Below are 115,343 nucleotides of genomic sequence, written 5' to 3' on the forward strand. Positions count from 1 at the left end.
CTCGACTTGTCGGTCTCGCAGTTAAGCTACCTTTTGCCATTGCACTATCAGTCCGATTTCCGACCGGACCTAGGTAACCTTCGAACTCCTCCGTTACTCTTTGGGAGGAGACCGCCCCAGTCAAACTGCCTACCATGCACGGTCCCCGACCCGGATTACGGGTCTGGGTTAGAACCTCAAAGACACCAGGGTGGTATTTCAAGGACGGCTCCACAGAGACTGGCGTCTCTGCTTCAAAGCCTCCCACCTATCCTACACAAGTGACTTCAAAGTCCAATGCAAAGCTACAGTAAAGGTTCACGGGGTCTTTCCGTCTAGCAGCGGGTAGATTGCATCTTCACAACCACTTCAACTTCGCTGAGTCTCGGGAGGAGACAGTGTGGCCATCGTTACGCCATTCGTGCGGGTCGGAACTTACCCGACAAGGAATTTCGCTACCTTAGGACCGTTATAGTTACGGCCGCCGTTTACTGGGGCTTCGATCCGATGCTCTCACATCTTCAATTAACCTTCCAGCACCGGGCAGGCGTCACACCCTATACGTCCACTTTCGTGTTAGCAGAGTGCTGTGTTTTTAATAAACAGTCGCAGCCACCTATTCTCTGCGACCCTCCGAGGCTTACGGAGCAAGTCCTTAACCTTAGAGGGCATACCTTCTCCCGAAGTTACGGTATCAATTTGCCGAGTTCCTTCTCCCGAGTTCTCTCAAGCGCCTTAGAATTCTCATCCTGCCCACCTGTGTCGGTTTGCGGTACGGTTCGATTCAAACTGAAGCTTAGTGGCTTTTCCTGGAAGCGTGGTATCGGTTACTTCATGTCCGTAGACACTCGTCGTCACTTCTCGGTGTTAAGAAGACCCGGATTTGCCTAAGTCTTCCACCTACCGGCTTAAACAAGCTATTCCAACAGCTTGCTAACCTAACCTTCTCCGTCCCCACATCGCATTTGAATCAAGTACAGGAATATTAACCTGTTTCCCATCGACTACGCATTTCTGCCTCGCCTTAGGGGCCGACTCACCCTACGCCGATGAACGTTGCGTAGGAAACCTTGGGCTTTCGGCGAGCGGGCTTTTCACCCGCTTTATCGCTACTCATGTCAACATTCGCACTTCTGATACCTCCAGCACACTTTACAATGCACCTTCATCGGCCTACAGAACGCTCCCCTACCATACCAGTAAACTGGCATCCGCAGCTTCGGTTATAGATTTGAGCCCCGTTACATCTTCCGCGCAGGACGACTCGACCAGTGAGCTATTACGCTTTCTTTAAATGATGGCTGCTTCTAAGCCAACATCCTGGCTGTCTGGGCCTTCCCACTTCGTTTACCACTTAATCTATCATTGGGGACCTTAGCTGGCGGTCTGGGTTGTTTCCCTCTTGACAACGGACGTTAGCACCCGCTGTCTGTCTCCCGAGGAACCACTTGATGGTATTCTTAGTTTGCCATGGGTTGGTAAGTTGCAATAACCCCCTAGCCATAACAGTGCTTTACCCCCATCAGTGTCTTGCTCGAGGCACTACCTAAATAGTTTTCGGGGAGAACCAGCTATCTCCGAGTTTGTTTAGCCTTTCACCCCTATCCACAGCTCATCCCCGCATTTTGCAACATGCGTGGGTTCGGTCCTCCAGTACCTGTTACGGCACCTTCAACCTGGCCATGGATAGATCACTCGGTTTCGGGTCTACACCCAGCAACTGTTCGCCCTATTAAGACTCGGTTTCCCTACGCCTCCCCTATTCGGTTAAGCTCGCTACTGAATGTAAGTCGTTGACCCATTATACAAAAGGTACGCAGTCACACCACAAGGGTGCTCCCACTGTTTGTATGCATCAGGTTTCAGGTTCTATTTCACTCCCCTCCCGGGGTTCTTTTCGCCTTTCCCTCACGGTACTGGTTCACTATCGGTCGATGATGAGTATTTAGCCTTGGAGGATGGTCCCCCCATATTCAGACAGGATTTCACGTGTCCCGCCCTACTTTTCGTACGCTTAGTACCACCATTGAGATTTCGAATACGGGACTATCACCCACTATGGTCAAGCTTCCCAGCTTGTTCTTCTATCTCGACAGTTATTACGTACAGGCTCCTCCGCGTTCGCTCGCCACTACTTGCGGAATCTCGGTTGATTTCTTTTCCTCCGGGTACTTAGATGGTTCAGTTCTCCGGGTTCGCTTCTCTAAGTCTATGTATTCAACTTAGGATACTGCACAGAATGCAGTGGGTTTCCCCATTCGGACATCGCGGGATCATAGCTTTATTGCCAGCTCCCCCACGCTTTTCGCAGGCTTACACGTCCTTCGTCGCCTATCATCGCCAAGGCATCCACCTGATGCACTTATTCACTTGACTCTATCATTTCAAGAACTTCTCTGACTTTGCCTGACATTCCGTTGACGAGAACATCAAACTTGAATTTCCTACTCTGATAAAGCTTACTGCTTGTTGTGTCTTAATCCCGCCTTTTGTCTTTCGGGATTAAGTCGATACAATCATCACCCAAATACTGTACCTGTTTTTCTTTTCCTATCCAGGAGACAACTGACCGTTTGCAATCGGTCAATCATCAAAAACAGATACATTGTCTTTGTTTGTTGATTTCGGCTTTCCAATTTGTTAAAGATCGATGCGTTCAATATTGCTATTTACTTCGCAAATCAAAATGAGCTGATTATTATAGCAGCCTTTCTTTTTCCGTCAAACTGATTCACAATCAGACTTCTCTTTAGAAAAAAAGAAAGCAGTTACACTGCCTTTTTAACTCGCTTTGATTTGGAAAGTATTGGTGGAGGCAAACGGGATCGAACCGATGACCCCCTGCTTGCAAAGCAGGTGCTCTACCAACTGAGCTATGCCCCCGTTCTTGGTGGGTCTGGGAGGACTTGAACCTCCGACCCCACGCTTATCAAGCGTGTGCTCTAACCAGCTGAGCTACAAACCCGGATTCTCTTCTTAAGCGAATCTTGTCTTCACTCAAGCATTTTTCCGCATCTTCTACAGTTTACCGATAAGTGTGAATACGACAGCCTCTTCTTTCTCTAGAAAGGAGGTGATCCAGCCGCAGGTTCCCCTACGGCTACCTTGTTACGACTTCACCCCAGTCATGAAGCATACCGTGGTAAGCGGGCTCCTTGCGGTTACCCTACCTACTTCTGGTATCCCCCACTCCCATGGTGTGACGGGCGGTGTGTACAAGACCCGGGAACGTATTCACCGCAGTATGCTGACCTGCGATTACTAGCGATTCCGACTTCATGCACTCGAGTTGCAGAGTGCAATCCGGACTACGATCGGTTTTGTGAGATTGGCTCCACCTCGCGGCTTGGCTACCCTCTGTACCGACCATTGTATGACGTGTGAAGCCCTGGTCATAAGGGCCATGAGGACTTGACGTCATCCCCACCTTCCTCCGGCTTGTCACCGGCAGTCTCATTAGAGTGCCCAACTTAATGATGGCAACTAATGACAAGGGTTGCGCTCGTTGCGGGACTTAACCCAACATCTCACGACACGAGCTGACGACAGCCATGCAGCACCTGTGTTACGGCTCCCGAAGGCACCCCTCCGTCTCTGGAGGGTTCCGTACATGTCAAGACCAGGTAAGGTTCTTCGCGTTGCATCGAATTAATCCACATCATCCACCGCTTGTGCGGGTCCCCGTCAATTCCTTTGAGTTTTAATCTTGCGACCGTACTCCCCAGGCGGTCGATTTCACGCGTTAGCTTCGCTACTAAGCAGTCAAGCTGCCCAACAGCTAATCGACATCGTTTAGGGCGTGGACTACCAGGGTATCTAATCCTGTTTGCTACCCACGCTTTCGGGCATGAACGTCAGTGTTATCCCAGGAGGCTGCCTTCGCCATCGGTATTCCTCCACATCTCTACGCATTTCACTGCTACACGTGGAATTCTACCTCCCTCTGACACACTCTAGTCACCCAGTTCAGAACGCAGTTCCCAGGTTGAGCCCGGGGATTTCACATCCTGCTTAAGTAACCGTCTGCGCCCGCTTTACGCCCAGTAATTCCGATTAACGCTCGCACCCTACGTATTACCGCGGCTGCTGGCACGTAGTTAGCCGGTGCTTATTCTTCAGGTACCGTCATCAGACAGGGGTATTAACCCCGCCCTTTTCTTCCCTGACAAAAGTCCTTTACAACCCGAAGGCCTTCTTCAGACACGCGGCATGGCTGGATCAGGCTTGCGCCCATTGTCCAAAATTCCCCACTGCTGCCTCCCGTAGGAGTCTGGGCCGTGTCTCAGTCCCAGTGTGGCGGATCATCCTCTCAGACCCGCTACTGATCGTCGCCTTGGTAGGCCTTTACCCCACCAACTAGCTAATCAGATATCGGCCGCTCAAACAGCGCAAGGCCAAATGGTCCCCTGCTTTCTTCCTCAGAAAATATGCGGTATTAGCTAATCTTTCGATTAGTTATCCCCCACTGCTCGGTACGTTCCGATATATTACTCACCCGTTCGCCACTCGCCACCCAAGAAGCAAGCTTCTCTGTGCTGCCGTCCGACTTGCATGTGTAAAGCATGCCGCCAGCGTTCAATCTGAGCCAGGATCAAACTCTTATGTTCAATCTCTAACTTTTTTAACTTCTGGTCTGCTTCAAAGAAACCGACAGGACAATGTCTAAAACATCATCTTGTCTGTCTTTCAAACAGTGTGAGGCTGTCGCACTCACACTTATCGGTAATCTGTTTTGTTAAAGAGCAAAAACGAATTATAAAGCATTTCAAATCATTGTCAATCAAAACTTTTCACAAAACCTCGAAAAATCAGACCAACTGTGATATACTTACCTGTTCGTTCAACCACCGCCGAAGCAGCGAAGAACCGAACTATACCCCCACCCGCAAAAACCGTCAACTCCTAAACAATAAAAAATTCTACAAAAACCGACAACAAACTGAAATTCAAAGACTTTTATTTCAAAATATTCTCAAACCAAACTCAATCAACATCAAAGGTCGTCTGAAATCCCTTTCAGACGACCTTTGCCATGAATATCCGAAACAATTCCAAATATACCAAGCTTCGATTTACAACTTAAGATACCCACCCATCAGTCCCTGTTACTTTTTTGAACAGTATCCATGTTAGTATTATTACTTATTTAATTCAAATTGGATTGAGTTGCTGTAATGAGTAAACACATTCTTTTAGGGATAAGCGGTGGTATTGCGGCTTATAAATCATGTGAGTTGGTCAGATTACTAAAAAAACAAGGACATTCTGTAACGGTAGCAATGAGCCGTGCAGCTACTGAATTTGTTACCCCCCTTACGTTTCAAGCATTAAGCGGAAATCCTGTTCTAGTCGATACGCACGATGGTCACTCGACTAGAGGAATGAGTCATATTGATTTAACCCGAGAAGCGGATGTTTTTTTAATTGCTCCCGCTACTGCCAATACGGTTGCCAAGATCGCCAACGGTATTGCTGATAATCTACTGACCAATTTGGCAGCAGCACGAAAATGCCCCATGGCAGTCGCTCCGGCGATGAATGTGGAGATGTGGAACAATCCTGCCAATCAAAGGAATATCCAACAACTGATTTCAGACGACATCACGGTTTTCCAGCCATCCTATGGCGAACAGGCTTGCGGTGAAATCGGGATAGGGAGAATGCCTGAAGCGATTGAACTTGCCGATTTGATTCATGATTTATGGACGCCGAAAATACTTGCCGGCAAAAAAATCTTAATCACTGCCGGCGCGACCTTGGAAATGATTGACCCGGTCCGTGGAATTACGAATATTTCCAGCGGTCAAATGGGCATTGCCTTAGCCCGTGCATCCAGAATGGCCGGCGCACAAGTTACGTTGATTTATGGACAGTTACAAACTCCCCTGCCAATCGGTCTCTATCATACGGAACAGGCTATTAGCGCCCAAGAAATGTACGATGCTGTTCATAAATATATTGAAGATCAGGATGTTTTTATTTCCGTAGCCGCTGTGGCTGACTATAAGGTAAAAAACAGCAGCCCGCACAAATTGAAAAAAGAAAATTCAAAAGATACCCCGACCCTTGAATTGGAAGCCAATCCTGATATTTTGGCATCTGTAGCCACCCTACCCAAATCGCCTTTTTGCATTGGATTTGCCGCAGAAAGTGAAAAAGTTTTGGAATATGCTCGGGAAAAACGTTTACGCAAAGGCATTCCGATGCTGATTGCCAATGACGTTTCTCAAGCAATGGGAAAACCCACCAATCAGATTACTATTATTACGGATGACGAGGAACTATCTTTCCCTGAGAAAGAGAAATTACAGGTAGCAGAGGAAATTGTTCAATCTCTTGCTCGCCATCTGGACAAACCAGACCTGTAAGTAATCAGGTTAACCTGAACTATCTTCTACAACGGCAAAGGTCGTCTGAAAATTTTCAGACGACCTTGGATTCGGATTTCAAGTGCAACACTAGTGTATCAGTGGTTTGAACAGATTCAAGAATAAAACACTTGGCGTTTCGTAGCCAAGTGTTTTTCTTGGCCGGTGGTTCAACTCATCTTGAACCCTGCGTATCTCCCGATCACTGATGTTTCGGAAATCGGTTTGCTTGGGGAAATATTGTCGGATGAGTCCGTTGGTGTTCTCATTCAGCCCTTTCTCCCAAGAATGGTAGGGGCGGCAAAAATAGGTTTTCGCTGCTAATGCTTTGGCTATTTTGGTGTGCTGGTAGAACTCTTTGCCGTTATCCATGGTAATGGTGTGTACTCTGGCTTTATGTGCCCTTAATACCCTAGACCTTTTGCGAAAGTATCCTGAAGATTTACAATTCCCAAATGAAATACGAAAACCTCATCCAAAGAAGCGACAGGGAATTCAAACGGCTCACAGGTGTAACGCCCGTCCTTTTTCACGAAATGCTGAAAGTCACCACAGAAGCAGAAAGCCGGAAGGTCAAGTCAGGCAGGCCGCATACGCTCAGCTTGGCAGACCAACTGCTGCTTACCCTGAGCTATCTGCGTCATTACCATACCCAACTCGAATTGGCCGCCATCTACGGCCTTTCTGAAAGTAATGTCTGCCGCACCATCCGTAAAACCGAGGACGCCCTCATCCGTTGCAAACGCTTTTCCCTGCCAAAACACAAGAATCCGGGCGATCAAACGGTCATCATTGACGTTACCGAAAGCCCGATTGAACGTCCCAAAAAAACAGCGGCAGTATTACAGCGGCAAGAAAAAGCGGCACACGGTTAAAATCCAGGTCATATACGGCAGAGAAACTGAAAAAATCATCAGCATCCGGACGGGGATGGGTGCTCAGCATGACATGCGTTTAGCCAAGAGGCACCTTGCAGAGCTTTATCCCTACAAAATAGTCATTGCGGATAAGGGTTATCAAGGATTGGCTAAAACCGGATTACAGACCCCGAAAAAGAAATCCAAACATCATCCGCTGAACAAACAGGATAAAGAGGCGAACAGGCGGTTAGGCAAACTCAGAACCGTCATCGAGCACATCAACAGGAAACTGAAGATATTCAAAATCTTGTCGCTGCCTTACCGCAACAGGCGGAAACGGTTCGGGTTAAGGGTAAATCTGATTGCAGGACTGGTTAATGCGATGGGATGAATATTTTCGCAAGAGGTCTCCTAATGGCTGCCTGGGCAGTGTCTTCGGCTTTGAGGCTGTCCAATTTGCAGATGATGGTGTAGCGGGTAACGCGTTCGACCAAGGTCAGTAATGCGCTTTTCTGTCCTTTGCCGACGATGGTGTCGGCCTCCCAATCGCCGATGCGTTTTTTTTGGTCGACGATGGCGGGTCGGTTTTCTATGCCGACGCGGTTGGGCACTTTGCCTCTGGTCCATGTGCTGCCGTAGCGTTTGCGGTAGGGTTTGCTGCATATTCTGAGATGTTGCACAAGGTGCCGCCGTTGCTTTTGTCTTGGCGGAGGTGGCGGTAAATGGTGCTGTGGTGGAGCGTGATCCCGTGGTGTTTGCGCAGGTAGGCGCATACTTGTTCGGGACTGAGTTTTCGGCGGATAAGGGTGTCGATGTGTTGAATCAGCTGCGAATCGAGCTTATAGGGCTTTCGCTTACGCTGTTTGATAGTCCGGCTTTGCCGTTGGGCTTTTTCGGCGCTGTATTGCTGCCCTTGGGTGCGGTGCCGTCTGATTTCACGGCTTATGGTGCTTTTGTGGCGATTAAGCTGTTTGGCGATTTCAGTGACGGTGCAGTGGCGGGACAGGTATTGGATATGGTATCGTTCGTCTTGGGTCAGTTGTGTGTAGCTCATGGCAATCTTTCTTGCAGGAAAGGCCGTATGCTACCTCATACTGGCCTTTTTCTGTTATGGAAAGTTGCACTTCAAATGCGAATCCGCCGACCTTTTTGATATTCAATGCCCTGCTGATGAGCCTCCATTGAATGGCGGCTTGGCAAACCAAATTATGGAAATCATGGCGATGAACAAGATACTGCCAGCCAGGAAAATCTCATTTGACCCCATGATGAAGCCTTGCTGCGTAATGACATCGGAAATATTTTTCAAAACCTGCTGTTCACTCAGCCCCCGATTCGTCATTTCATGAACTGTTTGAACAGTCAAACTCGAATATGGATTAATCTGTTCACTCAGCTGCGTATGATGCAAAGCTTCTCTCCGTTCCCACATGGTACTGACTATGGATACGCCCACCCCACCCATGAAGACGCGCAAGAAATTAGACAGGCTACTTGCTGATGCAATTTGATCAGATTTAATATGGGACAATGTAATGCTGGTCAACGGAAGGAAAAACATGGACACACCCAAGCCTTGCCAGAATTGGGGCCAAACAACATTGCTCATATTCATTCCGGCATAAAAATCAGTGCGCCAATAGAAAGTAAAAGCAAACATCAAGAAACTTGCGGTAACAAGAAGACGCATGTCAATACGGTTGCCGAATCTACCTATGATCGGGGACAACAAGATAGGAAGAAAGCCCACAGGTGCAGCCGCCAAGCCCGCCCATGTTGCCGTATAACCAAGATTAGACTGCAACACTAGCGGCAACAGCGTGAGCGTACCCATATAAACCATAAAGCCCAATGAGGTCGCCAGTACGCCTATCGTAAAATTTCTGTTGCTAAACAAAGAAAAATCGACAATGGGGTATTTCTCGCCCAGTTCCCAAACCACAAAATATGTCAGACATACCAATGCCACTATACCTAAAACGATAATCTCTCCAGAGGCAAACCAGTCCAACTCTTTGCCTCTGTCCAGCATCATTTGCAGCGCACCAACACCAACCACCATCAATACTAAACCGATGTAATCTATCGGCGTCTTCACCACTTCCGTTTCCCTATCCCTCAATTGCTGCCACACAATAAGTGCAGAAATAATACCGATAGGGATGTTGATGAAGAAAATCCAACCCCAATGCCAATTATCCGAAATCCAACCGCCGAAAATAGGACCTAAAACGGGCGCGACGACAACGGTCATTGCCCACAATGCCAAAGCCAATGTCCGTTTTTCAGGAGGATACGATGCCATTAACAAACTTTGCGACAGCGGAATCAACGGTCCGGCTACAAAGCCTTGTAACACCCTGAAGATCACCAAAGCCTGAAGATTGGGTGCAATGCCGCACAACCACGACAGCAAAACAAATCCCACTACGGAGGCGATAAACAGTTTTACTTCGCCAAACCGTTTTGCCATAAATCCGGTTAGCGGCACTGAAATCGCATTCGCCACGGCAAATGACGTAATAACCCAAGTACCCTGAGTAGTCGCCGCCCCCAAGTCCCCGGCAATTACCGGTACTGCAACGTTGGCAATCGTGGTATCCAAGACTTCCATAAAAACGGCAAGGCTGAGTGCCAACGTAACCAGCACCAGCCTAACACCCTGCAATGGCGGATAATTCATATTTCTTCGCTATTATTCATTCAATATATTGCACAGTGATTGCGCTTAGATACACATCCCTTTTCAGACGACCTCTTTGATGAACATTCATATCATCATAACCAAAGTGCTGCCTTGTATAATCCGTCACAAATTTGCTTCCTCATGTACTTTGATATCTATTCGCTATCAAAGAACCGCATTCAGCAATTCAACACATGAAAGGTCGTCTGAAAACATTTTTTACTTAGCGTATTTCTCAAAAATCTTATCGATCAACGCATCGGCAGCAGCCCAATCCATACTTTCAGTTTCCGGTGATTCTACATTTTTATCAGCAACCGCCGTCATATTTTTTCCTGAACCAGCACCTGAAATATCAACCTTTACTTTCATAGATAAACCGACACGCAGCGTATTTGCCTGCAACTCTTTCGCATCCAAACTGATGCGGACCGGAACACGTTGTACAACCTTAATCCAGTTCCCCGTCGCATTTTGAGGTGGTAAAAGGGAGAATGCACTGCCCGTACCCGCAGACAAACCCATCACCCTGCCATGATAGACCACTTTATTTCCATATAAATCGGCAGTCATTTCAACAGGTTGACCAATTTTCATTTGACGCAGTTGCGATTCTTTAAAGTTAGCATCCACCCAAAGATTACTCAAAGGAACCACAGCCATCATTGGTGAACCTTGAGCGATACGCTGCCCTACTTGAACATTCCGTTTGGCAATCTGTCCATTCATCGGGGCGCGAATTTGGGTGCGTTGCAGATTCAACCATGCATCTTTAATATGGCTGATGGCTGTTTGCACCGCAGGTTGTTGACGCAGAGGAATATTATTGCCCAAAACTGCTTGTGCAGAAGTTTCTTCTGCCTCTACTGCCTTCAAAGCCGCTTGAGCTTGAACCACGGCAGCGCGGGCATGACTCAACTCCTCACCTGAAATCGCATCCGTTCCCGATAAAGCTTCACGTCGACGCAAATCTGCCTGAGCCTTTGCCAATTCGGCTTTTCGCAACAGAACTTGCGCTTTTGCTTTCGAGTTAACCGCAGTTTGTTGTTTATTCTGACGAATTGCCTGAATCAATTCATTTTGAGCACGCTCGTAAGCCAGCTGAAAATCGCTGTCATCTAACGCAACTAAGACATCCCCTTTTTTGACCACATCAGTATCGTCATACATCACCTTTCTTACCGTACCGGTGACTTGAGGGGTAATTTGCACCAGATGGCCCGCGACATAAGCATCTTCAGTCTCTTCCTCGTATTGCCAAAATAAGAAATACGCAAGAGCCACACCGACTGCAATCAAAATAAAAAGCAGTGTGATAACTGCTAAATTACGTCCACGCTTACGCCCCACCCTTGAACTTTTTGTCCCTAAATCGCGTAATTGTTCATTATTTTCCAGATTCACATCCATGATTTCATTTTAACCCGAGTAATTACAGACTATTTTCCTTATTTACCCCATCCCACTAATATCTCTTTGATTTTAATAGAATAGACAATACTGAAAATACATGCAGAGGTGCATTTTATAGCCGCATCGTTACTCAATCAAGTAACAATCATATTTAAAAACCATTTGGATATCCTCCTTTTACGATTAGACGTAAAAAATCATTTCGGCAACCTCAAGCCGTATCGATTGCTGACAACCCAAAAGCAATTGGCGATATTCTGGACACATACATTTAAACATTAAATGCATATTCAAAATATCGCCAACTGACTTAATTAAAAGGAAAGAGGTCGTCTGAAAAGCCTCCTATTGCGTTTTAAACCCACCGCCCAACTGGGCATTCAGATTACTCCACGCAATCAACCGTTCAGATTGATACTGCACCAATTGCATTTTTACCTGCAACATATCATCTTGTTTTTGCAATGCGTTAAGACCGTTATCCAATCCTGCCCTCACTCTACCCTGAGCATTTTTAACCGACTTCTCGGATATTTTCAGCATTTTATCCCAAGTAGACTGTTTACTTTGTAGGCTTTGGTAATCTACAACAGCATCCGCAGCAGAACGCATCGCATTTAAAACCGTTTGATCGTACACGACCACCTGCTCATTATATTCTGCGCGTTTACCTGCCAATTTTGACTGCAATGCACCAGAAGTGAAAATAGGAAGATTGATAGCCGGAACAATACCCAGCATGCCTGATGTTTTACCTCTGACCACATTGAACGCATCGATATGTCCAAGACCTGCCAAGGCTTTTAACTCAATATTGGGATAAAACTCTGCCTCAGTAGATTTAACTGTATGCAGCTTAGATTCCAATAATGATTTTTGTGCCGCGATATCCGGTCGAGCTGCTAACAAATCAGCATGGATTTTATTCACAGGTACAACAGGAACCACACCCATTCGACTGGGTTCTTGTCCGGAAAGCGCTCCCGGCACGTTACCGCTTAATACCGCCAAAGCATGTCGAACTTTGGCAATCTGTTGTTCCAATGACGTTTTTTCCAACTGAAGTTGCTGAGTCGCCAATTCAATTGGATACAATGATTGCGCAGGCATCAGGTTTGCATGGATTCTGCGTGAGACCAATTGCTGCATTTTCTCTGACAGATCGATACGTTCCTGCACAAGAGCTTGTCGCTCGCTCAAAGCCTGCCAAATAAAATATTGCTTGGCTACCGCGTTCGCCAGCTCAATCCGTGCCTGATGGGCTTCATACAGAATTGCCTGACGGCGTCCCAAAACCGCTGCAATCTGCTCACGGTTTTTTCCCCAAAAATCGAATGTCCAACTTCCCTGTACTGCCGCGTTTGCCAACAATAATGTATGGTCGGTATCGATACGGGAAGATGCGGGCTTGGGTGCGACATACATCCCAACCCCGCGCGCGGACATACCGATTTGCGTTTTGCCGGCGGCTTCGGTTATTCCCAGCTGCGCTTGTGCTTGCTCGAAACGCGCCTTGGCAATACGCAAATCCGTTGATGTCTGGATAGCTTGTGCAACCAGTTGATTCAGTTTGTTATCTTTTAATTGCAACCACCATCCGTCTTGAATGAGGGATGCCGATTTACCATCGGACAAAGAATACACCGTTGGTTCTTCCAACGGTGCTTGTTTACCAAACTGCGCACAAGCTGCAAGTACAGATACTGCGATAATGCAGATGCCCCGTTTGGCAATATTTGATTTCATGGCAGACTCCATTTTTTTACTTTTATCCCTGCCACAATTCTTACTGTATCAGATCAACTGTCCAAACGGTTCAACAGCTTGCCCAACAGATTTTGCAACTGGGTATAATCCTCATTGGTAAAATCTTCCCAAGCTTCCCCGCTCTTACTGGAAATCTGCGGCCATACTTGTTGGATAAAAGACTCACCTTCCTGTGTCAATTTTAACACAATCTGGCGGCGGTCTTGCTGATTGATATGACGACCTACCCATCCCCGTTCTACCATCTCATCGGAAAGACGGGTTGCACTGGTACGCGTCAAATCCATCAAGTCGCTCAAACGCGAAGGAAGGATTTCGCTTTTAGGGCTGACATAAACTGCCATCAAAGCAAACCACAAATTTTCATTGATACCGAAAGTTTTCAAATTCTCATTGAGATGACTGCTTAAACGCTCGGTTGTTACCCGTAACAGACGTCCTGTTCTTACCTGTTGTTCTGAAAATTCAGGCAAACGGTCGGAAAGTTGGCGCAGCGCGTTGACCAAGTCGGTTTGTGAAAAACTCATTATAAATATCCTCTTCTTAAATTTATTGGCTGTTTATGCTGCAAATCAGAATAAAATGACAATCTCATTTGCTTCAAAATACCAAATACTTATTCAATGCCGCTATACTAATTCAACTGATTATTTTCCGAATGAAAATCTGACAATCGGTCCAAGAAGATAACAAGTGGCGTTTTTTTATGCATAAGTCATCTAATTTGTATGTAATTCCGAATTCTTACTCTACAAAATCAGTATTCAGAAAGGATAGATTTGTGGTTACCGACAACTTAATTTATTGTTTATATTGAAAACCCCATAATTTATTAGAGAGATGGCGCTTCTCCTTAGTTCTATAACTCAAAACATGACTTTTGAGATACTACTGAAAACACTTCAAAAAAATTTTAACTTTTACGATTAATGCGAAAAAATTAACTAGAAAAATCATAAATTTAAAAATCAGTTTAAATTCAATCCGCATTGCTTTGCAAAGGCATTACCGCCACATCAAAACATCCGCACACACCTATCATTTTTTCGCATTTCCAGCCCAGCGTTCAACCGCTAAATAATTATCAAAAAAATCACAAACATAGTTCCCCTTATATTACAATCCGCCTTTCGTGGTTCGAAAACCTCCCACATTAAAAAACTAAGGAAACCCTCATGTCCCGCAACACTGAAGAGCTGCAAGGCATCTCGCTTTTGGGCAATCAAAAAACCCAATATCCGACCGGATACGCTCCAGAAATTCTCGAAGCATTCAACAACAAACATCCCGACAACGACTATTTCGTCAAGTTCGTCTGTCCCGAATTCACCAGCCTCTGCCCCATGACCGGGCAGCCCGACTTCGCCACCATCTACATCCGCTATATCCCGCACATCAAAATGGTGGAAAGCAAATCCCTGAAACTCTACCTCTTCAGCTTCCGCAACCACGGCGATTTTCATGAAGACTGTGTCAACATCATCATGAAAGACCTGATCGCACTGATGGATCCGAAATACATCGAAGTTTTCGGCGAATTCACACCACGCGGCGGCATCGCCATTCATCCCTTTGCCAATTACGGCAAAGCAGGTACCGAGTTCGAAGCATTGGCACGAAAACGCCTGTTTGAACACGACAGCCAATAATCCATCCCCTTTTACGCATTTTCAGACGACCTCTTTCACAAGAAGGTCGTCTGAAAGCCTTTCCGAAAGATTTCCATGTACGAATTTACAACAGCGCAACAACAGAAGGCACTCTTCTGGCTGGTGCTTTTCCATATTCTCATCATCGCCGCCAGCAACTATCTGGTGCAGTTTCCCTTCCAAATTTTCGGCATCCACACCACTTGGGGCGCGTTTTCCTTCCCCTTCATCTTCCTTGCCACCGACCTGACCGTCCGCATTTTCGGTTCGCACTTGGCACGGCGGATTATCTTTTGGGTCATGTTCCCCGCCCTTTTGCTTTCCTACATCTTTTCCGTTTTGTTCCACGACGGCAGTTGGACAGGCTTAGGCGCGCTGTCCGAATTCAACACCTTTGTCGGACGCATCGCCTTAGCCAGCTTTGCCGCTTACGCACTCGGACAAATCCTTGATATTTTTGTGTTCAACAAATTACGTCGTCTGAAAGCGTGGTGGATTGCCCCGACCGCATCAACTGTCATCGGCAACGCCCTGGATACGTTGGTATTTTTCGCCATTGCCTTCTACGCAAGCAGCGATGAGTTTATGGCGGCAAACTGGCAGGGCATCGCTTTTGTCGATTACCTGTTCAAACTCACCATCTGCACCCTCTTCTTCCTGCCAGCCTACGGCGTGATTTTGAATATCTTGACGAAGAAGCTGACGACACTGCACTCCCAACATCCTCAAAAACAGATGCTGCCGGCACAAGAATCTTGATGCAGTCCGACAGAACGATTTACGATTCCCGTTCATAGAAAATACAAAGAGGTCGTCTGAAAATTTCAGACGACCTCTTTGTATTTTCTGGCCTCGCCAACAGGAATCGAACCTGTATTTTACGCTTAGGAGGCATACGTTCTATCCGTTGAACTATGGCGAGCGTGTTAAACTTTTCCTGCAATAAACGATAATAATCCCGCGGCAATCAGCGGACCGACCGGAATGCCGCCCATAAATGCTACACCGATAACCGTACCAATCAAAAGACCTGTTACCAAAACAGGCTGTTCGCTCATCAGCGGTACGCCGCGCCCTGCCAGCCAGGCGACAAGGATGCCGATTAATACGGCGGCAATCATTTTGAAATTAACAAACTCCGACAGCGGCGGAATTTGAACCTTCCCTGAAACCAGCGGACTTAAGACCCCGATTGTCAGCAAAATAATCCCAAAATGCAAGCCGTGTTTTTCCATGAAAGGAATATATTGCGACAAAGCAGTCTGTTGCATTAAAAGCAAAACTGCTGCGGAAATCGTAATCGAGTTGTTGTTGCTGACGACGCCGAGAAAAATCAGCGTCACCAAAAACATCGGGACGAAATTGAAATTCATCGGATTTAAGAAACCCGTGCCAATGATTCCTCGGCCAACTGAATCATCGCCTGCTTGACTTCGCTATCGGGCAATACTGCCAAAGAAGCCACGGCTTGCTCAACGGCTTTTCGTGCTTCAGAAATCGAATAAGTCAGCGCGTCGGAATGGACAACATAATCATGGATTTTTTGGAAACTGCTGCGATCCGCATTTTCCAAAGCGTGGCGCACATCGTCCGCCACTTGTTTCGAGCCGTTGCGCATCAGATAAATCAGCGGCAAAGTCGGCTTGCCTTCTGCCAAATCGTCGCCGACGTTTTTACCGATTTCTTCGGTTTCACCCGAATAATCCAAAACATCATCAATAATTTGGAACGCCGTACCGACATACATGCCGTAATCTTTCAGTGCCTGCTCATGCTCAGGAGAGGCACTACCTAAAATCGCACCGACCTGTGCTGCCGCTTCAAACAATTTGGCTGTTTTATATTGAATCACTTGAACATATTGTGCTTCGGTGATGTCGGTATTGCCGATGTTCATCAGCTGCATGACCTCACCTTCGGCAATAATATTGGTTGCATCCGCCATGACTTCCAAAATGCGCATACTGCCGGAATCAACCATCAACTGGAAAGCGCGCGTATATAAAAAGTCGCCGACCAACACTGCCGCCGCGTTGCCGAACAGATTATTCGCCGTTTCGCGTCCGCGGCGCAAATCGCTTTCATCAACCACATCGTCGTGCAACAGGGTCGAAGTGTGGATAAATTCCACCATCGCCGCCAAAGCATACAGCTTATCTCCATCATAACCGACCGACTTACCTGCCAAAATCGTCATAATCGGACGCAGACGCTTACCGCCGGCACTGATAATATAAGTACCGATTTGCGAAATTAGCGCGACATCAGACTGAACCGCTTGGTTGATCACCTCATTGACCCGTGAAAGGTCTTCAGGCAAATGGCGTTGGAAATAAGGCAGGTTTTCGAGCATAACACATTCTCAGTCGGCAAAATGAAGCAGGCTTGCCGTATAAATAATGGGTTGGGTATAAGGCGGAAATAATATTGCCGCATAAAAAATATCGGCAATCCAACGCGCGATTATAGCAGCAAAGCCCGTTTGACACATCTTTCAGACGACCCTGACCCCAAAAACGAAATAAACTTTGACAAAACAGGCAAATAGCAATAGAATCTCGTGTTTCGCACAATGGTGTGCGGGATATTAACCATAATTCTCATGGAGTTGAGTATGTACGCGGTCGTAAAAACCGGCGGCAAACAATATAAAGTTGCCGTTGGCGAAAAATTGAAAGTAGAACAGATACCAGCCGAACTCGACAGCCAAATCGAACTGACCGAAGTTTTGATGATTGCTGACGGCGAATCTGTAAAAGTTGGCGCTCCTTTTATCGAAGGCGCAAAAGTAACAGCTAAAGTAGTAGCCCATGGTCGCGGCGAGAAAGTACGCATTTTCAAAATGCGCCGCCGTAAACACTACCAAAAACGCCAAGGCCATCGCCAAAATTTCACTCAAATCGAAATCGTGGCAATCGCCTAATTTTTGAAACTTAGGAGTATTACAAATGGCAAGTAAAAAAGCAGGCGGTAGCACCCGCAACGGTCGCGATTCAGAAGCCAAACGCTTGGGCGTAAAAGCCTACGGCAACGAGCTGATTCCGGCAGGTTCCATCATCGTCCGTCAACGCGGTACCAAATTCCACGCCGGTGACAACGTAGGCATGGGCAAAGACCACACTTTGTTCGCCAAAGTTGACGGTTATGTTGAATTCAAAACCAAAGGCGCGCTGAACCGTAAAACTGTCAGCATCCGTCCTTACACTGGGTCTGAAGAATAATCCGAGTTTATCGTGATATTGAAAAAGCTGTATTTCCTAGGAAATACGGCTTTTTTGTTTATATAGGTTGGAAATGATTTTGGTATCACTGATTCAATCTTCAGCAGTTCAAAGCAACACAGCGATAAACAATACAATCGGTACTACAATGAAACAACCACACCGCATTGATTGAAAACCAAACTACTACAAAATTTCAGACGACCTCTTTGCCATCACGCCCTCTTCTCATACTCCAGAGTAAAAGAAAAGCAAATCGATATAGCCGTTACTTACTGATTTTTAAACACTTCATAATACGCAACACATTGCCACCATTGACTTACATTAAGCTCAGCGTAAAAAATCATTCACGATATAAATACTTGAATTACTCAATCGATACTTTTGCTATAATTAATTACTCAATGCAGATTACCCTTATCTCATTCAAACACAGTAAACTTAAGGTCGTCTGAAATTATCCGTCTCCCTTTAACAAAAAGGATGCCTCATGAGCTTACACAGCGATATTCTTGTCGTCGGTGCAGGACCTGCCGGATTGAGTTTTGCCGCAGAACTGGCCGGTAGCGGTTTAAAAATCACCCTGATTGAAAAAAGCCCTTTAGAAATTTTACAAAATCCTCCTTATGACGGGCGTGAAATTGCATTGACCCACCTGTCCCGCGAAATTATGCAACGCTTGGGCATGTGGGATTTGATTCCAAAAGACGAAATTTACCCCTTGCGCGATGCAAAAGTCTTGAACGGGCAGTCCGATTACCAACTCCACTTCCCGCAACCGACCCAAGCGCGCGGCGAACCTGCCGACTGTTTAGGCTATCTGATTTCAAACCACAATATCCGCAAAGCTGCTTATGAAGTCGTATCCAAACTGGAAAACGTTACCATTCTGACCGGTATCGGCGTCAAAGAAGTCAAAACTTCCGAAGACGAAGCCCAAGTCATCTTGGAAAACGGTGAAGTTTTGAGCGGCCACCTACTCTTGGCAGCAGACAGCCGCTTTTCCCAAACCCGCCGACAACTGGGTATTTCCTCCGATATGCACGATTACAGCCGCACCATGTTTGTCTGCCGCATGAAGCATACCCTGTCCAACCAGCACACCGCTTACGAATGCTTCCACTACGGCCGCACCATCGCCCTGCTGCCTTTGGAAGAACACCTGACCAACACAGTCATTACCGTCGATAGCGACAAGGCAGACACCATCAAAAAAATGTCTCCCGAAGAATTGGCAGCCAGCGTCAAAGAGCAGCTCAAAGGCCGTTTGGGCGATATGGAATTGGTCAGCACCATTCACAACTACCCCTTGGTCGGCATGATTGCCCAACGATTCTATGGCAAACGCAGCGCCCTAATCGGCGATGCCGCAGTAGGTATGCACCCTGTTACCGCACACGGTTTCAACTTGGGCTTATCCAGCGCAGACCTCTTAGCAAAACTGGTTCTCGAAGCGGAACAACGCGGCCAAGATATCGGCGCCGCCAGCCTGCTGGAAAAATACAGCACCAAGCATATGCTCCATGCCCAGCCGATTTACCACGGCACCAATATGCTGCTCAAACTCTTTACCAATGAAACCGCGCCCGCCAAAATCCTGCGCGGCTTGGTATTGCGCGCCAGCAACAACTTCCCGCCGCTGAAAAAACTGATTACCAAACAACTGACCGGCTAATTCGTTTAAACACATCAAAAGGTCGTCTGAAACATTTTTCAGACGACCTTTTGACTATACTTTTTGACTATCAGGAACAAATCACAAACTTCCCATATCAGCAAACAAACTCGCTTATCAGCCTTACGCTTTGCTGTTTCAGACGACCTCCAAGATTGCTATGATATAGTGCCTTAACTTTAAACCGGTACGGCATTCCCTCGCCCTGTCCTGATTTAAAGTTAATCCACTATCCCATTCCCGCCATCCTTCCAAACGGAATCCAAAATGTCCGACAACTGCCTCGACACCGCCCGCCGCCATTCCCTGTTCCTCGCCCGCCAGCTCGACAACGGCAAACTCAAGCCCGAAATTTTCCTGCCCATGTTAGACAAGGTTTTGACCGAAGCGGATTTCCAAGCCTTTGCCGACTGGGAAAAAATCCGCGCGGAAGAAAACGAGGAAGAATTGGCGCGGCAGTTGCGCGAGTTGCGCCGTTATGTCGTGTCGCAGATTATCGTGCGCGATATAAACCGCATCAGCGATTTGAACGAAGTTACCCGCACGATTACGCTGTTTGCCGATTTTGCCGTCAATACCGCGCTGGATTTTGCTTACGCCTATTATCGGGACATGTACGGCACGCCGATCGGGCGTTATACAAAATCGCCGCAGCATTTGAGCGTGGTGGCGATGGGCAAGGCGGGCGGCTATGAGTTGAACGTGTCTTCCGACATCGATTTGATTTTTGTCTATCCCGAATCGGGCGACACCGACGGCAGGCGCGAACGCGGCAATCAGGAGTTTTTCACCAAAGTCGGGCAGAAACTGATTGCGCTGCTGAACGACATTACCGCCGACGGGCAAGTGTTCCGCGTCGATATGCGGCTGCGGCCGGACGGCGATTCGGGCGCGCTGGTATTGAGCGAAACCGCGCTGGAGCAATACCTGATTACGCAGGGGCGCGAATGGGAACGCTACGCGTGGTGTAAAGGCCGCGTGGTTACGCCGTATCTGAACGACATCAAATCGCTGGTACGCCCCTTCGTATTCCGCAAATATCTGGATTACAGCGCGTATGAGGCAATGCGCAACCTGCACCGCCAAATCCGCAGCGAAGTCAGCAAAAAAGGCATGGCGGACAACATCAAACTCGGCGCGGGCGGCATCCGCGAAGTCGAATTTATCGCCCAGATTTTTCAAATGATACGCGGCGGGCAAATGCGCGCGCTGCAACTGAAAGGCACGCAGGAAACGCTGAAGAAGCTTGCCGAGCTGGGCATCATGCCGTCTGAAAACGTCGAAACCCTGCTCGCCGCCTACCGCTTCCTGCGCGACGTCGAACACCGCCTGCAATACTGGGACGACCAACAAACCCAAACCCTGCCCGCCTCGCCCGAACAGCAACAACTGCTGGCCGAAAGCATGGGTTTCGACAGCTACGCCGCCTTTTCAGACGACCTCAACGTTCATCGTAACAAGGTCAATCAGTTGTTCAACGAAATTTTGAGCGAACCCGAAGAGCAAACACAGGACAACAGCGAATGGCAGTGGGCATGGCAGGACAAACCCGACGAAGAAGAGCGGCAAGGTCGTCTGAAAGAACACGGGTTCGATGCCGAAACCATCGCCGCAAGGCTCGACCAAATCCGGCACGGCCATAAATATCGCCATCTTTCCGCACACGCCCAGCCGCGTTTCGACGCGATTGTGCCGCTGTTCGTACAGGCGGCGGCAGAGCAAACCAACCCGACCGATACGCTGATGCGGCTGTTTGACTTCCTCGAAAACATCAGCCGCCGATCCGCCTATCTCGCCTTCCTCAACGAACATCCGCAAACCTTGGCGCAACTGGCGCAGATTATGAGCCAAAGCTCATGGGTGGCGGCATATCTGAGCAAATATCCGATTCTGCTGGACGAACTCATCAGCGCGCAGCTTTTGGATACCGCGTTCGACTGGCAAGCCCTCGCCGCCGCCCTTTCAGACGACCTCAAAGCCTGCGGCGGCGACACCGAAGCACAAATGGACACCCTGCGCCGCTTCCAACACGCCCAAGTCTTCCGCCTCGCCGTCCAAGACCTCGCCGGACTGTGGACGGTAGAATCCCTCTCCGACCAACTCTCCGCCCTCGCCGACACCATCCTCGCCGCCGCCCTGCCGTGCGCATGGGCGGACATGCCCAAAAAACACCGCGACACCCCGCAATTCGCCATCGTCGGTTACGGCAAACTCGGCGGCAAAGAACTCGGCTACGCCTCCGACCTCGACCTCGTCTATCTCTACGACGATCCCCATCCCGACGCAGGCGACATATACAGCCGCCTCGCCCGCCGCCTGACCAACTGGCTTTCCGCCGCCACCGGCGCAGGCAGCCTCTACGAAACCGACCTGCGCCTGCGCCCCAACGGCGACGCCGGCTTCCTCGCCCACAGCATCGCCGCCTTCGAAAAATACCAGCGCGAAAACGCATGGACGTGGGAACACCAGTCCCTCACCCGCGCCCGCTTCATCTGCGGCACACCCGAAATTCAGACGGCCTTCGACCGCATCCGCACCGAAATCCTCACCGCCGAGCGCGACCAAACCGCCTTGGCAGACGAAATCATCGCAATGCGCGAAAAAATGTTCCCCACCCATCCGCCGGTTGACAGCAACGTCAAATACGCGCGCGGCGGAGTGGTCGACGTCGAATTTATCGTCCAATATCTGATACTTGCCCATGCCCGCCAATATCCGCAACTCCTCGACAACTACGGCAACATCGCCCTCTTGAACATCGCCGCCGACTGCGGCCTCATCGACAAAACCCTCGCCGAACAAAGCCGCACCGCCTACCGCTTCTACCGCCAGCAGCAGCACAACACCAAACTGCGCGACGCCGAAAAAACCGAAGTAACCGACGAATTGCTGGCACATTACGGCAATGTCAGGAAATTGTGGCGGGAAGTGTTTGGCGAGGAAGCGAAGCTTGGATAAAGCGGATGTTACGAAGGGGATTAAGTCATTAGTCGCATAGCGTGGGTTCCACCTACGAATTACTGCAAATCCGTAGCGTGGGCTTCGCCCACGAACCAAACCCAAAATTTCAGACGACCTCTTTTACCCGCCATTATCGTGGGCAAAGCCCACGCTATCGTCTACGCCATCAAAGCAAAAGGTCGTCGGAAAACGGGAACAGCAAATTTTGCCGAAACCTCCGCCGTCATTCCCGCGTAGGCGGGAATCCAGATGTAGGTCGGATACTTGTATCCGACAAAAAACATTTGACGCGTCTATCGTTTCCGAAAAACCGCTGTTGGAAATGTCGGATTCGAGAATCCGACCTTGTATATCGGAACACCCGTATCATAGCAACAAACCGCCCGGCCGCCACCCGCATCCGACCAAGGCAAACAACCGTTGCGTAGCTCAGGGAGCGGTCGGGCAACCCATCGACACGACCGGACAGTTGCCAGACAACACAACCGAATGCAAGGCAGGTTTATGATGAGTACCCAATACAATTACGCAGGCATCGACATCGCCAAACGAAACTTCGTCATCGCCGTTTCGTCTTTGTCTAAAACCAAAACCGAAACCAACAACCCGAAAGGTATCGCCCATACCGTCGAATACCTTAAAAAACACAAGGTCGCCCTCGTCGTGATGGAAAGCACCGGCGGTCTCGAAATCCCCGCCGCCAAAGCCATCCACCGCGCAGGTATGGTCGTGATTATCGCCAACCCGCGTCAGACGCATCAGTTTGCCCAATCGCAGTCGCTGACCAAAACCGACGCCAAAGATGCCAAAATGCTCGCCTTCTTCGCGCAGATGACGGCACAGAAAGAGGATTGGCAAACCATGCTCTACCACCCGCCCACCGAAGCGGAAGAAGTGTTGGAAGCATTGGTTAACCGCCGCAACCAGCTGGTGGATATGCGGACTGCCGAGAAAAACCGTCTGCATCAGGTTCATGAAACGCAAGTCGAAAGCGTCAAACAACTGATTGCCCATTTTGACCGGCTGATTGACGAATTGGACAAACAAATCGACGACCACACCCACACGCATTTTGACGGCAAAGCCCAAGTAGCGGAACAAATCAAAGGCATCGGTTCGATAACGACGGCTACGCTGATGGCGATGCTGCCCGAATTGGGGCGGCTGAGCCACAAACGGCTGGCGAGTCTGGTCGGTATTGCGCCACACCCGAGGGAGAGCGGGGAAACCAAATTCAAAAGCCGCTGCTTCGGCGGAAGGTCTGCGGTGCGTAAGGCGCTGTATATGGCTACCATGGTAGCGACACGTTTTGAACCGCTTATTCGGGATTTCTACCAACGCCTGCTGTCCAAAGGTAAGCCGTATAAGGTTGCCGTTACGGCATGTATGCGCAAACTGCTGACGGTATTGAATGCCCGGATGCGTGATTATAGTGGATTAAATTTAAATTAGGACAAGGCGACGAAGCCGCAAACAGTACAAATAGTACGGCAAGGCGAGGCAACGCCGTACTGGTTCAAATTTAATCCACTATATTTTGCCGAAAACGGTACCACCGAAAACGGTATCCGAACGGCTTGATTTGAGTTTTGGTATTTTTGCCCGACGGGGTGAAAAATACAGTTGCTACCTGAAAGGTCGTCTGAAAAGCGTTTTCAGACGACCTTTCGGACGCTTTGTTATTTTAAAACCGCACAATTTATTGTGCGGTTTGTCATTGTCAGTATTTGAAGTTTTCGCCGAGATAGACGGAGCGGACTTGTTCGTTGTTGACCAAATCGTCGGGCTTGCCGGAGGCGAGGACGGTGCCGTCGCTGATGATGTAGGCTCTGTCGCAGATGCTGAGGGTTTCGCGTACGTTGTGGTCGGTAATGAGTACGCCGATGCCGCGCGATTTGAGGAAGTCGATGATTTTTTGGATGTCGATGACGGCAATGGGGTCAACGCCGGCGAAGGGTTCGTCTAAGAGGATGAAACGCGGTTGCATGGCGAGTACGCGGGCGATTTCGACGCGTCGGCGTTCGCCACCGGACAGGGAGGGGGCGGGGTTGTGGCGCAGGTGGCCGATGTTGAGGTCGGCAAGCAGTTTTTCGACTTCGCCATCGATGCGGCTTTTGTCTTTGGTGCTGATTTCTAAAATGGCGCGGATGTTTTGTTCGACGGTCATTTTTCGGAAAATCGAGGCTTCTTGGGGCAGGTAGCCGACGCCGAGGCGGGCGCGTTCGTGTATGGGCAGGTGGCGCAGTTCTTGTCCGTCGAGGGTAACGCTGCCTGCGTCAGCGGCGATGAGTCCGACGATCATGTAGAAGCTGGTGGTTTTGCCTGCGCCGTTGGGGCCGAGCAGGCCGATGACTTCGCCGCTTTCGATTTCGAGGGAGAAGTTTTTGACGACTTGGCGTTTTTTGAAACTTTTTTGCAGGTTTTGAACGACGAGGCGGCTGGTGTTTTCGCTCATAAATGACTCTTGGTTCGGAGGTCGTCTGAAAATGTGTTTTTGGGGCTTGCTATGTTGTTTTTCAGACGACCTTTGGTGTTGTCAGATGCGGGTTATTTGGTTTTTTGGGTGCTGGACGGTTGGATGACGACGCTGACCCTGCCGGATTTGGCGGCGGATTTGGCACCTGTTTTGGAGCTGCCGTTGATGGTATAGACTTCGGTTTTGGTGTTGTAGGTGATGACTGCGCCTTCGGCAACGTCGCCGCCGCGTTGGACTTTGGCGTTGCCGGTCAGGGTAACGAGGTTGATGGCGGAGGAGTAGGTTACGTTGTTGGCTTGTCCGTGAACCGTGCCTTTGTTGTCGTCGAGCGTCTGGCTGAAGCGGACGGGCGAGCCGCTGGCTTTCATGAATTGTTCGCCTTTGTCGTTGCGGGAGACGTTGACGCTGCCGGCGCGGATGTTGAGCGTGCCTTGTTTGATGATGACGTTGCCGGTGAAGGTGGTGCTTTGGTTGTTTTGGTCGAGCGAGCCTTGGTCGGCTTCAATCTGTATCGGCTGCTTGCTGTCGCTTTGCAGGGCGTAGGCGGGGGCGGTGGCGAAAAATGCGGTTAAAACACATGCCTTACATATTTTTTGTATCATAAATCGTGGCTTTCACTCTGGATGGGAAGTTCAACAAACCTTTTTTGTGGTCATACGTCAGACCTTCGGCGCTGCCGCTTGATTCGCCGTATTGGAAGGTAACGGGCGTGTCGGTTTTGGCGTATTGCGATTCGGTGTCGACGTGTAGAAGCTCGGTTTTTACGACGCCCGCCTGCCGCTTGGCATCGGCGGCTTTGGTCAGGACGACGTTGTGTTTGAACAGGAGTTGTTTGGTTTGGGTGTTGTACACGGCTTCGTCGCTGCCGACGTCGTAAAGCCGGCTGCCTTCTTGGAAGAAGACGAGGTGCGGCAGCTCGAAATGTACGTCGGTGCTTTCGGGAAACTGTTTTGCCCCTCTTGCGCTCAGATGCTCTTTCAGACGACCTTGTTCGTCAAACCGCCGCCCATCTATGCCGTCCATCGTATATTGCGGCTGGTTAGGGTTGAGTTTGACTTCTTCAATGTCGATTTCGCTGATGCGTCCCAGCCATGCCGACAATCCGCCGAGCGCGACCGCCAGCACCAAAGGGAATGCGATTCCGTACCGCCATCTTACTTTCATTTGATGTACTCGTTTAAAGCCGCGCCCAGCGTACCTTTCGCGCGCATAATCAGGTCGCACACTTCGCGCACCGCGCCTGCGCCGCCCGCCTGTTTCGTAATATAGGCGGCGTGTTGCAGCGTAAACCAATGCGCATCGGGGACGGCAACCGGCAATCCGCAGCGCACCATCACCGGCAAATCGACCACGTCGTCGCCGACAAAGGCGCACTCGGCTTCTTCTACGCCCACCTGCGCACGCAATTCTTCATAGGCGGCGCGTTTGTCCGAAATGCCTTTGAAGTAGTAATTTATACCCAACTGTTTGACGCGGATGCTGACGGAGGGCGCGTCCCGACCTGTGATAACCGCAGTCTGCACGCCGCTTGCCTGAAGCATTTTCAGACCGTGTCCGTCCAGCGTGTGGAACGATTTGATTTCTTCGCCGTTGTCGCGGATGAAGATGCGTCCGTCGGTCAAAACGCCGTCCACATCCAATATCAGCAGCTTGATATGCGCCGCGCGCTGTTGCAGCTCGGGGTCTAAAGTTTGCATAGTGTTTCCTTGCGGATTGCCAAGTTTCAGACGACCTATTCTAACATAAAGGTCGTCTGAAAAAGGTTAGCCCGCCTTTACACAATCCGCGCCATCAGTAAATCGTGCATATTCAGTGCGCCGGTCAGCACGTCGTCGGCGTCGGTTACCAAAAGCCCGTTGACATGGTTTGCCTGCATGACTTTCAGGGCTTCGGTGGCGAGGCGTTCGGCGGGGATGGTTTTGGGGGAAGGGTGCATGATTTCATCGACGGTCAGCCCATCAAAGCGGTCGCGCTGTTGGAACAGGCGGCGCAAATCGCCGTCGGTGAATACGCCTTTCAGACGACCTTCGTTGTCCGTTACCGCCAGCATACCCAAGCCTTTTTCGCTCATGCTGACGATGGCTTCTTTTAAGGGGGTGCCGAGTCGGACGGCAGGCAAGGCGTCGTCTTTGTGCATGATGTCCGCAACGCGTAAAAGCAGTCGTTTGCCGAGGCTGCCGGCGGGGTGGCTCAAGGCGAAGTCGTCGGGCGTGAACGCGCGTGCGCGCAAAAGGACGACCGCCAGCGCATCGCCCAAAGCCATAACGGCGGTGGTGCTGGTGGTTGGGGCAAGTCCCAGCGGGCAGGCTTCTTTGGAAACTGATGCCGTGATGTGGATGTCGGCATGGCGCGCCATGGTCGAGTCCGGGCGGGCGGTGATGCAGATGAGGGTAATGTTTTTGCGTTTGAGCGCGGGGATGATGGCAGCGATTTCATCGCTTTCGCCGGAATTGGAAATCGCGACGACGACGTCGTTGTCCACAATCATGCCCAAGTCGCCGTGTGCCGCTTCCGCAGGATGGACGAAAAACGCGGGGGTGCCGGTCGAAGCCATGGTCGCTGCTATTTTGCGTCCGATATGTCCCGACTTGCCCATGCCTGTGATGACGACCCTGCCTTTGCAGTGCAACAGCGCGTCTGCCGCAAGGACGAAGTTTTCGTCCAATTCCGCCGCAATTTCGCGCAAGCCTTCCGCTTCGGTGTGCAACACTTCACGCGCCCAATCGAGATATTGACCGTTTCCTGCCATAAATGAATGCCTTTTTGTGTTCGTTTTATATCGTTTTGGACATGATGAAATGCCCTAATAATCTATCCAAATTTTCCGAATAGGGGTAGCATTACCGCCTGCTTCGCAAATAACCTATATTTAAAGGAATCAGAGATGACTATTTTATCGGACGTTAAAGCATTAGGACAACAAATCTGGCTGGACAACCTTTCCCGCTCGCTCGTACAAAGCGGCGAATTGGCGCAAATGCTGAAACAAGGCGTGTGCGGAGTCACTTCCAATCCCGCCATCTTCCAAAAAGCCTTCGCCGGCGACGTGCTTTACGCCGATGAAGTCGCCGCCCTCAAGCAGCAAGACCTTAGCCCCAAACAACGCTACGAGACCATGGCGATTGCCGACGTACAGGCAGCCTGCGACGTTTGCCTTGCCGAACACGAATCCACCGGCGGCAAAACCGGTTTCGTCAGCCTCGAAGTTTCCCCAGAGCTTGCCAAAGACGCGCAAGGCACGGTAGAAGAAGCACGCCGCCTCCATGCCGCCATCGCGCGTAAAAACGCCATGATTAAAGTCCCCGCCACCGACGCAGGCATCGAAGCACTCGAGACCCTCATCACCGACGGGATCAGCGTGAACCTGACCCTGCTGTTCTCACGCGCCCAAACCCTCAAAGCCTACGCTGCCTACGCGCGCGGCATCGCCAAACGTTTGGAATCAGGACAAAGCGTTGCCCATATCCAAGTCGTCGCCAGCTTCTTCATCTCCCGCGTGGACGGCGCGCTTGACGCCACACTGCCCGACCACCTCAAAGGCAAAATCGCCATCGCCCTTGCCAAAGTCGCCTACCAAGACTGGGCGCAATACTTCGGCAGCCCCGAATTTGCCGCGCTGGAAGCCAAAGGCGCAAACCGCGTGCAACTCTTATGGGCATCCACAGGCGTCAAAAACCCCGCCTATCCCGACACGCTCTACGTTGACAGCCTGATCGGCGCACACACCGTCAACACCGTACCTGACGCCACCCTCAAAGCCTTCATCGGCCACGGCACAGCCAAAGCCACGCTGACCGAAGGCGTGGAAGAAGCACAAGCGCAGCTTGCCGAAACCGCCGCACTCGGCATAGACGTAGAAACCCTCGCCAACCGCTTGCAGGAAGACGGTTTGAAACAGTTTGAAGAAGCCTTCGACAAACTGCTCGCCCCGCTGGCTTGATGGTCAAAACCCAAGCCAGCCTTAGCAACCCGATTCCTGTGCTTTATCTATAAACAAACTCAAAAGGTCGTCTGAAAACCTCAATTCGAGATTGAACTGTCCCCCAAATCTTGGACACCCGATAAAAGCCTATTCAGGCGCTCTTGGATTCGGATTTCAAGTGCAACACTAGTGTATCAGTGGTTTGAACAGATTCAAGAATAAAACACTTGGCGTTTCGTAGCCAAGTGTTTTTCTTGGCCGGTGGTTCAACTCATCTTGAACCCTGCGTATCTCCCGATCACTGATGTTTCGGAAATCGGTTTGTTTGGGGAAATATTGTCGGATGAGTCCGTTGGTGTTCTCATTCAGCCCTTTCTCCCAAGAATGGTAGGGGCGGCAAAAATAGGTTTTCGCTGCTAATGCTTTGGCTATTTTGGTGTGTTGGTAGAACTCTTTGCCGTTGTCCATGGTGATGGTGTGCACTCTGGCTTTATGTGCCTTTAATACTCTAATGGCCGCTAGGGCAGTGTCTTCGGCTTTGAGGCTATCCAATTTGCAGATGATGGTGTAGCGGGTAACACGTTCGACCAAGGTCAGTAATGCGCTTTTCTGATCTTTGCCGACGATGGTGTCGGCCTCCCAATCGCCGATGCGTTTTTTTTTGGTCGACGATGGCGGGTCGGTTTTCTATGCCGACGCGGTTGGGCACTTTGCCTCTGGTCCATGTGCTGCCGTAGCGTTTGCGGTAGGGTTTGCTGCATATTCTGAGGTGTTGCCACAAAGTGCCGCCGTTGCTTTTGTCTTGGCGGAGGTAGCGGTAAACGGTGCTGTGATGGAGCGTGATCCCGTGGTGTTTGCGCAGGTAGGCGCATACTTGTTCGGGACTGAGTTTGCGGCGGATAAGGGTGTCGATGTGCTGAATCAGCTGCGAATCGAGCTTATAGGGTTGTCGCTTACGCTGTTTGATAGTCCGGCTTTGCCGTTGTGCTTTTTCGGCGCTGTATTGCTGCCCTTGGGTGCGGTGCCGTCTGATTTCGCGACTGATGGTGCTTTTGTGGCGGTTAAGCTGTTTGGCGATTTCGGTGACGGTGCAGTGGCGGGACAGGTATTGGATGTGGTATCGTTCGTCTAGGGTCAGTTGTGTGTAGCTCATGGCAATCTTTCTTGCAGGAAAGGCCGTATGCTACCGCATATTGGCCTTTTTCTATTATGGAAAGTTGCACTTCAAATCCGAATCCGCCGCTCTGTATAAGCTGGGTTCTGTATGCGACAGGACTCAGCTTTTTCAATTTCAGACTGCAACGCTCCCGGTTGTAGTAATCCATATAGTCATCTATCTGTTTCATCAATTCGTCCACCGTCAATTCTCCTGCGTTATAGAAACACTCCGTCTTCAATACCGCAAAGAAGCTTTCCATCGGCGCATTGTCCCAACAGTTCGCCTTACGCGACATGCTTTGAACCATGGAATGTTGTGCAAGCAATTCCCTATACCCCGCCGTACGGTACAGCACACCTTGGTCGGAATGAAGCATCGTTCCTTTATCAGTCAGACGGGGTGCGGCTTTTTCGAGCATTTCCTTCACCATTTCGCTGTTAGCATTGCGGCTCATGGCGTAGGCGATGATTTCTCGGTTGAACAAGTCCAAGATTGGCGAGAGGTACAGTTTGCCGTCCTTTCCTTTGAGTTCGGTCACGTCTGTCAGCCATTTTTCGTTGGGCTTTCGGGCTTTGAACCGGCGTTTGAGGAGGTGTTCCGATATTTCGCCCATGGCGGGATGGCGGTAGGCTTTTTTCGCCCGTATTTTGGCTTTCAGCCCCATTTGTTTCATCAACCGAGCTGCTTTTTTGCGGTTCCAATCCAATGCTGCGGCAATGCGCCTTTGCCCGTAGCGTCCTTTATGCCGCCGGTAGGTTTCGATAAGGAGGGCTTTGTCGGCTGCGTCGGGGTCGGGTCGGTCTTGGTGATGGTAGTAAAAGCTGCTTTTGGGCAGGTTTGCGATGTGCAGCAGGTATTTGAGCGGGTGTTGCGCCCTCAGTGTTTGGACGGTTTGGCTTTGTCCTTTTCGGTCCGCTTTTGGCTGAGGGCTTTTAACTCCTTTAGGTAGGCGACCTCTGCGCGCATATAGCACAACTCTTCGATAAGCTCCGCCTGTGTTTTTTCGTGGTCGGGTTTGTCGGCGATGAAGGGGTTTTTGCGGTGTTGGGGCATGGTTTTGGATTGGGGATGTTCGAGTGCGCCGATGCCGCCTTCTTGATAGGCGCGTATCCATCGTCGCAGGTGGGTTCGGGAGATGCCGTAATGATCTGCGGTACGCTGTTGGTTGCGTATATGCAGGTAGTGGAGTACGGTTTGGTATTTGAAGTGTAATGTATATTTGGTCATAAAAAAACTGCACCTTGTGAGTTGGAGGGGATGTGTCCAACTTTTGGGGTGCAGTTCAAACCGGATATCCGGTTTTCAGACGACGTTTTGATGCCGTTTATTTCAAACAGACTTACTGCTGCGCGGCTGGTTGGCTAACGGTTTCGCGTTTCAAACCGCCGCCGAGTGCTTTATAGAGGTCGGCAAGGTTTTCCAGACGGGTAAGCTGGTTGGCAAGCAACGCGGTTTCTGCTCCATAGCTGCTGCGTTCTGCGTCAAGCAGGTCGAGGGCGTTGGATACGCCGTGTTTGTAGCGCAGATTGATAAGGCGCAGGGAGTCGTTGTAAGCGCGGCTTTGTTTGTTTAGCGCGGCGTAGCTCTTGTCGAGTTGCTCGCGTGCGACCAAGGCGTTGGATACGTCTTGGAAGGCGGCTTGGACGGCGGCTTCGTAAGCAACGATTTGCGCCTCTTTACGCAGCTTGGCTACGTCGAGATTCGCTTTGTTGGTACCCCAGTTGAAAATCGGCAGGGTAATGGAAGGTGCAAACGACCAGATGCCCGTACCGCTTTTGAAGAGGCCGCTCAACTCGCCGGACGCGGTACCGACCGATCCGGTCAGGCTGATGGTGGGGAAGAAGGCGGCACGCGCTGCGCCGATGTTGGCATTGGCTTGTTTGAGCGAGTGTTCTGCGGCGCGGATGTCGGGACGGTTGAGCAGAACTTCGGAACTCAAGCCGGCAGGCAGTCGGGTGATTTTGAACTGTTTGCTCAAAGGCAGCGCGGCAGGCAGGTCTTCCGGCAGGGGTTGGTTAATCAGGGTTGCCAAGGCATTGCGGGCTTGTTCGCGGTTTTTGACGGCGTTCGCGTAATCGGCTTTGGCGGATTCAATCAGGGCTTCCTGTTGACGCAAATCGACGGCGGAAATCACGCCTGCTTTGTGGCGCATTTGGGAAAGTTTGTAGGTGGCTTCGCGGGTTTTGAGGACGCGCTGCGCCAATGCCATCGATTCTTGGGCGTACAGTTCGTTGAAATGGGCTTTAGCAACGGCGGCAATCAGAGCAAGGTGGGCGGCATCACGGTTCGCGGCTACGCTGAAATAGCCTTGCAATGCGGCTTGGCTGTTGCTGCGGACGCGTCCGAAAAGGTCCAGCTCGTAGGCTGCCGCGCCCAAACCGACAGTGTATTCGCTGCGGGTAACGCCGCCGCTCAAACTGCCTACCCGCGTACCGGTACCGCTGGCGTTGATGCTCGGCAGCAGGTCGTTGCGGGCAATCATGTATTGCTTGCGGTAGATTTCGGCGTTCAGCGCGGCGGTGCGCAGGTCGGTATTGCGTTCCAACGCGATGTTGATAAGGCGGTGCAGGCGCGGGTCGGCAAAGAAGTCCTGCCAGCCCAAGTCAGCGGCGCGGATACCGTCGTCGAAGGTGTCGTATTTGAAGGTTTCGGCAACTTCAACCTGCGGTTGTTCGTATTTCGGGATCATGGTACAGGCGGACAGCGCGACGGCTGCGGCGACGGTACTCAATACCGTTTTGAATGTCTTTTTGTTCATAAGGATTCCTTGAGGTCGTCTGAAATCCGTGTTTCAGGTTTTCAGACGACCTTTTTGCTTAGTGCTTGTTGTCCGTATTTTGATCTTCATGGGAAATCATGCCCGCTTCGGCAGCGTGTTTTACCGCCATTTCATGTTCGTGCTGAGTTTCCTTGAAGAATTTACGCACGATGACATAAAAGAGCGGCACAAGGAACACAGACAGAATCGTACCGATCAACATCCCCCAGATCACGGTCGTACCAATTGCACGTTGGCTGGCGGAGCTGGCACCGCTGGCAACATAGAGCGGTACTACGCCCAAGATGAAGGCAAACGAAGTCATGATAATCGGACGGAAACGCAGGTGTGCAGCGGCAAGCGCGGCTTCAAGCGCGCTCTTGCCTTGCGCTTGCAGGTCTTTGGCAAACTCGATAATCAAAATCGCGTTTTTCGCACTCAAACCCATCACCGTAACGAAACCGACTTGGAAGTAGATATCGTTGGCGTATGCCGGAATACTGCCCAGCAGCGCTTCAAACATATTGCGACCCGTAACGCCCAATGCCGCGCCAATCAAGCCCAACGGAATGACAAGGATAACCGCCAACGGGATAGACCAGCTTTCGTACAAAGCAGCCAATACCAAGAATACAGCGGCAGCGGCCAATGCGTACAACACGACAGTTTGCGAGCTACCCTTGGCCTCTTCACGAGACTGACCGCCCCATTCCAGACTGTAACCGCCGCCCATGTCATCAACCATTTGCTGTACCGCAGCCATGGCCTGACCGGAAGATACGCCATTAACAGGCGAGCCGGAAAGCTCCATTGCCGGATAACCATTGAAGCGGACGCTTTGTTCCATACCGTTTTCCCAAGAAACAGTAGCAATGGTAGAAAGCGGTACGGCAACACCGGATTTGTTCGGTACAGTCAGGTTCAGAATATCGGCAGGCTGCATACGGGCACTCGCATCAGCTTGTACCATTACGCGTTGCAGACGGCCTTGATTCGGGAAGTCGTTTACATAAGACGAACCCAAAGAAGAAGCCAAAGCAGTACGGATATCAGAGAACGAAATACCTTGTGCGGCTGCTGCGGCACGGTTGATGTCGATTTTCAACTGCGGCGCATCTTCCAAACCGCTCGCACGAACGGTACTTGGGTTAAACAAACCGCTTTTGCGCATTTTGTCAATCAACTCATTGCGCTTGGCCAACAATGCAGCATGGCCGCTGTTATTACGGTCTTGCAGGTAAATCGTCAAGCCGGAGCCTGTACCCAATTCCATAATAGCAGGAGGCACAATCGCCAAACCGAAACCGTCTTTCAGCGTAGCCATCATCATACCGGTCAACTTACCGGAAATAGAAGTCGCATCGCTGCCCGGAGCAGTACGTTCGCTCCAGTCTTTCAGAATGACAAAGCCCAAAGCCATGTTTTGGCCAGAACCGCTAAAACTAAAGCCGGAAACGGTAATAATGTTCTCGATCTCAGGTACAGATTTCGCCAGTTGAGTGATTTGAGCCAAAGTTGCATCGGTACGTTCTTTGGTCGCACCGGCAGGCAGCTGTACGCTCAACATCAAGTTACCTTGGTCTTCAGTCGGCAAGAAGGAAGTCGGCAGACGCATAAACAGGAATACGCCCACAACAGTCAAACCAATATAGACAACCATCATGCGCAAAGTCTTGCGCAAGACTTTGGCAACCCAGCCTTCATAGCCGTGTGTCCAGTTGTCAAATTTTTTGTTAAACCAACCAAAGAAACCTTTTTTCTCTTCGTGATGACCCTTCTGAATCGGTTTGAGCATGGTGGCACACAATGCCGGAGTCAGCGTCAAAGCAAGGAATGCGGAGAAGCCGATCGATGCCGCCATGGTCAGGGCAAACTGTTTGTAAATGTTACCGGTTGCACCGCTAAACATCGCCAGCGGCACAAATACAGACATCAACACGGCAGTAATACCGATCACCGCACCGGAAATCTGACCCATCGCTTTTTTGGTTGCAGCCTTAGGCGACAGACCTTCGCTCGCCATAATACGCTCAACGTTTTCAACGACCACAATCGCGTCATCGACCACAATACCGATCACCAATACCATCGCAAACATGGTCAATACGTTAATCGACATACCCATGTAGGCAATAAAGGCAAAACCGCCCAACAGGGAAATCGGTACAGCAATGGTCGGAATCAACGTATAGCGGATGTTTTGCAGGAAGAGATACATCACCAAGAATACCAATACGATGGCTTCCAGAAGCGTATGGATCACTTTCTCAATCGAAATATCCACGAATTTGGAAGTATCGTAAGGAATTTTCCAGCTCATGCCGTCTGGAAAATACTTCTGCAAAACTGCCATTTTTTCTTTCACGGCAGTCGCCGTTGCCAAAGCGTTACCGCTGTTGGACAGCATCACTGCCATACCGGTGGTATTCACACCGTTCAAGCGGGTGGAAGAAGAATAGTCCTGCATACCCAAGCTGACTTTGGCAACGTCTTTCAGATAGACATTAGAACCATCGGTATTGGATACCAAAATGATGTTGCCAAACTCTTCAGCAGTGCTCAGCTGACCTTGCGCCGTCACAGTTGCTGAAATAGTCTGACCTGCAGCCGCCGGCAAAGAGCCGATAGAGCCTGCAGAAATTTGGATATTTTGAGTAGCCAGTGCGTTGGTTACCGTTGCAAAAGACAAGTTGTAGTTTTGCAGTTTTTTCGGGTCAACCCAAATACGCATGGCGCGTTGCGCACCAAACAATTGTACCTGCCCTACCCCGTCGATACGCTGCAGTTCAGGAATGATATTGCGCTGGGCGTAATCGTTCATTTCCTCAATGGATTGCTTTTCAGAAGAAAGCATGACCACTTGCAAGAAGTTGGAACGCGCTTTAGATACGGTTACACCATATTGCTGTACGGTAGAGGGCAATGTGGACAACACTTCCGACAATTTGTTCTGCACGTCTACCTGCGCCAAATCTTCATTGGTTTCCGGTGTAAACGTCAGACTGACGCTGCCGCTGCCGCTGGAATTAGCAGAAGTCGTCATATAGTCCAAACCTTCCACACCGTACATATTACGTTCGATAACGGCCAGTACGCTGTCTTCCATTACCTGAGCAGAAGCGCCCGGATAAGTAGCGCGCAAAGTAATGGTCGGTGCAGCAACGGACGGATATTGGGAAATCGGCAGTTTTTGAATGCCGAAAATACCCGCTGCGATGATAAAAATCGCAATAACCCATGCAAAAATGGGGCGGTCAATAAAAAACTTAGCCATTGGTGCCTTCCTTATTTAGCTGCGGATACCGGTTTGGCTTCAGAGTTTGTCTGAACGTCTTTCTTCGCTTCGGAAGCAGCTTTGGGCGCGGCTTCTGCAACACTTCCGGCAGGCGTCCACTCTTTAGGCGTAACCTTTTTCGCACCCATCATACCGGCGATACTGGTGCCGTCCACAACGACTTTGTCGCCATCGTTCAAACCTGCAGTGATAATCCAATTGGTTCCCTGCTGCTGGGCGACTGTTACCTCGCGCGACTCCATTTCGCCTTTGGCGTTCACAATCGTTACAGTATCTTTCGTACCGCGCGTTACTGCCTGCTGCGGCACGACAAAGGCATTAGCAACAGCAACCTGCTCCATCAGGACACGCACATAGAGACCGGGCATCAGGATATTTTTGTCGTTCGGCACTGACGCGCGCAGCGTGATTTGTCCAGTCGTTTCGTTAACAGACGGATCGGAGAACAACAAACGGCCTTTGTACGGATAAACTTCGCCGTTGTCGAACTTGATGCCCACTTCAATCGCGCCGTCCACGCCCGACAGCTTACCTTCGGCAACCTGTTGGCGCAGCTTCATCACTTCGGTCGCAGATTGAGTGATGTTCACATACATAGGATTGGTTTGGCGGATGGTCGCCAGAACGGTCGTATCGCCCGCGCTCAGCAGCGTACCCTCGGATACTTTAGACTGACCGATGAAACCCGAAATCGGCGCGGTAATGCGCGCCCTGTTCAAATTGATACCGGCAGATTTGATCGCCGCCTGAGCCGCTTTAACGCTTGCTTCGGCTGAACGTTTCGCCGTTACCGCCGCATCGTAGTCCTGTTTGCTGATGGCATCGGCGGCAACCAGCGGTTTGTAACGCGCCAAGTCGGCATTGGCTTTGGCAAGGGTTGCCTGCGCGCTTGCCAACTGGGCGCGCGAGCTTTCCAGATTTGCTTCATAGGTGGAGCTGTCGATTTGGTAAAGCGGCTGCCCGGCGCGGACATAGCTGCCCTCTTGAAACAGGCGTTTTTGGATGATACCGCCGACTTGCGCGCGGACATCCGCAGTACGCAGCGACTCCAACCGACCCGGCAGCTCGGTCGTCAGCGCGACGGTTTCAGGATGGACGGTAACGACACCGACCACAGGGGGCGGAGCTTCTTTTTGTGCAGCTGCCTGCTGCCCTTTTCCATCTTTTGCACCTTGCGTCGCATCGGTGCCTTTGTTACACGCTGAGAGAGCCAACGCAGTAGCGGCAGCGATTGCCGCAATGCGCATCACCTTAGAAGCATCAAAAATCATTGATTTTCCTATCTAGATAATTGTTATGAAGTTTCACTATATGCTTTGTTATTGTAGCCGATTTTTGGTTCCGAAAACAACAATCGCCTGCTTCAATATCTGAAGCAGGTCGTCTGAAAAAAGAGTTTATATTTGAGAGCCAATCTCAATTACAGGAGTCATTATACATACATTCTTGCATGGATACAAAGTATTTTTTATAATCCCCAACATTCCACTTAACTTGAAACAGGTATCATGCGGAAAACCAAAACCGAAGCCCTTAAAACCAAAGAACATCTCATGCTCGCCGCGCTGGAAACCTTCTACCAAAAAGGCATCGCGCGCACTTCGCTCAACGAAATCGCCCAGGCCGCCGGCGTGACGCGCGGCGCGTTGTATTGGCATTTCAAAAACAAAGAAGACTTGTTCGACGCCCTCTTCCAGCGCATTTGCGACGACATCGAAAACTGCATGCAGCAGGACGCGACCGATAGCGATGAACAAGAGTGGCCGCTTTTCCGCCGTACCTTGATGCACTTTTTCACACGCCTGCAAACCAACGACATCCACTATAAATTCCACAGCATCCTGTTTTTAAAATGCGAACACACCGAGCAGAACGCCGCCGTCATCGACATTGCGGATAAACATCAAGCGATTTGGCGCGAGAAAATTACCGAAGTCCTGACCAAATCCATTGCCCAACATGCCTTATCCGAAGATTTGGATACCGACATGGCGGTTATCTTCATCAAATCGATGCTGGACGGTCTGATTTGGCGTTGGCTCTCGTCCGACAAAAGTTTCGACCTTGCCCAAACCGCACCGCGTATGATTGACATCCTCTTGGACAATCTGAAAAACCACCCGCAACTGCGTAAACAAAAATAACGGACCATACACAAAAGGTCGTCTGAAAACAAGCACCACACGTTTTCAGACGACCTATTCTCTGCCTCAGCAGGCGTTATATATTATGAATCAACCCGTTAGACAAACAACGCCCGAACAATCCCTGCTTAACAAAAACGTCGTCTGAAAACCCTTTTTCAAGTTTTCAGACGACGTTTTGTTATTTTCCTATCAACGCGTTACCGGCTTATATTTAATCCGTTTCGGTTTCGCGCCTTCTTCGCCGAGTCGGCGTTTTTTATCGGCTTCGTATTCCTGATAGTTTCCGTCGAAGAACACCCATTTCGAATCGCCTTCGCACGCCAGAATATGCGTGGCGATGCGGTCGAGGAACCAGCGGTCGTGCGAAATGACCATCACGCTACCGGCAAATTCCAGCAATGCGTCTTCCAGCGCGCGCAGGGTTTCCACGTCGAGGTCGTTGGACGGTTCGTCCAGCAGCAACACATTGCCGCCGCTCAACAAGGTTTTCGCCAAGTGCAAACGTCCGCGTTCGCCGCCGGAAAGCTGCCCCGCGATTTTACTTTGGTCGCTGCCTTTGAAGTTGAAGCGTCCCAAATACTGGCGGGCGGGAATTTCAAACTGTCCGACCTGCAAAATGTCGCGGCCTTCGGCAATGTTGTCGAACACGGTTTTGTCGTTTTGCAAACCTTCGCGGCTTTGGTCAATCAGGCTCATTTTCACGGTTTGCCCAATTTTCACTTCGCCGGAATCAGGCTGCTCTTTGCCCGCAATCATTTTGAACAGCGTCGATTTACCCGCGCCGTTCGGGCCAATGATGCCGACAATCGCGCCCGCAGGCACTTTGAAGCTCAAATCGTCAATCAGCACTTTATCGCCGAACGATTTGGAAACATTCACAAATTCAATTACTTCGTTACCCAAACGCTCGGCGACGGGAATGAAGATTTCCTGCGTTTCATTGCGTTTTTGGTATTCGTAGTTGCTCATTTCCTCAAAACGCGCCAGACGCGCTTTGGACTTGGCTTGGCGGCCTTTGGCATTTTGGCGCACCCATTCCAATTCCTGCTTCATCGCTTTTACACGCGCGGCTTCGGATTTTGCCTCGTTTTCCAAGCGTTTTTCTTTCTGCTCCAGCCAAGACGAGTAATTGCCTTTCCACGGAATACCGTGGCCGCGGTCGAGTTCCAAAATCCATTCGGCAGCGTTGTCGAGGAAGTAGCGGTCGTGCGTTACCGCGACCACCGTGCCGGGGAAGCGCACGAGGAATTGCTCCAGCCATTCGACCGATTCCGCATCCAAGTGGTTGGTCGGCTCGTCCAGCAGCAACATGTCGGGCTTGCTCAACAAGAGTTTGCACAAAGCGACGCGCCGTTTTTCACCGCCGGACAGATTGCCGATTTTGGCATCCCATTCCGGCAGGCGCAGCGCATCGGCGGCGATTTCCAATTCGTGTTCCGCACCGCCGCCCGTGGACGAACCCGCCGCGATAATCGCTTCCAAGCGGCCCTGCTCTTCCGCCAGCGCGTCAAAATCCGCATCAGGATTGGCATACTCGGCATACACTTCTTCCAAACGTTTCTGCGCGGCAGCCACTTCGCCCAAACCGCTTTCCACTTCCTCGCGCACGGTTTTTTCAGGATCAAGCTCCGGCTCTTGCGGCAGATAGCCGATTTTGATGCCGCCCATCGGCACGGCTTCGCCCTCAAATTCCTTATCCACACCCGCCATAATCCGCAGCACGGTGGACTTGCCCGCGCCGTTCAAACCGAGCAGACCGATTTTCGCGCCGGGGAAGAAAGAAAGGGAAATATCTTTAATGATGGTTTTCTGCGGCGGCACAACCTTGCTCACACGCAACATAGAATAGACGTATTGTTGGGACATGGTTTTCTCAATTCGGTCAAACAAATTTCAGACGACCCATTTTAACCGATTGCACCGATTGTTGCTTGCACGGATGCTATTTAGAGGGGAAATAGATGGAGTGGATTGATTTGTTTGGATTTGGAAGAAGGTCATCTGAAATAATGGTTTCAGACGACCTTTCTTCATTCTCCACAGGAATATCCCCACCCCCCGCGCAGCCCTACCCTTCAGCCTGCCGCCTGCTTTTTCCAATCGACACTCCCTGCCAAATCGGTATTGAAATGCGCGCCGATGTTTTGCCGCCTGGCGTATGCGGCTTGGGCGACGGCAAGGCTGCATTCGAGCAGGTTGCGATTTTCATATTCGGACGCGGTGTGCGGCTCGGCTTGGTTTTTCTTCCAAAGCCGCAGTTGGGCGATGGCGCGGCTCAGGCCGGTATCGTTGCGGAGGATGCCCAGATGGCGTTGGTTGAATGCTTGCAGGACGGGGCGGCTGAATGTGTTTTGGAGGTCGTCTGAAAAGATGTCTGCTTCGGCAGAGGGGTTTTCAGACGACCTTTGGGACGGTACGGCTTGGAACGCTCGTCCGTCTGCGATGGTTTGGGCGGCAAGCCTGGCGGTAACGACGCATTCGAGTAGGGAGTTGCTGGCGAGGCGGTTGGCTCCGTGCAAGCCGGTGCAGGCGGTTTCGCCTAAGGCGTAGAGCTGCGGCAGGGAGGTTCTGCCGCAGGGGTCGGTTTGGATGCCGCCGCAGGTGTAGTGTTGCACGGGGCGGACGGGGATGGCTTGGCGCGTGATGTCCAAGCCGCATTGGGACAGGCAGTGCCGATGGATGGACGGGAAATGCCGACGGACGAACTCTGCGGGTTGGCGGCTGATGTCGAGCGAGACGAAGTCTTGCGTTTGTTTGGCGATTTCGGCGGCGATGGCGCGGGCAACGATGTCGCGCGGCGCGAGTTCGGCGCGGCGGTCGTAATGCGGCATAAACCGTTCGCCCGCTTGGTTGGTCAGGATGCCGCCTTCGCCGCGCACGGCTTCGGAAATCAGGAAGGTGCGGCCGTTTTCAGACGACCTTGCCAAGCCTGTGGGGTGGAATTGGATAAATTCGAGGTTCTCAACTGCGCAACCCGCGCGTATCGCCATGGCGATGGCGTCGCCCGTGCATTCGGGCGGCGTGGTGGTGGCGGCGTAAATTTGCCCGAGGCCGCCGCCTGCGAGTACGGTATGGCGGGCGCGGATGCGGTAGGTTTCTTGCGTTTGGCGGTCGAGGACGGTCAGTCCGCACGCCGCGCCTGATTCGGTTTGGATATCCAACGCCATCTGCTGCTCGTAAACGCGGATGTTCGGGCGGCGGCGTATTTGGGCAATCAGGCTCTGCATGACGGCTTCGCCCGTGTAATCGGCGACGTGGGCGATTCGGCGGCAGGTATGCCCGCCTTCGCGCGTCAGGTGCAGGCCGTTATTATTTTGGTCGAACGCCACGCCCTGCGCCAGCAGCCATTCGATTGCCGGTTTGCCCTGCGACAGGATGGTGCGGACGGCGGCTTCGTCGCACAAGCCCGCGCCCGCTTCCAAGGTATCGGCAACGTGCTTTTCGATGTCGTCCTCTCCCGACCACGCCGCCGCAATCCCGCCTTGCGCATGGCGGCTGGCGGTGTCGTCCAGCCGGTTTTTACACAAAATGACGATGCGGAACGATTCAGGCAGCGACAGGGCGAGCGTCAGTGCCGCCAGCCCGTTTCCGGCAATCAATACGTCGCAATCGGTTTGCATGGTGTTGTCCTTGTTTGAGAGGTCGTCTGAAACGGTATAGTGGATTAATCAATGCCCCGACATATGCGACATGGTATTGAGCAGCACCACGCCCAGCAAAATCAAACCGATGCTGACAATCCCAATGAAATCAGCTTTCTCACCGAAAAACACCACGCTGACTAAAGCCGTTAAAACCAGTCCCACGCCTGCCCAAATGGCGTATGCTGTAGCCAGCGGCATGGTTTTCAGTGTCATAGACAAGGCCCAAAAACACACCGAAAAGCTGACTATCACGCCAATAGAAGGCCACAGTTTGCTAAACCCGCCACTCAGTTTGAGCATGGAAGAACCGCAGACTTCGCTTAAAATTGCTACAGTCAGAAAGAGCCAGTGCATTTGCATGTTTTTACCTGATAAATGAAAGAAAGTATAATTATATCAATGCAATAACATAAAAAACAGTCTTGTTTTTAAAGATTTTTTGTGCGCAAACCCCGTCTTGGGAAAGCAGGCGGGCGGTATTTTCAGGCTGCACCCATTACGAACGGCAAATCAGGCGGGCCCCATGCCGTTGAACACATCCCCGCGTTTGAGTCCTGCCGCGAAGTCGAGCATACGCTGCAAAGGCAGTTTGGCGGCTTCGCCCAGCTTCCTGTCCAACAGGATTTCGTTGCGCCCGCCTGTCAGGGCGTATTTGATGCCGCCCAGCGAATTCATCGCCATCCACGGGCAGAACGCGCAGCTTTTGCAGCTTCCGCCGTTGCCCGCCGTCGGCGCGGCGATAAATTCTTTGTCGGGCGCCTGCTTTTGCATTTCGTGCAGGATGCCCAAATCGGTCGCCACGATGAATTTTTTTTCGGGACGCGATACGGCGGCCTTCAGCAGTTTGCTGGTCGAGCCGACCACGTCGCCTAATTCGATGACGCTTTGCGGCGATTCGGGGTGAACCAGCACCGCCGCGTCGGGGTGCTTCGCCTTCAAGGCCGCCAGCTCCTGCCCTTTGAATTCGTTGTGGACGATGCACGAACCCTGCCACAGCAGCATATCCGCGCCCGTTTCACGGCGGATGTAGTCGCCGAGGTGTCGGTCGGGCCCCCAAATCAGTTTCTCACCGCGCGATTTCAGATACGACACGATTTCCAACGCCACCGAAGACGTTACCACCCAGTCGGCACGCGCCTTCACGGCGGCGGAAGTGTTGGCGTACACCACCACCGTACGGTCGGGGTGTTGGTCGCAAAACGCTGAAAACGCTTCTTCGGGACAACCCAAATCCAAAGAACATTCCGCCTCCAAATCAGGCATCAGCACCGTTTTTTCAGGGCAGAGGATTTTCGCGCTCTCGCCCATGAAACGCACGCCCGCCACCACCAGCGTACAGGCTTCGTGTTCCGCACCGAAGCGTGCCATTTCCAGCGAATCGCCCACACATCCGCCCGTTTCCAAAGCCAAATCCTGAATCAGCGGATCGACGTAATAATGCGCCACCAAGACCGCGTTTTTCTCCTTCAGCAAAGCCTTGATTTCATCTTTCAGACGACCTGCCGTCTCGCGGTCGGGCGTATCGGCAACCTTCGCCCACGCCTGACGGATTTGGCAGGCGGAAGTCGGCGTCTGGATGAGGGGCATATCGTAGTCGAACGAGCGGCGGGTGGCGGTTTGCATGATGTTTCCTTGTAGCTGGTTTTTGAGGCGGCATGAAGGTTTGCCGTCTGTTTTTCAAACTGTTTTTATATTATGCTCAACTTGAGTATAATATGCAAGGTCGTCTGAAAACAGGTTTGAGATACCGCAAAACCGACCCGCTTCGTTCCGACAAACCGCTTTGGTTTACAATAAAGCCTTTCCCACCCGCAGAAAGCCGAGCATGGACGCCTACCCCGAAGCCGAAGCCCCGCCGCAAAGCATCGTCGAACTGGTTCCCGTATTGATTGCCGTTACCGACGGCGGCCTGCGGGTGTTGACCGTCGCCCAAGGCACGCTCCTGCCCAACGGCCCGCTCTCCCCCCTGCGCAATTCCCTGCAGGCGGGCGTGAAGCTGTGGGTCGCCAAGCAGACTTCGCAGCCTATGGGCTATGTGGAACAGCTTTACACCTTTGTCGATACTCACCGCCGCAACGAACACGGCATGCCCGTCTTGTACGTCAGCTATTTGGGGCTGGTGCGCGAGGCAGCCGACAGCATCCTGCATCCCGACGCGAAATGGCAGGACTGCTACGGCTATTTTCCGTGGGAAGATTTGCGTACCGACGGCGGGCAGCGCGACGCCATTGTCAGCCGCCTGCGCATTTGGGCAAACTCGGCGGACACGGAGGAAGTGCGCCAAAAGCGGCTCAAGCGCATTCATTTGTGTTGGGGAGTCGAGCCGGAAAACTGGTCGGAAGAATACGTTTTGCAACGCTATGAAATGCTGTATGAAAGCGGTCTGATAGCGGAAGCCGCCGAGCCGCAGGCAAACTTCGACTTCGCGCTCACGGGGCAGCCCATGCACCACGACCACCGCCGCGTACTGGCGACCGCCCTGTCCCGCCTGCGCGCCAAAATCAAATACCGCCCCGTGATTTTCGAACTGATGCCGCCCGAATTCACGCTGCTGCAACTGCAAAACAGCGTCGAAGCCATCAGCGGCAGATTGCTGCACAAGCAAAACTTCCGCCGCCAGATTCAGCAGCAAAACCTCATCGAGCCGTCGGATACCGGCGTATCGGGCAGCAAAGGCCGTCCCGCGCAGCTTTACCGCTTCCGCGACGACGTCCTGCCCGACAGGCTGATTTCGGACATCGGACTGCCGCTGGGCAGCCGTTAACCCGTTTTCAGACGACCTATAGTGGATTAACAAAAATCAGGACAGGGCGACGAAGCCGCAGACAGTACAGACAGTACGGAACCGATTCACTTGGTGCTTCAGCACCTTAGAGAATCGTTCTCTTTGAGCTAAGGCGAGGCAACGCCCTACTGGTTTAAAGTTAATCCACTATAACATGAAGTTTTGCCCCATCGGTGCAACATCAATCTTTTTCAACAAAGGAAACCCCATGTCGTCTGAAAACACCCTCTTCCCCCTGCCCGACACCCTGTTACGCCCCATGGTGGAACAAGCCTTGAGCGAAGATTTGGGCAGGCGCGGCGACATTACGTCCGCCGCCGTTATCGCGCCCGATAAAACCGCCAAACTCTTCCTCGTCAGCCGCGAAGACGGCGTTATCGCCGGCATGGACTTGGCACGCCTCGCCTTTCAGACGATGGATCCGTCCGTCCGCTTCCAAGCCGAAAACCGAGACGGACAAGCCGTCCGCGCAGGTCAGACGCTTGCCGCCGTCGAAGGCAACGCCCGCGCGCTGCTCGCCGCCGAACGCACCGCTCTCAACTACCTCACGCACTTGAGCGGCATCGCCACCGCCACCGCGCGTGCCGTCGCCGAAGTCGCCGAATACGGTACAGACATCGTGTGCAGCCGCAAAACCATCCCCCTGCTGCGCGTCCTGCAAAAATACGCCGTCAGGGCGGGCGGCGGCACAAACCACCGCATGGGTTTGGACGACGCCGTGCTCATCAAAGACAACCACCTCGCCTATTGCGACAGCATCGCCCAAGCCGTTCGTCAGGCAAAACAGGCGGTCGGAGCATTGACCTGCGTGGAAATCGAAGTGGACACGCTGGCACAACTGGACGAAGCCATCACAGCGGGCGCAGAACGGATTTTGCTGGACAACATGGACGACGAAACCCTGAAAGAAGCGGCAAACCGCTGCCACACGCAAGCCGCCCACCCCCACACCATCTATTGCGAAGCATCGGGCGGCATCGGCTTCGACCGCCTGAAGCGCGTGGCACAAACCGGCGTGGACGGCATCGCCCTCGGCTATCTGACCCACAGCAGCCGCTCGTTAGACATAGGTTTGGATTTCGTGGCGTAAATTTTGCCTAAGACAGCGGCGCAGAAAAAATCCATTCAAAAACGCCCGTTTCGTTATTCCCACACAGGTGGGGTAAAGATGACGAAACGGGCGTTTTCTGAAGTAGATTAAAATTGCAATGATACGGCGTTGCCAACGCCCTTATGTACGATATTATTTTTGACACACAACTTACCGCTTGCCGTCATTCTCGCCCCCGCCTACGCGAGGACAGGCTACGGCGGGAATCCATTTTTGAAATTCAGAAACTGTTTTTCAAATCAAGGTTTCACAAGTTTTACGATGGATTCCCGCCGTAGCCTGTCCTCGCGTAGGCGGGGGCGGGAATGACGGAAAAAGTATTCGGATAAGTGGTATATGTGATACGGCAAACAAGGTTACAGTTGCAAAAAGGTCGTCTGAAACCCCATCACCTAATTTTCAGACGACCTCAAAATCGGATACCTGCTTATTCACTTTCAACCTTCTCTATCTTGCGGCAGGCGATTAAAGATTCGCCGTCGGTGATGCTCATGGAAGTTCGGTTGATATCGAGAATTTGGTAATCGGTGGATTTAAAACTTTTCTTGGCGGCCATTTGTTCACTGAATTTCATATAAGAACGGTCCGCTTCGCGGCCTTTGGTGGTTTTTAAGTTTTTGACGTCAAACAAACGTTCCGAGCCTGCGCTTTCAAAAGTCATGACGATATGCCTGTCGTCTTTGATGCGCCAGAAGCCGTTGTACCATTCCCGATAACGCAAGGGCGCGGCGTCGTTCAGGTTTTCTTCTTTCCACTCAATCTCGATATAGCCTGCCCATAAATGCGCCGGCAGTTTGTCCTTTTGCTGAAACTCAATAAATTTCGGTGCAAACGAATGGATATCGCGCTGCGCTTTCAATTCGCAGCCCCATGCTCCGAAAAGCTGTTCTTCCTGTTTTTGCAGGGGCACTTCGGATTGCGCGGCGGGCGGCGTATTCGTTCCACAGGCAGTCAGAAGCAATAAAGACAAGAATAAGGGTTTTATTGGTTTCATCTCCGTTCCTCGTTCTCTAAATAACTTACTTCTCCAATTCGTCTACTCACGATTCAAATCGCCCGACAGGCCGTCTGAAACCCCATCACCTGATTTTCAGACGACCTCAATCCATATCGCTTTCAGGCAGCTCCGCCGAACCCATACGGCGCAGGATGATGTTGGTTTTGTTACGCAGGCGTTTGCTTTTGGGGTTGTCGGCGTAAAACAGCGGCGCGGGGACGCGGGCGGCGAGTTTGGCGGCTTGCTGTTTGGTCAGGTTGGCGGCGGGTCTTTTATAGAAATATTGGGACGCGGCTTCTGCGCCGAACACGCCGTAGTGCCATTCGATGGCGTTCAGATACAGCTCGAAAATGCGGTCTTTGTCAGTAACGGCTTCCATCATCGCGGTAATCGCTGCTTCTTCACCTTTGCGGACGTAGCTGCGGCTTTCGTTCAAAAACAGGTTTTTTGCAAGCTGTTGGCTGATGGTCGAGCCGCCTGCTTTGACTTCGCCGCTTTGTTTGTTGCGCTTGATGGCGTATTGGATGCCGCCCCAGTCGAAGCCGCCGTGTTCGGCAAATTTGGCATCTTCGGAGGCAATCAGGGCTTTTTTCAGGTTGACCGAAATGCGGTCGTAAGGCACCCAGCGGTAATCGAGCGCGACATCTTTGCCTTCGCTTTGAAACTGCCGCATCCGCATCGCCATGAAGGCGGTTTTATTCGGCGCGACGGCGCGGTAAGTGATGATGTTGCCGTACACATAAGCGTTGAAAAAGATAAATGCGCCCAAAGGCAGGGCAATCAGCCATTTGATGATGCGGAACATTTTATAACTCTCTCATATATTGGATGACGGGCAGGACATCGGGTACGAAACCGCGCCAAAGCCGGTAGGAAGCTGCCGCCTGTCCGACCAGCATGCCCAATCCGTCGGCGGTTTGTTTTGCGCCTGATTGGCGGGCGAACGCTAAAAACGGCTCTGCCGCTTCGCCGTAAACCATATCGTAAGCCAAGGTGCAATGTTCAAAGATTTTGGGCGATACGGCGGGAAGCTGTCCGCTTAAGCCGCCGGATGTGCCGTTGATGATGATGTCGAAGCCGCCTTCCAGTTCATCCAAAGGTACGGCTTCAATACCGAAATACGCCGCCATTTCCGCCGCTTTGGCGTGGGTTCGGTTAGCGATAACGATGCGCGCGGGGCGGTATTCTTTCAAGACGGGAATGACGCCGCGCACCGCGCCGCCCGCGCCGAGCAGCAAGACGGTTTTACCCGACATTTCCACGCCCAGCCTCTTTGAAATATCGTCCGTCAGTCCGAGTCCGTCGGTATTGTCGCCGCGTATTTTACCGTTTTCCAGCAAAATCAGCGTATTGACCGCACCTGCCGCCAAAGCGCGTTCGGAATGTTCGTCCGACAAGGCAAACGCTTCCTGCTTGAACGGTACGGTAACATTCGCCCCGCGCCCGCCGTTGGCAAAAAACGCTTCGACCGCCTGCGCGAAACCGCCGATGTCGGCGCAAATGCGTTCATATTCGATTTCGACGCCTTCCTGCAAGGCAAACTGCCGATGGATTTGCGGCGATTTGCTGTGCGCGACGGGGTTGCCGAAAACGGCATAACGGGGAATAGTGTTCATAAAAATCCTATCCGGCAGGACAAATGCAAAGACCGCCCATTATAACCGCCTTTGCCGCCTGATACCGCTGTTTTCCAATAATTTGGAATATGTATCAGATTGTTGACAATCAGGTCGTCTGAAACTATATTCCGCAAGTCAGAAATTTAACGGATTTGCGGTTTCAGACGACCTTCGGCGTGATAAAATGCAGCAGATTTTCCGCGAGATTCCGTATCCGTTACTTCCCATTTAGGAGCCGAAAATGTCTATCAAAGACGCAGTAAGACTGATTGAAGAAAGCGAAGCCCGCTTCGTAGATTTGCGCTTTACCGATACCAAAGGCAAGCAGCACCACTTCACCATCCCCGCCCGCATCGTCCTCGACGACCCTGAAGAGTGGTTTGAAAACGGTCAGGCGTTTGACGGCTCGTCCATCGGCGGCTGGAAAGGCATTCAGGCATCCGACATGCAGTTGCGCCCCGACCCTGCTACTGCCTTCATCGACCCCTTCTTCGACGACACCACCGTCGTCCTCACCTGCGACGTTATCGACCCTGCCGACGGTCAAGGTTACGACCGCGACCCGCGTTCCATCGCCCGCCGCGCCGAAGCCTACCTCAAATCCACCGGCATCGGCGACACGGCATACTTCGGCCCCGAACCCGAATTCTTCGTCTTCGACGGCGTAGAGTTTGAAACCGATATGCACAAAACCCGCTATGAAATCACGTCCGAAAGCGGCGCATGGGCAAGCGGCCTGCACATGGACGGTCAAAACACCGGTCACCGCCCTACCGTCAAAGGCGGCTACGCCCCCGTCGCTCCGATTGACGCCGGACAAGACCTGCGCTCCGCCATGGTGAACATTTTGGAAGAACTCGGCATCGAAGTCGAAGTCCACCACGCCGAAGTCGGTACCGGCAGCCAAATGGAAATCGGTACGCGCTTCGCCACCTTGGTCAAACGCGCCGACCAAACCCAAGACATGAAATACGTTATCCAAAACGTCGCCCACAACTTCGGCAAAACCGCCACCTTCATGCCCAAACCCATCATGGGCGACAACGGCAGCGGTATGCACGTCCACCAATCCATCTGGAAAGACGGTCAAAACCTGTTCGCAGGCGACGGTTATGCCGGCTTGAGCGACACCGCGCTCTACTACATCGGCGGCATCATCAAACACGCCAAAGCCCTGAACGCGATTACCAATCCATCTACCAACTCTTACAAACGCCTCGTGCCGCACTTCGAAGCGCCGACCAAGCTCGCCTACTCTGCCAAAAACCGTTCCGCGTCCATCCGCATCCCGTCCGTGAACAGCAGCAAGGCACGCCGCATCGAAGCGCGTTTCCCCGACCCGACCGCCAACCCATACTTGGCGTTCGCCGCCCTGCTGATGGCGGGTTTGGACGGCATTCAAAACAAAATCCACCCGGGCGACCCAGCAGATAAAAACCTCTACGACCTGCCGCCGGAAGAAGACGCACTCGTCCCAACCGTCTGCGCCTCTTTGGAAGAAGCCCTCACCGCGCTCAAAGCCGACCACGAATTCCTGCTGCGCGGCGGCGTGTTCAGCAAAGACTGGATCGACAGCTATATCGCCTTCAAAGAAGAGGACGTACGCCGCATCCGCATGGCGCCGCATCCGCTGGAATTTGAAATGTATTACAGCCTGTAATCAACGTTCCCAATCGGGCTAAACGAAAGGTCGTCTGAAAACCTTGTTTCTAGGTTTTCAGACGACCTTTTTTATCGCTCAAAGCAAATCGTCAGAACGTTTTGCTGAATTCGACAAACATCCTGGTTTTGCCGTATTCGTAGTATTTGTCGTTGCTCCATGTTTTGTGGTGGGCGACGGTCAGGCGCGGGGTGATGCCTTTGAAGTGGAGAGCGCGGTGCCACACGGCGAGCGAAATATCCGCTTCTTTATCGCGGCGGTTTTCCTGACCGCTCAAAAGGCTGGGCGTTTGATAACGGCGTTGCGCCGCACTCAGGCGCAACATGGTGGAGAGCCCTTTGCCCCATTCCTGCCCCCATGCGGTACGGAGGCTGTAACGGTCAAAGTTGTCCGATTTGTCTTCTTTATTACGTTCCTGATAGATGTCGAAACCGCCGACCCAGTATTGACGGGCGTTTCGGTAATAGACGACGGAATTGCTCAGCAGGCGGTTGTTGCTGTCGGAACGGGCGCGGCGGGTGTTTTTCAGACGACCCATTTCAACGGCACTCAAGGTTTGCAGCTTAGGCTGCCACCAGCGGTTGAAGTGCAGGCGCGCACCGCTGGAGTAGGTGTACGGATCGTTGCCGTAGAAGCGGCGTTCGTGGAACGGGGTCAAGCCGATGTCGTTGCGCTGGTCGGCGTAGCCTGCGCCTACCGAAAAGCGGGTGGTCACGTCGTTATACTTGGTTTGTTCGGGATAAATTTTGCCGTAATTATCCGCGCCTGCCGTAACGTACCAGCCTTTGGGCAGCGACCATTTTTTCTCTGCGCCGAGTTGGTAGTTGATGGCGGTGGCGTCGATAGGCTCGGGGAAAGTCCAGTTGCCGTATGTGCGGCGGCTGGGCGCTTGGTTGATGTTTTGTTCGCGGGTAACGCTCAAGCCGGCATTGAATTTCCACGAATCGCGCTCGCGCAGGGCTTTTCGGTAAGACTCAATGCCTTTGACGAACGGCTCGGGCAGATTGGGTTCTGTTTTGAGTTTGTCAAACTGGTCGGCGGCGGCTTCGTTTTGCTTGTCTTCAAACAAAGCGGTGGCAAGCTGCCAGCGGACGACGGGGGCATCAGGGTTTTCGGCGATAAATTGACGGTAATACCCGATGGCTTCTTTCATTTTGCCCTCGTCTTGGGCAACCAATCCGTGTGCGTAGAGCGCCATGTTTTCATCGTGTCCCTGCCATTGTTCGTAAATCGGCAGGACAACCTTGATGCCCGCGATATTGCGCGAAACAACGGCGGAATACATGGCGCGGGAAAGTAATTGGGGATTGTCGAGCAGGGTTTTCGCATCGACGTTGACGACTTTTTCAGACGACGTTTCGGCGGCAGGTTTGGCCGCTTCTGCTTCAACGGGGTCAGGTTCTGCCGTTTTAACCTGCAACTCGGGAGCAGGCTGGTTTTGAGTCTCGGAAGGCACGTCGGCGGCTTCCGCTGCGGACACGGCGAGCAGGGAGAGGAGCAAGAGTGTTTTTTTCATGATCTTTGCAATGTGTGAACGTTGGTATTGTAGTGAATTGTGTCGAAATTTTTATGTTGAGGTCGAACAACATCATTTATTTTATTTAGATATTGTTTGGTCTCAATATTATGTTGAGCGCGGATTTTACCGTGTTTTACAGTAAAACAAAATATTGCGAAGGCAAATAAAACGATACGGCATGATTCAGCTTTGTTCTGTTTCGGCACAAATCCGCCCTGCCCTGTTGATTGAATGCCGTTTGTCCAATCCTATGCAAAGGTCGTCTGAAAAGAGGTTTCAGACGACCCGTGTTTTCTTCTGAACGGTTTTTACGGATAAAACGAATGTTGTAAAAACCATAAAACGATTGTTAAAGCCGCCATGCAAAAAGGTCGTCTGAAACCTCTTTTCAGACGACCTTTGCGGTATGTGTCGATTTAGCGTTTGTCCAAGTCCAAATCTGCTTTGTATTCGATGCGGCCGTGTCCTTTGTTTTCGATGGATACGTCCAGCTCTTGTGCGCCGCGTTTGAATTTCAAATCGGCATCGTCGTTTCTAATTTCCGATTCGACCACTTGAAAACCTTTACTGCGCGCGTGGGCGATGACTTTTTTAGCCAAAGACGGAATCGGGTTGCCGCGTGCGGGCAGCTCGGCTTCGTATTCGAATTCGCCGTTGCCCTGACGGTCGGCTTTAACCGTATGCGCGCCTGCGGGAAGGTAAATTTCGGCAGGAAGCGGAGCAGCGAAAGCGGTGGCGGAGAAAAGCGCCAAAATGCCGGTTGCCAATAAAGATTTTGTTTTAGCCATACTGTATCCTTTCGGGGAAGGCATATAAAAACGCCGCCATGTTATCGGCAAGGCAACACCCTATCAAGCAAATAAACCTTGTTTTACGTATGACAGTGTTTTTGCGCGCAGCGTTTACGCGGTTTTGCGATAACCCTGCAAAACCCTGCATCTTACCCTGTAATAAAAGGTTTTCAGACGACCTTTTGAAACACGGCTTTTGCGCTTTCGGGTAAAATAGCCGCTTTGTTTTTATTCAGGCAGCTTCAACCAAATGTCTTCCTCCCTTTCCAAAAAAACCGTCTACCTGCTGATCGCGCTGACCGGCATCGCGCTCGACCAACTGACCAAATGGGAAATCCTCGCCCACTTCCAAGAAGGCGAGCGCCTCAATATCATCCCCTCTTTCTTCGACCTGACCCTCGCCTACAACCCCGGCGCGGCGTTCAGTTTCCTTGCCGACCAAGGCGGCTGGCAGAAATTCTTTTTCTTAGGGCTAGCACTCGTCATCAGCGCCTATCTCGCCCGCGCCATCCTGCGCGACGAGTTCCGCCTTTCGGGCAAAATCGGCGCAGCCATGATTATCGGCGGCGCGCTCGGCAATGCCATCGACCGTTTGATTCACGGTCATGTCGTTGATTTCTTACTGTTTTACGGAAAAAATTGGAGTTATCCCGCGTTTAATGTTGCCGACAGCTTTATCTGCGTCGGTGCCGTTTTATTGGTTTTAGACGGACTGTTCCACAAAAAACAACCCAAACCGACCGACGAACCAACAACCGACAACCCATAAGGTCGTCTGAAATCCGGACCATACACATGACCCAAAAAACCATCATCCTCGCCAACCCGCGCGGCTTCTGCGCCGGCGTTGACCGCGCCATCAGCATCGTCGAGCGCGCACTGGAAGAATTCGGCGCACCGGTTTACGTCCGCCACGAAGTCGTCCACAACAAATTCGTCGTGGACAACCTGCGCGAAAAAGGCGCGGTATTCATCGAAGATCTCGCCGACGTACCCAAAGACGCCATCCTAATTTACTCGGCACACGGCGTCTCCAAAGCCGTGCAGCAGGAAGCCGCCGAACGCGGATTCCGCGTATTCGATGCCACCTGCCCGCTCGTGACCAAAGTCCACAAAGAAGTCGCCCGCCTCGACGCGCAAGACTGCGAAATCATCATGATCGGACACAAAGGCCACGTCGAAGTCGAAGGCACCATGGGACAGCTTCCGCCCGGCAGAATGCTGCTGGTCGAAACCGTTGAAGACGTCGCCGGACTGCAAGTCAAAAACCCCGACAAACTCGCCTACGTCAGCCAAACCACCCTCTCCGTCGATGAAACCAAAGACATCATCGCCGCGCTGAACGCCCGTTTTCCCAACATTCGCAACCCGCATAAAGAAGACATCTGCTACGCCACGACCAACCGTCAAACCGCCGTCAAAGAATTGGCGGAAGAATGCGACATCGTCATCGTCGTCGGCTCGCCCAACTCTTCCAACAGCAACCGCCTGCGCGAAGTTGCCGCCCAACGCGGCGTCGATGCCTACATGGTCGACAACGCCGGCTACCTGCAACGCGAATGGTTCGAAGGCAAACACAAAGTCGGCGTAACCGCAGGCGCGTCCGCCCCCGAAGTTTTGGTCAGAGAAGTCCTGCAAACCATACAGCAATGGGGACACGAAACCATACGCGAAGGCGAAGGTGCGGAAGAAAGCATCGTCTTCGTCCTCCCCAAAGAACTGCGGCGCGAAGGCGAAAACAAACAAATCCTCAACAAAGGTTAAACTGCTTATTCCAGCCTTTTCATCCAAGCGGCAAAACAAAAAGGTCGTCTGAAAACCGAGTTTCAAGGTTTTCAGACGACCTTCTTTATAGTGGATTAAATTTAAATCAGGACAAGGCGACGAAGCCGCAGACAGTACAGATAGTACGGCAAGGCGAGGCAACGCCGTACTGGTTTAAAGTTAATCCACTATATTTCCCAAGCCGAATCAAGGCATCAGCATGCCGCCGTTGACGTGCAGCGTTTGACCGGTGATGTATTTTGCTTGGTCGGAAGCGAGGAACAATACCGCATCGGCAATGTCCTGCGCTTCGCCGAATTTGCCCAGCGAAGTTTGCGCTTCGAAGGTTTTTCGGGTTTCTTCAGGCAGGGCGCGGGTCATATCGGTGTCGATAAAGCCTGGGGCGACGCAGTTGACGGTAATGCCGCGGCTGCCGACTTCGCGCGCCATGGATTTGGAGAAACCGATCAAGCCTGCTTTTGCCGCAGCATAGTTGGTCTGACCGGCATTGCCCATCACGCCGACGACGGATGTGATGTTGATGATACGGCCTGCACGCTGCTTCATCATGCCGCGCAATACGGCTTTAGAGGCGCGGAACACGGATTTGAGGTTGACCTGCATGATGTCGTCCCACTCTTCTTCTTTCATGCGCATCAGGAGGTTGTCGCGGGTGATGCCGGCGTTGTTGACCAGAATGTCCAACTTGCCGAACTCTTTTTCGATGTCGGCAATCAGGTTTTCGATGGTTTCGGGTTCGGCGGAATTCAATGCACGGCCTTCGCCGCCCCATTGCGCCAGACGCTCGCTAATCGCTGCCGCGCCGCTTTCGCTGGTTGCCGTACCGATGACTTTGGCACCTGCCGCCGCCAACGTGTCGGCAATCGCTGCGCCGATACCGCGCGATGCGCCAGTTACCAATGCGATTTTGCCGCTTAAATCTTGTGTGCTCATGTTTACTTCCTTGTTTTGGGAATGGAGTCTGTTAATTTCAGACGACCTTATAGCATAAATAGTGTGATGAATCTAATTTTTGAGGTCGTCTGAAAACATCAAAGACTTTCAGACGACCTCAAAGAGGCTTACTCGGGTAACGTGATTTCTTGATACGGAGGTAGATCCAATATGTATTTCAACCAGTTGTCGAAGCTGTATTTTTGGTAGATTTCGGGCGGCAGTTCGCGATAGGGTTTGGCAAGAAACTCCTCCATACCGTCAAAGGTTTTGCCGTCCCAAATAAAGATATTGTCGGGATGATAAAAATCGTATTTGGCAACTTCGGCATTGGTGGTAATGAGCTTTTTACGATAACCGACCGCTTCGATTGTCCGAAACGATAAGCCCGTATGTACCGCCGCTTTAAAGTCCAGCAAGACGCGGCTTTGCAGTTCGCGTTTGATGTTGTCCTCAAATGTAAGCGGCTCTGCCGTCGCTTTGATACTGTCGGGATAAACATCGGAATGCTCGTTCAAACTGCCGTCGTTGACATGGAATATCGTGAAATCGACTTTCCAGCCTTTCTTTTCGGCGTATTCGGAAAAAGTCGAAATGGCTTTGTCCCTGTCGAGATCGGGAACATGCGACCCTAGGAAATAAAAATCGTAGCGGTTTTCGGTATCGGCGTCCTTGTCTACTTCAAAATAAAAATTGGCGGCGGGAATGACTTTATCGCCGTATTTCCGATTGTCCTCGGGGTCAAAAGCATACACTTTATCAAAAATATCAATGCTTTCCCAAATTTTGGGAAATCTGTCCAGCCCATCCCATTGGTAGGCAGCCATCAATTTTTTGGTTTTGCGTTTGACCTGTTTCAGCAGATATTTCGGGTAGATTTGTCCGTTTAAAAACAATGCGTAATCGAAATACTCGAATGTTTTTATTTTCTCCGTCATTTCTTGATAAATGTTCGCAAAATGCCGAAGTCGGGCTTTTTTTCTCAAAATTTCTTTTTTCTTTTTCTGCTTCAGGACTTTCTTGCACCAAAATGCCCCCAGCCTCATTTTTAAAGACGAATATTTGAAGGGGGGCGCGATATGGTTGTAGCTGATATCGACAACTTCAAATCCTTGTTTTTCTAAATTTTGGATCAGCAATTTATAAATGTCGTTAACTTGGTACATGCCTAATAAGATAATAGGTTTCCGAGACATGGTGTGTGTCCTCCTATTGATTTTAAAATCATCAACTTATTATTTTTATACTAATAGATAGATATATAGTGGATTAAATTTAAATCAGGACAAGGCGACGAAGCCGCAGACAGTACAAATAGTACGGAACCGATTCACTTGGTGCTTCAGCACCTTAGAGAATCGTTCTCTTTGAGCTAAGGCGAGGTAACGCCGTACTGGTTTAAAGTTAATCCACTATATTGTTACCCTGTTAAAACTGACCTTTGAAAACAGGATAGGTTTCAGATTCGGGAAACGGCAAGCGGGAGAAGGTACGGCAAACCGTACATTCTCGACGTGAAAGATGTCTTGTAACGGACATACCGCCTGCGTTTGAACAGTCGGCGTCCGCGCGGCATCGTTTATTGTGAATAGACGTTGAAAGTGCCGAAGCACTCAGTAAATAGTTTCCCTTTTATTTGTACCGCCAGTCCCGCAAATTTGCTTATCCGCTATATCTGCTTAATGGCATCCCTGTCGATATGCGGCAGTCCGATCGGTATGTTCGGCTCGATATCGAATGCGCAGTTTATCCAGTTGCTGAAGCTGTATTTGCGCTTCAATTCCGGCGCGATGGGGGCAAACGGTCGGGTCAGGAAGTCTTTGAGTTCGTCGAGATTGCTGCCGTTCCAGTAGAACATATTGTCGGGATGGTAAAAGTCATAATGGACGATGGTCGGATTGGTGGTAATCAGTTTTTTATCCAAACCAATGGCCTCAAAAATCCGCAAAGACAAGCCGTAATGCTTGCGGTTGAGGAAGTCGACCAAGACGGAAGATTTGGCGGCTTCTTCTAAATTCTGGCGGTAAGACAACGCGTTGGCAAACGAGAAGAACTGCACTTCGGGGATGCCCAGCGCGGCTTGCTCTTCGGCAATTTTCTTGCTCGCCAGACGGAAGTCGATATCCAAACCGATGGCGCGTGCGGCGTCACAGAATGCGCGGATGTCGCTGTTGCGGTCTTCTGCGTATGATCCGATAAAGAGGATTTTGTTTTCGGTTTTTTCAGACGACGTGAAGCTGTCGAAATAGAAACTTGTGGTCGGATGCAATACATGGTCGTATTCGGGCAGCTTGTTTTGATCAAACGGATCGAAGAAATAAAATTTGTCGAAAAATTCGATATTTTCAAAATCTTCTTTCAAAAAGGTCAGCGCTTCCCAGTTGTAATAAACCATCAGCTTGGCATGGTTGCGCAGTTTGGAAATAAACTCTTTCGGATACGCGCCCAGCCAAATCATGAAACAATAATCCGCCTGCTCGGGATATTGCTCCAACAACGCTTCCAACCGCTCTTCCACCAAACGGAACATCACCCGTTTCTTGAAATCCATTCGTCCGAGGATGTTGCGGTACCAGATTTTCTGCATGCGCTGGAAGATGCTTTTGTATTTGAATTCTTTTTCTTCGTAAGTCAGGGACAGTACGTCGAAGCCGCATTTTTCCAGATTCTCAATGATGAGCTCGTGGATTTTAAACAGCTCCGGCATAGCCAGGATAACGGTTTTCTTTTTCATAATCGTCGTGCGGTAAAGAGGAAGGGTCGTCTGAAAATACAATCAGGCAATGGAGGAAACTTCTAAAACGGCTACTACGCTGAATCGTCTTAATTAATTGCCGATACCGAGCATACGGTTAAGCCATCGGGTAAACGAATATTTTTCTTTAATATCCGGACTGACCGGCTGATACGGACGCGCCAAGAAATCAGACAATTCGTCCAAGCTGCCGCCATCCCATAAAAACACATTGTCGGGATGATAAAGGTCGGTATCCCGTATGCTTTGGTTGGTCGTAATCAGTTTTTTGTCGAAACGCAGGGCATCGAAAATACGGAACGACAAACCGTAATGGTCAAACTGGGCAAAATCGACCACAGCCCCGCAGCTTTGTACCTTGCTTAAATTGTTTTCAAAACTAAGGATACTGCTGCGGTCGAGATAAGTAATGCCTTTTGTACCGAAGGCTTTTTCGGCACGGTCGTCTTTGCAATAAATATGGAAATCCAAAGGCAGCCCGAGGCGTTCCGCTTCGCTGATGAAATGCTTGGTCTGCTCTTCCCTCCTCAATTCGTAGCCACCAAGGAAGTAGAGGCCGTCGTTTGACGGCAATTCGGGAACAGGCAAATCGAAGTAGAAGTTGGTCGTGGCTTTGAAACCGCATTCCGGATACTGCTTAATATCTTGCGGGTCGAAAACCCAGCATTGATCGAAATAGTCCAAATATTCCAAGATATCGGGGAACCTCCCGATGCCGTCCCATTGGTAATTGACACATATTTCGCTGTGCGCACGAATGGCGGCAATGATTTCTTTAGGATAGATATTGGCGCGGATACACAGGGCGTAATCCGCTTTTTTTCCGTTTAACGAACCCAGCTTGCGTGCAATGTCATCCCGATAGCGGCTATATTTCAAAACTTTTTTGTAGTCGCCGTCTTTGGCAATATATTTGTAATACAGGTTTTTCACCCTGCTTGCCATATTGGGATAAAAAGAATCCCTGTCGTCGTAACAAAGGTTGACGACGTCGAACCCCAAAAAACGCAGGTTTTTTTCGATGCACTTGTCGAGTTCGTACATATAGGGAACAGCAAGGATGATGTTTTTATTCATGATTCGGGGGTAATGCGGTTAATCGATGGGGGCTGTGTTTTCAGACGACCCTTTGGTCATCGAAAGGGTCGTCTGAAAACATCAATCTGCTTGGTTCGACAGTATTTCTTGATATAGGCCTGCCAATTCGTCTTTTTGTTCCACAAAAGTCCGAATATGGCTTTTCGGCAGTTCAATGACTGCGCCGTCGTCCATTGCTTGATAGCGTTCGCAAACTTCGGCAATGGCGCGGCTCAATTCTTCCACGCCGCTGTCAAACGGAATGACCGTGCCGTTTTCGCCGTCGATAATGTCTTCGGACACACCGCCTGCATCCGTGGCGATTACCCAAACATCACGCAATACTGCTTCCCTGACCGTCAGACCGAAACTTTCTTTCCATTGTGTCGGGAACAGCAAAACATCGATTTCCGAGAAGAAATGGTCGATAGTATCTTGGCTGTAAGCAGGTTCGATGCGGAAGCGTTCCACGCCGTCGAAATCACTGTCAAAGAACGAACGTGCGCCGACGTTGAGCATATTGTCCACAACAACCAGTTCGGTATTGGGGAAACGGTGTTTCCTGAAGGCTTCCAAAATCAGATGAACGCCTTTGATTTTGGTTTTTCCGCCGACATAGCCGAAGCGGATAACGTCTTTTTTCCGTTTGGATACTTGACCCAAGGGGCGGGTAACGCCGTTTTTGTTGACGAGGACGTTCCTACCCAAAGTTCTTTCATGCAGCTCGGCAAAATATTTGCTGGGCGTAAGCAACATATCGATTTTCGACAGGGCGCGGGCTATGGTTTTGCTCCGTTCGTCTTCGGTATTCCATTGCTCGCGGAAGACTTCATTTTCGTCAAGCATGAACTGGTTCGGACAAATCCACCAGGCGTCATGCAGGGTAACGAGGGTTTTGACACCAGCTTCCCGACAAATATCGACCATGCCGACGCCCATGCTTTGAATGCAGTGGATATGGGCGATGTCGGGCTGTACGAGTTTGATGATATCTTTTAAGGCTTCATCAAAACGCGGGTTTTCGTGGGCGGCCGCATCTTCTGAAGGAACGGCAACGCCGAAAACGGTCACTTTGCCGTATTCGTAACGGATGACGCTGTACGGCGGCAGCCAGCTCTTCATCGGCAAGGTCGTTACCGCATATATTTCGTAGGCTTCTTCATCGGCAAGCAGTTTGTTCAGTTGCTCGGCAACAATGGTCGCCCCGCCAAACGATTGCGGATGATAGTAAACATTAAACGATAAGACTTTGGTTTTCCCTTTTGCGGCAGATTCAAAACGGACGGCGGGTGCAAGCTGCGTGCTGCCGATGGCTTGCGGGCTGTATGTTTCCGTAACCGTACGGTATGCCGCCTGCGCCATACTGTCGCGCAGTTCGGGATTTTGAATCAGGGTAGCGAACGCTTCATGCCATTGCTGTTCGCTGTCTGCCAGAAAGCCGTTTTCGCCGTTGACAATCACATCTGCGAAAGCCGCCCTTGGCGAACATACGGATGCCACTTTGGCAATCGATGCCTCAAGGTATTTGATATTGCTCTTGGCATCGTTGAAAACGAAGTTTTCCAAAGGCGCGATGCTGATGTCGCATTCGGACAAATAAGTCAGGTATTCCGTATAGTTGCAAAACGGAATACGCTCGATTTGGCTTTGTACATCATCGAAATATTCGGGCAGCTCCAAATAGCCGATGATTCTGAACCTGACATTCGGATTTTCTTTCAATATGTTGGCAAGCGCGGGAGCGGCTTCCAAAAAGTCGATGTTGTGTGTTTTGGTGCCCGAACCGTAAATAATCCGAATCAAGCCGTCTTCTTGTTTTTTCAGACGACCTTCGATGCTGCGTGCCGCTGCCAGTGTTTCATCATCCAACGCGTTTTCAACCACATAAACGGTCTCCAAACCTGCTTCCTTCATGGCTTTTGCCAGCCCCGAAGTCGAAGCGATGCCTTCGTCGCACGCCAACATGGCTTGACGGTAAAGTTTCGCGCCGTTAATCACGCCTTCTCTTTCTGCCGGTTCAAGCGAATTGATGGTACTGCTGGTTTTCAGGACATCTTCGTCAAAAATCAAATCATCGACATCCCATAATGTTTTGATATTCAGACGACGGCATTCCGCAATTAAATCCATCACGCTGTCAAAACCGGGAACGCGGTAGAAAATCACCAAACTTGCCAAAGAAATCTGTTTCTTGGCTTCGTTGCTGTCCGTCCATGAAGTTACGGAACAAGGAATGCCCAGCTCCTCAAGCATTTCCTGCTTTTGGATAACGCGATATTTTTTGCATTGCGGAATACTGAGTTCGGCAATGATGGCAACTTTGGGTGCAAGCGTGTCGGCAGCATGTTTGGTCAGTCGCTGGATAAACGTTTGCGGAATCGGGTCTGCCTGAACACCAAGAATTTCCTGTGCAACAACAGGCGAAGAACCGACCATTTTTAAAAGCTGTTTCACGCTTTTAATCGAATGGGTTTGCTTGTAATGGCGGCGTAAAAACTGATATGCCTTGCCGATACTGCCCTTCTCGCGCACCAAAAGACGGAAGCCTTTGCGGTAGCGGTTGGCAGAGCTGATGGCCTGTTCGGTTTTAACGAACGGCTTGAATACCTTAACCGTCCACAACCCTTTGTATTTTGCCAATCGTTGGCTTTCCTGACGGATGTGCTGTTCTAATAAAGCACGGTTTTCATTGAGTCCGTGTATGGCTTGCTCGAACGATTGTCTGTTTTCGTTCAAGGTATTGATGGTGTGTTCGAGCGACTGTTTTTCCTGCTGCAAGGTATCGATTTGTTTTTTCAGCAGTTCGATTTGTTTTTCTTGTTCTTTCGATTGCTCTTCTGCTGCCTGGCTGCGCACCATCAACTGCATCAACATATCGATTTGCTGTTGCAGAGACTCAGTCTGCTTGGCAGACAGTTCGGTTTGTTGCAGCAGTTTTGCCATTACATGCTGCAATTCTTGGTTTTGATTTTGCATATTGGTATTGTCTTCTCGCAATTGAAGGTTTAGCTCGGATAAAGATTGGATTTGTTGTTCTAGTAAGGATATTTTTTGAATACAGTCGGAATATCCCAAATGATGTTGCATAAACAGCGCGCGGTTTTTCTCGTAGACTTTTTGCCAGTCTTCGCGGTTTAAATCAGGATTTTGCTCTAAGCGGTTAATCAGCGATGACCCGTCACGGCGTTTGCGGTAGCGGAACAACACTTCCGGAATACGGATAACGGTTCCGCCGTTGCTTAAGAGGCGTATCCAAAAATCCCAGTCTTCGTGTGTCGTCAGGTTTTCATCAAATCCACCCAATGCGGCAAAATCTTCGGCGCGGTGCATGGAGACGGATGAAGGAAAACGGTTGCCCATCAAAAGGCTTTCCAAACCGTCATAATCCGGCAGATTCCACAAACCTTCTTGCGCATCGAAATATTCCGCCAACGGATACACCAGCTTGCAGTCGGGATTGTTTTCCAAAACCGTGACGCATTTTTCGATGTAATCCGGCAGGATGAGGTCGTCTGAATCGAGAAACAGGAAGTATTTGCCCCCAGCCAGCCTCGCCGCATGATTTCGGGCGGCGGCAACGCCTTGATTGTTTTGTACGGCGTAACGTATTGCGGGCTTGTCCGCCAGAAACTCCCTCAAATAATCGGCGTGTTCCGGGTCGGAGCCGTCATCAACAATGATGATTTCAAAATTCTGATGGCTTTGGCTAAGGACGGACTGGATTGTTTCTACAATGTATTCCTTACAGTTGTAGTAAGGGATCATCACGGAGACGGTGGGGGACTGGGCTTGATGATTCATGCGGATAGTTCCTTTCTGTCTGTTCGGCAGCCTTCCTTGTCTTGCAGCTCGGTGTTTTCAGACGACCTCTTAAATATAGTGGATTAAATTTAAACCAGTACGGCGTTGCCTCGCCTTGCCGTACTATCTGTACTGTCTGCGGCTTCATCGCCTTGTCCTGATTTAAATTTAATCCACTATAAATCGTCCTTCAACTGACTGACAGGTCGTCTGAAAATCAACCTGCCACCTGCTTAGGCATATTGCGCAACATGGAGTAATAGCCGTTTTGAGCCATCAGCTCACTATGCGTGCCTTGTTCGACAATATGGCCTTCATCCATAACGATGATGCGGTCGGCTTGTTCGACAGTGGTCAGGCGGTGGGCGACGATGATGCTGGTGCGGTTTTCCATCAGGCGTTCGAGGGCTTGTTGGACGAGGCGTTCGGATTCGTTGTCCAGCGCGCTGGTGGCTTCGTCCAAAAGCAGGATGGGAGCATCTTTCAAAATGGCGCGGGCAATGGCGACACGTTGACGCTGACCGCCGGAGAGTTGGTTGCCGTTTGCGCCTATCGGCTGGTTCAAGCCGTATGGCGAGCTTTCAACCAAGTCTTGCAAATTCGCGGCTTTGAGGGCTGCCAATACTTCTTCTTCAGTTGCATCGGGACGGCTGTAACGAACGTTTTCCAAAAGAGTGTCGTCAAACAGGAAAACATCTTGGGAAACAAGGGCGAATTGGGAGCGCAGATTGTCGAGTTTGATGTCTTCGATGTTGGCATCATCCAAATAAACCGCGCCGGAGCTTGGTTCGACAAAACGCGGAAGCAGGTTGACGACCGTGGATTTGCCGCTGCCTGAACGTCCGACCAAAGCAACGCGTTCCCCTTGGCGGATGTTGAGATTGAATCCATCCAAGGCTTTTTTACCGTCTTCGTGGTAGCGGACATCGACGTTTTCGAATTTCAGACGACCTGAAACGTTTTTCAGATGTTTGGTGCCCTTGTCTTGCTCAGGTTCGGTATCAAGGAACTGACAAACCGCATCCGAAGCGATAAACATGGTCTGCATGGGGATGCTGATGTTCGCCAAGTTTTTGATCGGACCGAGCATTTGCAGCATGGCAACGATAAACGCCATAAATTCGCCGATGGTGGTATAGCCTTGCTGACTCTGCCAAAGGGCAATAAAGATGACGACGGCCAAAGCAAATGACGCAATCAGTTCGCTGAACGGAGAACGCGCCGCGCTGGCTTGCGTGATTTTTTTACCGAGACGGACGATGGTGTCATTGACTTCGGCAAAGCGTTCAGACGCTTTCTTCTGACCGCCAAAGAGTTTGACCACGCGGTGTCCTTGGTGGACTTCGTTAACGACGTTGTTCAGCGTACCGATACTTTGCTGCGCGCTGGCAATGATGTCTTTCAGACGGTTGCGGTAATAACGGGACAACAAAGACAACAGCGGGAACATCAGGGCGACAATCAGACTGAGCTGCCAGTTCAAATACAGTAGAACGCAGACCAAACCGATGACAATCATGGTATCGCGGGTCAAAACGATAAAGACATTACTGGCGTTGCTGATGGATGATTCCGCCATTTGCACCATGTTCATCAAAACTGTGCCGGACGGAGTTTCCTGATGGAATTTGGAAGAGAGTTGCAGCATCTTGGCAAACATATCGCGGCGCAGATGGCTGATTGCCATGACGGAAACCCAAGTCAGCAGATATGTGCTGACAAAGCGGCTGATGCCTCGAATGATGACCAAAAAGATAAAAAATACCGGCACAACCCAGACTTTATTGGGCGTACCCCAAATCAGGTAGGTAAATTGGTCTTTCCAGTTTTGCAGCGTGGCGACGATGCCACCTGCGGTATTGAGTTCGGGCGGCGCAGAAGGCGGGGCGAAGCCTTGGTTGACCAGCGGGGCAATAAAGGCGGCGAGATAGCTTTCGGTGGCGGCAACGCCGAAGATAGCAATTAAAGCAAAGATGATGCGTGTTTTATAAGGGCGGATATAAGCCATCAAGCGCATGAAGCTGCGCGAATCTTCTTGGGTAAACAGGCCGAAGGTCAGTTTTTCTATCATTGGCTCGGTGTTCCGGAATAATGCAGATTGAATATTTTATCAATCTGTCGGATTGGTAAAGCCTATGATTATATCGCAACGAAGTTACCGATGCGACGAAATTGCTGTTTTTAAATGAATAACGATTTTTATTTCTGTAAAGTTTTTTCAGACGACCTTAAATGTTCAAAATAAATTGATAGTGGATTGGAATAAGAAACACCCTCCTGCTGTCTGCACCTCCCTATGCGAACACAACCGACAGGCATTAAAAAACGACCTTTCATTAAGAAAGGTCGTCTGAAACATAAAAGGCGGCAAATTTAATGCGCTTCGACAAAGGCAGCGACTTGTTCGGAATTAGTCAAAGCGCTGCACGCGGCTTCTTTGTTGATGCGTTTTGCCAAACCTGCCAACACTTTGCCCGGTCCGCATTCGGCGGATTCGGTAATACCTTCTGCAACGAGTGCGTTGACGGTTTCCGTCCAGCGTACAGGGCTGTAAAGCTGGCGGACGAGTGCGTCTTTGATTTTCTCTGCATCGTCGTAAGCGGCAACATCGGCATTATGGATGACGCGGATTTGCGGCTGTCTGATTTCGACGGTTTTGAGCGCTTCGGCAAGTTTTTCCGCAGCAGGCTTCATCAGGCTGCAATGAGAGGGAACGGATACAGGCAGCGGCAGCGCGCGTTTGGCTCCCGCTTCTTTGGCTGCATTCATGGCGCGCTCGACGGCGGCGGCATTACCCGCGATCACGACTTGTCCGGGCGAATTGAAGTTGACGGCTTCGACCACTTCGCCTTGCGCGGCTTCTGCACAAATGGCTTTAACCTGCTCATCTTCCAAGCCGAGGATCGCCGCCATCGCGCCTACGCCTTGTGGTACGGCAGACTGCATCAGTTCGGCGCGCAGTCGGACGAGTTTGACCGCATCCGCAAAATCCAATGCACCGGCGGCAACGAGTGCGGTATATTCGCCGAGGCTGTGGCCGGCAACGACGGCAGGTGTTTTGCCGCCCGCTTCCAAATAAGCACGGTAAACGGCAACGCCGGCGGCCAGCATGATGGGCTGCGTATTCACGGTCTGTCCGATGAGTTCGGCATCCGTACCGTTAATCATTGCCCACAAATCTTGACCCAAGACGGCAGAAGCTTCGTCGAAGGTGTTTTTTACGACCGATTGTCCTGCGAAGCCGTCCATCATATTGAGGCTTTGCGAACCCTGACCGGGGAAGAAAAATGCAAAAGACATGATATTCCTTTGTTTCAGTTTAGTTTTTCAGAAAATTCGTCAGAGGATTATCGGCGTAATGTATCAGTAGGGCATAGGTAATGGCAACATTTATTGCCACTGTCAGCCAGAAAATCTGAACAAAAGGAACTTTCTTGGTTTTGTGGCGGAACGCGGCGCGCGCAACCAATGCACCGGGCCAGCCGCCCAGCAGGCTGAATGCGTGCAGTTTATTTTCTGGGATACGGTTTTGGTATTCGTTTTTACGTCTGATTTTGCGCGCGGACTCCATCGCCGTCTGCTTATCCTGTTGATAGAGGATGAAGGCGGCAATACTGATAAGGACGTAAATGAAAAACAGTTTATTGGAAAGCACGGCGACAACGGTCAGGAAAATGACAGCGATGACGCTGTTGATCAATAGTGCCTGCATATCAATGTTGAGCCTGTTGTAGTCGGGTGGCAATTCGTCAAACAGGAATGCTTCGTCGCCCAGCCGGACGACCTTGATGGCTTGCTGGCGGTTGCCTTCTATCGGGCGGTTGCAGTAGAAACTGACGCGCTGTCCTGTTTGCGGACGGCTGGTATTGTAATGGTACGCACTGATGTGGAAGAAAATATTTTGGGATTCGTCGCCGAAACGGATAAAGCCGTAGCCTTTGGCATCATCCCATGTGGTAATCGTACCGCTCATGACCTGATTGGGCGGCAACAGATTCTTTTGGGCGGATTTCGGAGCGGGATAACGGGTTTCGGCAACCAACGGCTGCTCGATTTTGACTTCAACTTTAGGACCGTGTTCCGGACGGAAAAAGTGTACGGTTTGACCTTGTGCTTTTTTCGAGGGCGCAGCGTGTATCGACTCAGGCTCGGGCTCCGACTCGGGCGTACTGCGGATAACAGCATCGACCAGCAGCCATTGTCCGTTGGGATGGCGACGGAGCGTGCCTTCAAGGCGGTCGCCCGCCCGAGGTGTACGGGTTTGGTCGGCAAGAAACTGTCCCAGCACAAACACAGGCTGCCCTTCGTTTGAAACATCCATTCCATAACCACCATTCTTCGACCAATCCCAGTCGGTCAGCGTAATGACCGCGCTGTCATTGTTTTTATAACCCGGATTGACACGCTCGACATCCCTTGCGACGGCGCGGTTGTTTTCCGTTTCAATTTGAAAGCTAACACGGTGTCCGGTTTCAGGTTCTTGATAATCGGGGTGTAGGGATTGGCGGTTGGCAAAGATGCGTTGCGAAGATTCGTCGCAAATAATGGAGCCGCGGCTCATTTCCCCGAACCAATGGGCGATTGTCCCGTAATGTTTATTATGGTTCATTTTATTTTTATATTAAGGAAAAAAATGTATTGGATAATCAGTTTTGAAATTATACCAATTTATCATAATCCATGTGGATTTTAACCATAATAAATAAAAAGTTGTCTGAAACGGTGTCGGTTTGAAGCAACGACACATTTTCAGACGACCTCTTTTCAATGCTCAACAGAGACAGCACCCTTCCCCCTCTGCATAACATATAGTGGATTAAATTTAAATCAGGACAAGGCGACGAAGCAGCAAACAGTACAGATAGTACGGCAAGACAAGGCAACGCCGTACTGGTTTAAAGTTAATCCACTATACTTTTCAACTACCAACCTGAATCTTCTACACTTTAAACAACTAACCCATCCCTCAAAATACGAATCCCGGCTTTCCTATCAAAAAGGTCGTCTGAAACCGCACCAACGCAGTTTCAGACGACCTTTTAAGTTTTAAACGGACAAAAAATCAATATTTAACCAACACCGCGCCCCATGCGAAGCCGCCGCCTATGCCTTCAAGCAGCAGGTTTTGTCCGCGCTTGATTTGACCGTTTTGAATGCCGACATCGAGCGCGAGCGGGATGGAAGCGGCGGATGTGTTGCCGTGTTCCTGTACGGTCAGGATGACTTTTTCCATGTCCAGACCCAAGTGTTTGGCGGTGGAGTCGATAATGCGTTTGTTGGCTTGGTGTGGCACGAGCCAGTCGATTTGATCGGGGGTATAACCTGCTTCGCTGATGACTTCGTCGGCGATTTTTGCGAGCATTTTGACCGCGAATTTAAACACGCCCGGCCCGTCCATTTTGACGTAAGGCGAACCGCAAACTTGCCCGTTGGCGATTTGACCGGGTACATTGAGCAGGTCGAGATAGTTGCCGTCGGCTTTGAGTTTGCTGTGGATGATGCCTGCTTCGTCGGACGCGCCCAATACTACTGCGCCAGCGCCGTCGCCAAACAAAACGCAGGTCGTGCGGTCGTTCCAATCGACGATGCGGCTGAACGTTTCCGCGCCGATGACCAAAGCCTTTTTCGCCATGCCGCTTTTGATGTAGGCGTTGGCGGTGGACAGGGCATACATAAAGCCCGCGCAGACCGCCTGTACGTCAAATGCGGGGCAGCCGTTTTCTATGCCGAGCTTTTGTTGAACAATGGTTGCGGTGGACGGGAACTGCATATCGGGGGTAGCGGTCGCCACGATAATTAAATCGATTTCATCGGCAGCGACACCCGCTGCAACCAGCGCGCGGCGTGATGCTTCGGCGGCGAGGTCGCTGGTTTTTTCGCCTTCGTCTGCAATATGGCGAAACTTGATGCCGGTACGGGTGGTAATCCACTCGTCGGACGTATCGACTTTTTTCGCCAAATCGTCGTTGCTGACGCGGTTGGCGGGAAGATAGCTGCCGGTACCTAAAATTTTGGCGTATTGCATGTGAAGGCCTTTGAGCGTTGATTCGGATAATCGGCTATTGTAAGCGAAAACAGATGAATTGCCCAACGCCGCGAAGGCGTAAAACAGGTAAAGCAGGCAATGGCTTGAAAAACAAATATAAACCCATGATTTCAATAAAACTTACTTTTCAAACCATCTAGGGATTTACGCTTCCCATCCCGTTTTTAGACGACCTCGGTTACACAAAATCCCCCCAAAGCGTCTGCATCGCCGCAATCGCCGCCAGCGAAGCGGTTTCCGTCCGCAAAACCCGTCTGCCCAGCGTTACCGACTGGAATCCCGCCTCAAATGCCAATCGTTCCTCCTCGTCCGTCCAGCCGCCTTCCGGCCCCACCATAAAAATCAGGTCGTCTGAAAACGGCTTGACGGCACGCAAACTCTGGGCGCGGTTCAAACTCATCAACAGCTTGGTCGTTTCAGACGACATCTGTTTCAAAGCCTCGCGGTAAGGCAGCAGCGGGCGCACCTCCGGCACAATATTCCTGCCGCTTTGTTCGCAGGCGGACACCACAATTTCCTGCCAACGCGCCACCCGTTTGTCCGCCCGCTCGCCGCTCAGGCGCACGACACAGCGTTCGCTGATCACAGGCTGAATCGCCGCCACGCCCAGCTCCACGCTTTTCTGCAAAGTAAAATCCATACGTTCGCCGCTCGACACCGACTGCACCAACGTGATTTTCAGCGGCGATTCGTTGTCCGCCTCCTCCTCGCGCAACACTTCCGCGCAGGCACGGCGTTTCTCCAAAACATCCAAACGCGCGGGATACGCCTTGCCGTTGCCGTTAAACAAAACGACCTCTTCCCCGCAGCGCACGCGCAAAACATTTAAATGACGCACAACATTATCAGGCAGTTCAACGACTTGCCCCGCATATAAAGCATCAGGCAGATAAAATCTGGACATGGTTCTTCAAGTGAAAACGGATATAATAACGCGATTATACGATTTCGCACCCCAACCGCAAAAACAAGGACAAAAAGTGTTACACCGATTGCAAAAAGTCGTCCGGCACATCGCGCAAACCGAAGTCATGCCGCGCTTCCTGAATACCCCGTCGCACCGCAAAGAAGACGGCTCCATGCTCAGCGAAGCCGACCTTGCCGCCCAAACCGCCTTCGCCGCCGCCCTGCCCTTGTTGATCGACAGCCCCATGCTCGGCGAAGAAATGAGCGTGCAAGAACAAACCACCCTTTGGAAACTGCACGCGCATACCGACGGGCTATGGGTCGTCGACCCCATAGACGGAACCAACAACTTCGTCAACGGACTGCCCCATTTCGCCGTTTCCGTCGCCTTCGTCAAAAACGGCCGCGCCGAACTCGGCATCATCTACAACCCCGTCAGCGGCGAATGTTTCTACGCCGAACGCGGCAAAGGCGCATACCTCAACGGCACGCAACTCCCCCTGCGCACCGTCGACAAAAAACTCAGCGAAGCCATCGCAGGCGTCGAAATCAAATACCTGCGTTCCGGCAAACTCACCAGCCGCATGAGCACGCTTGCCCCCTTCGGCACCATCCGCAGCATGGGCAGTAGCACGCTCGACTGGTGCTACCTCGCTAGCGGACGCTACGACGTTTACGTCCACGGTGGACAAAAACTGTGGGACTACGCCGCCGGCGCTCTGATTTTTGAAGAAGCAGGCGGCAACCTGTCCACTTTGGAAGGCGACGACTTCTGGAGCGGCGAACACGTCTTCAAACGCTCCGTCATCGCCGCCCTGCAACCTGCCCTGTTCGAACGTTGGGAAAAATGGATACGGGAGAACCAGTAAACCGGTTTTATCGGCAAATACAGCGGCAGATTAAACAAAACAATCATAATGAAATAGGGAAAGTTTCAGACGACCCTATTTGAATTATCCACCCATTTCGAAACAATCAAACCGATGAACAGACCCTCCGTTATTTTCATTGATGTGGACGACACCCTTGTCAGAAGCGTAGGCAGTACGCGCATTCCCATGCCCGAAGTCATCCGCCAAGTCCGCCGCCTGCATGAAAACGGACATATGCTTTACCTTTGGAGCAGCGGAGGAGCCGACTACGCCCGTCGCAGCGCAGAAGAATTGGGCATATCGGAATGTTTCCAAGCATTTTTACCCAAACCGAACGCCTATATCGATGATCAAGCGGTACACGAATGGCGGTTCTGTACCCACTTCCTCCCTATCAACAGCGGACAAATCGACGGGTAACCTCAACAACAGCATTTCGCCCGACGGAATGAAAATGCAATTGCCGTGTATCCCTGTACATCTCTTGTACAAAAAGGTCGTCTGAAAAACAGCTTTTCAGACGACCTTCCAAAATGGTTGTTGCAAAAATATGACATATGAAATTTAAAATTCAACGGGTTTAATACCGCTTATCTCAATAAATTAACGTCTATCGGAGTTTTCGCGCAATTTATTCAAAAGATTTCACTTCTTAACAGCATTTAATACTAATGCTGGTAGAATTCAAATTGCTGACACACACCGCTCTTTTATCCCTTTTGGGCGGTGCAGCAAGTAAGACGTTTTCCCGCAATGTATTGGCCATTCATACTTCTCCCTTGGTATGAATGGTTTTTTTTATCTACAGTTTTGATAACTCAGCCCTGACGCCTGATTAAGCACGATAAATATCGCAAACGCCATACAGATCCCGCTGAAAGATAGGGTATATCTACAATCCTATTATCCGGCTTCAAAAACTGCCTTGAAGAATTGATAACAACATAAGGCAGATATACGCCCACTTCTCACAACAGCATTTTATACCAAAATTCAGCAAAAAACTGAAATATCAATCCACCCCAGAACCGACAATCCCATTTACACCGGCAGCCTGCGCCAACCGATACAAGATATGTTGCGGCATATCGTTGTGCCACAACCGCGTGATGTTCGCGATCACCGGCAGATGACAGGTTTGCCGCACCCTGACAATTGCATCCACATCCAAACGATAAGCATGTTCCGGTTCGAAACTCAAAGTCCCCGCCTCGCCCAAGATAATATGGTGATTGCCGCGCAAAGCGATGTGCTCGGCAGCCTCCAGCCAATCATCAACCCGATGATGCTTATCTTTACACAACACTACCGGCGTATTCAGACGACCCACTTCATCCAACAAGACCCGATTCCCCATCAGCTCTCCGCCCAGATACAAAACGTCTGCCTGCGCCTTCAAAGCCTCATCAATCTGACGCACATCGCGGATACGCACCAAAATCGGTTTTCCCTGTTCATGAAGCCGCTGAATATCCTGCTGCATCAGTTGGATTCTCGCCTTTTCGCTCCCGTTGTCCATTTCTGCATAAGGCTGTGCCGACAGATAAAACGGATCGACAAATCCCGCATCAGCATCCTCAATCCGATTGATATCCACGGTAATATCCAAAACCTTCTCGCCGCCAAACAACACGCCCCGTATCGAAATCTTGCTGTCTTCAGGCTGCTCCTCCCGACTGATGATTTTCCAATCGTTCAGAACCCGGAACACGCGCTCCACATCGGGCAGCCGCGCCAATTCATTGGAATGGAAGACCCGCTCGTCGCCCAGCGCGCCGATAATCGTCCTTTCTTCACCACGCGAAATATGTTCCCGCAAGCCACGGCTGCGAATCGTATCCACCACCCGTTGAACAGACTCCTCGCTCGACCATTTGCGCATTACGATAATCATCGACACCTCCTCAAACCAATAGAACCTGCATTATATAGTCACGTTTTATCAAAACAATACCTCAACACAAAGGTATGTGCACCAACCGTCTGCCTTAATATCTAAACAACATGGTCAGATATCGGGTCGTCTGAAATCCGTATCCCACCACTCAGCCCCATTCGTAACCCTCTGTCCCGACGCGCCAACCATCCCAAGGGCATGTGTTATACTCTTACTCTTTAATCTTTATTTGTGCCCATGAACCTTCTGCCAAACTCCGGAAAATTCTGGCTGAAATTCCTCATCTTCAGCCTCATAGCGGTCATCATTGCCGCTGCCGGACTGTACGCATCGGTTTACAACTTCTTCACACCCAAACGCATCGAAACCCTTACCCAATCCGCCCTGCAATCAACCCAACGCACCATCCGCTTCAGCCCCGAAATTCAACGCAGTTGGTTCCCCCGCCCCACCCTTACCCTCAAAAACGTCGTCATCTCCTACCCCAACAGCACGCAAGCCGCCATCCATATTAAAGAAACCAACATCGGAATCGGCTGGAGCAGCCTGTGGAACGACACACCCATCATCGAAAAATGGGTGCTTAAAGGCGCAGATGTTTCAATCGAACGCGCCGAAAACGGCAAATGGAGCCTTCAAGACCTTTGGCAGCAGCCCCGAAACACAGCCACGCTCAACCGCCTCGTTGTAGAAAACAGTACCCTGCGCCTAAGACTCGACAACACACCGTACACCATCGAAGACTTCAGCCTCAACCTCCGTTCGGAAGATTCCGACGGCCGCCGTTTCAAAATCGGCGGCAACATCCGCAACCCGCAGTTTCCCCTCGAATGGAACGGCAACGGTCTGCTTAAAACCAACGCAGCAAACTGGAGCATTCCCGAGCTGCGTTTTGAAGCGCAAAGCCGCCGCGACCAAGACACTGTCAAAATCAATATGACCAGCACCTTAGCTTGGCAAACGCAAAACCACACCCTGCAAGTCAGCAATATCAACCTACGCGCAGAAAGCGTTCAACGCAACCTCCACCTGACCGCCCAAGCGCCCCTGCTCATCTTCAAAGACAACCATCTCAACCTCAATACCGTCAGCGGAGCCTTTACCGCAGGCTCGCCCGACAGCCAATGGGACGGCTCCTTCAAACTCGACAAAACCAATCTGCGTCCGAGCGTCATTACTCTTGACAGCTTCGAGCTCAACGGCAGATACAAAAACCAACTGCGCCAAACCAGCTTTACCATCAGCGGCCCGATGTTGTGGCAGAAAAAAACCGGTTTACAATCCGACAACGTGCGCATTACCACCCTGCAGGACACCGTCAACCGACTGCCCCAACCGCGCTTTATCAGCATGCTTGACGGAAATTTCAGCCTGACCGATTCCGGCAACTGGCAAGGCAGCTTCAAAGGCACATTCGACCGCCAACCCGTTGCCTTGAGCTTAAAATACCAAACCCAGGCCGAGCAAAAACCCAGACTCGAAGCAGGCGTCGCCCTGCAAAAACTCAACCTCACCCCCTACTTGGAAGACTTTCAAGCCGGTTCAGACGACCCCTACCCGAAATTTCTCAACCACGCCAACACCCCCGATATCGAAGCCAGCATCAAGGTCAACAATATCCAAACGCCTGGCTTCCAATTGGACAACGTCGAAACCCGGCTGACCGCCAATAACGAACATATTACCCTGAGCAACTTCAAAGCCGGACTCTACGGAGGCCGTACCGAGGGCGGCATCAGCATAGCCAACACCACACCCCCCTCCTACCACCTCCAACAAAACGCAGAAAGCGTACAAATCCAACCCTTGCTGCAAGACCTGTTCGGCTTCCACAGCTTTAGCGGCAACGGCAACGCCGTCATCGACCTGACCGCCAAAGGCAACAACCGCGAGCAAATGCTCAAAAACCTCAACGGGATGCTGACCCTCAACATCTCCGAAGGCGCATGGCACGGCATCGACATGGACAACATCCTCAAAAACGGCATCATCAGCAAAGACAACACCAACCAAACCCCGCCGCCCAAAACCCCTTTCCACCATTTCGTCCTCAACAGCGAAATCGACAAAGGCATCAGCCGCCATGTCAACACCGAACTCTTTTCCGACAGCCTGCATGTTGTCAGCAGCGGCTACACCGACCTCAGCACCCAAGAGCTATCGGAAGACCTGCTCATCCGCAATGCCCTGAACCCGCAAAACAAACCCATTCCGCTCAAAATCAGAGGCACGGTACAAAACCCATCCATCACCATCGACTACAACCGCCTGACCGACGGCCTCAACAGCCCGCAGGAAAAACAAAAAGCCCTCGAAAACACCCTGCGCGAACAATGGCAATGGATCAATCCAAACCGCAAATAACCCAAAGGTCGTCTAAAAACCGTTCTCAGACGACCTTTAGCTTAATGAATCCATTGGATAGAGGATACACAAAAGATAATGACGCAGAATAGGCATTGACCGGTTTTCAGACGACCTGCCTAGCCACACAGCAATCCACCTTCTCCTTCATCCGCAGAAAAAACAAAGATAAATCTGACTGATACACAAATAAAGCCCCCTCTCCCATTCAGCGGGAGAGGGGGTATTTTTGCGGACAGAATTTTGACTTATGGCAAGATGCGTGAAGAAGCGTGAGGCCGTCTGAAAAAAACGATTGCCAATTTTTACAGCTAGAGTATAGTTCTTTATAACTATTTTTCAGCTAGTTCCTTATATCTATCTTTGCAACCTTGGATAAGTAGTTGCCATTGGGTACTCCGCCCGGCGGCAACATTTTTTTATCTGAAAGGATTTGATGAATTTTATTCGTTTTCTCTGACGCAGGTCGTCTGAAAAACCTAATACTTTGAATATTTATAGTTTTTATGGTTATAAATATCAAATAAAAATAAACATTTTACGACAACAGCTTTATCCGGGATCAATCAAATGAACAATACAAACAAAGAGAAACTTTTCAAACTCAGCACCTTGGCGCTCTGCCTTGCCGCGCTGCCGCAAGCCGTTCACGCCGCAGAAGAAGTGCAGCAGGTCGAATTAAAGCAGGTCAATGTGGTCGGCAAAAACCGCAGCCTACGTACCGAAAATCAAAACAGCTACACCGTATCCGCGATGCGTTCGACTACGGGATTGGTACTGTCTCCAAGGGAAATTCCCCAATCCGTCAGCGTCATCACCAAAAAACAACTTGAAGACCAAGGCGTGGCCAGCCTCGAAGGCGCGTTGCAGAATGCTACGGGCGTCAACGTCTTCAAAAGCGGCGGGCGCACGCATTTCATGTCGCGCGGCTATTTTATCGAGCAACTTGAAGAAGACGGCATTGCCACTCAAATCGGCTCGCCCGGCGGATTCGGCTTGGGCGGTCCGTCCGGCGACCCGACCAGCGTAACCGATATAGCGATGTACGACCGCATCGAAGTGGTACGCGGCGCGGCTGGGCTGACGCAGGCAAACAACGAACCGGGCGGCACGATTAACGCCGTCCGTAAGAAACCGACCTCCAAACGCCAGCTTTCCGCCGATTTGACGGTCAACACATGGGGCAGAGTGGGCGGCACGTTTGATGCGTCGGGTGCTTTAAGCCCTGAACACGGTCTGCGCGGACGTTTTGTCGGCTCGGTTGGCAGCAACAAAACCTTCCAAGACCAATCCGGCGGCCGCGACATCCTGCTTTACGGCGTGATGGACAAAGACATCGGCGACAACAGCAAGCTCACTTGGGGCGCGAGCTATCTCAACCAAACCAAAACACCCGACCCCGATGGCCTGCCCATGCGCGCAGACGGCAAAGAATGGAAACGCAGCCGCTATCTCGGCGCAGATTGGAACGAAGCCCGTCTGAAAAAACACAACCTCTTTGCCGAGTTTGAACATTATTTCAACGACAACTGGAAACTGAGCAGCAAGCTGGACTGGCGCAAAAGCGACAGCTTAAAAGAATATTACACGCTAGGCGGCACAGACAACGGCATAGGCGCGGACGGTTTGGGCAAAACTTACAGCTTCGACCGTTACGACACGGACAGCCGCCAGTTTACCTTCCAAAACAACCTGACCGGCCGCATCTTCGCCTTCGGTCAAAGCCACGACCTCTTCTTCATGCACAGCTATTCCAGAGAGAAGATGAACACGGGCAACCGCTGGTTCGACGACAACAGCACCTATAACGCGGATGCGTTCAACGGCAGCGAAAAAGCCAAACCCGATTGGGATGCCGATACCGCCAAGTCACGCGGCGGCAACGGCAGCTACCGCACCCACGCCTTCGGTTTGGGCGCACGCATCAATCCTACCGACAAACTGCACGTCATCGTCGGCGGACGCTACACCAACTGGCACCGCAACCTCTATTGGGACAGAAACCTCAAAGACAGCTCGGAAGGCACGTATTACGCGCTCAAACGCAACCGCTTCATCCCCTATGCCGGCATCACTTACGACATCACGCCTAAACAAAGCGTTTACGCCGCCTACACGTCCATCTTCAAACAAACGATGAACCGCGACTACAACGACAACCTGCTGCCGCCGATTATGGGGCGTAACTACGAAATCGGCTGGAAAGGCGAATGGAACGAAGGCCGTCTGAATACTTCCGTCGCGCTCTACCGCACCGACAAGGACAACAACAACCAGCGCGTCAATGCCCGTCCGCACCCTTATTGGGAACCGTTAGATCAAAGCAGCCGCGGTTTGGACGCTGAAATTTCCGGCAGCCTGACCGACCGTTGGCAGGTTTACGCAGGCTACACCTTCAACCGCAGCACCAACCGCAACAGCGTCGGCGACAATGTTGAATCGCGCCGAAAAGGCTACAACTTCAGCAGCCATACGCCGAAGCATATGTTCCGCCTCTACACCAGCTATATCCTGCCGGTGGATGACGGCAGATGGACGGTCGGGCTGGGGGTAAAGAGCAGCAGCAAAACCGCCAATTCCTACGGCTCCATCAAGCAAGGCGGCTACACGGTTTGGAATACCAACGTCCAATACCGCCCGAGCAAAAACCTGCAACTGGGGCTGGCGGTCAACAACCTGACCGACAAACGCTACTACGAAAACCAATACAGCCGTGCCGCCAACAGCGGCAACTTCTACGGCGAACCGCGCAACGCCGTGTTCAGCCTAAAATGGAAAATGTAAATAGCAGCATAGCAAGCACGGGTTGACCGCTCATTTTTTAAAAGCATAAACCAACTATTGCTGATAAAAAGGCCGTCTGAAAGTACAATTTCACTTTCAGACGGCCATTCGCACGCATTCACAAGCATTATGAAAACACTCAAAAAATTCTTTTACCTTGCCCGCCCTTTTTGGTCAGGGGCACACGGCCGCCTCCAATGGCTGATGCTCGCCGTTTTGATAGGGTTTACCCTATTCTCCATCACCATCAGCGTTTGGATTGCCGCATGGGACAAACGCTTCTACGACGCGCTGGCCGCATTTGACGGCGCATCCATGCCCGCGCTCATCGTCGAATACCTCGGCTATATGGCGATGGTTATCGGCTGTATCGTTTGTGCCGACTGGCTGCAAAAACGCCTCATCTTCCGTTGGCGCACCCATCTGACCGAGCAATTTCAAAAAGACTGGCTCGAAGGCCACAAACACTACCGCCTGCGCCTGACGGGCGAACCGGACAACCCCGACCAACGTATCGCCGAAGACATCTACCTGCTTACCGACAAAAGCATCAGCCTCTTTCGCTCCTTCATCAATAATATTGCCAAATTCAGCGCGTTTGTTACCGTACTGTGGACGCTCTCCGGCGTACAGACTTTCAACATCGGCGGATACAGCATTAACGTTTACGGCTACCTTGTTTGGGTTGCCTTGATTTATTCCGTCATCAGCACCCTGATTGCCCACCTCGTCGGCCGCAAACTCAAAAACCTCAACATCGACCGCCAGCACCGCGAAGCCGACTACCGCGCCGCCCTCCTGCGCGTGCGCGACCACGCCGAACAAATCGCCTTCTACAACGGCGGCGAAGCCGAAACAGGCCGTCTGAAACAACGTTACCTCCGCATCCGCGACAACTGGCGGCGGCTCACCAACTGCGAATTTCGCCAAGAAACCTTCTGGGCGACCTATGTGCGCATCAGCATCTTCATCCCCATCCTCGCCACCCTGCCCATGTACCTCGCCAAAACCATGACCTTCGGCGACATGATGCAGACCCGTACATCGTTTGCCCGCGTCCAAGACAGCTTCGGCTGGTTTACAGATTCCTACCGCCGCCTCATCGAATGGGCGGCAGTTGTCGAACGCCTCTCCGGTTTTCAGACGGCATTGGAACAAGTAGAACAAGAAGGCAGAAGCGCCGCCCGCCCAGCACCCGCCCTGACTTTAAACAACCGCCGTCAAAGCGGCATCCTCGTCCTGCAAAACCTCACCGTCCACACCCAAACCGGCAGCCCCCTGCTCACCGACATCAACCTCGAAGCCCACGCCCCCGAATGGGTATTGCTCGAAGGCAGAAGCGGTATCGGCAAATCCACCCTGCTGCGCGCCCTCGCAGGCTTGTGGCCGTATTATCAAGGCAGCTTCGCCCTCGACGGCAGCCTCCTCTTCCTGCCCCAACGTCCCTACCTCCCCGCCGACACCCTGCGCCACACCGTCAGCTATCCCCACCCCGCCTGCCAAGACGACCAAATCATTCAGACGACCTTGGAACAAGTCGGGCTAGGACGACTGAAAGATAATTTAGACGAACCATACGAATGGCACGGCATCCTCTCCGGCGGCGAACAGCAACGCCTCAGCCTCGCCCGCGCGCTGCTGCACAAACCGCAAATCCTGTTCCTCGACGAAGCCACCAACCAGCTCGATGGCGAATCCGCATTGGCGCTGATGCAAACCCTCAAACGTGCCTTACCCGACACCCTCGTCATCGGTATCAGCCACCAACCCGAAATCCAAGCCTTGTTCAGACGTAAAGTTAATTTAAAACCACTCAACGAGCTTGCAAACCGTTCAGATTAGTAATATAGTTCTTTCTGACTAGTTTCCTAGTTCTTTAGGGTTACTTTTTAAAACTCCTTGGATAGCCTCCGCCAGCTCCCGGCAGGAGGCGTTTTTTTGCCCGCAGTTTTTTGCCTGCGCTTAAGACATTGAGACCTTTGCAAAATTCCTTTTCCCCCAACAGCCGAAACCTAAACAAAGATTTTCGGCTGTTTTCGTTTCAAATATCCACTAATTCTACCCAATGCCCCCTTAATCCTCCCCGGATACCCGATAATCAGGCATCCGGGCCACCTTTTAGGCAGCAACAGGCACACTTAGCCTGTTAGCCGCTTTCAACAGGTTCAAACACATCGCCTTCAGATGGCTTTGCGCACTCACTTTGAGCAGTCCGAAATAGGCTGCCCGCGCATAGCGGAATTTACGGTGCAGCGTACCGAAGCTTTGTTCCACCACATAACGGGTCTTCGATAAATAGCGGTTACGTTTGGTTTGCGCTTCCGTCAGCGGACGGTTGCGGTGGGCTTTTCGCATAATGCCGTCCAACAACTGATGGTCTTCCAAATGTTGCCGGTTTTCCGCACTGTCGTAGCCTTTATCGGCATAGACGGTCGTGCCTTCGGCTATACCTTCCAGCAAAGGCGACAGGTGGTTGCACTTATGGGTATTGGCGGGGGTGATGTGCAGTTTCTCGATATAGCCTTCCTCATCGGTACGGGTATGTTGTTTGTAACCGAGTCTGTATAAACCGTTTTTCTTTGTCCAGCGGGCATCGCTGTCTTTACTCGGTGTGGTTTGTCCGCTGACTTGTCCTTCTTCATCGACTTCTATGGCCTGACGCTGTTTGCTGCCGGCGGTCTGAATAATGGTGGCGTCAATGACGGCGGCGGATGCTTTCTCTACTTTTAGGCCTTTTTCGGTCAGTTGGCAGTTAATCAATTTTAGCAATTCGGACAGGGTGTCGTCTTGCGCCAGCCAGTTGCGGTAGCGGCATAAGGCGCTGAATCGGGGATGCTCAGTTCGTCAAAACGGCAAAACAGGTTGAAGTCGATGCGGGTGATGAGGCTGTGTTCGAGTTCGGGATCGGAGAGGCTGTGCCATTGTCCAAGCAGGACGGCTTTGAACATGGACAACAGGGGATAGGCGGGACGGCCGCGGTGGTCTCTAAGATAACGGGTTCTTTGACGATTCAGGTACTGTTCGATCGGTTGCCAATTAATCACCTGATCCAACTTCAATAATGGGAAGCGGTCGATGTGTTTGGCGATCATGGCTTGGGCGGTTTGCTGGAAGAAGGTGCTCATGAGAAATCCCCTAAATGTCTTTGTGGGAATTTAGGGGATTTTGGGGAATTTTGCAAAGGTCTCAGCCTGCACTTCAATTTCCAAAGTACAGGCTGCTTTTTTCACTTCATCAACCCAATGCCTTTGCCAACGCCACCCCTACGCCTTTGGCGGATGCCGGGTTTTGACCGGTAATCAGACGGCCGTCCACCACCACGTTTTCCGCCCAGTTCGGCGCGGCATGGTGTTTTGCGCCGTGTTCAACGAGCGCGGTTTCCAGCAGGAAGGGGACGATTTTAGCTCCGCCCGTTGCTTCTTCTTCGGCGTTGGTGAAAGCGGCAACGTTTTTGCCGCTGACCAGATATTCGCCATTAGAAAGTTTCGCGTCCACCAGCGCGGCAGGGCCGTGGCAGACGGCGGCAACGATACCGCCGTTTTCGTACACTTCGCGGATAAGGCGTTGCGCGTCAAGGCTTTCGCGGAAATCCCACATCGTACCGTAGCCGCCGGTAAACAGAATGGCGGAATAGTCCGCGCCGTTCAGACCGCCCAGCCCGGGCGCAGCTTGCAAACGTTGTTGCAGGTCAGTTTGCTGCCAGTAATGGGCGTTCACGGGGTCATCCATATTCAGGCTGTCGGCATCAACGGGGGCGACTCCGGCTCGGATGGCGGCGATTTCGCTTCGGTGCCCGGCGGCTTCGGTTTCGTGCATGGGGTGCGTGAGTTCGGACAACCAAAAGCCGGTGGGCTGGCCGCTTGCACCTTTAACGGCATTGCTGGTTACAACGTAGAGAATGGGTTTGTCGGACATGTGTGTCTCCTGTCTGCAAGGTTGGTAAATAAAGGCTGGTTTTCAGAGGAGCTTTTGGCTGTATTCAGCCGTCTGAAATTTAAAAACAATATTAGTTTGTCTATGAAAAGCGGCGTTTTTGTGAAGCTGAAAGCAGCCTGCACTCTGATGCAATTAGGGTTGTCACTGCTTTGTTCATGTTTTCAGGTAGCCTCAATCCGCCACCGAAGCCGCCACCCATTTCACCACCAACGGTCGCACGCCGAGCAGGCTGGCGAATGCCACCGGCCAAGTAATCAAATATGATTTCAACAAACGCAGCGGGTAGCCCGCGTCGATGCCGATATTCAGAGCCACCAGCACCGCGCTCACAATCAGCACCATCACCGCTGAGGCGTAAAAAGAAAACAATACGCCCGCGTATTTTTTCGGCAATTTTTTCATCTCGCTCCCCTCAAAAAATCCATATCGTGTAGTTTAAACCGTTTATAAAAACACGAAAATAAGATAAATTGGCAAACACAGCCAAAACATGCACAAAGGAAGCAATAATGGATTGGGACTGGAACGGCATCCGCCACTTCACCACCCTCGTGGAAAAACAAACCCTTACCGCCGCTGCCGAACACCTGGGCGTGCAGCACAGCACCGTTTCGCGGCAAATCGCCCAGCTGGAAAACGCACTCGGCCTGCGCCTGTTTGACCGCATCGGCAAACGCTACCTGCTCACCCCCGAAGGCGAACGACTTTACCGTCATGCCTGCGAAATCTGCAAAGATATGAGCATGTTGCAGCGTACCGCGCGCGAACAGGCCGAGCTGCGGCACAGCGTCGTCATTTCCGCACCGCCATTCGTCGCCAGACTCCTGCTGATGCCCCACATTGCCGATTTCTACCGCAAACACAACGATATACGTCTTATCATTCAAAGTGATGCCGCACTCGCCGACTTGCACGGCCGCCAAGCCGACATCGCCCTGCGCCTCGTCCGCCCCACCCAAAACGACCTTGCCGTGCGCCGTATCGCCCATTTCTCCTACCGCATCTACGGCCATGAAGGCTACCTGAAAACCATCCGCCGCGAAGACTGGCGTTTCGTGCAAATTGCCGTAAACACCCGTTTTTCCCGCTGGTTTGCCGAACAAATCGGCGAAGATGCCGACATTTCCTTCGCCAGCAACGACTTCGCCGCCGTCAAACAAGCCGTGTGCGAACAAATCGGCATCGGTATCCTACCCGATTTCGCTGTTTTCCTTGCCGACAGGCTGCATCCCGTCTCACCCAATCCAGATGCCCCGCTACCTGAATTCGCAGCGGAACTCTTTCTGGTGATGCACGAAGACGTACGCCGCAGCCCCAGCGTCAGGGCGGTGGCGGATTACTTCGCGGAGGCGTTGGAACACATGTCGGTAAGATAAAAAGCAGCCTGCACTTCAATTTCAAAGTGCAGGCTGCTTTTGCGTTTGGGCGATACTGCTTTCGGCCTATTCCCTTTCCTTCGGCGGCACAATTGCCGGAAACCATCAGCACAATGGCGGTTAGTGTCCAAACTGTCCGAAGCAATCTGCGCCGTCGGCAATGCGCTGCTTGGCTTGCGCTTCGGTGGCGGAGTTGGTCAGGATTTCCGCTGCCTGCGTGCAGCCGATTTGTCGCAATACGTCGGCCAATACGTCCGATTTCGCCGTGTCTAAGCCGTCCTCATAGCGGCTTTTGGGCAGGCGCGCAGGGTTTCCAACCCGCGTTGTTTATCATGGCCTCTTACCCTATTAAAACGGAAGTCATGCTGATTGAGCCGAAGGCGAGTTCGTCATTGAATATTTCCATATCGTCCTGCAGTTCGCGCAGCGCGGCGGTATAGAGCAGCGGCAGGTAGTGTTCGGGGGTTGGCACGGAGAGCGCGGCGGCGTCCCCCTGCCGTTCGTAATGCACCAGTGTGTCGTTGTCCCGCGCGGCAAGGGCGCGGTTGACGGCATTGCGGAAGCCTATTGCCCAGTCGTAGCCCGCGGCGGGTTCGCGGCGCATGGCGCGCAGGTTGTGCACGATGTTGCCGCTGCCGGCCACCAGCACGCCTTGTTCGCGCAGCGGGGCGAGTTTTTTCGCCAAATCGAAATGCCATTGTGCAGGCTGCATCAGGTTCAAGCTGAGCTGCACCACGGGAATCTCGGCTTCGGGATATAGGTGTTTCAGCACCGCCCACGCGCCGTGGTCGAAGCCGCGTTCCGGTTTCGTTTCCACATTTGCAGGCTGCAACAACGAGCGCACCTGCCCCGCCAGTTCGGGCGAGCCGGGCGCGGGATATTGCACTTGGCTGAGTGCTGCGGGGAAGCCGTAAAAATCGTAAATCATTTCGGGGCGTTCGCCGGACGTTACCTGCAAACGGTTGCCGTACCAGTGCGCCGAAATCATCAGAATGGCTTTGGGCTTGGCAAATTTCTGCACGATGCGGCGGAAGCCTTGGTTGAACGGGTTTTCCGCGTCCAGCGCGTTCATCGGGCTGCCGTGTCCGACAAACAATACGGGCATTTTGTTCATGGTTTTTCCCAATTCGTTTTGAAGCGGATGATTTTACGGGAAATTTTTGTGCGAACCATCCCGTTTGGGGAAGAATATATTTTCTCGATAAGAAATAATTGGTCGCTTTTGAGCTTTTATGTTTTATTTTTGTTGGTTAAAGGCTACCTGAAAGTATGGGTGATGGTGTGGTTGGTTATGAAAAGCAGCCTGCACTTTGTTTTCCAAATGTGCAGGCTGCTTTTTATTTTTCAGGTAGCCTACACCCGCAGCGCATCCACAATCAGCTTAAACACATTCGAATGCCCGCGGCGGCTGGGGTAATAGAGGTAAAGCGGTTCGTAAGTCATAGCATACTCAGGCAACAGCTCGACCAGGTGCCCCGAATTGAGTGTATCCGCCACGCTCATATGTGCTATCCACGCAATGCCGAGGCCGTCTGAAACGGCTTGCAGGCGCAGATGGTTGTTGATGGAAAACTGCGATTTGGGCGTGAACGTAATCAGCTCTTTTTTGTATTTGAATTCCCACTGCATCTCCGCGCCGTGTTCGGCGGAGAGCTTCGCGCCGATGAGGCGGTGCTGCTGCAAATCGTCAATATTTTTCGGCGAACCGTGTTGCGCCAAATAATCGGGCGAGGCAACTAACGCCATTTTGAGCGGTGCGGAAATCGGCACGGCAATCATTTCTTTCGCTACCTCGTTGCCAAGCCGCACGCCCATGTCAAACCCTTCTTTCACAATGTCTGCCCAGCGGTCGTCCACCACGATTTCCAAACGGATTTTCGGGTATTGGTTCAAAATCGGCTTTAATTTCGGGTACAACACCGCTTCCGCCGCCACCACAGGGGCGTTGATACGGATTAAGCCCGATGGCGTACTCAGAAAATCATTCAATGCATCGACTTCGTGGTTAATCGCCTGATAAAGCGGAAAAAGCTGCTCAAAAAGCTGCTGTCCGGCTTCGGTCAGCGACACATTTCGTGTAGTGCGGTTGAGCAGGCGCAGGTTCAGCCGCATTTCCAGATTTTTCATGCTGTGGCTCAACGCCGAAGAAGTAATCCCCAAAAGCTGCCCTGCCTTCACAAAACTCTGAGTTTGCGCCAGCGTCAAAAAATAATTCAGCTCGTTAAAGTTCTGCATTTTCCTGCCCCGTTTTAGCTGATTAGTGAATTTAATTCACGACATCATAAAACAAAACCTAATTTATCTCAATAAAAATATGGGCTAAAATGGCTACACTTTCATGAGAACAAACAGGAGACAATATCATGCAAAACATCACATTAAACAACGGCGTACAAATTCCTGCACTTGGTTTCGGCGTATTCCAAATTACGCCCGCAGAAACCGAACAAGCCGTGATTGCCGCCATCAAGGCGGGTTACCGCCACATCGACACCGCGCAAGTTTATATGAATGAAACCGAAGTCGGTTTGGGAATTAAAAACAGCGGCGTGGCGCGTGAAGAATTGTTCGTTACCACCAAAATTTGGGTAGAAAATTTCGGCTACGAAGCCGCCAAAGCCTCGCTGGATCGTTCATTGTGTCGTCTGAATTTGGATTACATCGATATGGTGCTGATTCATCAGCCTTACGGCGACAGCTACGGCACATGGCGCGCGCTGGAAGAATATCAGGCAGCCGGCAAAATCCGCGCCATCGGCGTGAGCAATTTTTCGCCCGTACGCGCGGTGGATTTGGGACTATTCAATAAAGTGATGCCGCAAGCCAATCAGATTGAAATTAATCCGTTCCAACAAAAAACCGAAGCCGTTGCCGCTTTGCAGGCTGAAGGCATCGCCGTGGAAGCATGGGCACCGTTTGCCGAAGGTAAAAACGATATTTTCCACAATCCCGTGTTAAGCAAAATCGGTGCGAAATACGGAAAATCCGTGGCGCAAGTGATTACCCGCTGGCTGGTGGAACGCGACATCATCGTGTTAGCAAAATCCACCAAACCCGAACGCATGGCGGAAAACCTGAATGTCTTTGACTTTGCACTTAGCGATGAAGACAAAGCAGAAATTGCCAAACTGGACGGCACGTTCGACGCCATCGTCAATCACGACACGGTGGATAATTTGAAACGTATCGCTTCATGGAAAACGGGACAATAACCGCAAACATCACATCCCTTTTTATAAATTATTTATTCTAGGAGTAAAAATGAACATTTTATTATTAAACGGTGGTAAAGAATTCGGCCATTCGCATGGTGAGTTAAACCACACGCTTCACAAAAAAGCAAAAGAAGTTTTGACCGCACTTGGACACAATGTAAAAGAAACTGTGATTGATGCTGGCTATGATGTTGAGGCAGAAATCGAAAAATTCTTGTGGATGGATGCCGTGATTTGGCAGATGCCTGTTTGGTGGATGCACGAGCCTTGGACAGTGAAGAAATACATAGACGAAGTATTTATCGCTGGACACGGCAAGCTTTACCACAGTGATGGCCGTCATCGTGTTAGTCCAACTGAAGGCTTCGGTACAGGTGGTTTGTTGCAAGGCAAAAAACACATGCTTTCGCTTACTTGGAATGCGCCGATTGAAGCGTTCACCCGTGAAGGCGACTTCTTTGAAGGCAAAGATGTGGATGCTGTGTACATGCCTTTCCACAAACTCAACGAGTTCATCGGTTTGACCCGTCTACCGACATTTACATGTAACGATGTAGTTAAAAATCCACAAGTAGAACAATACTTCGCAGACTACCAAGCACATTTGAAAAAAGTGTTTGGTTAATGATAAAACATCAACTTGAAGTGGTGGGCTTTTGCCCACCATTTTGTCAGTCGCTAATTGGTACGAAATAGTGTAGCGAAAAACCATCTGCAATTCATTATATGAAAGGACAAAACATGATTAACGGGTTAGATATCGAACGTTTCCGAACTACCATGGCAGCGGTTGAAAACGACCATACAAAAGGCAAGGCAGCATTACGCGCCGATTCGCGCTGGGTATCCGGCACGAAGAACGAAATCTCCGTGCGCCGCTTCCCTGCCTTTACCACAGACGAACCGAAAAACATGGGCGGTGAAAACGCCGCCCCAAGTCCGATGGAATACCTGATCGGTGCTGCTGCAGGCTGCTGCGCCATAGGTTTCGAGTTGCAAGCAGCACAAGCAGGCGTGAAACTGGAACAGTTTGAAATATCCGCAAGCGGCGGTATCGACATGGCCAAACTGTGCGGCATGGAAGATGGCTACGGCGGACTGGATAATCTGGTGCTAACCGTAAAAGTAAAAGCCGACGCCGACCTTCCTACCCTGCAAAATTTCGCCGACCGCTCCGCCGCCAGCTCGCCAGTGTTGAACAGCCTGAAAGCGCGGGTAAAAGTGGTTGTGGAAAAAATCTAGACGACTCAAAACGTTTTCTTGTTTTCATTTCGTTGAAAGCCCCTTTTCTGGACAACTAGAAAAGGGCTTAATCGCTCAAAGGAGTACATGACATGCAACAACTGCACACTTTGAAAGACATCGAACAGGCCATCGCCACACACTCTTTAGTATCACTGTACATCAAAGCCCCAATCTGCGGTGTTTGTACGGTCGTGGCCGCCCAGCTTGACTCAGCTTTGGCGGTGGAAGGAAATGTGTATGCCGTAAAAGCCGATATTGCTGAAATACCCGAAATGGCCGGACGTTTCCACGTGCTGACCGCACCTGCATGGCTGCTGTTTTATCAAGGCAAGGAAGTAGAACGGATGGCCCGCTTCATCCCTCAGGCACAGATGAAGCAGACATTGGCAAAATGGACAAAAGTAGCAGAAAGCGGACATTAGTAACCGTTCTATCAATGTTTCAGACGGCTGCGGTCTTGATAATGATACAAGTGGTCAAGTTTTTAAGATGATTTGCAAAACACTTAAAAATTTGACCGCTCTTTTTTACGAAAAGGTCGTCTGAAACGGCTTGTAGACTGAGATAATGATTGATGAAATGCTGTGATTTGTACACTAAAACCATCTTCTGAAAACTCCCTTTGACATTCCCCATCGTTCCCTTTAAAATGAGTTCAAGTTTTTAAACATATAAACTTAAAAGGCCGAATATGCCGCAACAAACCATGAATTTAATGCGCGAGTGCATACCCATTTTTACCGTGTTGAGCGATGAAAACCGCCATCAAATCCTGCGCGTGCTGTGGGAACACGGCAAGATGAATGTGAATGAGCTGACCGAGCATCTGCATCTGTCGCGTCCTGCGGTGTCGCATCATTTGAAAATTATGTTGCAAGCCGGGGCGGTGGCGGTGGAGCAGGTCGGCAAAGAGCGGTTTTACAGTATTGCCATGGCGGATGCGGTGGAGAGATTGAAACAGCTTGCCAATTTGATGGCGCAAAATTGCCCGCTTTCAAAATAGGGTTATCCGTTAACCCTTTATTTTTACCCAAATACGTTTACATTTTTAAACTTATCAACTTAAAGGAACGATTATGTTATTCACGCCATTCACTTTTCCAAACGGCAAAACCGCCAAAAACCGTATTTTCAAATCAGCTATGGAAGAACAACTTGCCCAAAACGACCAGCCGTCTGAAAAACTTGTCCGCCTGTACGATACTTGGGCAAAAGGCAGTGCAGGTGTATTGGTTACAGGCAATGTAATGGTTGCCGAAAGCGGCAAAGGTTCGATAAACGATGTGGTGATTTCAGACGACCGCGGGCTTGAGATGCTGAAAAAATGGGCGAAAGCCGGCACGCAAAACGACACGCTGCTCATCATGCAAATCAACCATGCGGGCAAACAGTCGCCTGCGGTGGTCAATAAAACGCCGCTTGCGCCGAGCGCAGTGCCGTTGGAGGGCATGGACGGCTTCATCAATCCGCCGCGCGAATTGACTGCCGATGAAATCAACGGGCTGATTCAGCAATTCGTGCAAACCGCAAAAATTGCCGAACAGGCAGGCTTTTCAGGCGTACAAATTCACGCCGCACACGGCTATCTCATCAGCCAATTCCTCTCGCCGCACCACAACCGCCGCCAAGACCAATGGGGCGGCAGCTTGGAAAACCGTATGCGCTTCCTTTTGGAAACCTACACCGCCATCCGCGCTGCCGTGGGCAAAGATTTCTTGGTGGGTGTAAAACTCAATTCGGCGGACTTCCAAAAAGGCGGTTTTGATGAAAGCGAATCGGTGCAAGTGGTACAAAAGTTATCAGAAATGGGCATTGATTTTATTGAAGTTTCCGGTGGCAACTACGAAAGCCCGCAAACGCGAAGCTTTCTTTATCGATTACGCCGAAAAAGCCCGTGCAGTCAGCCAAGCTCCGCTGATTATCACCGGCGGCTTCCGTTCGCAAAACGCCATGGAAGACGCCTTATCCAGCGGCCATTTGGATTTGGTCGGCGTCGCCCGCCCATTTGCCTTAGTGCCTGATTTGGCAAACAAAATGCAAAACGGCACCTACCAAACCGTACAAACCGACCGCATCCAAACAGGCGTGGCGTTTGTTGATAAAAAAGCGGGCGCGATGCTGGAAATGAACTGGTATATGACGCAAATGGACTTGATCGGACAAGGCAAAAAGCCCAATCCTAAATTGTCGGCGTGGAAAGTATTGTTGAAAACTTTATGGGAAAATGGCAAAGCAGGTTTAAGCACAGGCAGGGCTTGATAAACCACTTGAAACACTGTTTGGAATGGGCTACCTGAAAGCAGCCTGCACTTTGTTGATTGAAGTGCAGGCAGCTCTTTACATTTTATAGTGGATTAACTTTAAACCAGTACGGCGTTGCCTCGCCTTGCCGTACTATCTGTACTGTCTGCGGCTTCGTCGCCTTGTCCTGATTTAAATTTAATCCACTATAGCTTCGCAGAAACTTTGTTTAACTCCGCTGAAGTTCACATTTTTTGAAACGGTTTGTTTTCAGACGACCTCTTCCAAATCGCCTTCGTGGGTTTCGCGCAGGTGTTCACGCAAGCGTTGGAGTTCGTGTTTGTCCAGCCACTTGCGGCGGCTGCGTTGCAGGAGGATGACGAGCGAGGAAATTTCGTTGCGCATATTGGTGCTGAGCCAGAGGAAGCCTTGCCATTCGTAATGGAGGCGGGCGGCGAGTTTGCCCAGATCGGGATTGATGGAGGTGTCGATGCGGATGCGGCGGGCGTAGTGGCCTTTGATGAGGCGGACGGTCAGGCGCAGGTCGCGTTGGAGGCGGTTGAAATGGCGGTCGAGGAGGCGGATTTCGTGTTCGTTGAGGGTGGGGGCTTGCAGCTTGGCGGCGGTGGTGAGGAGCAGCTCGGTGGTGTTGACGATTTTGCGGTGGGCGTGCTGCATGGCTTCCATCATGGCGGGGCTGATGTGGCTTTCGCCCGATGTGGCGGCGAGGTGGCTGCGGCTTTTGACCATGCGGGCGTTGATTTGGCGCATTTTGACCATGTTTTGCTCCAGCCGCTCGCGGGTCATGCGTTTGCCGTTGCTGATTTCGGCAATCATTTTGCCGCATTCGGTCAGGTTGTCGGCAAGCATAAACCGCCACATGAGTGTGGAACGCAAGGGCAGGAGTTTGGCGGAGATGATGGCGATGGCGGCGCCGATGAGGACGTTCATAGCGCGCATGAGGCCGCTGTCGAGCCAGTTGTTGCTGTTGTCGCCGATGAGCATGCACATGGTCAATCCGGCAAGCATGGGGACGTAGCCGTTTTTGCCGACCGCACCCCAGCCTGCGGCTGCGCTGGCGGCACCTACGGTCAGGTAAAAGAGGATGCCGCCGTGGAAGTAGTGTTGGTTGAGCCACAACAGGGTCAAACCTGCGCCCAAACCGATGACCGTGCCGAGCATGCGTTCGACGGCTTTGGAGTAAATCGCGCCTTGAAATTGGAGCATGCCGAGTACGACGAATACGGTCATGCCTATCCATTCGCCGTGTTGGAGGTGGAGGAGTTTGGCAAGCAGGGTGGCAAACAGTACGGCAAGTCCGAGCCGGACGGCGTGTATGAGGCGGCGGTAGCGGTAGCGTTCGTAGGAGTTGAGCCAGCGTTTGACGAAGCGTTCGCGTTGTGAGGCGTTCATGATTGGGGCTATCTTGTTGAGATTTTTGGGTTTATCGGGCGGTATTGTAACGGGAATCGATAGGGAGATACAGGTTTCTGAATAAAGGATTTTCGGCTGGGCTGAAACAGATTGTTTTGGGAAGATAAAGCTAAGATCGAGCCATCATTGCATTAAATATTTTCGGTAAAAAGCAAAAGGCCGTCTGAAATACTACATGGTATTTCAGACGACCTTTTTAACCGGGCTATGGTTTTACCAAATATCGGATTTGATTTTGCGTTTCAAACCCGGATGTTCGGAAAGTTTGAAGACAGGGTCTTTGCCCATTTTCAGTTTCGCCGTGTAGTCCCTCAACAGTAGGAAGGCAAGCGGAGAGAGGAGCAGGATGGCGACAAGGTTGATCCATGCCATCGTACCCATTGCCATATCCGCCATATCCCAAACCAGCGGCACGTTGGCGACTGCGCCGAAATACACCCAGCCCAAAACGAGCATACGGAAAAGGGCGGTCAACAGCCAATGGTTTTTGATGAACTGCACATTGGACTCGGCATAGGCATAGTTGCCGATGACGGTAGAGAAGGCAAACATAAACAGAATGATTGCCAAGAAATCCGCGCCCCATGCACCGACTTGGCTGATAATCGCTGCTTGGGTCAGCTCTGCGCCGTTCAAATTGCCGTAAGGTTGTTGGTAAACCAAAACGATAAACGCCGTGCAGGAACATACAATAATCGTATCGACGAATACGCCCAGCATTTGAATCATACCTTGGGAAACAGGGTGTTTGACTTCGGCGGCTGCGGCGGCGTTAGGCGCAGAACCTTGACCTGCTTCATTGGAGTACAGACCGCGTTTGATACCGATCATCATAGTTTGCGAAATCAAACCGCCGAGCAGGCCGCCGCCGGCTGCTTTAAAGTTGAACGCGCTGTCGAAAATCTGACCGAAGACATGAGGAATCAGGCTGATGTTGGTGATGATGATGTAGAGCGCCATCAGCAGATATAAAGTCGCCATCAGCGGGACAAGCATTTCGGCGAAGCGGGAAACACGGCGGATACCGCCGAAAATAATCGGCGCAGTCATGATGACCAATGCGACGCCGACCGCATGTTCGTCCCAGCCCCATGCGGCTTTGGCGGTTACGGCGATGGTGTTGGTTTGAACGGCTTCATAAACGAATCCGAAGCAGAAAATCAGGCTCAATGCAAATACGATACCCAACCATTTCTGACCCAAACCTTGGGTAATATAGTAAGCAGGACCGCCGCGGAAATGATGGTTGTCGTAATCGCGGATTTTGAACAACTGCGCCAGCGAAGATTCGACAAACGCCGAGCTCATACCGATTAATGCGGTGATCCACATCCAAAATACCGCGCCCGGTCCGCCGCTGCTGATGGCAATCGCTACACCCGCGATGTTGCCCACACCTACACGGCTGGCAAGTCCGGTAACGAAAGCCTGAAACGGCGTAATACCGTGCGGGTCATCGCCTTGTTTGCGGCCGCCGAGCATTTCTTTGATACTGCGTCCGAGCAGGCGGAATTGTACGAAACCGGTGGCAACCGTGAAAAACAGCCCTGCACCCAACAGGACATACACCAGCCCTGTCCACATCGGATCATTGATTTTCTGAACCAATTGGTGCAGCGATTCGGTAAAGTTGTTATCCATAAAAGCCTTTCTGAATTTGAATGACGGACGGTTTGCCGCCGTTCGGAAGTAGTGCATTGTAACAGACTGTCAACAAATTGAAAAAGTTTTATATCGGCGTGAAATAATGTATCTAATTGATTGATATTCAACAATTAAAACCCTTGATCAGGGGCGGATGAGGCCGGATCCGCTTTCCTGTGCGAAGCGGGCAAATGCCTGAAAGAGGTCGTCTGAAAACGGGTTGAGCCTGCCTAGGAACCAGGTGCAAAGTGCCGTATATTTCCCAACTGTTACCGCTTGTTATTCAATTGCGCCGAAAAATACGGTTTACGTTAGAATGCCATCCGAAATTCCGGCTGTATGGCGATAAACGCGGCAGTCCGGTTTCAGACGACCTTTGTGCCACAAACAGGAAAATCTATGCATGCTACGATTCAAAGCCGTTTCGCGCCGATTTTATACGTCGTAATATTTTTTGCAGGCTTTCTGACCGCCTGCCTTTGGTTTAATCCCCAAGACTATCTTGCTGATTTGGCGCCCGTTGTTACCGCAGTCTCCGCCGTTGCGCTGGTGTGGTTGGCATGGACGGCGGTTTCGGTCATCGCGCGGAAAAAGAACGAATGGCTGCGCAGGGAAAAATTGATACAGCAGGAAAAAGTCCATCCCGTCTTGCATGCTTCCCTTCAAAGCGTGGAAGAACAGCCGGAGATGCTGGCATTGACTATCCGCAACCATGGCAAAGGCATGGCGAAAAACATCCGCCTGCAAGTGTCGTCCGTGTCTGATAAGGCGGCGGAACGCGCTATCGTTGATGCAGTGGGCAAATTGGTTATCGTTGGCGACGGCTTGGATATGCTGGCTTCGGGAGAAGTATACGGCAGCGTGTTTGGCGATATCCGCGAGCTGTCGGCAAGTCTGCCGGAGAAAAAATTCGGCGGCATCATGAAACTCGTCATGACGTACTGCAATGTGTTTGGCGAAACCTGTATATCCGAAACATCTTTGGATTTAAGTCTGCTTAACGCGGTGGAGCTGTCCGAAGCCGAACAAAAACCTAGCAAATTATTGTATTGATGTGGATTGGGGCCGACACCAAAGGTCGTCTGAAACACATTTTTTGTGGAGCAAATACAAACAGCTTCTGAAAAGTATAGTGGATTAACTTTAAATCAGGACAAGGCGACGAAGCCGCAGACAGTACAGATAGTACGGCAAGGCGAGGCAACGCCGTCCTGGTTTAAAGTTAAGCCACTATATGATTGTCTTTGCGTGCCAACCTCTTTATAATGCGCACACTCTTACGGGAGTAGCCATCTGATGTTTGCTAACCATCAGAGCCGTTATCAACATAATTGACTGAGTTTGACAAAAATCGGTCATGGTGGCGGCATCTTCCTGAAAACCGGAAGACAGGCAAGACGTAAGCGTTGTCCATACCCTTGCGGGCGGTATGTGCAACGCTTTTTGTTTTTGCCCGCTTCGGTTGAGTATCTTATGGAAGCATTTTTCTCTTCAATGTTGGGCGTTGCCATTGCCGAAATCGGCGATAAAACGCAACTGCTCGCTCTTTTCCTTGCCGCACGTTTCGCCCAGAAAAACGCGGTAGTCTCCGGCATCTTCATTGCCACTTTACTGAATCATTTAGTTTCTGCATTTGTCGGCGTATGGCTGGCGGAAGCCATTTCTCCCGAGATCGTCAAATGGGTCGTCGGCATCAGCTTTATCGCGGTCGGTTTGTGGCTGCTTCTGCCCGATAAAGATGAAAACCCCGACAGCCGCTGGCTCAAATACGGCGCGTTCGGGGCGACGGTTTTCCTGTTTTTCATAGCGGAAATCGGCGATAAAACCCAAATCGCCACGGTCTTGCTGGCGGCAAAATACCAATCCTTATCCATGGTCGTACTCGGCAGCGTTGCCGGATTGATGTTGGCAACCGTCCCCGTGGTTTATCTGGGCGATATGTTGATGAAAAAAATCCCCGCCAAAGCCGTGCGGATTTCCGCCTGCGTACTGTTTTGCGTATTGGGCGTCATCACTCTGGCCGGTGGCGGCATTATGTTGAAATAGGTCGTCTGAAATGTGGGAAATCTTATTTAGACATACGGATTTTGTTGCCATTAACAAGCCGCAAGGCGTATCCGTACATCAGGAAGAGGGCGAAGTCAGCCTGACGCAGACGCTGGCGGCGCAACTCGGCCTTGAGCAGGTTTGGCTGCTGCACCGCTTGGACAGGCTGACCAGCGGCGTGCTGCTGTTTGCCCTGAACCCGCAAAGCGCGTCGGCGCTGGCGCAGCAATTTGCCGCCAAAACCATGCGTAAAACTTATTTGGCGCTGGCAACGGACAAGCCGTCTAAGAAACAAGGTTGGATCAAAGGCAATATGGAAAAATCGCGGCGCGGCGCATGGAAACTGACGCGCGGCATGGAAAATCCCGCCGTAACCGAATTTGACAGCCACAGTTTAGAACCCGGCTTGCGCCTGTTCGTTCTACATCCACATACGGGCAAAACCCACCAGCTTCGTGTCGCCATGAAAAGCTTGGGCAGTCCGATTTTGGGCGATACGCTCTACGGCGGGAAGCCTGCATCGAGGATGTTCCTTCATGCGTGGAAAATCAAATTTGATTATCAAGATCAGGCGTTTGAAATCGTCGCGCCCTTGAGTGAGGAATGGCCGTTGAGGGACATGGATTTTTTGTGAAAATTGAGCCGCCTGATAACGCTATTGCAATAGCTTGTTTTTTTAAGTCATGCTTGATTTTTAGGAACGCTAAACAAGGCTATCGGCAGTTTTCAGACGACCTTGGGTTTCAAAACCGCTTAAGCCAACTCTCGGACGAACACTTGCGAATTGCGGCCGTTGGCGAGGTAGTCGCGGCGGCGTTCTTCGGGTAATGCGTCGGGAGAGGTCGTCTGAAAACCGCGTTCGGCAAACCATTCGCCTGTGTGGGTGGAGAGGGCGAACAGGCGGCGGATACCCATGGCGCGGGCTTTTTGGAAGAGGTGGTCGAGCAGCATTTCGCCGTAGCCGCCGTCGCGGGCTTCGGGGGAGACGACGAGGCAGGCGAGTTCGCCGATTTCGGGATCGTCGAAAGTTTTGAGGGCGACGCAACCGTAGATGTTGCGGTCGTGTTCGAGGACGGAGAAACCGGAGATGTGGTTTTCGAGATATTCGCGGCTGCGGTGCAACAGGATGCCTTGTTCTTCCAGCGGGCGTATCAGGGCGATGATGCGGGGGATGTCGCGGCTGTGGGCTTGACGGATGGAGACGAAGGCATCGCGGGCGATGGCGGTACCGCAGCCTTCGCGGGTGAAGAGTTCGCGCAACAGTCCGCCGTCTTCGCGCCCGCTGAGGATTTGCACGCGGCTGACGCCGTTTTCGACGGCGTTGACGGCGGCTTGGAGCAGGCGCACGGGAACGTTGTTTACGGTTTCTATCAGGTGGCGGACTTCGCCTGAGGACAGGGTGGACATGAGGACGCCGTCGGCGTTGCAAATGCCGGCTTCTTCGGTCAGGTACACGAGTTTTTCGGCTTGAAGGGCGACGGCAACGGCTTCGGCGGCTTCGCTCATGCTGAGATTGAAGGTTTTGCCGCCGTAGGAGTGTCCGAGCGGGCTGATGAGGACAATAGCGCCGTCGTCAAGGCGGCGGTTGATGGAGTCGGTATCGGTTTTGCGGACGATGCCGGTGTAGCCCATGTCTATGCCGTCAATGACGCCGAGCGGACGGGCGGTGAGGAAATTGCCCGAAGCGGTGGGAATCGGTTTGTTGCGCAAGGGGGCGGATGCGCTGCTGCACAGGGCGGCTTCGATGTCGCTGCGTATCATGCCGACCGCCTGCTTGGCGTCGCGCAGGGTGGCGTCGTCGGTAATGCGGCGGTTGCGGTGGTATTGCGGAACGAATTGTCTGTCGGCGGCGAGGCGGTTGAGGAAATGGCGCGTACCGTGTACCAATACGAGACGCACGCCCAAGCCGGCGAGCAGATGGAAATCGGCGGCGAGCCGGTTCAGGGTGTCGCCTTCGAGCAGGCTGTCGGTGATGCCGATAACCAGTGTTTTGCCGCGCAGGTAGTGGATATAGGGCGCGGCTTCGCGAAAATCGGCGACAAAGCCCGGAGATGTGTTCATAGCAAGACCAGATAGAAAAGCTGCATGATGAGGACGGTCAGCGCGACCAGTACCGCCAGCGTCCAGTTGAAGCCTTCTTCGGATTTGGCAGGTTTGGCAGCGGCAGCCATCAAGGCTTGGAATTCTTCAGTCCGACGTTTTTCATCTTCGGCACGCCGTGCCGCCTCTTCTTTGGCCTTTTTGGCGCGTTCGGCGCTGTCGAGCAGGCTGGCGATTTCGTGGCGGGAGAGTTGTTTGCGGTTGCGGATGTTGCCGCCCATGTCGTGTACGAGGCGGACGTCGGTAACGGCGTTGGGCAGCGTGTCGGGATTGGCGGGGGCGGAAGACGGCGCCAGGCTGTCTTTGGCTTTGAACAGACCTTCGCATTTATTGCAAACGACAAAGCCTTGTGCGACGTTGAGCTGGGTGTCTTTGACCCAAAGTGAGGTTTTGCAGTGTGGGCAGATACAGGCGGGCATAGGGGTTTTCCGTGTAAAGTGTGGGATGTGTTGTTTTAATGTGTGTTTGATCGGGTTGGGTCATCTGAAAAAGGGTTTGTCCGTTTTCAGACAACCTGACGACCTTTTGTTTATCGGATTTTAGGCAACGCCGTAGCGTTCGCGGTAGGCTCTGACCGGCTCGAGGAAGCCGCCGAATTCCGCATTGTTTTGCAGGAGTGTGAACAAGTCGTTCAGATTGGCAATGGCGACAACGGGCAGGCCGTATTGTTTTTCCACTTCCTGAACGGCGGACAATTCGCCCGTGCCTTTTTCCATGCGGTCGAGCGCGATGGCGACGGCGGCGGGCGTTGCGCCTTCCGCTTCAATCAGTTTGACCGATTCGCGCACAGATGTTCCCGCAGAAATCACGTCGTCGATAATCAATACGCGGCCTTTGAGCGGCGCACCGACCAACACGCCGCCTTCGCCGTGGTCTTTCGCTTCTTTGCGGTTGTAGGCAAACGGCACGTTCACGCCTTTTTCCGCCAGCATCATCGCCGTCGCCGCCGCCAAAATAATGCCTTTGTAAGCCGGGCCGAACAGCATGTCGAATTTTACGCCGCTCTCGATAATCGCCTGCGCATAAAACTTCGCCAGTTGCAGCGTCGATGCGCCGTCGTTAAACAGTCCGGCGTTGAAAAAATAAGGCGACTGACGGCCTGCCTTGGTCGTGAATTCACCGAATTTCAATACATTCTGCGCCAGCGCAAACTTGAGGAAATCTTGACGGAAATCGGACATTTTGCTTCTTTCGAAAGATATTGATTTATAAAGGAAGAGATTATAAAGGATTCATGAGGAAAATGCAGGTCGTCTGAAAAAGTGGGTTGGTTTGATGCGTTTCCTGCTAATGAATTGTTAGCTTGGTTATAGTTTAGTTATATTTTGTTTATAAATTTACTTGAATTAACTATTGCATATGGGTTGGCTTATCTTTTTAGTATAAAATGTCTAAGTCATTGATTCAGGTGCATCGCAAGCACAATCAAGACTTGTTCCCGAATACAGAAACTTCGAGATTCAATTTAAAAAAGGATGATACGACATGAAAAAAGTACTTGCATTGATTTGTACAGCAACTTTGGCTGCCTGCGGAGGTGGGGGCGGTGGTGGAAATTCCACTCCTTCTTCACAATCTACGCCTAACGCAGGTCCAAGCAACCCATCAACGTCGCAGAAGCCTGCAACTCCCCCATCAACGACAACTCCTGCAAAACCTGAGACGGGTAAAACGCCTACTGCTCCTAAAACTCCTGCTACTCCGGCGGTTCCTACCGCTGCACAGCAAACAGTTGGCGGTAACAGCATTGCCATCGATAATAGCAATATCAAACACATCCGCGTTGACGGTGTGGATTTCGACTTGACCCAAAGCGGCGGTATTTCTTTGAATAATTGGAAAGGCAAAGTTCCTGGTTTCATTTCAGGAATTGCATCCGGCGAGCCGAAATCCGTACAGAAATTCTTGGTCAATACCGCTTCAGCAAACGCTACTGCCGGCGTGTTGGAAGTTAACGGCAAAAAACAAGCTTTCTTCAGCGGACACTTTACGCCCGCAGCCGAGCTGCCTAAAGGACAAGTTCATTACAGCACCAGCGTTGCCTCTATGCATAGCGGCGCAAATTACGATATTACCCGCACAGAGTTGACTGCCAATTTTGACAGTAAAAAATTAACAGGCACTATCTCTCGTGATGCTAAATTTGGCGACAACATTGCTGTTAATGCCCAAATTAGCGGCAACAAGTTTGAACAATCCGGTGCGACCCAAGTCAAAGGCGGTTTCTTTGGCAAAAATGCAGCGGAAGTTGCAGGCGGATTCTCTAGCGGCAATACGGTAGGCGCATTCGTCGGCTCGAAGAAATAATCTTCCGGTAAACGGTATTGCAAATAAAGGTCCTTGGATTCGGATTTCAAGTGCAACACTAGTGTATCAGTGGTTTGAACAGATTCAAGAATAAAACACTTGGCGTTTCGTAGCCAAGTGTTTTTCTTGGCCGGTGGTTCAACTCATCTTGAACCCTGCGTATCTCCCGATCACTGATGTTTCGGAAATCGGTTTGCTTGGGGAAATATTGTCGGATGAGTCCGTTGGTGTTCTCATTCAGCCCTTTCTCCCAAGAATGGTAGGGGCGGCAAAAATAGGTTTCCGCCTTCAATGCTTTGGCTATTTTGGTGTGCTGGTAGAACTCTTTGCCGTTATCCATGGTAATGGTGTGCACTCTGGCTTTATGTGCCTTTAATACTCTAATGGCCGCTAGGGCAGTGTCTTCGGCTTTTAAGTTATCCAATTTACAGATGATGGTGTAGCGGGTAACGCGTTCGACCAAGGTCAGTAATGCACTTTTCTGTCCTTTGCCGACGATGGTGTCGGCTTCCCAATCGCCGATGCGGGCTTTTTGGTCGACGATAGCGGGTCGGTTTTCTATGCCGACGCGGTTGGGCACTTTGCCTCCGGTCCATGTGCTGCCGTAGCGTTTGCGGTAGGGTTTGCTGCATATTTTGAGGTGTTACCACAAAGTGCCGCCGTTGCTTTTGTCTTGGCGGAGGTAGCGGTAAACGGTGCTGTGATGGAGCGTGATCCCGTGGTGTTTGCGCAGGTAGGCGCATACTTGTTCGGGACTGAGTTTTCGGCGGATAAGGGTGTCGATGTGTTGAATCAGCTGCGAATCGAGCTTATAGGGTTTTCGCGGGCGCTGTTTGGTCAGCCGGCTTTGCCGTTGCGCTTTATCGGCGCTGTATTGCTGTCCTTGGGTATGGTGCCGCTTGATTTCGCGACTGATGGTGCTTTTGTGACGGTTAAGCTGTTTGGCGATTTCGGCGATGGTGCAGTGGCGGGACAGGTATTGGATGTGGTATCGTTCGTCTTGGGTCAGTTGTGTGTAGCTCATGGCAATCTTTCTTGCAGGAAAGGCCGTATGCTACCTCATACTGGCCTTTTTCTGTTATGGAAAGTTGCACTTCAAATGCGAATCCGCCGTCATCTGAAAACAGGTTTTATGGTTTTCAGACGACCTTTTGCTTTGGTGCGCTTTTTAATTTTTTGTATTCGGCTATTATCTGTGTCAAATGGTGACGGCGATATATGGCGGGTTGATACTGAGATTTTTAGCTTCTATCGGATAGATTGAGAAAAGAAGAGGTATAAAAGGATTCTTGAGGAAAATCTAGGTCGTCTGAAAGGATAGATTGTGGCAAAGTGCAAAGAAAATAGATCTCGATTTTTCAGACGACCTTTGTATCAACGTTAATCCGACAAAATAAAAACCCCGCTGGGAAGCGGGGTTTTTGGGGTGTTTCGATTAAGGCTTAGCGTAGCCGTGTACGCCGTTGTATGGAGAAGGAATCCAACCTTCATCCACTGCAGGACGCTCGCCTTGACCTTCAATTGTTTGACCCGGAGCAACTTGTTTGGTAACAACGCTGCGGATTTTCACGTCAACGCGACGATCAGGCTCGATACATGCGATCAGAGCAGAACGTTTTTTGGCTTTAGATACTTTTTTGCCCAGTCTTGAAACTTCGGCTTCACAAGTAGCAGTCATTTGAGCTTGAGATTCGCCCAAGCCGGCTGCGGAGATCTTGTTGGAAGGAACACCGCGGTTAACCAGGTAGTTGGCAACTACGTTAGCACGACGCTCAGACAGGTTTTGGTTGTACTCTTCAGAACCCATGAAGTCGGTGTGACCTTCAACACGTACGGTTTGTACGTTTTCGTTGCTCAGGCGTTGAGCCAAGCTGTTCAGGTTTTCTTGAGCTTCAGGACGCAGGATGTCTTTGTCGAAGCTGAACAGGGTTTTCGCAGACAGGGAAACAGTTTCGTCAACGTATTCGGGAGCTTGTTGAACTGCGGCTACCGCTTCGCGGTCACCACATTCGACACGACCTTGGGTTTCTTTGTCGAAGTAGCTGTTTTTCCAGCACTCGCCGTAGTTGTTACGGACGACTTCTTGAGATTGGCTGCTTACGGTGTAGCCGTGTTTGGTGTGCGCTTCACTTGCCATTGCAGTGCCTGAAGCAACCAATGCAACGAACAATGCGCTTAATTTCAGCTGTTTGGTCATTTTATTCCCTCATCAAAATTGTTATGCGGCGGATACAGGAAGCAGCCGCAGCAAATTACCAATATACAGGCCGCAGCATAAAACAGCGGCAAATCGGATATATCAGTTTGCACTATAAAGAAGCATGGCACAGACTGTCAATACTCGATGCCTTGATAAAAACATGAAACTGCTTGCCTCCTAATGGTGAATCATGCCTAAAAATCAAGCTTGTGTCATTTATTTATCAGGAAATTCGGGTCTGTTTCTATTTGCAGTTGCGGAAACGCAACAAGAGTTTGCGTGCTGTAAAGACGGTTTTCATAGTTTATATGTATAGTTTTATTGAAAACAAAAACTTCCTTGTGTGTTTTTTGGATATCCGACAAATCCGGCAAAATATGTTAAATTATGTGCCGCTTGTCGTATAAAACATACAAACACAATACAACCGGACTACCTATGAAATTACAGCAATTGCGGTATGCATTGGAGGTGTACCGCCATAATTTGAATGTATCTGAGGCTGCGGATGCGCTATTTACTTCGCAACCGGGTATTTCCAAGCAAATCCGCCTTTTGGAAGAAGAACTGGGGGTGCAGATTTTTATACGCAGCGGCAAGCGTGTGGTGTCTGTTTCCCAACCGGGTAAGGCGGTGTTGGAAATTTCGGAACGGATTTTGCGCGATGTCCAAAATATTAAGAATATCGGCAGCGAGTTTACCGATCACGACAGCGGTGCTCTGACGATTGCGACGACGCATACGCAGGCACGCTATGCGCTGCCTTTGATTGTGGCGGATTTTGTGAAGCGTTACCCAAGGGTCAATCTGACGATCAAGCAGGGGAGCCCTGCTGCTATTGCGCAAATGGTCAGTAATGGCGAGGCGGATATTGCGATTGTGACGGAGCGGATTGACGATCATCCCGAACTGAGCAAGTTGACGTGTGATGAATGGAACCATGCGGTCATCGTGCCGAAAGAGCATCCTTTGTTGGAATGTATGAATCCTTTAAGTATTGAGGATTTGGCTTCGTTTCCTTTGATTACTTACGAATTTGCATTTAATCAGGGCAGCAGTATTGCGCGTGCTTTTAATAAGGCGCATTTGGATAATCCGGATGTGGTGTTGTCGGCAGCGGATACGGATGTGTTGAAGACTTATGTCCGACTGGGGCTTGGTGTCGGATTGATGGCGAAGATGGCATTTGATCCGGAGAAAGATTCGGATTTGGAATTGGTCGATGCGGCGCATCTGTTTGAGCCTTCGCCCATTTGGATGGCGGTACGCTCGGATACTTATCTTCGCGGTTATACCTACGATTTTATCGAAATGTTCTCGCCGAAGCTGACGCGGGATGTGGTGGATCGTATTCTTTATACGCCGGTGGTCGAAGATTTCTCTATTTGATTTTGGATATGGCAAGAGGTCGTCTGAAAAGCAGAAATGTTTTTCAGACGACCTTTTTTAGTGCGGTTGATATTGGCCGGGGGCTTTGAAATTCAATGTGAGACCTTTGCAAAATTCCCCAAAATCCCCTAAATTTCCACCAAGACATTTAGGGGATTTTCCATGAGCACCTTCTTCCAGCAAACCGCACAAGCCATGATTGCCAAACACATCGACCGCTTCCCACTATTGAAGTTGGATCAGGTGATTGATTGGCAGCCGATCGAGCAGTACCTGAATCGTCAAAGAACCCGTTACCTTAGAGACCACCGCGGCCGTCCCGCCTATCCCCTGTTGTCCATGTTCAAAGCCGTCCTGCTCGGACAATGGCACAGCCTCTCCGATCCCGAACTCGAACACAGCCTCATCACCCGCATCGATTTCAACCTGTTTTGCCGTTTTGACGAACTGAGCATCCCCGATTACAGCACCTTATGCCGCTACCGCAACTGGCTGGCGCAAGACGACACCCTGTCCGAATTGCTGGAACTGATTAACCGCCAACTGACCGAAAAAAACCTAAAAGTAGAGAAAGCATCCGCTGCCGTCATTGACGCCACCATTATTCAGACCGCCGGCAGCAAACAGCGTCAGGCCATAGAAGTCGATGAAGAAGGACAAGTCAGCGGACAAACCACACCGAGTAAAGACAGCGATGCCCGCTGGACAAAGAAAAACGGTTTATACAGACTCGGTTACAAACAACATACCCGCACCGATGAGGAAGGCTATATCGAGAAACTGCACATTACCCCCGCCAATACCCATGAGCGCAACCATCTGTCCCCTTTGTTGGAGGGTATTGCCGAAGGCACGACCGTCTATGCCGACAAAGGCTACGACAGTACGGAAAACCGGCAACACCTGAAAGAGCATCGGTTGTTGGACGGCATTATGCGCAAAGCCCACCGCAACCGTCCGCTGACGGAAGCGCAAACCAAACGTAACCGCTATTTATCGAAGACCCGTTATGTGGTGGAACAAAGCTTCGGTACGCTGCACCGTAAATTCCGCTATGCGCGGGCAGCCTATTTCGGGCTGATTATAGTGGATTAAATTTAAATCAGGACAAGGCGACAAAGCCGCAGACAGTACAAATAGTACGGCAAGGCGAGGCAACGCCGTACTGGTTTAAATTTAATCCACTATACTTTCCCATCCAACCCAACAACAGACCACCCATGAAGTTTCTCAAAAAACTATGCGAACGAATTCTTGACTGGCTCGTCACCGGCAACATGTTGGGCTATGTGATATTGCTGACCGGCTCCATTATTCTCGGACTGTTATTCGGCGGGGATATGATTCTGGATAAAGCCCTTGGCCACATTGATACGCCTTGGCTCCCTATTATCGGCTTCTGTTTAGCATTGGCTACGCTCTTCGCAATTTGGTTTATCGAAGAAGATTTAGCCGAGCAGACGATGGAATTCAAACGGCGCGACAAATATCTGTGCGGCGCAATCGGTGGTTTGGTCAGCGCGCTACTGATTAAATGGACGTGGCAGGCAGCCTTGGTGGGATTGTCGATCGGCATACTGCTGGCGGCGTTGATGAGATGGTTGAAATATGTGATGCGGTATATATAAATTGGTCCAAGCATCTTTCAGACGACCCTTTACACCCAATCCTTTGAAATATTCTCAAGAAACTGCATAACCGATCCTAGGATTGGTTCGCTATCTTTGCCACAGACATACCGCTACCGAACAATCATCATGATAGGGAACCCTTTTTACTGCTCGGCGTAAGGCTTCCAACTTATCAGGCAACGACGGGGAAGCGTTCCATAATGTTTCCAAGCGTTCATGGGATAGCGCGTCGTGCAGACCGTCAGAACAAACCAAAACTGCCTCGCCTCTTTGCAAGATCAAAGAATCGGTAAAAATTTTAAAATGGGTTTCTTCATCATCCGCAATCAGGCAGTGCGCCAAAGCATAGTACATATCGGCGTATTCTGTATCTGCCCGCGCTTCCCCCTGCTCGATTAAATCCGCCAACACAGTGTGGTCATGGCTTACCTGCCGCCAGCGACCTTCAGCAGATATATGGTAAACGCGACTGTCACCGACATTGCAGATGCGGCACAAACCGTCCGCCTCGACTATTGCTGAAGCAAACGTCGAGGACGAGCCGAAATATTCATCGGCAAGCGTGTCGCAGAAGCTGCCGTGCAGCCTTCTCAGGAAACGCCCTTCTGCATCGCCCTCGCGCACGAAGGCGTCCAACCAAAACCGGCTGGCGAGATGCGCGGCGGGGCTGCTGGATACGCCGTCTGCCACTGCCAGCTGCACGGCATCGTCCGCCTCGGACAAACGGGTTTTGTGCAGCCTGACCTGACGCACCGCCGTGCCGTCAAACAAAGCATCCTGATTGCGTGCTTTACCGGCACCAACCATTTGAAAATAAGCAAGCTGAAACATGGTTATCCTGACAACCTCATCCTGATTTAAATAAACCTACTTCGGCGCACTTTTCGCAAAAAATTTCATCGCCCAAGCCCCTTGTTCATCAGCGACAGTATATATCAATCATGCCGACTCACTTCTCGCTAACGCCATTTCCTAAACCAACCCAAAACACCTTACAACAGGTCGTCTGAAAACGCAGAAACCCATTTTTCAGACGACCTGACTTTGCCAAAGCAATTGATTTTATGTAAACTGGAAACTTCTTGTCGGAGTGCTGCTTGTTCCTGCAAACAGCTGAGACCGCGCCAGCGGAATCCGTAGAACCTGTCGGGGTAATGCCTGCGTAGGAAACAAGCTGTCAAACGCCTTTTCAGGCTTCCGTTCCCTTTCCCGCATTTCCCGCCATTCGGTGGATTCCGCTTCCGTCTTATCTTTCGTCCTCCCGACTGCCCAAATACTGCAAAGGAATCCACCATGCCCCGTATCGCCATTCTCGGCGGCGGCCTCTGCGGCCGTCTGACTGCCTTACAACTTGCAGAACAAGGTTTATCGGTTGCCCTCTTTGACAAAGGCGGGTGCAAAGGCGAAAACGCCGCCGCTTATGTTGCCGCCGCCATGCTCGCGCCTGCTGCGGAAGCGGTCGAAGCTACGCCTGAAGTTATCAAACTGGGCAGACAGAGCATTCCGCTTTGGCGCAGCATCAGAGGTCGTCTGAAAACGCCGACCATGATGCAAGAAAACGGCAGTCTGATCGTGTGGCACGGGCAGGACAAGCCATTATCCGGCGAGTTCGTCCGCCATCTCAAACGCGGTGGCGTAGCGGATGACGAAATCGTCCGTTGGCGCGCCGACGACATCGCCGAACGCGAACCGCAACTCGGCGGACGTTTTTCAGACGGCATCTACCTGCCGACCGAAGGCCAGCTCGACGGGCGGCAGATGCTGTCTGCACTTGCCGACGCTTTGGACGGGCTGAACGTCCCTTGCCATTGTGAACACGAATGCGCCCCCGACGACCTGCAAGCCCAATACGACTGGCTGATCGACTGCCGCGGCTACGGCGCAAAAACCGCGTGGAATCAATCCCCCGAGCACACCAGCACCTTGCGCGGCATACGCGGCGAAGTGGCGCGGGTTTACACGCCCGAAATCACGCTCAACCGCCCCGTGCGCCTGCTCCATCCGCGTTATCCGCTCTACATCGCCCCGAAAGAAAACCACGTTTTCGTTATCGGCGCGACCCAAATCGAAAGCGAAAGCCAAGCTCCCGCCAGCGTGCGTTCAGGGTTGGAACTTTTATCCGCACTCTATGCCGTCCACCCTGCTTTCGGCGAAGCCGACATCCTCGAAATCGCCACCGGACTGCGCCCCACGCTCAACCACCACAACCCCGAAATCCGTTACAGCCGCGCCCGACGCCTGATTGAAATCAACGGCCTTTTCCGGCACGGCTTCATGATTTCCCCCGCCGTAACCGCTGCCGCCGTCAAATTGGCAGTGGCACTGTTTGATGGAAAAGACGCGCCCGAACGTGATGAAGAAAGCGGTTTGGCGTATATTGAAAAATAAGTTTGAGGTCGTCTGAAAACGTCGCGGCATAGGTTTTACAGCAAAGCGGCACACCCCGACACCAGCCTGTATGAATATAATACAGCAAGGCGCGTCAACGCCGTATGGTCATCGATCTACCTATATTGCTCATCGACGAAAGGTTTCCAATGAATCCGAAATCCCTGTATTTACTGCCTGCGCTCTTACTTGCCCACTCCGCCGCCCTTGCCGCGCCCAAGATTTCAAACAACCTGAAACCGCGTTCTGCCGAAAAAATCATTTATTTCGAACAAAACGGCAAATTCGGCGCAAAAACCACAAGCGGCAAAATCATCGTCCCTGCGCAATACAACTGCAAATTTATTTGCGAACACGGCGAAAGCACTGGTGACGAGTTACTGTTTCTGGATAAAAGCCGAGAAGTTCGGGGCAAAGTTGCCTATTCGCCGTTTTTCCTGCATTCGCGGCAGGGCGAATTTTTATATCAGCCGATGATGTACGACTTGGCATCAGACTATTTTTCGGAAGGCAAACGCCGCTATGTTTCAAAAGACGGCAAAGTCGGTTTTGCCGACCGCGCGGACAACTTGGTCACTCCAGCCCAACACGATTGGGCAGGACAGTTTGAATATGGCTATGCCGCATTTTGCGACGACTGTCGAGAAGTGCGCGTGGACGAAGAACACACCGCCGTACAGGGTGGCACTTGGGGCATGATGGACGCACGCGGCAATACCGTTGCGCCCAGCGACACCCGCCGCGCCGCTTCCGACATCGAACGAAACGGCAAATTTTATCCGCACCCGTTTACCTACACCGCCGCCGAACGCGATATTCTGCAACGCATCAACCGCTACAAAAACCTGATTGTCGGACTGGCAGCAGTTTCCTATTCGCCATACAAAACCGCCGAAGAACGCGCGGCCTACCGCTTTGAAATCGTGTCGCAGCCCGTTCAAGGCTATCCGTATTACGAAATCGTCCTGTTTGACGGCAAAGGCAACACCGTTGAAGGCGAACGCTTTCTCGCCGGCGCCGACGGCAAACGGCTCTACGCTCTGCCTGTCGGAGAAGAAACACCGCTTCCGCTGGAAACCCACCTGCGCCACGATATCCGCAGCACACTTGCCGAACAACCCAAAAGACAGAAAAGCGGCTCTTGGAACGACAACCCGTTTCGCTTGAAAGATTATCCCGAAGCAAAAGCCTTGTTGAAACGCAGGAAATGAGTTTCAGACGACCCCTATTGCTCCGTAAGAAATGAAAAAGGACACCCCATGACCTTCCCGCCCCTAAAATCCCCGCTCAAATTCTACGCTGTCGTTCCCACCGCCGATTGGGTCGAGCGCATGGTCAAAGCAGGTGCCGACACGGTGCAACTGCGCTGCAAAACCTTGTACGGCGATGAATTAAAACGTGAAATCGCCCGCTGCGTCGCCGCCTGTCAAGACAGCCGTACCCAGCTTTTCATCAACGACCACTGGTGCGAGGCGATAGAAGCAGGCGCATACGGCGTGCATCTCGGACAAGAAGACATGGACACCGCCGACCTCGCCGCCATCGCCGCCGCCGGTTTGCGTTTGGGTTTGAGTACGCACTCCGTTGCCGAACTCGACTGCGCCCTGTCCGTACACCCCAGCTACGTCGCCAGCGGAGCGATTTTCCCGACCACGACCAAGCAAATGCCCACCGCCCCGCAAGGCTTGGACAAACTGCGCGAATATGTGAAACAGGCAGGCGGCACGCCCGTCGTCGCCATCGGAGGCATCGATTTGAACAACGCCGAAGATGTGCTGGCAACCGGCGTTTCCTCACTCGCCGTCGTTCGCGCCGTTACTGAAGCGGAAAATCCCGAGGCGGTAGTTAAAACGTTTCAGGCTTTGTGGGATGAATAAGGTCGTCTGAAAACCAAATTTCAGACGACCTGCTCAATTAGGATATTCGATTGCCGTCATTTCGGATGCCATACAGGCAGAAGCGGGCATAACGGCGTAAAAATAATCGGTGGATTCAGTTGTCCCAGCCTTCCACCACCAGTTTGCCAATCATATCTCCGCGTTCCAGCATCTCATGCGCGCGGCGCAGGTTGGCGGCATTGATGCCGTGCAGGATTTGGGTGGCGGTCGGACGGATGATGCCTTTGTCCACCAGCCGCGCGGTTTCGGTCAGGATTTCGCCTTGCCGTTCGATGTCTGCCGTTTCGCGCAGCGGGCGGGTAAACATAAATTCCCAATGCAGCGACAGGCTTTTGCCTTTGAGCGGGTTCACGTCCAGCGTTTCGGGGTCGTCAATCAGCGCGATTCTGCCTTGCGGGGCGATGAGTTCCACGATTTGCGGCAGATGGCGGTCGGTATGGTTGGTGGAAAAAACAAACGACGGCGCGCCGATATTTAACGCGGCAACCTGTTCCGCCATGTCTTCATGATGGTTGATGACGAAATCCGCCCCCAATTCCTTCACCCACGCGCGGCTTTCGGGGCGGGAAGCGGTGGCGATGACCTGGATGCCGGTCAGCTTCTTCAGCAACTGGATGGCAAGCGAGCCGACCCCGCCTGCACCGCCGATTAAGAGCAGCGCATTGGCGCCGCCTGCCACTGGTTTGTTCACGTCCAAGCGGTCGAACAGCGTTTCCCATGCGGTAATCGCCGTCAATGGCAGTGCGGCGGCTTGGGCAAAATCCAGCGAACGCGGTTTTTTGGCGGTAATGCGCGCGTCCACCGCCTGTAATTGAGCGTTCGAACCTTGGCGGTTGATGGCGCCCGCGTAATACACTTCATCGCCGACTTTGAAATGCCGCACTTCGCTGCCGACTGCCTGAACGATGCCTGCCGCGTCGTAACCCAATACGCGGTACTGCCCTGCCGCAGGCGTATGCGCCGCCCGAACTTTCACATCGGCAGGATTCACCGAAACCGCCTGCACGGCAACCAAAATATCGTGCGGCCGCAATTCGGGTTCGGGCAGTTCGATGTCGAGCAGGGCTTCAGGGTTGGAAACGGGCAAAGGACGGTTGAAACCGATGGCTTTCATGATGTTCTCCTGTTAGGTCGTCTGAAAGCGTGTATCATGCACCCGAAGTACACCATCAACAAGAACGCACTTATTTTTCATATAGTTACATAAAGGATACTGTCATGCCCCGCACACCGCACCCAAGCTACGACTGCGCCGAAGGCTGCTCGGTGGAAGCCGCGCTTTCCGTTATCGGCGGCAAATGGAAAGGCACGATACTCTACCGCCTGCACACGGACGGCACGCTGCGCTTCAACCAAATCCGCCGCATCCTGCCCGATGTGTCGCAGCGCACGCTGACCGCCCAACTGCGCGCATTGGAAGCCGACGGCATCATTTCGCGCACCGTGTATCCCGAAGTCCCGCCACGAGTGGAATACCGCCTGACCGACTACGGCAAAACGCTTGCCCCCGTGCTGACGGCATTGAAAGAATGGGGCGACGGGTTCAAGCAAGAGCAGGCGCATCGCGAATAAAGAAACTTATAGTGGATTAACTTTAAACCAGTACGGCGTTGCCTCGCCTTGCCGTACTATCTGTACTGTCTGCGGCTTCGTCGCCTTGTCCTGATTTAAAGTTAATCCACTATACATACGAAATATCGAGAACCTATGAACATCATCTTAAACGGCGAACCCGCCGAACTTCGCGGCAAAACCGTTGCCGACCTCATCGCCCAAACCACGCCGCAAAAGCCCTTTGCCGTCGCCGTGAATACCGGATTTGTTGCCAAAGGCGCATATGCGGAAACGGTTTTGAATGAAAACGACAAAGTCGATATTGTGCGGCCGGTGGTCGGCGGCTAGGCGGTTTTGCCTTTTCAGACGGCCCCTGTCCCAAAAATAACGTTATAGTGGATTAACAAAAATCAGGACAAGGCGACGAAGCCGCAGACAGTACAGATAGTACGGCAAGGCGAGAAAACGCCGTACTGGTTTAAAGTTAATCCACTATACAAAGGAACCCATCATGCTCACCCTATACGGAGAAACTTTCCCTTCACGGTTGCTGCTCGGCACGGCTGCCTACCCGACCCCCGAAATCCTCAAACAATCCGTCCAAACCGCCCGACCCGCGATGATTACCGTCTCGCTGCGCCGCGCGGGAAGCGGCGGCAAGGCACACGGTCAGGGGTTTTGGTCGCTTTTGGAAGAAAGCGGCGTGCCCGTGCTGCCGAACACCGCAGGCTGCCAAAGCGTGCAGGAAGCGGTAACAACGGCGCAGATGGCGCGGGAAGTGTTTGAAACCGATTGGATCAAACTCGAGCTCATCGGCGACGACGACACCTTGCAGCCCGACGTATTCCAACTCGTCGAAGCAGCGGAAATCCTGATTAAAGACGGCTTCAAAGTGCTGCCTTATTGCACCGAAGACCTGATCGCCTGCCGCCGCCTGCTTGACGCGGGCTGTCAGGCGTTGATGCCGTGGGCGGCGCCGATTGGCACGGGTTTGGGCACGGTTCACGCCTACGCGCTGAAAGTTCTGCGCGAACGCCTGCCCGACACGCCGCTGATTATCGACGCGGGCTTGGGTTTGCCCTCGCAGGCGGCGCAAGTGATGGAATGGGGTTTTGACGGCGTATTGTTGAACACCGCCGTTTCCCGCAGCGGCGACCCCGTCAACATGGCGCGCGCCTTCGCACTCGCCGTCGAATCCGGACGGCTGGCATTTGAAGCCGAACCGGTCGAGGCACGTACCAAAGCGCAAGCGAGTACGCCGACTGTGGGGCAGCCGTTTTGGCATTCGGCGGAGTATTGATGGATGCTGCATTGACGGTATGCAAAAAGGTCGTCTGAAAATGTTCAGACGACCTTTTGTCCTTTGCCGAACTCTTTTAATCGGACAATTCCGCTTTCGATTCTTTATCTGCTTTCGCCGACCAATAAGATGCGAGCAGCGAGCCGGAAATGTTGTGCCACACGCTGAACAGCGCGCTGGGTACGGCGACGACAGGGGCTGCGGCAAAATGCGTGGCCGCCAATGCCGCACCCAAACCGGAATTCTGCATACCGACTTCGATGGCGAGCGTTTTTTGCGCATCGTACGGCAGCTTGCAGATTTTGGCTGCAAAGAAGCCGAGCAGGTAGCCGATGGCGTTGTGCAACACCACGACACCGAAAATCAACAGCCCGCTCTCAATAATTTTGCCTTTGCTCGCGCCGACGACCGCACCGATAATCAGCACAATGGCAACCACCGAAACCAAAGGCAAGGCAGCGGCAGCACCTTCGGTCTGTTTGCGGAACACAGTATGTGCAATCACGCCGAGCGCGATGGGCAACAACACCATTTGAACAATGGAAACAAACATCGCCTGCGCATTGATGTCGAGCATTTTACCTGCCAAAAGCAGGAAAATAGCAGGCGTCAGCAGCGGAGCCAGCAAGGTGGAAGCCGACGTAACTGCAACGGACAAGGCAACGTTGCCGCGCGCCAAAAAAGTCATCACATTGGAAGCCGTACCGCCCGGACAGCAGCCGACCAAAATCACACCCACGGCAACTTCAGCAGGCAAATTTAACAACTTGACCAAAAAATAGGCAGTCAGCGGCATGATAATGAATTGAGCCGCCACGCCGATAAGAACGGCTTTGGGATGACTAGCGACAATCTTGAAATCTGACGGCGTCAGCGTCAGCCCCATGCCGAACATGATGATGCCCAAAAGCCAAGTGATGTAAGGCAGTACCCATTTGAACAATTCGGGTTCGAAGAAAGCAACGGCGGCGCACAATGCCGCCCAAAATGAGAAGGTTTTGCCGACAAAGTGGCTGATTCGTGCAATGGTGTCCATAAATAGTATGTGCGGTACGGTTGATAAGATTATTGATAAGGAGAACAGTGAAATTAAACAACACGCAAATATCAAAACTGGTTTGGCCGTTGATATTTGTTTCACATCCATCTAAACGCGAAGCATACACGGCTTTGTAACGGGATGTAAAGAAAAGGTCGTCTGAAAGCATTTCAGACGACCTTTAAGCCATTCTTCCCTCACTCAAACAACCTGCCCTGCGCCAGCAACGCCTTCACGGGCGCAAAATCGCGTCGGTGTTCAGGCAATACGCCGTATCGCTGCAAGGCTTCGAGGTGTTGCGCCGTGCCGTAGCCTTTGTGTTTGTCGAAACCGTATTGCGGATAACGTTCCGCCAACGCATACATCTCGGCATCGCGCGCCGTCTTCGCCAAAACGGAAGCCGCCGAAATTTCCATGATTTTGCTGTCGCCTTTGACCACCGCTTCGGCATCCACGCCAAGCTCCTTCGGCACCCTGTTGCCATCGATAAACACCTTATCGGGTTTGATTGCCAACCCTTGTACGGAGCGACTCATTGCCAACATCGTGGCATGAAGGATATTCAGCTCGAAAATTTCTTGCGGATCGGCTTGCGCGACACACCATGCCAACGCTTGTTCTTTAATCAAGACCGCCAACGCATCGCGCTTTTTCTCGCTGAGTTTTTTAGAGTCGGTCAAACCGGGCAAATGATAAGACGGCGGCAGGATCACGGCGGCGGCAAACACGCTGCCGACCAAAGGCCCCCGCCCTGCTTCATCAACACCGGCAATCAGAAAAGTTTTTGTCATCGTGGTTTGAAAATAGAAAAATGGACATTATTTAAACCAATAGGCAGCCGAAACGGAATACCTATCCGGTCAGCCAACCTATTTAACACAATAATCACCGCAGCCTATTTAGGTTCGCGCCCACAATATCCCATGCAGCGTTTCCCAATGATAGACGACAGCGGAAAATTTTACCTTGTTTGAAATAAGTTGATTCGTTATAACTGGCTGCATAGTATAATCAAAACCTTTGCTATATACCGAAATAAAGATGAAACCGATTTTTTACCGACTGATTTTGGCTTTCGGGCTGGGAAGCGCCGCCCTTTCCGCACAAGCCAGCTATATCTGCAAAGTGGACGGCAACACGGTCTTTACCGAGAAAAAAATCGGTAACGATTGTACCGAATCCCATACGGACGGCACTGCAAACGTCAGCCCTGAAGAGGCAGACAAAGCCGTACCTGAGCGCGTCAACCTGAGAGAAGCCCTCGGCGAAGCCGCGCCCGAGCCGGGCGATATCAAAGTCTTGCCGCGCACGACGGGCGGCAGCGTAACCAACACGGCAGAAGCCGCCAATCCCCGTTTGGACATCAAATTGCGCAACGGTAAACTTGGCGAAGCGACTTCCGTCGGCGACCTGAAAGCAGCAAAAGCCCGCGCTGCCGAGTTGAACCGCAAAGCCAAAATCCTGCCCGCCCCCATCTTGCCGGCATCCAAACCCAAGCCGCAGCTGACCCGCAAGCAAATCTTGGAAAACGAAGTCCGCAACGAACAAGTCGCTTTGGTCAGGGCGCAGGCGCAATTGAATGTTGCCAAGAAAAAAGGCGATCAGGCAAAAATCAGCCGTCTGACCCAAGCCGTCAACGACCGTCAAGCCAATATCCGCGCCATTGAAGGCGAAATGAAACGCTAAACGGACAATGGTTCGGAAAGTTTTTAATCCAAGCTTTCCGAACCATTTTCAATTTAAATCCACCATGCAGCCCATCCCCGAAAACATCATCAAATTCCTACGCGCCAACCATGTGATCAGCATTGCGGCAGCTGCAGACGGCGAAATTTGGAGCGCCTGCTGCTTTTATGTGCCCGATGAAGCGCAAGCAAGACTGATTGTCCTAACTTCGGCACGTTCCAAACACGGCAGCCTGATGCTGAAAAATCCGAACATCGCCGGAACCATCGCAGGCCAGCCGGAAAATATCGCCAAAATCAGCGGCATACAACTGACAGCAACCGCGCAACTGCTGACTGACGAAACCGATAAAAAAGCAGCACTCGCTCTCTATTACAAAGCCCATCCGATTGCCCGCGCGATGAAAAGCGATGTTTGGTCGTTGCGTTTGGAAAATGTGAAATTTACAGACAACAAACTGGTTTTCGCCCAAAAAACCCTTTGGCAGCGCGAAGCTCAAAACGCCTGAATCATGAAACTCATCGCGATCGGTTTAAACATTGATGGGCTAAACCCAATATCAAAAATAAAGGTTTTCAGACGACCCCTTTGTGCGAAAGGTCGTCTGAAAACAAAAACCCTGAAACCGACCAACGGCTTTCAAGATTTTTTATTTGGGCAACTCGCACACAAAAAAAGCAGTACGCCAAACCGTACCGCCCTTCTCTATTTTGAAATTGGAAATCTTAATATCTCGCCATCGCCTCATCCACCTGCAAAGCCCAAGCGTCAATCCCGCCTTGCAGGTTAAACAGATTTTCAAAACCCGCATCTGCCAGATACATCGCCGTATGCAGGCTGCGGATGCCGTGGTGGCAGTAAACGACAATCGGCAAGTCGTCATCGGGCAGCTCATTTTGGCGCAGCGGAATCAGGTTCATCGGGATATGGATGGCATCGGGCAGAGCGCAGATGGCGGTTTCTTCGTCGGTGCGCACGTCCAGCAGATGGAACGCGCGGCCTTCTTGCCGCCATTGCTGCAGTTGCAGC

General features: G+C 51.4%; 93 protein-coding genes, 3 tRNA genes, 2 rRNA genes, 10 pseudogenes and 2 riboswitches (2 of these 110 only partly in view). Of the genes and pseudogenes, 45 read left to right on the forward strand and 63 right to left on the reverse strand.

Going from position 1 to position 115,343, the window contains the following annotated elements:
- The 4 genes from ACMYUL_RS02965 to ACMYUL_RS02980 all read right to left on the reverse strand — a co-directional run.
- A 23S ribosomal RNA gene (locus tag ACMYUL_RS02965) occupies window positions 1-2,355 on the reverse strand; it reaches 537 nt to the left of the window's first position.
- 431 nt (window positions 2,356-2,786) lie between these two features.
- Window positions 2,787-2,862: transfer RNA gene (locus tag ACMYUL_RS02970), tRNA-Ala, on the reverse strand.
- Window positions 2,863-2,867: 5 nt separating this feature from the next.
- Window positions 2,868-2,944, reverse strand: a tRNA-Ile gene (locus ACMYUL_RS02975).
- A gap of 101 nt (window positions 2,945-3,045) precedes the next feature.
- A 16S ribosomal RNA gene (locus ACMYUL_RS02980) occupies window positions 3,046-4,586 on the reverse strand.
- The 16S and 23S rRNA genes sit together here with 2 tRNA genes alongside, the layout of an rRNA operon.
- 567 nt (window positions 4,587-5,153) lie before the next feature.
- On the opposite strand from ACMYUL_RS02980, the gene coaBC reads away from it, so the two are divergent.
- Window positions 5,154-6,347 carry a bifunctional phosphopantothenoylcysteine decarboxylase/phosphopantothenate--cysteine ligase CoaBC gene (gene coaBC / locus ACMYUL_RS02985; RefSeq protein ID WP_342032166.1) on the forward strand — a complete coding sequence of 398 codons (1,194 nt, stop codon included), beginning with the start codon at window positions 5,154-5,156 and terminating at the stop codon, window positions 6,345-6,347.
- A gap of 90 nt (window positions 6,348-6,437) precedes the next feature.
- Here coaBC and ACMYUL_RS02990 read toward each other — a convergent pair.
- Window positions 6,438-6,761, reverse strand: a pseudogene (locus ACMYUL_RS02990) (IS30 family transposase); the annotation flags it as partial.
- Between the two features lie 41 nt (window positions 6,762-6,802).
- Between ACMYUL_RS02990 and ACMYUL_RS02995 the strand changes: the two are divergent.
- Window positions 6,803-7,598, forward strand: a protein-coding gene (locus ACMYUL_RS02995; protein ID WP_415769999.1) for an IS5 family transposase whose coding sequence is annotated in 2 segments (ribosomal slippage) — window positions 6,803-7,168 and window positions 7,170-7,598 — 795 coding nt in all. Because the reading frame shifts where the segments join, the coding sequence is not laid out codon by codon here.
- Between the two features lie 19 nt (window positions 7,599-7,617).
- Here ACMYUL_RS02995 and ACMYUL_RS03000 read toward each other — a convergent pair.
- The 5 genes and pseudogenes from ACMYUL_RS03000 to ACMYUL_RS03020 all read right to left on the reverse strand — a co-directional run.
- A pseudogene (locus ACMYUL_RS03000) lies at window positions 7,618-8,261 on the reverse strand (IS30 family transposase); the annotation flags it as partial.
- A 102-nt stretch (window positions 8,262-8,363) separates the two neighbouring features.
- The gene (locus tag ACMYUL_RS03005) at window positions 8,364-9,890 is read right to left on the reverse strand and encodes a DHA2 family efflux MFS transporter permease subunit (RefSeq protein WP_107814404.1); all 1,527 of its coding nucleotides are present in this window, start codon (window positions 9,888-9,890) and stop codon (window positions 8,364-8,366) included.
- A 222-nt stretch (window positions 9,891-10,112) separates the two neighbouring features.
- Complete coding sequence (locus tag ACMYUL_RS03010; RefSeq protein ID WP_415771989.1) at window positions 10,113-11,303, reverse strand: efflux RND transporter periplasmic adaptor subunit; 1,191 nt, start codon at window positions 11,301-11,303, stop codon at window positions 10,113-10,115.
- A 348-nt stretch (window positions 11,304-11,651) separates the two neighbouring features.
- A complete protein-coding gene (locus tag ACMYUL_RS03015; protein ID WP_070514430.1) occupies window positions 11,652-13,052 on the reverse strand; it encodes an efflux transporter outer membrane subunit in 1,401 nt (466 codons plus the stop codon).
- A 53-nt stretch (window positions 13,053-13,105) separates the two neighbouring features.
- On the reverse strand, window positions 13,106-13,600 hold the full coding sequence (locus ACMYUL_RS03020) for a MarR family transcriptional regulator (protein ID WP_003757030.1): 495 nt from the start codon (window positions 13,598-13,600) through the stop codon (window positions 13,106-13,108).
- A 599-nt stretch (window positions 13,601-14,199) separates the two neighbouring features.
- Window positions 14,200-14,244: riboswitch (PreQ1 riboswitch) on the forward strand.
- Between the two features lie 4 nt (window positions 14,245-14,248).
- Here ACMYUL_RS03020 and queF point away from each other — a divergent pair.
- Together queF and ACMYUL_RS03030 are read left to right on the forward strand one after the other, a co-directional pair.
- Window positions 14,249-14,722, forward strand: a complete 474-nt coding sequence (gene queF / locus ACMYUL_RS03025) for a preQ(1) synthase (RefSeq protein WP_049229825.1) — start codon at window positions 14,249-14,251, stop codon at window positions 14,720-14,722.
- Between the two features lie 75 nt (window positions 14,723-14,797).
- The gene (locus ACMYUL_RS03030; protein ID WP_049229826.1) at window positions 14,798-15,481 is read left to right on the forward strand and encodes a 7-cyano-7-deazaguanine/7-aminomethyl-7-deazaguanine transporter; all 684 of its coding nucleotides are present in this window, start codon (window positions 14,798-14,800) and stop codon (window positions 15,479-15,481) included.
- Window positions 15,482-15,569: 88 nt separating this feature from the next.
- On the opposite strand, the gene ACMYUL_RS03035 is transcribed toward ACMYUL_RS03030, so the two are convergent.
- The 3 genes from ACMYUL_RS03035 to ACMYUL_RS03045 form a co-directional block, all read right to left on the reverse strand.
- A tRNA-Arg gene (locus tag ACMYUL_RS03035) sits at window positions 15,570-15,644 on the reverse strand.
- 4 nt (window positions 15,645-15,648) lie between these two features.
- Complete coding sequence (locus ACMYUL_RS03040) at window positions 15,649-16,095, reverse strand: DUF441 domain-containing protein (RefSeq protein WP_049229827.1); 447 nt, start codon at window positions 16,093-16,095, stop codon at window positions 15,649-15,651.
- Window positions 16,096-16,100: 5 nt separating this feature from the next.
- Window positions 16,101-17,075 carry a polyprenyl synthetase family protein gene (locus tag ACMYUL_RS03045; protein WP_070514426.1) on the reverse strand — a complete coding sequence of 325 codons (975 nt, stop codon included), beginning with the start codon at window positions 17,073-17,075 and terminating at the stop codon, window positions 16,101-16,103.
- A 261-nt stretch (window positions 17,076-17,336) separates the two neighbouring features.
- Between ACMYUL_RS03045 and rplU the strand changes: the two genes are divergently transcribed.
- The 5 genes from rplU (at window position 17,337) to ACMYUL_RS03070 (ending at window position 24,034) form a co-directional block, all read left to right on the forward strand.
- Window positions 17,337-17,645: a 50S ribosomal protein L21 gene (rplU, locus tag ACMYUL_RS03050; RefSeq protein ID WP_003763980.1), complete on the forward strand. Its 309-nt coding sequence runs from the start codon at window positions 17,337-17,339 to the stop codon at window positions 17,643-17,645.
- Window positions 17,646-17,670: 25 nt separating this feature from the next.
- Window positions 17,671-17,943 carry a 50S ribosomal protein L27 gene (gene rpmA / locus ACMYUL_RS03055; protein ID WP_002212328.1) on the forward strand — a complete coding sequence of 91 codons (273 nt, stop codon included), beginning with the start codon at window positions 17,671-17,673 and terminating at the stop codon, window positions 17,941-17,943.
- A 493-nt stretch (window positions 17,944-18,436) separates the two neighbouring features.
- Window positions 18,437-19,621 carry a 5-demethoxyubiquinol-8 5-hydroxylase UbiM gene (gene ubiM / locus ACMYUL_RS03060; RefSeq protein WP_415771993.1) on the forward strand — a complete coding sequence of 395 codons (1,185 nt, stop codon included), beginning with the start codon at window positions 18,437-18,439 and terminating at the stop codon, window positions 19,619-19,621.
- Window positions 19,622-19,888: 267 nt separating this feature from the next.
- Window positions 19,889-22,579 carry a bifunctional [glutamate--ammonia ligase]-adenylyl-L-tyrosine phosphorylase/[glutamate--ammonia-ligase] adenylyltransferase gene (gene glnE, locus ACMYUL_RS03065; RefSeq protein WP_415771995.1) on the forward strand — a complete coding sequence of 897 codons (2,691 nt, stop codon included), beginning with the start codon at window positions 19,889-19,891 and terminating at the stop codon, window positions 22,577-22,579.
- Between the two features lie 510 nt (window positions 22,580-23,089).
- Window positions 23,090-24,034 carry an IS110 family transposase gene (locus ACMYUL_RS03070; protein ID WP_415772862.1) on the forward strand — a complete coding sequence of 315 codons (945 nt, stop codon included), beginning with the start codon at window positions 23,090-23,092 and terminating at the stop codon, window positions 24,032-24,034.
- 268 nt (window positions 24,035-24,302) lie between these two features.
- On the opposite strand, the gene lptB is transcribed toward ACMYUL_RS03070, so the two are convergent.
- The 5 genes from lptB to ACMYUL_RS03095 all read right to left on the reverse strand — a co-directional run bounded on the left by lptB (window position 24,303) and on the right by ACMYUL_RS03095 (window position 27,807).
- Complete coding sequence (lptB, locus tag ACMYUL_RS03075; protein ID WP_415771997.1) at window positions 24,303-25,037, reverse strand: LPS export ABC transporter ATP-binding protein; 735 nt, start codon at window positions 25,035-25,037, stop codon at window positions 24,303-24,305.
- A gap of 92 nt (window positions 25,038-25,129) precedes the next feature.
- Window positions 25,130-25,660 (reverse strand): lipopolysaccharide transport periplasmic protein LptA, encoded by a 531-nt coding sequence (gene lptA / locus ACMYUL_RS03080; RefSeq protein ID WP_415771999.1) that lies wholly within the window; start codon window positions 25,658-25,660, stop codon window positions 25,130-25,132.
- Entirely contained in the window at window positions 25,641-26,222 is a 582-nt protein-coding gene (gene lptC, locus ACMYUL_RS03085) for an LPS export ABC transporter periplasmic protein LptC (RefSeq protein WP_003743817.1), read from the reverse strand. Before lptC ends, lptA begins: the two co-directional genes overlap by 20 nt.
- Window positions 26,219-26,755: a KdsC family phosphatase gene (locus ACMYUL_RS03090; protein ID WP_415772001.1), complete on the reverse strand. Its 537-nt coding sequence runs from the start codon at window positions 26,753-26,755 to the stop codon at window positions 26,219-26,221. The genes lptC and ACMYUL_RS03090 overlap by 4 nt, the downstream gene beginning before the upstream one ends.
- Window positions 26,756-26,832: 77 nt before the next feature.
- Window positions 26,833-27,807 carry a KpsF/GutQ family sugar-phosphate isomerase gene (locus tag ACMYUL_RS03095; protein WP_342032156.1) on the reverse strand — a complete coding sequence of 325 codons (975 nt, stop codon included), beginning with the start codon at window positions 27,805-27,807 and terminating at the stop codon, window positions 26,833-26,835.
- 135 nt (window positions 27,808-27,942) lie between these two features.
- On the opposite strand from ACMYUL_RS03095, the gene tal reads away from it, so the two are divergent.
- Entirely contained in the window at window positions 27,943-28,998 is a 1,056-nt protein-coding gene (tal, locus tag ACMYUL_RS03100) for a transaldolase (RefSeq protein ID WP_415772003.1), read from the forward strand.
- A gap of 168 nt (window positions 28,999-29,166) precedes the next feature.
- On the opposite strand, the pseudogene ACMYUL_RS03105 reads toward tal, so the two are convergent.
- From ACMYUL_RS03105 to ACMYUL_RS03130, 6 genes and pseudogenes are all read right to left on the reverse strand, one after another.
- Window positions 29,167-30,133: pseudogene (locus ACMYUL_RS03105) on the reverse strand (IS30 family transposase).
- On the reverse strand, window positions 30,042-31,112 hold the full coding sequence (locus tag ACMYUL_RS03110) for an IS3 family transposase (protein ID WP_415772005.1): 1,071 nt from the start codon (window positions 31,110-31,112) through the stop codon (window positions 30,042-30,044). Before ACMYUL_RS03110 ends, ACMYUL_RS03105 begins: the two are co-directional and overlap by 92 nt.
- Entirely contained in the window at window positions 31,016-31,366 is a 351-nt protein-coding gene (locus ACMYUL_RS03115) for a helix-turn-helix domain-containing protein (protein WP_415772007.1), read from the reverse strand. The genes ACMYUL_RS03110 and ACMYUL_RS03115 overlap by 97 nt, the downstream gene beginning before the upstream one ends.
- A 112-nt stretch (window positions 31,367-31,478) precedes the next feature.
- Window positions 31,479-32,897 carry an efflux transporter outer membrane subunit gene (locus ACMYUL_RS03120; protein WP_415772009.1) on the reverse strand — a complete coding sequence of 473 codons (1,419 nt, stop codon included), beginning with the start codon at window positions 32,895-32,897 and terminating at the stop codon, window positions 31,479-31,481.
- Window positions 32,898-32,955: 58 nt separating this feature from the next.
- Entirely contained in the window at window positions 32,956-36,171 is a 3,216-nt protein-coding gene (locus ACMYUL_RS03125) for an efflux RND transporter permease subunit (protein WP_415772011.1), read from the reverse strand.
- An 11-nt stretch (window positions 36,172-36,182) separates the two neighbouring features.
- Window positions 36,183-37,463, reverse strand: coding sequence for an efflux RND transporter periplasmic adaptor subunit (locus ACMYUL_RS03130; protein ID WP_415772013.1), 1,281 nt, complete (start codon window positions 37,461-37,463; stop codon window positions 36,183-36,185).
- A 237-nt stretch (window positions 37,464-37,700) separates the two neighbouring features.
- Between ACMYUL_RS03130 and ACMYUL_RS03135 the strand changes: the two genes are divergently transcribed.
- Window positions 37,701-38,336 carry a TetR family transcriptional regulator gene (locus tag ACMYUL_RS03135; RefSeq protein ID WP_415772015.1) on the forward strand — a complete coding sequence of 212 codons (636 nt, stop codon included), beginning with the start codon at window positions 37,701-37,703 and terminating at the stop codon, window positions 38,334-38,336.
- Window positions 38,337-38,528: 192 nt separating this feature from the next.
- Here the strand turns inward: ACMYUL_RS03135 and ettA are convergent, their stop codons facing one another.
- The 4 genes from ettA to nadA all read right to left on the reverse strand — a co-directional run bounded on the left by ettA (window position 38,529) and on the right by nadA (window position 43,606).
- Window positions 38,529-40,205: an energy-dependent translational throttle protein EttA gene (gene ettA, locus ACMYUL_RS03140; protein ID WP_003756559.1), complete on the reverse strand. Its 1,677-nt coding sequence runs from the start codon at window positions 40,203-40,205 to the stop codon at window positions 38,529-38,531.
- A 209-nt stretch (window positions 40,206-40,414) separates the two neighbouring features.
- Window positions 40,415-41,959: an L-aspartate oxidase gene (gene nadB / locus ACMYUL_RS03145; RefSeq protein WP_415772017.1), complete on the reverse strand. Its 1,545-nt coding sequence runs from the start codon at window positions 41,957-41,959 to the stop codon at window positions 40,415-40,417.
- 48 nt (window positions 41,960-42,007) lie between these two features.
- Window positions 42,008-42,337 carry a DMT family transporter gene (locus ACMYUL_RS03150; protein WP_065424033.1) on the reverse strand — a complete coding sequence of 110 codons (330 nt, stop codon included), beginning with the start codon at window positions 42,335-42,337 and terminating at the stop codon, window positions 42,008-42,010.
- A gap of 156 nt (window positions 42,338-42,493) precedes the next feature.
- On the reverse strand, window positions 42,494-43,606 hold the full coding sequence (nadA, locus tag ACMYUL_RS03155) for a quinolinate synthase NadA (RefSeq protein WP_070492663.1): 1,113 nt from the start codon (window positions 43,604-43,606) through the stop codon (window positions 42,494-42,496).
- A 202-nt stretch (window positions 43,607-43,808) separates the two neighbouring features.
- Here nadA and ACMYUL_RS03160 point away from each other — a divergent pair, with 202 nt between their 5' ends.
- Complete coding sequence (locus tag ACMYUL_RS03160) at window positions 43,809-44,747, forward strand: NUDIX hydrolase (RefSeq protein ID WP_415772019.1); 939 nt, start codon at window positions 43,809-43,811, stop codon at window positions 44,745-44,747.
- Between the two features lie 229 nt (window positions 44,748-44,976).
- On the forward strand, window positions 44,977-45,858 hold the full coding sequence (gene nadC, locus ACMYUL_RS03165; RefSeq protein WP_342032198.1) for a carboxylating nicotinate-nucleotide diphosphorylase: 882 nt from the start codon (window positions 44,977-44,979) through the stop codon (window positions 45,856-45,858).
- A gap of 448 nt (window positions 45,859-46,306) precedes the next feature.
- On the opposite strand, the gene ACMYUL_RS03170 is transcribed toward nadC, so the two are convergent.
- The 3 genes from ACMYUL_RS03170 to aroE form a co-directional block, all read right to left on the reverse strand.
- Window positions 46,307-46,873, reverse strand: coding sequence for a hypothetical protein (locus tag ACMYUL_RS03170; protein ID WP_342031992.1), 567 nt, complete (start codon window positions 46,871-46,873; stop codon window positions 46,307-46,309).
- Between the two features lie 106 nt (window positions 46,874-46,979).
- Window positions 46,980-47,681: a monofunctional biosynthetic peptidoglycan transglycosylase gene (gene mtgA / locus ACMYUL_RS03175; protein ID WP_101810937.1), complete on the reverse strand. Its 702-nt coding sequence runs from the start codon at window positions 47,679-47,681 to the stop codon at window positions 46,980-46,982.
- Between the two features lies 1 nt (window position 47,682).
- Window positions 47,683-48,492 carry a shikimate dehydrogenase gene (gene aroE / locus ACMYUL_RS03180; RefSeq protein ID WP_342031991.1) on the reverse strand — a complete coding sequence of 270 codons (810 nt, stop codon included), beginning with the start codon at window positions 48,490-48,492 and terminating at the stop codon, window positions 47,683-47,685.
- Between the two features lie 244 nt (window positions 48,493-48,736).
- Between aroE and glnA the strand changes: the two genes are divergently transcribed.
- Window positions 48,737-50,155 carry a type I glutamate--ammonia ligase gene (gene glnA / locus ACMYUL_RS03185; protein WP_342031990.1) on the forward strand — a complete coding sequence of 473 codons (1,419 nt, stop codon included), beginning with the start codon at window positions 48,737-48,739 and terminating at the stop codon, window positions 50,153-50,155.
- A 91-nt stretch (window positions 50,156-50,246) separates the two neighbouring features.
- On the opposite strand, the gene ACMYUL_RS03190 is transcribed toward glnA, so the two are convergent.
- Entirely contained in the window at window positions 50,247-51,671 is a 1,425-nt protein-coding gene (locus tag ACMYUL_RS03190) for a surface lipoprotein assembly modifier (RefSeq protein ID WP_415772023.1), read from the reverse strand.
- Window positions 51,672-51,852: 181 nt separating this feature from the next.
- Here ACMYUL_RS03190 and ACMYUL_RS03195 point away from each other — a divergent pair, with 181 nt between their 5' ends.
- Window positions 51,853-51,975, forward strand: a complete 123-nt coding sequence (locus tag ACMYUL_RS03195) for a hypothetical protein (RefSeq protein WP_415772025.1) — start codon at window positions 51,853-51,855, stop codon at window positions 51,973-51,975.
- A 115-nt stretch (window positions 51,976-52,090) separates the two neighbouring features.
- On the opposite strand, the gene ACMYUL_RS03200 is transcribed toward ACMYUL_RS03195, so the two are convergent.
- Complete coding sequence (locus ACMYUL_RS03200) at window positions 52,091-52,462, reverse strand: hypothetical protein (protein WP_415772027.1); 372 nt, start codon at window positions 52,460-52,462, stop codon at window positions 52,091-52,093.
- A gap of 253 nt (window positions 52,463-52,715) precedes the next feature.
- On the opposite strand from ACMYUL_RS03200, the gene lspA reads away from it, so the two are divergent.
- From lspA to ACMYUL_RS03215, 3 genes and pseudogenes are all read left to right on the forward strand, one after another.
- Complete coding sequence (gene lspA, locus ACMYUL_RS03205; protein WP_415772029.1) at window positions 52,716-53,234, forward strand: signal peptidase II; 519 nt, start codon at window positions 52,716-52,718, stop codon at window positions 53,232-53,234.
- 26 nt (window positions 53,235-53,260) lie between these two features.
- Window positions 53,261-54,229: a 4-hydroxy-3-methylbut-2-enyl diphosphate reductase gene (gene ispH / locus ACMYUL_RS03210; protein ID WP_003741106.1), complete on the forward strand. Its 969-nt coding sequence runs from the start codon at window positions 53,261-53,263 to the stop codon at window positions 54,227-54,229.
- 83 nt (window positions 54,230-54,312) lie between these two features.
- Window positions 54,313-54,423 (forward strand): annotated as a pseudogene (locus ACMYUL_RS03215) (IS5/IS1182 family transposase); the annotation flags it as partial.
- A 13-nt stretch (window positions 54,424-54,436) separates the two neighbouring features.
- On the opposite strand, the gene fabG reads toward ACMYUL_RS03215, so the two are convergent.
- The 11 genes and pseudogenes from fabG to ACMYUL_RS03270 form a co-directional block, all read right to left on the reverse strand.
- Window positions 54,437-55,183, reverse strand: a complete 747-nt coding sequence (gene fabG / locus ACMYUL_RS03220) for a 3-oxoacyl-ACP reductase FabG (RefSeq protein ID WP_003684588.1) — start codon at window positions 55,181-55,183, stop codon at window positions 54,437-54,439.
- Between the two features lie 128 nt (window positions 55,184-55,311).
- Window positions 55,312-56,121: a hypothetical protein gene (locus tag ACMYUL_RS03225; RefSeq protein WP_415772032.1), complete on the reverse strand. Its 810-nt coding sequence runs from the start codon at window positions 56,119-56,121 to the stop codon at window positions 55,312-55,314.
- A 731-nt stretch (window positions 56,122-56,852) separates the two neighbouring features.
- Complete coding sequence (locus ACMYUL_RS03230) at window positions 56,853-57,917, reverse strand: hypothetical protein (RefSeq protein ID WP_070515378.1); 1,065 nt, start codon at window positions 57,915-57,917, stop codon at window positions 56,853-56,855.
- Between the two features lie 93 nt (window positions 57,918-58,010).
- A complete protein-coding gene (locus ACMYUL_RS03235) occupies window positions 58,011-59,015 on the reverse strand; it encodes a hypothetical protein (protein WP_342031986.1) in 1,005 nt (334 codons plus the stop codon).
- An 81-nt stretch (window positions 59,016-59,096) separates the two neighbouring features.
- Complete coding sequence (locus ACMYUL_RS03240; protein ID WP_415772034.1) at window positions 59,097-62,816, reverse strand: glycosyltransferase; 3,720 nt, start codon at window positions 62,814-62,816, stop codon at window positions 59,097-59,099.
- A 70-nt stretch (window positions 62,817-62,886) separates the two neighbouring features.
- Window positions 62,887-63,006 (reverse strand): annotated as a pseudogene (locus ACMYUL_RS03245) (IS5/IS1182 family transposase); the annotation flags it as partial.
- 27 nt (window positions 63,007-63,033) lie between these two features.
- A complete protein-coding gene (msbA, locus tag ACMYUL_RS03250; RefSeq protein WP_342031984.1) occupies window positions 63,034-64,887 on the reverse strand; it encodes a lipid A export permease/ATP-binding protein MsbA in 1,854 nt (617 codons plus the stop codon).
- 302 nt (window positions 64,888-65,189) lie between these two features.
- Window positions 65,190-66,116, reverse strand: coding sequence for an ACP S-malonyltransferase (gene fabD / locus ACMYUL_RS03255; protein WP_415772037.1), 927 nt, complete (start codon window positions 66,114-66,116; stop codon window positions 65,190-65,192).
- A 19-nt stretch (window positions 66,117-66,135) separates the two neighbouring features.
- Window positions 66,136-67,425, reverse strand: a complete 1,290-nt coding sequence (locus ACMYUL_RS03260; protein ID WP_342031983.1) for a DUF1294 domain-containing protein — start codon at window positions 67,423-67,425, stop codon at window positions 66,136-66,138.
- 453 nt (window positions 67,426-67,878) lie between these two features.
- Window positions 67,879-68,841: a beta-ketoacyl-ACP synthase III gene (locus tag ACMYUL_RS03265; RefSeq protein WP_342031982.1), complete on the reverse strand. Its 963-nt coding sequence runs from the start codon at window positions 68,839-68,841 to the stop codon at window positions 67,879-67,881.
- A gap of 199 nt (window positions 68,842-69,040) precedes the next feature.
- Window positions 69,041-69,766: a 16S rRNA (uracil(1498)-N(3))-methyltransferase gene (locus ACMYUL_RS03270; protein WP_101810278.1), complete on the reverse strand. Its 726-nt coding sequence runs from the start codon at window positions 69,764-69,766 to the stop codon at window positions 69,041-69,043.
- A gap of 76 nt (window positions 69,767-69,842) precedes the next feature.
- On the opposite strand from ACMYUL_RS03270, the gene ACMYUL_RS03275 reads away from it, so the two are divergent.
- On the forward strand, window positions 69,843-70,637 hold the full coding sequence (locus tag ACMYUL_RS03275; RefSeq protein ID WP_029609465.1) for an inositol monophosphatase family protein: 795 nt from the start codon (window positions 69,843-69,845) through the stop codon (window positions 70,635-70,637).
- 90 nt (window positions 70,638-70,727) lie between these two features.
- Window positions 70,728-71,060: pseudogene (locus tag ACMYUL_RS03280) on the forward strand (DUF705 domain-containing protein); the annotation flags it as partial.
- A 592-nt stretch (window positions 71,061-71,652) separates the two neighbouring features.
- Here the strand turns inward: ACMYUL_RS03280 and ACMYUL_RS03285 are convergent.
- Window positions 71,653-72,534, reverse strand: a complete 882-nt coding sequence (locus ACMYUL_RS03285) for a chorismate mutase (protein ID WP_415772040.1) — start codon at window positions 72,532-72,534, stop codon at window positions 71,653-71,655.
- 240 nt (window positions 72,535-72,774) lie between these two features.
- On the opposite strand from ACMYUL_RS03285, the gene ACMYUL_RS03290 reads away from it, so the two are divergent.
- The 3 genes from ACMYUL_RS03290 to ACMYUL_RS03300 all read left to right on the forward strand — a co-directional run bounded on the left by ACMYUL_RS03290 (window position 72,775) and on the right by ACMYUL_RS03300 (window position 79,527).
- On the forward strand, window positions 72,775-74,901 hold the full coding sequence (locus ACMYUL_RS03290) for an AsmA family protein (RefSeq protein WP_415772042.1): 2,127 nt from the start codon (window positions 72,775-72,777) through the stop codon (window positions 74,899-74,901).
- A 570-nt stretch (window positions 74,902-75,471) separates the two neighbouring features.
- Window positions 75,472-77,685, forward strand: coding sequence for a TonB-dependent siderophore receptor (locus tag ACMYUL_RS03295; RefSeq protein WP_415772044.1), 2,214 nt, complete (start codon window positions 75,472-75,474; stop codon window positions 77,683-77,685).
- A gap of 129 nt (window positions 77,686-77,814) precedes the next feature.
- Window positions 77,815-79,527, forward strand: a complete 1,713-nt coding sequence (locus tag ACMYUL_RS03300; RefSeq protein ID WP_415772046.1) for an ABC transporter ATP-binding protein/permease — start codon at window positions 77,815-77,817, stop codon at window positions 79,525-79,527.
- A gap of 276 nt (window positions 79,528-79,803) precedes the next feature.
- On the opposite strand, the pseudogene ACMYUL_RS03305 reads toward ACMYUL_RS03300, so the two are convergent.
- The 3 genes and pseudogenes from ACMYUL_RS03305 to ACMYUL_RS03315 all read right to left on the reverse strand — a co-directional run bounded on the left by ACMYUL_RS03305 (window position 79,804) and on the right by ACMYUL_RS03315 (window position 82,023).
- Window positions 79,804-80,810, reverse strand: a pseudogene (locus ACMYUL_RS03305) (IS5 family transposase).
- A gap of 109 nt (window positions 80,811-80,919) precedes the next feature.
- Entirely contained in the window at window positions 80,920-81,600 is a 681-nt protein-coding gene (locus ACMYUL_RS03310; RefSeq protein WP_003778834.1) for a type 1 glutamine amidotransferase domain-containing protein, read from the reverse strand.
- A 192-nt stretch (window positions 81,601-81,792) separates the two neighbouring features.
- Complete coding sequence (locus ACMYUL_RS03315) at window positions 81,793-82,023, reverse strand: DUF2798 domain-containing protein (RefSeq protein ID WP_114921363.1); 231 nt, start codon at window positions 82,021-82,023, stop codon at window positions 81,793-81,795.
- Between the two features lie 107 nt (window positions 82,024-82,130).
- Between ACMYUL_RS03315 and ACMYUL_RS03320 the strand changes: the two genes are divergently transcribed.
- Entirely contained in the window at window positions 82,131-82,997 is an 867-nt protein-coding gene (locus ACMYUL_RS03320; RefSeq protein ID WP_415771052.1) for a LysR family transcriptional regulator, read from the forward strand.
- 120 nt (window positions 82,998-83,117) lie between these two features.
- Here the strand turns inward: ACMYUL_RS03320 and ACMYUL_RS03325 are convergent, their stop codons facing one another.
- From ACMYUL_RS03325 to ACMYUL_RS03335, 3 genes are all read right to left on the reverse strand, one after another.
- A complete protein-coding gene (locus tag ACMYUL_RS03325) occupies window positions 83,118-83,246 on the reverse strand; it encodes a metal ABC transporter substrate-binding protein (protein ID WP_415771054.1) in 129 nt (42 codons plus the stop codon).
- A gap of 91 nt (window positions 83,247-83,337) precedes the next feature.
- Window positions 83,338-84,111, reverse strand: coding sequence for a 4,5-DOPA dioxygenase extradiol (gene ygiD, locus ACMYUL_RS03330; protein ID WP_415771056.1), 774 nt, complete (start codon window positions 84,109-84,111; stop codon window positions 83,338-83,340).
- A 239-nt stretch (window positions 84,112-84,350) separates the two neighbouring features.
- A complete protein-coding gene (locus tag ACMYUL_RS03335) occupies window positions 84,351-85,232 on the reverse strand; it encodes a LysR family transcriptional regulator (RefSeq protein WP_415772048.1) in 882 nt (293 codons plus the stop codon).
- A 128-nt stretch (window positions 85,233-85,360) separates the two neighbouring features.
- On the opposite strand from ACMYUL_RS03335, the gene ACMYUL_RS03340 reads away from it, so the two are divergent.
- From ACMYUL_RS03340 to ACMYUL_RS03365, 6 genes and pseudogenes are all read left to right on the forward strand, one after another.
- The gene (locus ACMYUL_RS03340) at window positions 85,361-86,209 is read left to right on the forward strand and encodes an aldo/keto reductase (protein WP_415772050.1); all 849 of its coding nucleotides are present in this window, start codon (window positions 85,361-85,363) and stop codon (window positions 86,207-86,209) included.
- Window positions 86,210-86,258: 49 nt separating this feature from the next.
- A complete protein-coding gene (locus ACMYUL_RS03345; protein ID WP_049332393.1) occupies window positions 86,259-86,837 on the forward strand; it encodes an NAD(P)H-dependent oxidoreductase in 579 nt (192 codons plus the stop codon).
- A gap of 116 nt (window positions 86,838-86,953) precedes the next feature.
- Window positions 86,954-87,454, forward strand: a complete 501-nt coding sequence (locus ACMYUL_RS03350; protein ID WP_342032254.1) for an OsmC family protein — start codon at window positions 86,954-86,956, stop codon at window positions 87,452-87,454.
- A gap of 92 nt (window positions 87,455-87,546) precedes the next feature.
- The gene (locus ACMYUL_RS03355; protein WP_415772053.1) at window positions 87,547-87,879 is read left to right on the forward strand and encodes a thioredoxin family protein; all 333 of its coding nucleotides are present in this window, start codon (window positions 87,547-87,549) and stop codon (window positions 87,877-87,879) included.
- 269 nt (window positions 87,880-88,148) lie between these two features.
- Window positions 88,149-88,460 carry a metalloregulator ArsR/SmtB family transcription factor gene (locus tag ACMYUL_RS03360; protein ID WP_342032253.1) on the forward strand — a complete coding sequence of 104 codons (312 nt, stop codon included), beginning with the start codon at window positions 88,149-88,151 and terminating at the stop codon, window positions 88,458-88,460.
- Window positions 88,461-88,533: 73 nt separating this feature from the next.
- Window positions 88,534-89,716: pseudogene (locus ACMYUL_RS03365) on the forward strand (NADH:flavin oxidoreductase/NADH oxidase family protein).
- Between the two features lie 252 nt (window positions 89,717-89,968).
- Here the strand turns inward: ACMYUL_RS03365 and ACMYUL_RS03370 are convergent.
- Both ACMYUL_RS03370 and ACMYUL_RS03375 read right to left on the reverse strand, forming a co-directional pair.
- Window positions 89,969-91,111, reverse strand: coding sequence for an FUSC family protein (locus ACMYUL_RS03370; protein ID WP_342032251.1), 1,143 nt, complete (start codon window positions 91,109-91,111; stop codon window positions 89,969-89,971).
- Between the two features lie 234 nt (window positions 91,112-91,345).
- On the reverse strand, window positions 91,346-92,773 hold the full coding sequence (locus ACMYUL_RS03375; protein ID WP_049231336.1) for an amino acid carrier protein: 1,428 nt from the start codon (window positions 92,771-92,773) through the stop codon (window positions 91,346-91,348).
- Between the two features lie 402 nt (window positions 92,774-93,175).
- On the opposite strand from ACMYUL_RS03375, the gene ACMYUL_RS03380 reads away from it, so the two are divergent.
- The 3 genes from ACMYUL_RS03380 (at window position 93,176) to ACMYUL_RS03390 (ending at window position 95,456) form a co-directional block, all read left to right on the forward strand.
- Complete coding sequence (locus ACMYUL_RS03380; protein WP_049231337.1) at window positions 93,176-93,829, forward strand: hypothetical protein; 654 nt, start codon at window positions 93,176-93,178, stop codon at window positions 93,827-93,829.
- Between the two features lie 420 nt (window positions 93,830-94,249).
- On the forward strand, window positions 94,250-94,822 hold the full coding sequence (locus tag ACMYUL_RS03385) for a TMEM165/GDT1 family protein (protein ID WP_342032250.1): 573 nt from the start codon (window positions 94,250-94,252) through the stop codon (window positions 94,820-94,822).
- Window positions 94,823-94,832: 10 nt separating this feature from the next.
- Complete coding sequence (locus ACMYUL_RS03390) at window positions 94,833-95,456, forward strand: TIGR01621 family pseudouridine synthase (protein WP_342032249.1); 624 nt, start codon at window positions 94,833-94,835, stop codon at window positions 95,454-95,456.
- A gap of 119 nt (window positions 95,457-95,575) precedes the next feature.
- On the opposite strand, the gene argA is transcribed toward ACMYUL_RS03390, so the two are convergent.
- The 3 genes from argA to pyrE form a co-directional block, all read right to left on the reverse strand.
- Entirely contained in the window at window positions 95,576-96,883 is a 1,308-nt protein-coding gene (argA, locus tag ACMYUL_RS03395; protein ID WP_342032248.1) for an amino-acid N-acetyltransferase, read from the reverse strand.
- Complete coding sequence (locus tag ACMYUL_RS03400; protein ID WP_342032247.1) at window positions 96,880-97,341, reverse strand: MJ0042-type zinc finger domain-containing protein; 462 nt, start codon at window positions 97,339-97,341, stop codon at window positions 96,880-96,882. Before ACMYUL_RS03400 ends, argA begins: the two co-directional genes overlap by 4 nt.
- A gap of 120 nt (window positions 97,342-97,461) precedes the next feature.
- The gene (gene pyrE / locus ACMYUL_RS03405) at window positions 97,462-98,103 is read right to left on the reverse strand and encodes an orotate phosphoribosyltransferase (protein ID WP_003741470.1); all 642 of its coding nucleotides are present in this window, start codon (window positions 98,101-98,103) and stop codon (window positions 97,462-97,464) included.
- A 304-nt stretch (window positions 98,104-98,407) separates the two neighbouring features.
- Here pyrE and ACMYUL_RS03410 point away from each other — a divergent pair, with 304 nt between their 5' ends.
- Complete coding sequence (locus ACMYUL_RS03410; protein ID WP_342032246.1) at window positions 98,408-99,229, forward strand: transferrin-binding protein-like solute binding protein; 822 nt, start codon at window positions 98,408-98,410, stop codon at window positions 99,227-99,229.
- Window positions 99,230-99,287: 58 nt separating this feature from the next.
- On the opposite strand, the pseudogene ACMYUL_RS03415 reads toward ACMYUL_RS03410, so the two are convergent.
- Window positions 99,288-100,253: pseudogene (locus tag ACMYUL_RS03415) on the reverse strand (IS30 family transposase).
- 411 nt (window positions 100,254-100,664) lie between these two features.
- Window positions 100,665-101,426: an OmpA family protein gene (locus ACMYUL_RS03420; protein WP_415772059.1), complete on the reverse strand. Its 762-nt coding sequence runs from the start codon at window positions 101,424-101,426 to the stop codon at window positions 100,665-100,667.
- Window positions 101,427-101,867: 441 nt separating this feature from the next.
- Here ACMYUL_RS03420 and ACMYUL_RS03425 point away from each other — a divergent pair, with 441 nt between their 5' ends.
- The 3 genes and pseudogenes from ACMYUL_RS03425 to ACMYUL_RS03435 all read left to right on the forward strand — a co-directional run bounded on the left by ACMYUL_RS03425 (window position 101,868) and on the right by ACMYUL_RS03435 (window position 104,446).
- A complete protein-coding gene (locus ACMYUL_RS03425) occupies window positions 101,868-102,818 on the forward strand; it encodes a CysB family HTH-type transcriptional regulator (RefSeq protein WP_342032322.1) in 951 nt (316 codons plus the stop codon).
- A 162-nt stretch (window positions 102,819-102,980) separates the two neighbouring features.
- Window positions 102,981-103,907: pseudogene (locus ACMYUL_RS03430) on the forward strand (IS5 family transposase); the annotation flags it as partial.
- A gap of 131 nt (window positions 103,908-104,038) precedes the next feature.
- The gene (locus ACMYUL_RS03435; RefSeq protein WP_415772061.1) at window positions 104,039-104,446 is read left to right on the forward strand and encodes a hypothetical protein; all 408 of its coding nucleotides are present in this window, start codon (window positions 104,039-104,041) and stop codon (window positions 104,444-104,446) included.
- 90 nt (window positions 104,447-104,536) lie between these two features.
- Here the strand turns inward: ACMYUL_RS03435 and ACMYUL_RS03440 are convergent, their stop codons facing one another.
- Window positions 104,537-105,280, reverse strand: a complete 744-nt coding sequence (locus ACMYUL_RS03440; protein ID WP_415772063.1) for a PP2C family protein-serine/threonine phosphatase — start codon at window positions 105,278-105,280, stop codon at window positions 104,537-104,539.
- 245 nt (window positions 105,281-105,525) lie between these two features.
- Window positions 105,526-105,635, forward strand: a riboswitch (TPP riboswitch).
- 107 nt (window positions 105,636-105,742) lie between these two features.
- On the opposite strand from ACMYUL_RS03440, the gene ACMYUL_RS03445 reads away from it, so the two are divergent.
- The 3 genes from ACMYUL_RS03445 (at window position 105,743) to thiE (ending at window position 108,714) form a co-directional block, all read left to right on the forward strand.
- Complete coding sequence (locus ACMYUL_RS03445) at window positions 105,743-106,837, forward strand: FAD-dependent oxidoreductase (protein WP_107855232.1); 1,095 nt, start codon at window positions 105,743-105,745, stop codon at window positions 106,835-106,837.
- Window positions 106,838-106,986: 149 nt separating this feature from the next.
- Window positions 106,987-108,048 carry a WG repeat-containing protein gene (locus ACMYUL_RS03450; RefSeq protein WP_415772066.1) on the forward strand — a complete coding sequence of 354 codons (1,062 nt, stop codon included), beginning with the start codon at window positions 106,987-106,989 and terminating at the stop codon, window positions 108,046-108,048.
- 48 nt (window positions 108,049-108,096) lie between these two features.
- Window positions 108,097-108,714 (forward strand): thiamine phosphate synthase, encoded by a 618-nt coding sequence (gene thiE, locus ACMYUL_RS03455; RefSeq protein WP_415772067.1) that lies wholly within the window; start codon window positions 108,097-108,099, stop codon window positions 108,712-108,714.
- A gap of 115 nt (window positions 108,715-108,829) precedes the next feature.
- Here thiE and ACMYUL_RS03460 read toward each other — a convergent pair whose 3' ends face one another.
- Complete coding sequence (locus tag ACMYUL_RS03460) at window positions 108,830-109,849, reverse strand: zinc-binding alcohol dehydrogenase family protein (protein ID WP_415772069.1); 1,020 nt, start codon at window positions 109,847-109,849, stop codon at window positions 108,830-108,832.
- 104 nt (window positions 109,850-109,953) lie between these two features.
- On the opposite strand from ACMYUL_RS03460, the gene ACMYUL_RS03465 reads away from it, so the two are divergent.
- From ACMYUL_RS03465 to ACMYUL_RS03475, 3 genes are all read left to right on the forward strand, one after another.
- Window positions 109,954-110,307: a winged helix-turn-helix transcriptional regulator gene (locus ACMYUL_RS03465; RefSeq protein WP_070774458.1), complete on the forward strand. Its 354-nt coding sequence runs from the start codon at window positions 109,954-109,956 to the stop codon at window positions 110,305-110,307.
- A gap of 135 nt (window positions 110,308-110,442) precedes the next feature.
- On the forward strand, window positions 110,443-110,637 hold the full coding sequence (thiS, locus tag ACMYUL_RS03470; protein ID WP_415772072.1) for a sulfur carrier protein ThiS: 195 nt from the start codon (window positions 110,443-110,445) through the stop codon (window positions 110,635-110,637).
- Window positions 110,638-110,800: 163 nt separating this feature from the next.
- The gene (locus tag ACMYUL_RS03475; RefSeq protein WP_415772074.1) at window positions 110,801-111,589 is read left to right on the forward strand and encodes a thiazole synthase; all 789 of its coding nucleotides are present in this window, start codon (window positions 110,801-110,803) and stop codon (window positions 111,587-111,589) included.
- 76 nt (window positions 111,590-111,665) lie between these two features.
- Here the strand turns inward: ACMYUL_RS03475 and ACMYUL_RS03480 are convergent, their stop codons facing one another.
- Together ACMYUL_RS03480 and rnhB are read right to left on the reverse strand one after the other, a co-directional pair.
- Window positions 111,666-112,625 carry a bile acid:sodium symporter family protein gene (locus tag ACMYUL_RS03480; RefSeq protein ID WP_415772076.1) on the reverse strand — a complete coding sequence of 320 codons (960 nt, stop codon included), beginning with the start codon at window positions 112,623-112,625 and terminating at the stop codon, window positions 111,666-111,668.
- Between the two features lie 200 nt (window positions 112,626-112,825).
- Complete coding sequence (rnhB, locus tag ACMYUL_RS03485; RefSeq protein ID WP_415772078.1) at window positions 112,826-113,419, reverse strand: ribonuclease HII; 594 nt, start codon at window positions 113,417-113,419, stop codon at window positions 112,826-112,828.
- Between the two features lie 250 nt (window positions 113,420-113,669).
- Between rnhB and ACMYUL_RS03490 the strand changes: the two genes are divergently transcribed.
- Together ACMYUL_RS03490 and ACMYUL_RS03495 are read left to right on the forward strand one after the other, a co-directional pair.
- Window positions 113,670-114,314, forward strand: a complete 645-nt coding sequence (locus tag ACMYUL_RS03490; protein ID WP_415772080.1) for a hypothetical protein — start codon at window positions 113,670-113,672, stop codon at window positions 114,312-114,314.
- A 64-nt stretch (window positions 114,315-114,378) separates the two neighbouring features.
- A complete protein-coding gene (locus ACMYUL_RS03495; RefSeq protein WP_415772082.1) occupies window positions 114,379-114,822 on the forward strand; it encodes a pyridoxamine 5'-phosphate oxidase family protein in 444 nt (147 codons plus the stop codon).
- A 217-nt stretch (window positions 114,823-115,039) separates the two neighbouring features.
- Here the strand turns inward: ACMYUL_RS03495 and ACMYUL_RS03500 are convergent, their stop codons facing one another.
- Window positions 115,040-115,343, reverse strand: partial view of a rhodanese-like domain-containing protein gene (locus ACMYUL_RS03500; RefSeq protein ID WP_415772084.1) — the 3' portion only. It continues 23 nt past the right edge of the window; only the last 304 of its 327 coding nucleotides appear in the window; its start codon lies off the right edge, out of view — the gene reads right to left on this strand; its stop codon occupies window positions 115,040-115,042.

The sequence above is a fragment of the Neisseria sp. CP9 genome (assembly GCF_047758525.1).
Taxonomy (GTDB): domain Bacteria; phylum Pseudomonadota; class Gammaproteobacteria; order Burkholderiales; family Neisseriaceae; genus Neisseria.

Coding starts and splice junctions, on each gene's coding strand:
- coaBC (WP_342032166.1), top strand. CDS start 5,154: ATGAGTAAACACATTCTTTTAGGGATAAGCGGTGGTATTGCGGCTTAT.
- ACMYUL_RS03005 (WP_107814404.1), bottom strand. CDS start 9,890: ATGAATTATCCGCCATTGCAGGGTGTTAGGCTGGTGCTGGTTACGTTG.
- ACMYUL_RS03010 (WP_415771989.1), bottom strand. CDS start 11,303: ATGGATGTGAATCTGGAAAATAATGAACAATTACGCGATTTAGGGACA.
- ACMYUL_RS03015 (WP_070514430.1), bottom strand. CDS start 13,052: ATGAAATCAAATATTGCCAAACGGGGCATCTGCATTATCGCAGTATCT.
- ACMYUL_RS03020 (WP_003757030.1), bottom strand. CDS start 13,600: ATGAGTTTTTCACAAACCGACTTGGTCAACGCGCTGCGCCAACTTTCC.
- queF (WP_049229825.1), top strand. CDS start 14,249: ATGTCCCGCAACACTGAAGAGCTGCAAGGCATCTCGCTTTTGGGCAAT.
- ACMYUL_RS03030 (WP_049229826.1), top strand. CDS start 14,798: ATGTACGAATTTACAACAGCGCAACAACAGAAGGCACTCTTCTGGCTG.
- ACMYUL_RS03040 (WP_049229827.1), bottom strand. CDS start 16,095: ATGAATTTCAATTTCGTCCCGATGTTTTTGGTGACGCTGATTTTTCTC.
- ACMYUL_RS03045 (WP_070514426.1), bottom strand. CDS start 17,075: ATGCTCGAAAACCTGCCTTATTTCCAACGCCATTTGCCTGAAGACCTT.
- rplU (WP_003763980.1), top strand. CDS start 17,337: ATGTACGCGGTCGTAAAAACCGGCGGCAAACAATATAAAGTTGCCGTT.
- rpmA (WP_002212328.1), top strand. CDS start 17,671: ATGGCAAGTAAAAAAGCAGGCGGTAGCACCCGCAACGGTCGCGATTCA.
- ubiM (WP_415771993.1), top strand. CDS start 18,437: ATGAGCTTACACAGCGATATTCTTGTCGTCGGTGCAGGACCTGCCGGA.
- glnE (WP_415771995.1), top strand. CDS start 19,889: ATGTCCGACAACTGCCTCGACACCGCCCGCCGCCATTCCCTGTTCCTC.
- ACMYUL_RS03070 (WP_415772862.1), top strand. CDS start 23,090: ATGAGTACCCAATACAATTACGCAGGCATCGACATCGCCAAACGAAAC.
- lptB (WP_415771997.1), bottom strand. CDS start 25,037: ATGAGCGAAAACACCAGCCGCCTCGTCGTTCAAAACCTGCAAAAAAGT.
- lptA (WP_415771999.1), bottom strand. CDS start 25,660: ATGATACAAAAAATATGTAAGGCATGTGTTTTAACCGCATTTTTCGCC.
- lptC (WP_003743817.1), bottom strand. CDS start 26,222: ATGAAAGTAAGATGGCGGTACGGAATCGCATTCCCTTTGGTGCTGGCG.
- ACMYUL_RS03090 (WP_415772001.1), bottom strand. CDS start 26,755: ATGCAAACTTTAGACCCCGAGCTGCAACAGCGCGCGGCGCATATCAAG.
- ACMYUL_RS03095 (WP_342032156.1), bottom strand. CDS start 27,807: ATGGCAGGAAACGGTCAATATCTCGATTGGGCGCGTGAAGTGTTGCAC.
- tal (WP_415772003.1), top strand. CDS start 27,943: ATGACTATTTTATCGGACGTTAAAGCATTAGGACAACAAATCTGGCTG.
- ACMYUL_RS03115 (WP_415772007.1), bottom strand. CDS start 31,366: ATGACCAAATATACATTACACTTCAAATACCAAACCGTACTCCACTAC.
- ACMYUL_RS03120 (WP_415772009.1), bottom strand. CDS start 32,897: ATGAACAAAAAGACATTCAAAACGGTATTGAGTACCGTCGCCGCAGCC.
- ACMYUL_RS03125 (WP_415772011.1), bottom strand. CDS start 36,171: ATGGCTAAGTTTTTTATTGACCGCCCCATTTTTGCATGGGTTATTGCG.
- ACMYUL_RS03130 (WP_415772013.1), bottom strand. CDS start 37,463: ATGATTTTTGATGCTTCTAAGGTGATGCGCATTGCGGCAATCGCTGCC.
- ACMYUL_RS03135 (WP_415772015.1), top strand. CDS start 37,701: ATGCGGAAAACCAAAACCGAAGCCCTTAAAACCAAAGAACATCTCATG.
- ettA (WP_003756559.1), bottom strand. CDS start 40,205: ATGTCCCAACAATACGTCTATTCTATGTTGCGTGTGAGCAAGGTTGTG.
- nadB (WP_415772017.1), bottom strand. CDS start 41,959: ATGCAAACCGATTGCGACGTATTGATTGCCGGAAACGGGCTGGCGGCA.
- ACMYUL_RS03150 (WP_065424033.1), bottom strand. CDS start 42,337: ATGCACTGGCTCTTTCTGACTGTAGCAATTTTAAGCGAAGTCTGCGGT.
- nadA (WP_070492663.1), bottom strand. CDS start 43,606: ATGCAAACCGCCACCCGCCGCTCGTTCGACTACGATATGCCCCTCATC.
- ACMYUL_RS03160 (WP_415772019.1), top strand. CDS start 43,809: ATGGACGCCTACCCCGAAGCCGAAGCCCCGCCGCAAAGCATCGTCGAA.
- nadC (WP_342032198.1), top strand. CDS start 44,977: ATGTCGTCTGAAAACACCCTCTTCCCCCTGCCCGACACCCTGTTACGC.
- ACMYUL_RS03170 (WP_342031992.1), bottom strand. CDS start 46,873: ATGAAACCAATAAAACCCTTATTCTTGTCTTTATTGCTTCTGACTGCC.
- mtgA (WP_101810937.1), bottom strand. CDS start 47,681: ATGTTCCGCATCATCAAATGGCTGATTGCCCTGCCTTTGGGCGCATTT.
- aroE (WP_342031991.1), bottom strand. CDS start 48,492: ATGAACACTATTCCCCGTTATGCCGTTTTCGGCAACCCCGTCGCGCAC.
- glnA (WP_342031990.1), top strand. CDS start 48,737: ATGTCTATCAAAGACGCAGTAAGACTGATTGAAGAAAGCGAAGCCCGC.
- ACMYUL_RS03190 (WP_415772023.1), bottom strand. CDS start 51,671: ATGAAAAAAACACTCTTGCTCCTCTCCCTGCTCGCCGTGTCCGCAGCG.
- ACMYUL_RS03195 (WP_415772025.1), top strand. CDS start 51,853: ATGATTCAGCTTTGTTCTGTTTCGGCACAAATCCGCCCTGCCCTGTTG.
- ACMYUL_RS03200 (WP_415772027.1), bottom strand. CDS start 52,462: ATGGCTAAAACAAAATCTTTATTGGCAACCGGCATTTTGGCGCTTTTC.
- lspA (WP_415772029.1), top strand. CDS start 52,716: ATGTCTTCCTCCCTTTCCAAAAAAACCGTCTACCTGCTGATCGCGCTG.
- ispH (WP_003741106.1), top strand. CDS start 53,261: ATGACCCAAAAAACCATCATCCTCGCCAACCCGCGCGGCTTCTGCGCC.
- fabG (WP_003684588.1), bottom strand. CDS start 55,183: ATGAGCACACAAGATTTAAGCGGCAAAATCGCATTGGTAACTGGCGCA.
- ACMYUL_RS03225 (WP_415772032.1), bottom strand. CDS start 56,121: ATGACGGAGAAAATAAAAACATTCGAGTATTTCGATTACGCATTGTTT.
- ACMYUL_RS03230 (WP_070515378.1), bottom strand. CDS start 57,917: ATGAAAAAGAAAACCGTTATCCTGGCTATGCCGGAGCTGTTTAAAATC.
- ACMYUL_RS03235 (WP_342031986.1), bottom strand. CDS start 59,015: ATGAATAAAAACATCATCCTTGCTGTTCCCTATATGTACGAACTCGAC.
- ACMYUL_RS03240 (WP_415772034.1), bottom strand. CDS start 62,816: ATGAATCATCAAGCCCAGTCCCCCACCGTCTCCGTGATGATCCCTTAC.
- msbA (WP_342031984.1), bottom strand. CDS start 64,887: ATGATAGAAAAACTGACCTTCGGCCTGTTTACCCAAGAAGATTCGCGC.
- fabD (WP_415772037.1), bottom strand. CDS start 66,116: ATGTCTTTTGCATTTTTCTTCCCCGGTCAGGGTTCGCAAAGCCTCAAT.
- ACMYUL_RS03260 (WP_342031983.1), bottom strand. CDS start 67,425: ATGAACCATAATAAACATTACGGGACAATCGCCCATTGGTTCGGGGAA.
- ACMYUL_RS03265 (WP_342031982.1), bottom strand. CDS start 68,841: ATGCAATACGCCAAAATTTTAGGTACCGGCAGCTATCTTCCCGCCAAC.
- ACMYUL_RS03270 (WP_101810278.1), bottom strand. CDS start 69,766: ATGTCCAGATTTTATCTGCCTGATGCTTTATATGCGGGGCAAGTCGTT.
- ACMYUL_RS03285 (WP_415772040.1), bottom strand. CDS start 72,534: ATGATTATCGTAATGCGCAAATGGTCGAGCGAGGAGTCTGTTCAACGG.
- ACMYUL_RS03290 (WP_415772042.1), top strand. CDS start 72,775: ATGAACCTTCTGCCAAACTCCGGAAAATTCTGGCTGAAATTCCTCATC.
- ACMYUL_RS03295 (WP_415772044.1), top strand. CDS start 75,472: ATGAACAATACAAACAAAGAGAAACTTTTCAAACTCAGCACCTTGGCG.
- ACMYUL_RS03300 (WP_415772046.1), top strand. CDS start 77,815: ATGAAAACACTCAAAAAATTCTTTTACCTTGCCCGCCCTTTTTGGTCA.
- ACMYUL_RS03310 (WP_003778834.1), bottom strand. CDS start 81,600: ATGTCCGACAAACCCATTCTCTACGTTGTAACCAGCAATGCCGTTAAA.
- ACMYUL_RS03315 (WP_114921363.1), bottom strand. CDS start 82,023: ATGAAAAAATTGCCGAAAAAATACGCGGGCGTATTGTTTTCTTTTTAC.
- ACMYUL_RS03320 (WP_415771052.1), top strand. CDS start 82,131: ATGGATTGGGACTGGAACGGCATCCGCCACTTCACCACCCTCGTGGAA.
- ygiD (WP_415771056.1), bottom strand. CDS start 84,111: ATGAACAAAATGCCCGTATTGTTTGTCGGACACGGCAGCCCGATGAAC.
- ACMYUL_RS03335 (WP_415772048.1), bottom strand. CDS start 85,232: ATGCAGAACTTTAACGAGCTGAATTATTTTTTGACGCTGGCGCAAACT.
- ACMYUL_RS03340 (WP_415772050.1), top strand. CDS start 85,361: ATGCAAAACATCACATTAAACAACGGCGTACAAATTCCTGCACTTGGT.
- ACMYUL_RS03345 (WP_049332393.1), top strand. CDS start 86,259: ATGAACATTTTATTATTAAACGGTGGTAAAGAATTCGGCCATTCGCAT.
- ACMYUL_RS03350 (WP_342032254.1), top strand. CDS start 86,954: ATGATTAACGGGTTAGATATCGAACGTTTCCGAACTACCATGGCAGCG.
- ACMYUL_RS03355 (WP_415772053.1), top strand. CDS start 87,547: ATGCAACAACTGCACACTTTGAAAGACATCGAACAGGCCATCGCCACA.
- ACMYUL_RS03360 (WP_342032253.1), top strand. CDS start 88,149: ATGCCGCAACAAACCATGAATTTAATGCGCGAGTGCATACCCATTTTT.
- ACMYUL_RS03370 (WP_342032251.1), bottom strand. CDS start 91,111: ATGAACGCCTCACAACGCGAACGCTTCGTCAAACGCTGGCTCAACTCC.
- ACMYUL_RS03375 (WP_049231336.1), bottom strand. CDS start 92,773: ATGGATAACAACTTTACCGAATCGCTGCACCAATTGGTTCAGAAAATC.
- ACMYUL_RS03380 (WP_049231337.1), top strand. CDS start 93,176: ATGCATGCTACGATTCAAAGCCGTTTCGCGCCGATTTTATACGTCGTA.
- ACMYUL_RS03385 (WP_342032250.1), top strand. CDS start 94,250: ATGGAAGCATTTTTCTCTTCAATGTTGGGCGTTGCCATTGCCGAAATC.
- ACMYUL_RS03390 (WP_342032249.1), top strand. CDS start 94,833: ATGTGGGAAATCTTATTTAGACATACGGATTTTGTTGCCATTAACAAG.
- argA (WP_342032248.1), bottom strand. CDS start 96,883: ATGAACACATCTCCGGGCTTTGTCGCCGATTTTCGCGAAGCCGCGCCC.
- ACMYUL_RS03400 (WP_342032247.1), bottom strand. CDS start 97,341: ATGCCCGCCTGTATCTGCCCACACTGCAAAACCTCACTTTGGGTCAAA.
- pyrE (WP_003741470.1), bottom strand. CDS start 98,103: ATGTCCGATTTCCGTCAAGATTTCCTCAAGTTTGCGCTGGCGCAGAAT.
- ACMYUL_RS03410 (WP_342032246.1), top strand. CDS start 98,408: ATGAAAAAAGTACTTGCATTGATTTGTACAGCAACTTTGGCTGCCTGC.
- ACMYUL_RS03420 (WP_415772059.1), bottom strand. CDS start 101,426: ATGACCAAACAGCTGAAATTAAGCGCATTGTTCGTTGCATTGGTTGCT.
- ACMYUL_RS03425 (WP_342032322.1), top strand. CDS start 101,868: ATGAAATTACAGCAATTGCGGTATGCATTGGAGGTGTACCGCCATAAT.
- ACMYUL_RS03435 (WP_415772061.1), top strand. CDS start 104,039: ATGAAGTTTCTCAAAAAACTATGCGAACGAATTCTTGACTGGCTCGTC.
- ACMYUL_RS03440 (WP_415772063.1), bottom strand. CDS start 105,280: ATGTTTCAGCTTGCTTATTTTCAAATGGTTGGTGCCGGTAAAGCACGC.
- ACMYUL_RS03445 (WP_107855232.1), top strand. CDS start 105,743: ATGCCCCGTATCGCCATTCTCGGCGGCGGCCTCTGCGGCCGTCTGACT.
- ACMYUL_RS03450 (WP_415772066.1), top strand. CDS start 106,987: ATGAATCCGAAATCCCTGTATTTACTGCCTGCGCTCTTACTTGCCCAC.
- thiE (WP_415772067.1), top strand. CDS start 108,097: ATGACCTTCCCGCCCCTAAAATCCCCGCTCAAATTCTACGCTGTCGTT.
- ACMYUL_RS03460 (WP_415772069.1), bottom strand. CDS start 109,849: ATGAAAGCCATCGGTTTCAACCGTCCTTTGCCCGTTTCCAACCCTGAA.
- ACMYUL_RS03465 (WP_070774458.1), top strand. CDS start 109,954: ATGCCCCGCACACCGCACCCAAGCTACGACTGCGCCGAAGGCTGCTCG.
- thiS (WP_415772072.1), top strand. CDS start 110,443: ATGAACATCATCTTAAACGGCGAACCCGCCGAACTTCGCGGCAAAACC.
- ACMYUL_RS03475 (WP_415772074.1), top strand. CDS start 110,801: ATGCTCACCCTATACGGAGAAACTTTCCCTTCACGGTTGCTGCTCGGC.
- ACMYUL_RS03480 (WP_415772076.1), bottom strand. CDS start 112,625: ATGGACACCATTGCACGAATCAGCCACTTTGTCGGCAAAACCTTCTCA.
- rnhB (WP_415772078.1), bottom strand. CDS start 113,419: ATGACAAAAACTTTTCTGATTGCCGGTGTTGATGAAGCAGGGCGGGGG.
- ACMYUL_RS03490 (WP_415772080.1), top strand. CDS start 113,670: ATGAAACCGATTTTTTACCGACTGATTTTGGCTTTCGGGCTGGGAAGC.
- ACMYUL_RS03495 (WP_415772082.1), top strand. CDS start 114,379: ATGCAGCCCATCCCCGAAAACATCATCAAATTCCTACGCGCCAACCAT.